109 protein-coding genes, 2 tRNA genes and 1 riboswitch (1 of these 112 cut by a window edge) are annotated in these 113260 nt (G+C 58.4%); of the genes, 45 read left to right on the top strand and 66 right to left on the bottom strand.

What is annotated here, in order from left to right:
* Nucleotides 1–71: 71 nt before the first annotated feature.
* A tRNA-Lys gene (locus tag LHF31_RS13165) sits at nucleotides 72–144 on the bottom strand.
* 259 nt (nucleotides 145–403) lie between these two features.
* Here LHF31_RS13165 and LHF31_RS13170 point away from each other — a divergent pair.
* Nucleotides 404–985, top strand: a complete 582-nt coding sequence (locus LHF31_RS13170) for a nitroreductase family protein (RefSeq protein ID WP_298010343.1) — start codon at nucleotides 404–406, stop codon at nucleotides 983–985.
* 44 nt (nucleotides 986–1029) lie between these two features.
* On the opposite strand, the gene LHF31_RS13175 is transcribed toward LHF31_RS13170, so the two are convergent.
* A tRNA-Val gene (locus LHF31_RS13175) sits at nucleotides 1030–1104 on the bottom strand.
* A gap of 122 nt (nucleotides 1105–1226) precedes the next feature.
* Between LHF31_RS13175 and gatC the strand changes: the two genes are divergently transcribed.
* From gatC to LHF31_RS13205, 6 genes are all read left to right on the top strand, one after another.
* The gene (gatC, locus tag LHF31_RS13180) at nucleotides 1227–1517 is read left to right on the top strand and encodes an Asp-tRNA(Asn)/Glu-tRNA(Gln) amidotransferase subunit GatC (RefSeq protein ID WP_298010347.1); all 291 of its coding nucleotides are present in this window, start codon (nucleotides 1227–1229) and stop codon (nucleotides 1515–1517) included.
* Nucleotide 1518: 1 nt separating this feature from the next.
* Nucleotides 1519–3009 (top strand): Asp-tRNA(Asn)/Glu-tRNA(Gln) amidotransferase subunit GatA, encoded by a 1491-nt coding sequence (gatA, locus tag LHF31_RS13185; protein WP_298010349.1) that lies wholly within the window; start codon nucleotides 1519–1521, stop codon nucleotides 3007–3009.
* Nucleotides 3010–3036: 27 nt separating this feature from the next.
* Entirely contained in the window at nucleotides 3037–4728 is a 1692-nt protein-coding gene (locus tag LHF31_RS13190) for a M3 family oligoendopeptidase (protein WP_298010352.1), read from the top strand.
* Between the two features lie 109 nt (nucleotides 4729–4837).
* Nucleotides 4838–5848, top strand: a complete 1011-nt coding sequence (locus LHF31_RS13195) for a sugar phosphate nucleotidyltransferase (RefSeq protein ID WP_298010354.1) — start codon at nucleotides 4838–4840, stop codon at nucleotides 5846–5848.
* A gap of 5 nt (nucleotides 5849–5853) precedes the next feature.
* Nucleotides 5854–6072, top strand: a complete 219-nt coding sequence (locus tag LHF31_RS13200) for a hypothetical protein (protein WP_298010356.1) — start codon at nucleotides 5854–5856, stop codon at nucleotides 6070–6072.
* 16 nt (nucleotides 6073–6088) lie between these two features.
* Entirely contained in the window at nucleotides 6089–7246 is a 1158-nt protein-coding gene (locus LHF31_RS13205; RefSeq protein ID WP_303774293.1) for a pyridoxal phosphate-dependent aminotransferase, read from the top strand.
* A gap of 190 nt (nucleotides 7247–7436) precedes the next feature.
* Here LHF31_RS13205 and LHF31_RS13210 read toward each other — a convergent pair whose 3' ends face one another.
* Both LHF31_RS13210 and LHF31_RS13215 read right to left on the bottom strand, forming a co-directional pair.
* A complete protein-coding gene (locus LHF31_RS13210; protein ID WP_298007379.1) occupies nucleotides 7437–8468 on the bottom strand; it encodes an asparaginase in 1032 nt (343 codons plus the stop codon).
* 2 nt (nucleotides 8469–8470) lie between these two features.
* Entirely contained in the window at nucleotides 8471–9316 is an 846-nt protein-coding gene (locus LHF31_RS13215; RefSeq protein WP_298007377.1) for a hypothetical protein, read from the bottom strand.
* A 122-nt stretch (nucleotides 9317–9438) separates the two neighbouring features.
* On the opposite strand from LHF31_RS13215, the gene LHF31_RS13220 reads away from it, so the two are divergent.
* Nucleotides 9439–10221 (top strand): hypothetical protein, encoded by a 783-nt coding sequence (locus tag LHF31_RS13220; protein ID WP_298007375.1) that lies wholly within the window; start codon nucleotides 9439–9441, stop codon nucleotides 10219–10221.
* A 50-nt stretch (nucleotides 10222–10271) separates the two neighbouring features.
* Here the strand turns inward: LHF31_RS13220 and LHF31_RS13225 are convergent, their stop codons facing one another.
* The 5 genes from LHF31_RS13225 to LHF31_RS13245 form a co-directional block, all read right to left on the bottom strand.
* Entirely contained in the window at nucleotides 10272–11279 is a 1008-nt protein-coding gene (locus LHF31_RS13225) for a prenyltransferase (protein WP_298007373.1), read from the bottom strand.
* Nucleotides 11280–11327: 48 nt separating this feature from the next.
* Nucleotides 11328–11972 (bottom strand): hypothetical protein, encoded by a 645-nt coding sequence (locus tag LHF31_RS13230; protein WP_298007371.1) that lies wholly within the window; start codon nucleotides 11970–11972, stop codon nucleotides 11328–11330.
* 86 nt (nucleotides 11973–12058) lie between these two features.
* A complete protein-coding gene (locus LHF31_RS13235; RefSeq protein ID WP_298007368.1) occupies nucleotides 12059–13246 on the bottom strand; it encodes a hypothetical protein in 1188 nt (395 codons plus the stop codon).
* Nucleotides 13243–14157 carry a site-specific DNA-methyltransferase gene (locus LHF31_RS13240; RefSeq protein WP_298007366.1) on the bottom strand — a complete coding sequence of 305 codons (915 nt, stop codon included), beginning with the start codon at nucleotides 14155–14157 and terminating at the stop codon, nucleotides 13243–13245. Before LHF31_RS13240 ends, LHF31_RS13235 begins: the two co-directional genes overlap by 4 nt.
* 224 nt (nucleotides 14158–14381) lie before the next feature.
* Nucleotides 14382–15509, bottom strand: a complete 1128-nt coding sequence (locus LHF31_RS13245) for a 4Fe-4S binding protein (RefSeq protein ID WP_298007364.1) — start codon at nucleotides 15507–15509, stop codon at nucleotides 14382–14384.
* A 197-nt stretch (nucleotides 15510–15706) separates the two neighbouring features.
* On the opposite strand from LHF31_RS13245, the gene LHF31_RS13250 reads away from it, so the two are divergent.
* Both LHF31_RS13250 and LHF31_RS13255 read left to right on the top strand, forming a co-directional pair.
* The gene (locus LHF31_RS13250; protein WP_298007362.1) at nucleotides 15707–15913 is read left to right on the top strand and encodes a DUF2892 domain-containing protein; all 207 of its coding nucleotides are present in this window, start codon (nucleotides 15707–15709) and stop codon (nucleotides 15911–15913) included.
* Nucleotides 15914–15926: 13 nt separating this feature from the next.
* On the top strand, nucleotides 15927–16442 hold the full coding sequence (locus tag LHF31_RS13255; RefSeq protein WP_298007360.1) for a thioredoxin domain-containing protein: 516 nt from the start codon (nucleotides 15927–15929) through the stop codon (nucleotides 16440–16442).
* A 115-nt stretch (nucleotides 16443–16557) separates the two neighbouring features.
* Here the strand turns inward: LHF31_RS13255 and LHF31_RS13260 are convergent, their stop codons facing one another.
* The 10 genes from LHF31_RS13260 to LHF31_RS13305 form a co-directional block, all read right to left on the bottom strand.
* On the bottom strand, nucleotides 16558–17469 hold the full coding sequence (locus LHF31_RS13260) for an ABC transporter permease (RefSeq protein WP_298007358.1): 912 nt from the start codon (nucleotides 17467–17469) through the stop codon (nucleotides 16558–16560).
* Between the two features lie 3 nt (nucleotides 17470–17472).
* Nucleotides 17473–18525: an ABC transporter permease gene (locus LHF31_RS13265; protein ID WP_298007356.1), complete on the bottom strand. Its 1053-nt coding sequence runs from the start codon at nucleotides 18523–18525 to the stop codon at nucleotides 17473–17475.
* Complete coding sequence (locus LHF31_RS13270) at nucleotides 18512–20020, bottom strand: ABC transporter ATP-binding protein (RefSeq protein ID WP_303774294.1); 1509 nt, start codon at nucleotides 20018–20020, stop codon at nucleotides 18512–18514. The genes LHF31_RS13265 and LHF31_RS13270 overlap by 14 nt, the downstream gene beginning before the upstream one ends.
* 120 nt (nucleotides 20021–20140) lie before the next feature.
* Entirely contained in the window at nucleotides 20141–21163 is a 1023-nt protein-coding gene (locus LHF31_RS13275; protein WP_298003403.1) for a BMP family protein, read from the bottom strand.
* Nucleotides 21164–21221: 58 nt separating this feature from the next.
* On the bottom strand, nucleotides 21222–23558 hold the full coding sequence (locus LHF31_RS13280; protein ID WP_303774295.1) for a xanthine dehydrogenase family protein molybdopterin-binding subunit: 2337 nt from the start codon (nucleotides 23556–23558) through the stop codon (nucleotides 21222–21224).
* 15 nt (nucleotides 23559–23573) lie between these two features.
* Nucleotides 23574–24812 (bottom strand): amidohydrolase family protein, encoded by a 1239-nt coding sequence (locus tag LHF31_RS13285; protein ID WP_303774296.1) that lies wholly within the window; start codon nucleotides 24810–24812, stop codon nucleotides 23574–23576.
* Nucleotides 24813–25039: 227 nt separating this feature from the next.
* Nucleotides 25040–25960, bottom strand: a complete 921-nt coding sequence (locus LHF31_RS13290) for a YitT family protein (protein WP_298010389.1) — start codon at nucleotides 25958–25960, stop codon at nucleotides 25040–25042.
* 133 nt (nucleotides 25961–26093) lie between these two features.
* On the bottom strand, nucleotides 26094–26600 hold the full coding sequence (locus LHF31_RS13295; protein ID WP_298010391.1) for a ClbS/DfsB family four-helix bundle protein: 507 nt from the start codon (nucleotides 26598–26600) through the stop codon (nucleotides 26094–26096).
* Nucleotides 26601–26614: 14 nt separating this feature from the next.
* Nucleotides 26615–28048 carry an FAD-dependent thymidylate synthase gene (locus LHF31_RS13300; protein WP_298010393.1) on the bottom strand — a complete coding sequence of 478 codons (1434 nt, stop codon included), beginning with the start codon at nucleotides 28046–28048 and terminating at the stop codon, nucleotides 26615–26617.
* Nucleotides 28038–28967, bottom strand: coding sequence for a bifunctional riboflavin kinase/FAD synthetase (locus LHF31_RS13305; RefSeq protein ID WP_303774297.1), 930 nt, complete (start codon nucleotides 28965–28967; stop codon nucleotides 28038–28040). The genes LHF31_RS13300 and LHF31_RS13305 overlap by 11 nt, the downstream gene beginning before the upstream one ends.
* Before the next feature lie 137 nt (nucleotides 28968–29104).
* Between LHF31_RS13305 and LHF31_RS13310 the strand changes: the two genes are divergently transcribed.
* Nucleotides 29105–29833, top strand: coding sequence for a queuosine precursor transporter (locus tag LHF31_RS13310; protein ID WP_298010397.1), 729 nt, complete (start codon nucleotides 29105–29107; stop codon nucleotides 29831–29833).
* Between the two features lie 162 nt (nucleotides 29834–29995).
* Nucleotides 29996–31465, top strand: a complete 1470-nt coding sequence (locus LHF31_RS13315; protein WP_298010400.1) for a radical SAM protein — start codon at nucleotides 29996–29998, stop codon at nucleotides 31463–31465.
* Between the two features lie 45 nt (nucleotides 31466–31510).
* Here LHF31_RS13315 and LHF31_RS14695 read toward each other — a convergent pair whose 3' ends face one another.
* Entirely contained in the window at nucleotides 31511–31912 is a 402-nt protein-coding gene (locus tag LHF31_RS14695; protein ID WP_363324802.1) for a YkvA family protein, read from the bottom strand.
* 71 nt (nucleotides 31913–31983) lie between these two features.
* On the opposite strand from LHF31_RS14695, the gene LHF31_RS13325 reads away from it, so the two are divergent.
* Together LHF31_RS13325 and LHF31_RS13330 are read left to right on the top strand one after the other, a co-directional pair.
* The gene (locus tag LHF31_RS13325; RefSeq protein WP_298010403.1) at nucleotides 31984–33126 is read left to right on the top strand and encodes a ribonuclease D; all 1143 of its coding nucleotides are present in this window, start codon (nucleotides 31984–31986) and stop codon (nucleotides 33124–33126) included.
* Nucleotides 33123–34520: an MBL fold metallo-hydrolase RNA specificity domain-containing protein gene (locus tag LHF31_RS13330; RefSeq protein WP_298010406.1), complete on the top strand. Its 1398-nt coding sequence runs from the start codon at nucleotides 33123–33125 to the stop codon at nucleotides 34518–34520. Before LHF31_RS13325 ends, LHF31_RS13330 begins: the two co-directional genes overlap by 4 nt.
* A 34-nt stretch (nucleotides 34521–34554) precedes the next feature.
* Here the strand turns inward: LHF31_RS13330 and LHF31_RS13335 are convergent, their stop codons facing one another.
* The 7 genes from LHF31_RS13335 to LHF31_RS13365 all read right to left on the bottom strand — a co-directional run bounded on the left by LHF31_RS13335 (nucleotide 34555) and on the right by LHF31_RS13365 (nucleotide 42281).
* Complete coding sequence (locus LHF31_RS13335; protein WP_298010408.1) at nucleotides 34555–35070, bottom strand: calcium-binding protein; 516 nt, start codon at nucleotides 35068–35070, stop codon at nucleotides 34555–34557.
* A 10-nt stretch (nucleotides 35071–35080) separates the two neighbouring features.
* On the bottom strand, nucleotides 35081–35497 hold the full coding sequence (locus tag LHF31_RS13340) for a hypothetical protein (RefSeq protein WP_298010410.1): 417 nt from the start codon (nucleotides 35495–35497) through the stop codon (nucleotides 35081–35083).
* 7 nt (nucleotides 35498–35504) lie between these two features.
* Nucleotides 35505–37907 (bottom strand): signal peptidase I, encoded by a 2403-nt coding sequence (locus tag LHF31_RS13345; RefSeq protein ID WP_298010412.1) that lies wholly within the window; start codon nucleotides 37905–37907, stop codon nucleotides 35505–35507.
* Nucleotides 37908–37981: 74 nt separating this feature from the next.
* Nucleotides 37982–38338: a hypothetical protein gene (locus tag LHF31_RS13350; RefSeq protein WP_298010414.1), complete on the bottom strand. Its 357-nt coding sequence runs from the start codon at nucleotides 38336–38338 to the stop codon at nucleotides 37982–37984.
* Nucleotides 38339–38485: 147 nt separating this feature from the next.
* Nucleotides 38486–39406 (bottom strand): ribosome small subunit-dependent GTPase A, encoded by a 921-nt coding sequence (rsgA, locus tag LHF31_RS13355; RefSeq protein WP_303774298.1) that lies wholly within the window; start codon nucleotides 39404–39406, stop codon nucleotides 38486–38488.
* On the bottom strand, nucleotides 39403–41598 hold the full coding sequence (locus LHF31_RS13360) for a penicillin-binding transpeptidase domain-containing protein (RefSeq protein ID WP_298009536.1): 2196 nt from the start codon (nucleotides 41596–41598) through the stop codon (nucleotides 39403–39405). Before LHF31_RS13360 ends, rsgA begins: the two co-directional genes overlap by 4 nt.
* Entirely contained in the window at nucleotides 41595–42281 is a 687-nt protein-coding gene (locus LHF31_RS13365; protein ID WP_298009539.1) for a nucleoside triphosphate pyrophosphatase, read from the bottom strand. Before LHF31_RS13365 ends, LHF31_RS13360 begins: the two co-directional genes overlap by 4 nt.
* 188 nt (nucleotides 42282–42469) lie before the next feature.
* Here LHF31_RS13365 and LHF31_RS13370 point away from each other — a divergent pair, with 188 nt between their 5' ends.
* Nucleotides 42470–43276: a phosphotransferase family protein gene (locus LHF31_RS13370; protein ID WP_298009542.1), complete on the top strand. Its 807-nt coding sequence runs from the start codon at nucleotides 42470–42472 to the stop codon at nucleotides 43274–43276.
* Nucleotides 43277–43336: 60 nt separating this feature from the next.
* The gene (locus tag LHF31_RS13375; protein ID WP_303774299.1) at nucleotides 43337–44146 is read left to right on the top strand and encodes a thermonuclease family protein; all 810 of its coding nucleotides are present in this window, start codon (nucleotides 43337–43339) and stop codon (nucleotides 44144–44146) included.
* Between the two features lie 61 nt (nucleotides 44147–44207).
* Here the strand turns inward: LHF31_RS13375 and groES are convergent, their stop codons facing one another.
* The 6 genes from groES to LHF31_RS13405 form a co-directional block, all read right to left on the bottom strand.
* Entirely contained in the window at nucleotides 44208–44483 is a 276-nt protein-coding gene (groES, locus tag LHF31_RS13380) for a co-chaperone GroES (RefSeq protein ID WP_298005753.1), read from the bottom strand.
* Between the two features lie 30 nt (nucleotides 44484–44513).
* Nucleotides 44514–44774, bottom strand: coding sequence for a glutaredoxin family protein (locus LHF31_RS13385; protein ID WP_298005756.1), 261 nt, complete (start codon nucleotides 44772–44774; stop codon nucleotides 44514–44516).
* Between the two features lie 58 nt (nucleotides 44775–44832).
* A complete protein-coding gene (locus tag LHF31_RS13390) occupies nucleotides 44833–46401 on the bottom strand; it encodes a diguanylate cyclase (RefSeq protein WP_298005759.1) in 1569 nt (522 codons plus the stop codon).
* Between the two features lie 182 nt (nucleotides 46402–46583).
* Nucleotides 46584–47420, bottom strand: coding sequence for a formate dehydrogenase accessory sulfurtransferase FdhD (fdhD, locus tag LHF31_RS13395; protein WP_298005762.1), 837 nt, complete (start codon nucleotides 47418–47420; stop codon nucleotides 46584–46586).
* Between the two features lie 255 nt (nucleotides 47421–47675).
* The gene (gene mce / locus LHF31_RS13400) at nucleotides 47676–48080 is read right to left on the bottom strand and encodes a methylmalonyl-CoA epimerase (RefSeq protein WP_298005765.1); all 405 of its coding nucleotides are present in this window, start codon (nucleotides 48078–48080) and stop codon (nucleotides 47676–47678) included.
* 22 nt (nucleotides 48081–48102) lie between these two features.
* Nucleotides 48103–49752 (bottom strand): methylmalonyl-CoA mutase, encoded by a 1650-nt coding sequence (locus LHF31_RS13405; protein ID WP_303774300.1) that lies wholly within the window; start codon nucleotides 49750–49752, stop codon nucleotides 48103–48105.
* Between the two features lie 102 nt (nucleotides 49753–49854).
* On the opposite strand from LHF31_RS13405, the gene LHF31_RS13410 reads away from it, so the two are divergent.
* Both LHF31_RS13410 and LHF31_RS13415 read left to right on the top strand, forming a co-directional pair.
* Nucleotides 49855–51066 (top strand): cation:proton antiporter, encoded by a 1212-nt coding sequence (locus tag LHF31_RS13410; RefSeq protein ID WP_303774301.1) that lies wholly within the window; start codon nucleotides 49855–49857, stop codon nucleotides 51064–51066.
* 2 nt (nucleotides 51067–51068) lie between these two features.
* A complete protein-coding gene (locus tag LHF31_RS13415; protein ID WP_303774302.1) occupies nucleotides 51069–51443 on the top strand; it encodes a P-II family nitrogen regulator in 375 nt (124 codons plus the stop codon).
* A 93-nt stretch (nucleotides 51444–51536) separates the two neighbouring features.
* On the opposite strand, the gene LHF31_RS13420 is transcribed toward LHF31_RS13415, so the two are convergent.
* From LHF31_RS13420 to LHF31_RS13435, 4 genes are read right to left on the bottom strand one after another with little or no spacing between them, the layout of a single operon-like run.
* On the bottom strand, nucleotides 51537–52292 hold the full coding sequence (locus LHF31_RS13420; protein WP_303774303.1) for a phosphate ABC transporter ATP-binding protein: 756 nt from the start codon (nucleotides 52290–52292) through the stop codon (nucleotides 51537–51539).
* Nucleotides 52293–52297: 5 nt separating this feature from the next.
* Nucleotides 52298–53158: a phosphate ABC transporter permease PstA gene (pstA, locus tag LHF31_RS13425; protein WP_303774304.1), complete on the bottom strand. Its 861-nt coding sequence runs from the start codon at nucleotides 53156–53158 to the stop codon at nucleotides 52298–52300.
* Between the two features lie 7 nt (nucleotides 53159–53165).
* Nucleotides 53166–54062 (bottom strand): phosphate ABC transporter permease subunit PstC, encoded by an 897-nt coding sequence (gene pstC, locus LHF31_RS13430; protein ID WP_303774305.1) that lies wholly within the window; start codon nucleotides 54060–54062, stop codon nucleotides 53166–53168.
* A 15-nt stretch (nucleotides 54063–54077) separates the two neighbouring features.
* Nucleotides 54078–54968: a PstS family phosphate ABC transporter substrate-binding protein gene (locus LHF31_RS13435; RefSeq protein ID WP_303774306.1), complete on the bottom strand. Its 891-nt coding sequence runs from the start codon at nucleotides 54966–54968 to the stop codon at nucleotides 54078–54080.
* Nucleotides 54969–55113: 145 nt separating this feature from the next.
* Between LHF31_RS13435 and LHF31_RS13440 the strand changes: the two genes are divergently transcribed.
* Nucleotides 55114–55578: a hypothetical protein gene (locus LHF31_RS13440; protein WP_303774307.1), complete on the top strand. Its 465-nt coding sequence runs from the start codon at nucleotides 55114–55116 to the stop codon at nucleotides 55576–55578.
* 119 nt (nucleotides 55579–55697) lie between these two features.
* On the opposite strand, the gene LHF31_RS13445 is transcribed toward LHF31_RS13440, so the two are convergent.
* The 5 genes from LHF31_RS13445 to LHF31_RS13465 form a co-directional block, all read right to left on the bottom strand.
* Complete coding sequence (locus tag LHF31_RS13445; RefSeq protein WP_303774308.1) at nucleotides 55698–57683, bottom strand: ABC transporter ATP-binding protein; 1986 nt, start codon at nucleotides 57681–57683, stop codon at nucleotides 55698–55700.
* Between the two features lie 18 nt (nucleotides 57684–57701).
* A complete protein-coding gene (locus LHF31_RS13450) occupies nucleotides 57702–59624 on the bottom strand; it encodes an ABC transporter ATP-binding protein (protein ID WP_303774309.1) in 1923 nt (640 codons plus the stop codon).
* A complete protein-coding gene (locus LHF31_RS13455) occupies nucleotides 59621–60226 on the bottom strand; it encodes a MarR family winged helix-turn-helix transcriptional regulator (RefSeq protein ID WP_303774310.1) in 606 nt (201 codons plus the stop codon). The genes LHF31_RS13450 and LHF31_RS13455 overlap by 4 nt, the downstream gene beginning before the upstream one ends.
* Before the next feature lie 317 nt (nucleotides 60227–60543).
* Complete coding sequence (locus LHF31_RS13460; protein WP_298005489.1) at nucleotides 60544–61527, bottom strand: sodium:calcium antiporter; 984 nt, start codon at nucleotides 61525–61527, stop codon at nucleotides 60544–60546.
* Complete coding sequence (locus LHF31_RS13465; protein ID WP_298005486.1) at nucleotides 61524–61862, bottom strand: hypothetical protein; 339 nt, start codon at nucleotides 61860–61862, stop codon at nucleotides 61524–61526. The genes LHF31_RS13460 and LHF31_RS13465 overlap by 4 nt, the downstream gene beginning before the upstream one ends.
* A gap of 137 nt (nucleotides 61863–61999) precedes the next feature.
* Here LHF31_RS13465 and LHF31_RS13470 point away from each other — a divergent pair, with 137 nt between their 5' ends.
* Nucleotides 62000–62536 (top strand): RNA polymerase sigma factor, encoded by a 537-nt coding sequence (locus tag LHF31_RS13470; protein WP_298005483.1) that lies wholly within the window; start codon nucleotides 62000–62002, stop codon nucleotides 62534–62536.
* Complete coding sequence (locus LHF31_RS13475; protein ID WP_298005480.1) at nucleotides 62533–62934, top strand: hypothetical protein; 402 nt, start codon at nucleotides 62533–62535, stop codon at nucleotides 62932–62934. The genes LHF31_RS13470 and LHF31_RS13475 overlap by 4 nt, the downstream gene beginning before the upstream one ends.
* Here the strand turns inward: LHF31_RS13475 and holB are convergent.
* On the bottom strand, nucleotides 62912–63937 hold the full coding sequence (gene holB, locus LHF31_RS13480) for a DNA polymerase III subunit delta' (protein WP_298005477.1): 1026 nt from the start codon (nucleotides 63935–63937) through the stop codon (nucleotides 62912–62914). The two genes, LHF31_RS13475 and holB, sit on opposite strands and share 23 nt — an antisense overlap.
* Before the next feature lie 73 nt (nucleotides 63938–64010).
* A riboswitch (cobalamin riboswitch) is annotated at nucleotides 64011–64154 on the top strand.
* A 156-nt stretch (nucleotides 64155–64310) separates the two neighbouring features.
* Between holB and LHF31_RS13485 the strand changes: the two genes are divergently transcribed.
* From LHF31_RS13485 to LHF31_RS13495, 3 genes are read left to right on the top strand one after another with little or no spacing between them, the layout of a single operon-like run.
* Nucleotides 64311–65315 (top strand): ABC transporter substrate-binding protein, encoded by a 1005-nt coding sequence (locus tag LHF31_RS13485; protein ID WP_298008755.1) that lies wholly within the window; start codon nucleotides 64311–64313, stop codon nucleotides 65313–65315.
* 11 nt (nucleotides 65316–65326) lie between these two features.
* A complete protein-coding gene (locus LHF31_RS13490; protein ID WP_298008758.1) occupies nucleotides 65327–66349 on the top strand; it encodes an iron ABC transporter permease in 1023 nt (340 codons plus the stop codon).
* A gap of 9 nt (nucleotides 66350–66358) precedes the next feature.
* On the top strand, nucleotides 66359–67144 hold the full coding sequence (locus tag LHF31_RS13495) for an ABC transporter ATP-binding protein (RefSeq protein WP_298008761.1): 786 nt from the start codon (nucleotides 66359–66361) through the stop codon (nucleotides 67142–67144).
* Nucleotides 67145–67207: 63 nt separating this feature from the next.
* Here LHF31_RS13495 and LHF31_RS13500 read toward each other — a convergent pair whose 3' ends face one another.
* Nucleotides 67208–67513 carry a S26 family signal peptidase gene (locus tag LHF31_RS13500; RefSeq protein WP_298008764.1) on the bottom strand — a complete coding sequence of 102 codons (306 nt, stop codon included), beginning with the start codon at nucleotides 67511–67513 and terminating at the stop codon, nucleotides 67208–67210.
* Entirely contained in the window at nucleotides 67510–68010 is a 501-nt protein-coding gene (gene sodN / locus LHF31_RS13505; RefSeq protein ID WP_298008767.1) for a superoxide dismutase, Ni, read from the bottom strand. Before sodN ends, LHF31_RS13500 begins: the two co-directional genes overlap by 4 nt.
* Before the next feature lie 189 nt (nucleotides 68011–68199).
* On the opposite strand from sodN, the gene infC reads away from it, so the two are divergent.
* From infC to LHF31_RS13530, 5 genes are all read left to right on the top strand, one after another.
* Nucleotides 68200–68820, top strand: a complete 621-nt coding sequence (gene infC / locus LHF31_RS13510; protein WP_298008777.1) for a translation initiation factor IF-3 — start codon at nucleotides 68200–68202, stop codon at nucleotides 68818–68820.
* Nucleotides 68821–69039: 219 nt separating this feature from the next.
* Nucleotides 69040–70032 carry a BMP family protein gene (locus LHF31_RS13515; protein WP_298008770.1) on the top strand — a complete coding sequence of 331 codons (993 nt, stop codon included), beginning with the start codon at nucleotides 69040–69042 and terminating at the stop codon, nucleotides 70030–70032.
* A gap of 76 nt (nucleotides 70033–70108) precedes the next feature.
* A complete protein-coding gene (locus tag LHF31_RS13520) occupies nucleotides 70109–71653 on the top strand; it encodes an ABC transporter ATP-binding protein (RefSeq protein WP_303774311.1) in 1545 nt (514 codons plus the stop codon).
* A 12-nt stretch (nucleotides 71654–71665) separates the two neighbouring features.
* The gene (locus LHF31_RS13525) at nucleotides 71666–72700 is read left to right on the top strand and encodes an ABC transporter permease (protein WP_298004941.1); all 1035 of its coding nucleotides are present in this window, start codon (nucleotides 71666–71668) and stop codon (nucleotides 72698–72700) included.
* Entirely contained in the window at nucleotides 72697–73638 is a 942-nt protein-coding gene (locus tag LHF31_RS13530) for an ABC transporter permease (protein WP_298004938.1), read from the top strand. The genes LHF31_RS13525 and LHF31_RS13530 overlap by 4 nt, the downstream gene beginning before the upstream one ends.
* A gap of 56 nt (nucleotides 73639–73694) precedes the next feature.
* On the opposite strand, the gene LHF31_RS13535 is transcribed toward LHF31_RS13530, so the two are convergent.
* The 8 genes from LHF31_RS13535 to LHF31_RS13570 all read right to left on the bottom strand — a co-directional run bounded on the left by LHF31_RS13535 (nucleotide 73695) and on the right by LHF31_RS13570 (nucleotide 81938).
* A complete protein-coding gene (locus LHF31_RS13535; protein ID WP_298004935.1) occupies nucleotides 73695–74423 on the bottom strand; it encodes a hypothetical protein in 729 nt (242 codons plus the stop codon).
* A 40-nt stretch (nucleotides 74424–74463) separates the two neighbouring features.
* A complete protein-coding gene (locus LHF31_RS13540) occupies nucleotides 74464–74607 on the bottom strand; it encodes a hypothetical protein (protein WP_298004932.1) in 144 nt (47 codons plus the stop codon).
* A 74-nt stretch (nucleotides 74608–74681) separates the two neighbouring features.
* Entirely contained in the window at nucleotides 74682–75725 is a 1044-nt protein-coding gene (locus tag LHF31_RS13545) for a glycosyltransferase family 4 protein (RefSeq protein WP_303774312.1), read from the bottom strand.
* Between the two features lie 17 nt (nucleotides 75726–75742).
* Nucleotides 75743–76870: a non-hydrolyzing UDP-N-acetylglucosamine 2-epimerase gene (gene wecB / locus LHF31_RS13550; RefSeq protein WP_333657441.1), complete on the bottom strand. Its 1128-nt coding sequence runs from the start codon at nucleotides 76868–76870 to the stop codon at nucleotides 75743–75745.
* 3 nt (nucleotides 76871–76873) lie between these two features.
* Entirely contained in the window at nucleotides 76874–78157 is a 1284-nt protein-coding gene (gene wecC / locus LHF31_RS13555) for a UDP-N-acetyl-D-mannosamine dehydrogenase (protein WP_298005831.1), read from the bottom strand.
* A 107-nt stretch (nucleotides 78158–78264) separates the two neighbouring features.
* Entirely contained in the window at nucleotides 78265–80016 is a 1752-nt protein-coding gene (locus LHF31_RS13560) for an ATP-binding protein (RefSeq protein ID WP_298005826.1), read from the bottom strand.
* A 4-nt stretch (nucleotides 80017–80020) separates the two neighbouring features.
* Entirely contained in the window at nucleotides 80021–80737 is a 717-nt protein-coding gene (locus LHF31_RS13565; RefSeq protein ID WP_298005823.1) for a response regulator transcription factor, read from the bottom strand.
* Nucleotides 80706–81938, bottom strand: a complete 1233-nt coding sequence (locus LHF31_RS13570; RefSeq protein WP_298005820.1) for a glycosyltransferase family 4 protein — start codon at nucleotides 81936–81938, stop codon at nucleotides 80706–80708. Before LHF31_RS13570 ends, LHF31_RS13565 begins: the two co-directional genes overlap by 32 nt.
* Nucleotides 81939–82577: 639 nt before the next feature.
* On the opposite strand from LHF31_RS13570, the gene LHF31_RS13575 reads away from it, so the two are divergent.
* From LHF31_RS13575 to pfkA, 6 genes are all read left to right on the top strand, one after another.
* Nucleotides 82578–83876 (top strand): ABC transporter substrate-binding protein, encoded by a 1299-nt coding sequence (locus LHF31_RS13575; RefSeq protein WP_303774314.1) that lies wholly within the window; start codon nucleotides 82578–82580, stop codon nucleotides 83874–83876.
* A gap of 80 nt (nucleotides 83877–83956) precedes the next feature.
* Nucleotides 83957–84844 carry a carbohydrate ABC transporter permease gene (locus tag LHF31_RS13580; protein WP_298008365.1) on the top strand — a complete coding sequence of 296 codons (888 nt, stop codon included), beginning with the start codon at nucleotides 83957–83959 and terminating at the stop codon, nucleotides 84842–84844.
* A complete protein-coding gene (locus LHF31_RS13585) occupies nucleotides 84841–85665 on the top strand; it encodes a carbohydrate ABC transporter permease (protein ID WP_298008362.1) in 825 nt (274 codons plus the stop codon). The genes LHF31_RS13580 and LHF31_RS13585 overlap by 4 nt, the downstream gene beginning before the upstream one ends.
* Nucleotides 85666–85673: 8 nt before the next feature.
* A complete protein-coding gene (locus tag LHF31_RS13590; RefSeq protein ID WP_298008360.1) occupies nucleotides 85674–86663 on the top strand; it encodes a Gfo/Idh/MocA family protein in 990 nt (329 codons plus the stop codon).
* A 212-nt stretch (nucleotides 86664–86875) separates the two neighbouring features.
* Nucleotides 86876–90841 (top strand): DNA polymerase III subunit alpha, encoded by a 3966-nt coding sequence (locus tag LHF31_RS13595; protein WP_298008357.1) that lies wholly within the window; start codon nucleotides 86876–86878, stop codon nucleotides 90839–90841.
* Nucleotides 90842–90905: 64 nt separating this feature from the next.
* Nucleotides 90906–91853, top strand: coding sequence for a 6-phosphofructokinase (gene pfkA / locus LHF31_RS13600; protein WP_303774394.1), 948 nt, complete (start codon nucleotides 90906–90908; stop codon nucleotides 91851–91853).
* Between the two features lie 54 nt (nucleotides 91854–91907).
* On the opposite strand, the gene LHF31_RS13605 is transcribed toward pfkA, so the two are convergent.
* Nucleotides 91908–93080, bottom strand: coding sequence for a hypothetical protein (locus LHF31_RS13605; RefSeq protein WP_303774318.1), 1173 nt, complete (start codon nucleotides 93078–93080; stop codon nucleotides 91908–91910).
* Nucleotides 93081–93376: 296 nt separating this feature from the next.
* On the opposite strand from LHF31_RS13605, the gene aroH reads away from it, so the two are divergent.
* The 7 genes from aroH to aroB are packed head-to-tail and all read left to right on the top strand — an operon-like array spanning nucleotide 93377 to nucleotide 100732.
* Nucleotides 93377–93778, top strand: a complete 402-nt coding sequence (aroH, locus tag LHF31_RS13610) for a chorismate mutase (RefSeq protein ID WP_298004216.1) — start codon at nucleotides 93377–93379, stop codon at nucleotides 93776–93778.
* Between the two features lie 28 nt (nucleotides 93779–93806).
* Nucleotides 93807–94886: a 3-deoxy-7-phosphoheptulonate synthase gene (aroF, locus tag LHF31_RS13615; RefSeq protein ID WP_298004218.1), complete on the top strand. Its 1080-nt coding sequence runs from the start codon at nucleotides 93807–93809 to the stop codon at nucleotides 94884–94886.
* A complete protein-coding gene (locus LHF31_RS13620; RefSeq protein WP_298004222.1) occupies nucleotides 94883–95797 on the top strand; it encodes a prephenate dehydrogenase in 915 nt (304 codons plus the stop codon). The genes aroF and LHF31_RS13620 overlap by 4 nt, the downstream gene beginning before the upstream one ends.
* Nucleotides 95757–97082, top strand: a complete 1326-nt coding sequence (gene aroA, locus LHF31_RS13625; protein WP_298004225.1) for a 3-phosphoshikimate 1-carboxyvinyltransferase — start codon at nucleotides 95757–95759, stop codon at nucleotides 97080–97082. The genes LHF31_RS13620 and aroA overlap by 41 nt, the downstream gene beginning before the upstream one ends.
* On the top strand, nucleotides 97079–97987 hold the full coding sequence (locus LHF31_RS13630; protein WP_298004228.1) for a shikimate dehydrogenase: 909 nt from the start codon (nucleotides 97079–97081) through the stop codon (nucleotides 97985–97987). Before aroA ends, LHF31_RS13630 begins: the two co-directional genes overlap by 4 nt.
* A gap of 1 nt (nucleotide 97988) precedes the next feature.
* Nucleotides 97989–99164, top strand: a complete 1176-nt coding sequence (gene aroC, locus LHF31_RS13635; protein WP_298004231.1) for a chorismate synthase — start codon at nucleotides 97989–97991, stop codon at nucleotides 99162–99164.
* Complete coding sequence (aroB, locus tag LHF31_RS13640; protein WP_303774322.1) at nucleotides 99161–100732, top strand: 3-dehydroquinate synthase; 1572 nt, start codon at nucleotides 99161–99163, stop codon at nucleotides 100730–100732. The genes aroC and aroB overlap by 4 nt, the downstream gene beginning before the upstream one ends.
* A gap of 6 nt (nucleotides 100733–100738) precedes the next feature.
* On the opposite strand, the gene LHF31_RS13645 is transcribed toward aroB, so the two are convergent.
* The 6 genes from LHF31_RS13645 to LHF31_RS13670 form a co-directional block, all read right to left on the bottom strand.
* On the bottom strand, nucleotides 100739–101191 hold the full coding sequence (locus LHF31_RS13645) for a phage tail protein (RefSeq protein WP_298003809.1): 453 nt from the start codon (nucleotides 101189–101191) through the stop codon (nucleotides 100739–100741).
* A gap of 41 nt (nucleotides 101192–101232) precedes the next feature.
* A complete protein-coding gene (locus tag LHF31_RS13650) occupies nucleotides 101233–101667 on the bottom strand; it encodes a hypothetical protein (RefSeq protein ID WP_298003814.1) in 435 nt (144 codons plus the stop codon).
* A 160-nt stretch (nucleotides 101668–101827) separates the two neighbouring features.
* On the bottom strand, nucleotides 101828–103411 hold the full coding sequence (gatA, locus tag LHF31_RS13655; RefSeq protein WP_298003817.1) for an Asp-tRNA(Asn)/Glu-tRNA(Gln) amidotransferase subunit GatA: 1584 nt from the start codon (nucleotides 103409–103411) through the stop codon (nucleotides 101828–101830).
* Between the two features lie 6 nt (nucleotides 103412–103417).
* Nucleotides 103418–103738 (bottom strand): aspartyl/glutamyl-tRNA amidotransferase subunit C, encoded by a 321-nt coding sequence (locus LHF31_RS13660; protein ID WP_298003820.1) that lies wholly within the window; start codon nucleotides 103736–103738, stop codon nucleotides 103418–103420.
* A gap of 9 nt (nucleotides 103739–103747) precedes the next feature.
* Nucleotides 103748–104194 carry a hypothetical protein gene (locus tag LHF31_RS13665; RefSeq protein ID WP_303774325.1) on the bottom strand — a complete coding sequence of 149 codons (447 nt, stop codon included), beginning with the start codon at nucleotides 104192–104194 and terminating at the stop codon, nucleotides 103748–103750.
* An 86-nt stretch (nucleotides 104195–104280) separates the two neighbouring features.
* Nucleotides 104281–104574 (bottom strand): hypothetical protein, encoded by a 294-nt coding sequence (locus LHF31_RS13670; protein WP_298007749.1) that lies wholly within the window; start codon nucleotides 104572–104574, stop codon nucleotides 104281–104283.
* Between the two features lie 520 nt (nucleotides 104575–105094).
* Between LHF31_RS13670 and LHF31_RS13675 the strand changes: the two genes are divergently transcribed.
* A complete protein-coding gene (locus LHF31_RS13675) occupies nucleotides 105095–106279 on the top strand; it encodes a hypothetical protein (RefSeq protein WP_298007751.1) in 1185 nt (394 codons plus the stop codon).
* 3 nt (nucleotides 106280–106282) lie between these two features.
* On the opposite strand, the gene LHF31_RS13680 is transcribed toward LHF31_RS13675, so the two are convergent.
* The 5 genes from LHF31_RS13680 to LHF31_RS13700 form a co-directional block, all read right to left on the bottom strand.
* Nucleotides 106283–107026, bottom strand: a complete 744-nt coding sequence (locus LHF31_RS13680) for a DUF72 domain-containing protein (protein WP_298007753.1) — start codon at nucleotides 107024–107026, stop codon at nucleotides 106283–106285.
* Between the two features lie 148 nt (nucleotides 107027–107174).
* Nucleotides 107175–107939, bottom strand: a complete 765-nt coding sequence (locus LHF31_RS13685) for a CoA-transferase subunit beta (protein ID WP_298007755.1) — start codon at nucleotides 107937–107939, stop codon at nucleotides 107175–107177.
* Nucleotides 107940–107943: 4 nt separating this feature from the next.
* Entirely contained in the window at nucleotides 107944–108846 is a 903-nt protein-coding gene (locus LHF31_RS13690; protein ID WP_298007756.1) for a CoA transferase subunit A, read from the bottom strand.
* Between the two features lie 4 nt (nucleotides 108847–108850).
* On the bottom strand, nucleotides 108851–109081 hold the full coding sequence (locus tag LHF31_RS13695) for a hypothetical protein (RefSeq protein WP_298007758.1): 231 nt from the start codon (nucleotides 109079–109081) through the stop codon (nucleotides 108851–108853).
* A 4-nt stretch (nucleotides 109082–109085) separates the two neighbouring features.
* The gene (locus LHF31_RS13700; protein WP_298007760.1) at nucleotides 109086–110672 is read right to left on the bottom strand and encodes an L-glutamate gamma-semialdehyde dehydrogenase; all 1587 of its coding nucleotides are present in this window, start codon (nucleotides 110670–110672) and stop codon (nucleotides 109086–109088) included.
* A gap of 235 nt (nucleotides 110673–110907) precedes the next feature.
* Between LHF31_RS13700 and glpX the strand changes: the two genes are divergently transcribed.
* On the top strand, nucleotides 110908–111894 hold the full coding sequence (gene glpX / locus LHF31_RS13705; RefSeq protein WP_298007762.1) for a class II fructose-bisphosphatase: 987 nt from the start codon (nucleotides 110908–110910) through the stop codon (nucleotides 111892–111894).
* A 9-nt stretch (nucleotides 111895–111903) separates the two neighbouring features.
* Complete coding sequence (locus LHF31_RS13710; protein WP_298007764.1) at nucleotides 111904–112062, top strand: lysine biosynthesis protein LysW; 159 nt, start codon at nucleotides 111904–111906, stop codon at nucleotides 112060–112062.
* A 308-nt stretch (nucleotides 112063–112370) separates the two neighbouring features.
* Here the strand turns inward: LHF31_RS13710 and LHF31_RS13715 are convergent, their stop codons facing one another.
* Nucleotides 112371–113260: the 3' portion of an HD-GYP domain-containing protein gene (locus tag LHF31_RS13715; protein WP_298007289.1), read on the bottom strand. 244 nt of this gene lie beyond the right edge of the window; the window shows 890 of its 1134 coding nt (coding positions 245–1134); the start codon falls outside the window, past its right edge; its stop codon occupies nucleotides 112371–112373.

Consider the following 113260-nt stretch of genomic DNA (forward strand, 5'->3'; position numbering starts at 1 on the left):
AAAGATGATCCACCGGGGACTCGAATAGCATCCCCTCCACGGGGACCCCGAACCCGGATTAAATAAAAAGATGATCCACCGGGGACTCGAACCCCGAACCCACTGATTAAGAGTCAGTTGCTCTGCCAGTTGAGCTAGTGGACCGTGCTTTCGCGCCCGTATTATAACGCAATTTAGGTGAAGGGTCAAATCGTTTTTTGGAGAGATTGTTGAAAGGACTTTGCTTCCTGGTATTTCAGACAGGTTCCAACCCGTTCATCTATTTCACCTGAGCATCCTTCCAAGACCTGAATTCCAGGCTTATACACGGTTTATCTTCCTTTCATCATTTCAATAAAAGACGATACAATACTGACGCAATTTCCCGGGTGGAGCAACCGCCCAAGATTTATGGAGAAACGTTATGGAAACACTGGAAACCATTCGCAAACGATGCAGTTTGAAATCATCCATTTCCCCACAAGAGATCGGGGCTGAAGTCATCCATGCCGTTCTGGATGCTGCCCGCTATGCCGCCTCTTCGCGAAATCATCAGCCATGGCGATTTGTCGTCGTGCAGGGACAGTCTGCCGTGCAGGCGCTGGTGGATGCGGCGGTAAGCGGCACCAACGCAGTGATTCGTGAAGCGCCGGTAGTCATTGCCGTATGCGCCCGTCCACAGGACGATTCCATCAGCAACGGCAGAGAGTACTATCTGTTCGACACCGGTATGGCGGTTGCCAACCTGCTTCTCGCCGCCACCGATTTCGGGCTGGTGACGCACCCCATGGCAGGTTTTGACGAGGAAGCCCTCAAGCGCCATCTTAACATTCCAGAGGATGTGCGCGTGATCATGATTACACCGCTGGCATATCCGGCAGCCGGCTCATATGACGAAGCCGCCCGCGAACGCTTGAATCAACGCACCCGCAAGGCATTTGAAGAAGTGGTCTTTTTCAATCGCTGGGGAGAGACTCAACCTGCCAGTGAAGCGATACAGGCTTAAAGCAAACAGACGCCCGGCGTTGGCGTCTGTTGAGGAAACTTGTGTGGGCGCGGAGGGGCTCGAACCCCCGAACCTCACGGATGTGAACCGTGCGCTCTGACCAACTGAGCTACGCGCCCAACAGGTGTTTGCATTATATCAAAAGCCGTTCGGATTGACAAGGAAATCCCGGAAGCATTTCTTCACGTTTCCCCCACAACCGGTATAATTAGGCAACACGCACACGCAAGGAGGTGCCTGCATGTCCCTCACGCTGGCTGAGGTTGAACACATTGCCCGTCTGGCACGACTGGAACTCTCTGAAGAAGAAAAAATCCGCTTCCGTGAGCAGTTATCGGCAATTCTGGATTACGCCGCCCGCCTGCAGGAAGTGGATACCCGGAACATCTCACCCACGGCATGGACGGTGAACGTCCAGGCGCCTCTGCGTGAAGATGTGCCCGCTCAGGGATTGCCCACCTCTGAAGTTCTAAGCAATGCTCCCCAGGTGCAGGACAATCAGTTCCGCGTGCCGCCCGTGCTGGAGGGATAAGGTGAGCGAACTGACTGATCTGTCGGTTCCCGAGTTGCTGGCAGGCATGCGCCGCGGCGATTTCTCTGCCGTGGAGGTGACCCGCGCTTTTCTGAGGGCCATCGAGTGCCTTGAACCGTCCCTGCACACCCTCATCACCTTTACCCCCGAACTGGCAGTGCGCATGGCAGAAGAAGCCGACCGGCGGTACCGCGCCTGGCGTCATGAAGGATCGTCAACTGAAGCCGCCCTGCCCCCCTTACTGGGTATTCCGATCATGATCAAGGACGTGCTGTGTCTGAAGGGGGTACCCTGCACCTGTGGATCGCGCATTCTACAGGACTTTGTCCCACCCTACACGGCAACTGCCGTGCAACGTTTGCTGGATGCCGGGGTGGTGGTGCTGGGAAAAACCAACACCGATGAATTTGCCATGGGCTCTTCGACCGAAAATTCCGCCTTTGGCGCCACCCGCAACCCGTGGAATCCTGAGCATGTTCCCGGCGGGTCTTCTGGTGGAAGCGCCAGCGCCGTTGCCGCCCGCATGACCCCCGCAGCCCTGGGGTCGGATACCGGTGGGAGCATCCGCCAGCCCGCCGCCTACTGCGGCGTGACCGGCATCAAACCCACCTATGGGCGCGTTTCACGCTACGGACTGGTGGCTTACGGCTCGTCGCTGGATACGGTAGGCGTGTTTGCCCGCAGCGCCGCCGAAACAGCCCTGTTCTTCTCCCTGATGGCAGGGCACGATCCCCTGGATTCGACTTCTGCGCGTGAGCCCGTGCCGCCCGTGAGCCTGCCCGATACCCCCAATTTGAACGGACTGCGCATCGGCGTGCCGGAAGAGTATTTCATCTCCGGCATGTCTGCCGAGGTGGAACAAGCCGTGCGCAACGCCATTGCTCAGATGGAACATCTGGGCGCCACTGTGCAGAACGTGCGCCTGCCTCACACCGGATACGCCCTGCCCGTGTACTACCTGATTGCCCCTGCAGAAGCCTCTGCCAACCTGGCGCGCTACGATGGGGTGCGCTTTGGTTACCGCGCCCCCGCTGAGCGCCTGTGGGAAATGTTCGACCGCACCCGCGGCAACGGCTTTGGCGCCGAAGTCAAGCGGCGCATCATGCTGGGCACGTATGCCCTCTCTGCCGGGTATTACGATGCCTACTACGCACAGGCGCAGAAGGTACGCACCCTCATCCGTCAGGATTTTCTGGATGCCTTCCAGCAGGTGGATGTGATCGCCTGCCCGGTAGCACCCACACCCGCCTTCCGCATCGGTGAACACACCGACGACCCCCTTGCCATGTATCTGGAAGACATCTTCACCCTGCCTGCCAACCTTGCCGGCATTCCCGGACTGGCATTTCCAGCGGGTTTCAGCGCAACCGGACTGCCCATCGGCATGCAGTTAATGAGCGCTCCCTTCCGCGAGGAAATCCTCTTCCACACGGCTCATGCCTATCAACAGGTCACGGACTGGCACACCCGCCGTCCGCCCCTCACCCCCTGAAACCATTATCTGTACAAAGGAGATTCTATGTTCGATCAACTTCCCACCGACCCCGCTGAACTGCGCAACTGGACGTGGGCGGATTTTGCGCCCTACTACGACGACCTGAAAAAACGCCCGCTCTCTCCAGCCTCGCTGACCGAATGGCTGAAGGACTGGACGCGGGTTGCCGAACGGGTGGATGAACTCTACAACCGCCTGTATGTCGCGGTGACGGTCAACACTGCGGATGAGGAAAGCCGCGCTCTCTACATGCGCTACCTCGACGAGACCTACACGCAATCTATGGAAGCCGAACAGGCGTTGAAGGAAAAATTGCTCCACAGCGGGCTGAAACCCGAGGGATTTGAGATTCCCCTGCGCAACATGCATGCCGAGGCAGAACTGTTCCGTCCCGAAAACCTGCCTCTGCTGGCGGAAGAACAGAAACTCACCAAGGAATACGACCGCATTGTCGGTGCCCAAACCGTACAATGGGAAGGCGAGGAAAAAACTCTCACCGCCCTGACTCCCTACCTGCATGACCCCAACCGCAATTTGCGCGAAAAGGTGTGGCGGCTCTCTGCCGAAAGACGTCTTGCCGACCGGCAGGCGCTGAACGACCTGTGGGTGCAATTGCTGGAACTGCGTCAGCGCATTGCCGCCAATGCCGGTGCACCCGATTACCGCGCTTACCGCTGGAAGCAAATGCTGCGGTTCGACTACACCCCCGAAGACAGCAAACGCTTCTGCGCCGCCATTGAAGAAGCCGTGGTGCCCGCCGCCCGTCAACTGCGCGAGGAACGCCGCAGGCAAATGAACCTGCCCGCTCTGCGCCCCTGGGATGTAGATGTCGATCCGCTGGGACGCCCCGGTTTGCGCCCGTTTGACTCGGTAGAAGCCTTCGAACAGGGTATCTCTGCCATCTTCCATCACATTGATCCGGTGCTGGGCGAGCGCTTCGACATCATGCGGCGCGAACACCTGCTGGATCTGGATAACCGCAAGAACAAAGCCCCCGGCGGGTACTGTACATCCTTTGCAGTGGCACGCAAACCTTTCATCTTTATGAACGCGGTCGGCACACAGGACGACGTCTCCACACTGCTGCACGAGGGCGGACACGCCTTCCACGTATTTGAAAGTGCCGCCCTGCCTTACATGCAGCAGTTGAATGTGCCCATGGAATTTGCTGAGGTGGCTTCGATGAGCATGGAATACCTCGGGTTGCCCTTCCTCACCCGCGAGCACGGCGCATTCTATGACCCCGAAGACGCCCGGCGCGCCCGCTGGGAGCAGTTTGAAAAAGCCATCCTCTTCTGGCCCTACATGGCAGTAGTGGACTCATTCCAGCACTGGGTGTACGAACATCCCCACCTTGCCACTGATCCCGCCGAGTGTGATAAGACCTGGAGTGACCTGTGGCGGCGCTTCATGGTAGGCGTGGACGAGAGCGGCTTTGAGGATGTGGTTGCTACGGGCTGGCACAGGAAACTGCACATCTTCCAGGTGCCCTTCTATTATGTAGAATACGGACTGGCGCAGTTAGGCGCGGCTCAGGTGTGGTTGAACTCGCTCAAAGACCGCACGGGAGCGGTGCAGGCGTACCGCAAAGCGCTCTCGCTGGGCGGCACAGTCACCCTTCCGCAGTTGTATGAGACCGCAGGCGCCCGCCTTGCCTTTGACGCCGAAACCCTGCGCCGCGTGGTGGACGCCATGCTCTCCGCCATGCAGGCATAACCCGCCAGAATGGGGATTAGATTCCCCCAGAAATGATGACGTTTAGAACGCGAAAGGCCATTTTGAGAATGATACAATCAAACCAGAACATTCTTCAAGGGGAGATGGAATGACACAACCGACGCTGAAAATCGCTATTCCCATGGCCGGGCTGGGTACGCGCATGCGTCCGCACACATGGAGCAAGCCGAAACCGCTGGTCTCGCTGGCGGGTAAAACCGTGCTGGATTACGTTCTCGAACAGTTCAGCACCATCCCCTCCGAGTTTGACGTGGAATACATCTTCATCGTCGGTCCTCAGGGGGATCAGATTCGTGAATACATGGAAGAGCACCATCCGCAGAAGAAAGTGCAGTACGTCCTGCAAGCCGAGATGCGCGGACAATCGCACGCGCTGTATCTGGCGCGGGAACATTTACGCGGTCCCATGCTGATGGCGTTTTCCGACACCCTGGTGGAGACAGATTTTTCCTTCCTCAAGCAAAACGCTCAGGATGCCATTGCCTGGGTTAAGCCCGTGCCCGATCCGCGACGTTTCGGCGTGGTGGAACTGGATGAGCAGGGCTGGGTGCGCCGCCTCATTGAGAAACCCAGCGATATGCGCAACAATCTGGTCATTGTGGGCTTCTACTACTTTCCCAGTGGCGAAGCACTCATCGAAGCCATCGAAGAACAAATGAACCGCAACGTGCTTCTCAAGAATGAATTTTTCCTTGCCGATGCGGTCAACATCCTGCTGGAGCGCGGGACGCGCATGACTACCCGGCAGGTTGAAGTCTGGCTGGATGCCGGCACCCCCGAGTCTCTGCTGGAAACCAACCGCTACCTGCTGGATCATGGGCGGGATAACACCGCCGAGGCGGCTCGCCCGGGGGTGACCATCGTGCCGCCGGTGTTCATTCACCCCAGCGCGCACATTGAAGCCTCCGTCATCGGTCCGCACGTTTCCATCGGTGCGGAGTGCACCCTGCGCCGCGCCATTGTGTCCAATTCCATTATTGACGAAGGCTCAGAAATCGAGGATATTGCCATCGAAGCCTCACTGCTGGGCAGGCATGTCAGTCTGCATGGAACCCCGCTACACCTCAATCTGGGCGACCAATCGTGGGCAGTACGTTAAGGACTATGCTGAACGTGCGGGTAGAATGTCGCTCCGAGTACACCTATCCCCAGCGCCCGGTAGCGCTCTGGTTTGACCAGAACCGCGTCGAGGTCGCCGAAGTGGAGTCCGAGAGCCGCACCCCGCAAGGAAAAGTGTTCCGGGTCCGTCTGGCTAATGGACGGTGCTTTGAACTGCTGTACGAGGAACTGACGGACGCATGGAGCGTCCGTGAAACTGCCTGAACTCTGTGGAGTTGCCATGCGCGAAACTTTTCTGAACCATCGCATTCGTGGGCTTCGCCCTTCTGCCATTCGGAAATTCTTTGATATTGCCGCCACCATGCAAGATGTGATCTCGCTGGGGATTGGCGAACCGGATTTCGACACCCCCGCCCCCATCGTACAGGCGGGAATCCGCTCCCTGCAAGCCGGACACACCCATTACACCTCCAACAGCGGGATCATGGAACTGCGTCAGGCGCTGGCAGAACACCTGGAGCGCCTTTACGGTGTGCACTATGACCCAACAGAAATCATCATCACGGTAGGCGGGTCAGAAGCGCTCTACCTTGCCGCTTCGGCAACCCTGGACCCCGGCGATGAGGTGATCATCCCCACACCGTGCTTCGTGTCCTATCAGGCACAGGTGCATATGGCAGGCGGCGTGCCGGTAGAAGTGCCCTGCCGCATGGAAAACAACTTCGAAGTCGCTCCTGAAGACGTTGCCGCCGCCATCACCCCGCGCACCAAAGCCATCCTGCTGGGCTTCCCCAGCAACCCCACCGGTGCGGTAGCCCGGCGCGAAACCCTGATGGAAATTGCCCGCCTTGCAGAAGAGCACGACCTGCTGGTGCTGTCGGATGAAATCTATGACCGGCTGGTTTATGACGGGGAACACGTCTGTTTCCCCTCCCTGCCGGGGATGTGGAAGCGCACCATCCTGCTGGGCGGATTCTCCAAAGACTACGCCATGACCGGCTGGCGCATCGGATACGCCGCCGCGCCACATGCCATCCTGCAGGGGCTACTGCGCCTGCACCAGTACACGGTGATGTGCGCCTCGACAACCGCCCAGATGGCGGCAATCGAAGCCCTGCGCAACGGCGAGGAGTACGTCCAGCAAATGGTCGCCGAGTACGATCGCCGCCGCCGCCTCATCGTCAAAGGCTTAAACGAGATTGGACTGCCCACTTTTGAACCCAAAGGGGCATTTTACGCTTTCCCCAAGGTGAGCGTGACCGGACTGGATGATGAGACCTTCGCCAGCCGTCTGCTCACCGAAGAGCGGGTGGCGGTTATTCCGGGATCCGGTTTTGGGGCAGGCGGAGAGGGACATGTGCGCTGTTCCTACGCCACCGCATACGAAAAACTGGAAGAAGCCCTGCGCCGCATGGAGCGCTTCGTCAACCGCCTGTAACCGGGCGCTTCCCCATAAGAAAGACACAAACATCCCCGAAGGGTTTCCCCGGGGATGTTTGTTCTGGAAAGATCCACTGAAGCGCACAGAAAAAGAAACGATTGCTAAAAAAAACCGGTCAACCTGGCGTTCTCCCGGAAGATGGCTTCATCCGGCTGGCATCAATTCATGCCCTTCTTCGGCGCAAGCCTTACCACTCAAAGCACGGGCGGATTTCCCCAATCTCCAGTTTGCGCCAGTTGTACAGCGGACGGCGGTCGAATTTTGCCAGCGCAGCCTGTTCTTCAGCAGTCAGCACGCCCAGCAGACGCAAAACCTGCACTGCCACCAGCGAAACGGCCCGTCCGCCGGTGTCGCCATCCGAAATCTTGATGGCAATGCCCATGCCGGGCGATCCGGGTCCCAGCACGCCGGGGCGCACTCCCATACCCTGATATCCCTCGGCTCCGCCTTTTGCCACCACCTTCCCGCCGGTCACCTGCATCAGCACGGTGTCAAAGCGGTCGGGACCGGCAACCATGTCGGGGTTCGTGGTCATGGCGTCAAAAATGCGCCTCAGAGCAGAACCGCGCGGTTCGGGTAAACGGTCAGGATCCGCCAGCAGAGCGTAAGCATGAGCGGCGTTCTGTAACGGCGCGGCAAAGGTGGGCGCCGAACAGCCATCAATGCCAATGGGCACATCTTCAGGTGCCATGCGCACCATCTCGGCAAAAGTCTGCAGGATGCGCTTCTGCCAGGGATGTTCAGTATTGAGGTAATCCTCCAGTGCAAAACGGTTGAACTGGCATCCTGCCAGCATGCCGGTATGCTTGCCCGAGCAGTTGTGGCGGTTCTGCGTAGGGGCTTCCCCGCGGGCGCGCAGGGCCTGGGCTGTGGCATCGTGCAGAGGATAGTGTGTGCCGCACAGCAGATTGCTCTCGCTGATGCCGATTTTTGCCTGCAAGCCTTTCAACACAGAGACATGATCCTCCGTCCCGGAATGCGAAGCGCAGATGATTGCCAGTTCGCGCGGGGTGATGCCGAAAGCATCCACCACGCCCGATTCGACCAGTGGAAGCGCCTGAAATGGCTTGGCAGAAGAGCGCAGGTTGGCAACATGGTCAGGATTGCCCATCGCGGCAATTAACTTACCGGTGGCATCCACCACTGCCAGCGCGCCAAAATGAACAGACTCAACCAGCGGACCCCGGGTGAGTTCAACGAGCGGTTGATATGGATTCATGCTTACTCCTCGACTTCTTCGCCTTTGGACTGGTAATGACGGGCATAGTAATGGGCTAGCCCATAACGCAAACGCTGGCGGTACAGCGGCAGAGGGTTGAAAGGCTCCAGTAAAGCGGGAACAAGCGTCTCGGTTTCGCTGGCAGGGGCATTCTGCTTTGCCAGCGCATCCAGTTTTTCCTGCACGGTTCGCAGGAAGTGAATCTGTGCGCGCACCTGCTGATGTGCCACCAGTCCGCCGCGCCCGCTCACCAGCAAGTAATCCTGATATTCGCCCTGCAGAAGGCTCTCCAGTTGCTCAATCCACAGCGGCAGATTGGCGCTGGCGAGGAAAGGCGGCTGATGAAGCACAACGGCATCCCCCAGGAAAATGACCCGGGAAGCCGGCAGAACTGCCCAGATAGCACCCGTCGAACACCCCGGGCGATATTCCAGGCGAATGGGATGATCATCCCAGTGAATGGTCAGTTGATCGCTGAAGGTAATTTCCGGCGGCGACCAGCGCACCGAACCCAGCCCGTTGTGCTGTTCCCATTCGGCGCCGGTTTCTGTTCCCTGCGCTTTGAAAGTCATGGGACGGTTGCGGAAGACTTCTGCCATGCGCTCATGCGCCAGCACGGTGCACTCCATGTTCCGCACGCCAATGGTGCGGTCAAAGTGCGCATCCAGATTGATGAGCAAACGATCCACTCCGCCGCTCAAACTGATGAGCGCCGAACGCCACGAACGGGCATCCTCTGGACGGAAAGGGGCATCAATTAAAATCAACCCATGGGGGGAGTTGATCGCTCCCAGCGTCACGCCGGGATAAGCGGTTTCAATATACACTTGAGGGACGATTTCCTGCATATTGTAAGTATATATCCTTTGATCAAATTGGGGTTCGCAACCTGAAGAACATCCCGGGCGAACAGGACAATTGTAACCTGAATATCTTCCCACCAGAAACCCTATAATGGATTTAAGACCCTATGTCTCTTCTGGGCGATGCTCCTTTTGTACAAACATCCGGCGGGGGAACGGTGACGCCGCTCCCGCCTCCGCAGGCACCTGCATCCCTCCACCGCGGCTGGCGTCTGTGCCTTCCAGCGGGAGATGAACGCTCGTACCGTCTGGCGCAGATTGAGCAGGGACCCTTCCGCACCCGCGCAGAGTTTCCCCTCACCCCGCCAGTCGAATGGACGCTGTGGGCGCGGGTTTCAGCGCCTGACCTGCCCGGTACATGGGGGTTTGGATTCTGGAACGAGCCTTTCAGCGTCGGGCTGGGAGTCCGCGGCATGCGCCGGGCTTTACCCGTCCTGCCCAATGCCCTGTGGTATTTTTACGCCTCACCGCCGTCGTATCTTTCTCTGCGCAATGATTCGCCCGGGAGAGGGTGGATGGGCATGGTCTTTTCTTCGCCGCCCGCCCCACCGGTGACATGGCTTCCTGCCCTGCCCCTGCTGGCGGGGTTGCTGTTCCCCGCCTCACGGCGGGCATTGCGCCGCCTTGCCCGCCGCTGGATTCGCGATCAAGCCGTGCTGTTGCCGGTAGAGGTCACCGGGTGGCACCGCTACACCCTGCGCTGGGAGCGTGACAGGGTCTCATTTACCATAGATAACACCTGGACACACACCATGCCTCTATCGCCCCGGGGCAGGATGAAGGCACTGGCGTGGATAGATAACCAGATGGCGTTTTTCGATCCGCAGGGAAGGCTGGGAAGCGGGGTACTTGCCAACCCGGCGGCATGGCTGGAAATCGGCGAGGAATAAAAAAAAAGACACCCGGAAATTCCGGGCGTCTGAGGAAGCATGAAAACCACTTACTTCAGCAGGGTATTGCGCAGGATGACATCGGCAATCAAGCCCAGCAGGAAAAGCATGCCGTAAGCGCGGTTGTGGTAGAAGTTCGCCGCCACAAACCAGAGGGGCCAGATATCTTTGCGCTCTTCCGGGGGAGCGGAAGGACGCGGAGACCCGAGCATTTTCCAGGTCTCGGGCAGGTAGCGCAGGGCAAAGAAGACAATGAGCATGGCAGGGGTAAAGTAGCCCACCAGCACCAGCCCGGCGACCAGCGCGTACATCAGCACAATCATCACCCGCACGCTGACGCGCGCGGCTTTCTCGCCGATGATAACCGGCAGGGTGCGCACACCCTTTTGACGGTCGGCATCCAGTTTGTCGATGTGCTTGCCGTAAATCACCGTTGTGGGACCCAGCGCGTAGGGCAACCCCGCCAGCACTGCCATCCACGACCACTCGCCGGTAATGACAAAATAACTGCCGCCAATCATCAGCGGACCCCACACCAGCAGAACCGCCACCTCTCCCAGTCCAATGTACTTGAGGGGATAGGTGTAGAAGAACACGAAGAACGCTCCCAGCACCAGCAAAACCAGCGCCAGCCAGCCCCGCAACAGCACCAGATACAACCCCGCGGCAAGCGCCAGCGCGCCCGTCACTGCGGCGTAGGTGAGCAATTGCTTTCGGGTCATCAATCCCTGCTGCAGGGGGTGAGGACCATACTGGGCACGGAAGTAGTTATTCTCGTCAATGCCGCGCTCGTAATCGGTCAGGTCGTTGAGCAGGTTGTTGAGGGCATGGGCAAGCACCAGTCCCAGCACCGTCAGAAACCACAGCCCCAGATTGAACATGCCATCCCGCGCCGCCAGCAAACCGCCAATGGTAGCGGAGGTGAAGGTCATAATCAGCACCGCCGCCCGGGTGGAAATCAACCAGCGGGAGATGACATCCAGTTTTTCCCATTCCTCGCGGGTAATGCGTGGAATCACCTGAAGGGCTTTCACCCACATTCCCACATTAACGCTCATATTCCTCTCCTTTAGCCTTTTGGTGTCAATTATAACGCGAATGACCCATTACACGGGGAGGAAAAAAGAGGCGTGTAATCGTTGAACCCGTTCGGGGAACTGAGCATACAGGCGGGCAATGGTGGCGGCGGCGTAGGCGTTCAATTCGGCAAGGGAAAGAATTTTCTCATAAGGCAACTGTCCGCGGAGGAGTTTGAAACGGGTGATTTCCTCAAAAAACTCCATGGCATCGGGGACGTCACAATCCAGGTCTGCCAGCGCCAGCTGGCGCTGGATGCGCCCTTCGAGGGTATTCCCCGGTAAAAGGGGATGCCCCAGCCATTTTTCCAAAGCGCTTTCTGCATCGGTCTCCAACCACTGCCGCGGGGAGTCGCTTTCGCTGTCGCAGGGGGAATACCCGAGCCGCTGGAGGGTGGCAACCAGCGGCGGCACCTCTTCTTCAGCGGATTCGGGCAACAGCGGTGGAGGTTCCACGGCAGGGTCAGCGTGGGCAGGACGGGACCATCGCGCCCGCACCGGCGGGGTCAGCGCCAGCAAGGCGCTGCTGGCGCCTGCGGCATACGCCAGCGCATCTGCCAGCGTACCGCTTCCAATGGCAAGGGAATGCCCCCGGGCATCCAGCGCGGTGAACACGGTGGGACGTTTCCCACTCGAGGCAAGCGCCACCCCCACGTACATCAAGAAGTTTGCCATAGTATGTATATCAGTTTAGCCCAAAATGGCAATCCTCACAACATTTTGCGCGGGGAGAATTCAATGAAAGTCGGTTTTTAAGATAATCAGGTCCTGTAGTTGAGGATCAGATCTTTATTGGATGTTTTCCCCTCACACAATGCGCTGATTGGACATTGCTGACAATCTGGTTGATCGTGATTGAGACAATACCGGGTGCCTATAAAAATTAAGCCATCATCAAAATGAGCCACATTGAGCCCCTGATCGCGATGTGCCCAGAGGTAAACATGCTGGATCTGCTGAATTTGAAGGTTTTGTGGACGCTTACGATGCGTTTTCAGGTGGCGAACACAGATTTCCTGATACGGATCCCATAATTCCGGGCTGACATTCTTTACGGCTTTCATCCCCCGCAGGTTCGTTACCCGAATATAGGTTGTGTTCCCTTTTCCCTTTCCTGGTTGCAAAACATTCTGCTTCTTAAAGTCTTGTTCATCTGCCCAGTGGTGCAGGTAACCGGTACGCCAGAGGATACGCCCTGCATTCGAATCGTACGGAACCTCGTAAGAGAAGTCATCCCATCCACTTTCGGATTTACGGGTTAATCGAAAACTGGAAACCAGCCATTTCCCAAACAAATGAGCAGCTTTATCGCCAATTGCTTTACCTAACCCATAACGTGGGTGATCCTTCAGCTGCTGAGTCATTTTTTCCGTCGAGTCATAACTTTCCAGATAATCCAGCAGGGCGTTTTCTACAGGTTTTCCTTCAGACTGGTTATCCTTTTCCAACAGGTAAGGTAAAGCCAGTGGCACCCCCCAGCGGAAAATTGCATACCCGAGCACCTGCCTGGCATTATCCATGAAGAGGTTATATCGCGAAGCATTCGAGCGATTTACCTTTGCCCAATCCGAGGAGCGAATCTCTCTAATGGCCTTATGCTGAGTAAGAATTTCATCAATAGCAACGCCTATTTCGCTAAAGAAAGAAACAGGTTTGTGAAGAAAACGGACTTCCTTACGATACAATTCGTTTGTCGTCTGGATCAGCATCTGGCGAATTCCCTCAATGTCTGGTCCCTGATCCAGAACGGCGCTTAATAACAAAAAACGAGTCAATGCTTCCCGTCGGGTTAGAGATCCGTCTCTTTGATCAAGACGATTTCTGTCTACCACCTCACCGCTGGCAAAATAGTGTTTGAAAATTTCCACTTCATGAAGGGATGGGGAAGAGGGATTTTCGCGTCCAATTTCGGCAATCTTTATCACCAGTTGTTCGGGGTCCATCTTCATTTTTCCTCATCCAGCAAACTGGGCTGGCGTATTTTTCCGTTCGCTTTCCCTTTAACTGGCTCCCCAATGGAGACTTTGTCAAACACAGCAATCAGCTGTTCCTGGCGCAGATCTAAAGGCTCTCCAATTCTTTGATTTGCCAGTTGCACATACTTCTCAATGACCTCATAGCCTGCATACCGACGCCCCAAATGGTAAGCGACCTTCAACGTTTGCCCTGATCCCGTAAATGGATCCAAAACCAGATCGCCAGGATAAGAGTAGAGCTGGATAAGCCGATACGGGATTTCCTCAGGGAAAGGGGCAGGATGAGGAATGATATTGGGTGGAACAGGCGCAATATGCCAGATGTTATTGGCAATATCCATTGTAAATAAACGGTCTATGGAATATCGCCCCTGTTCTTTTTCTTCCTGCGAACGATTTTCATATATCCTTGGACCGGGCTTGCGAAACACCAGAATGTATTCATTCATGATATTCGGATAAAAGTACCCCGGATACGGTTTCTGAATACTCACCCCTGCGCGCTTTACCCCGGCAGTGCATTTGTGCCAGATGATATCCTGATAAAACTCCCATCCTGCCTGAGTAAATTGAGCGGTCATATCAAACGGAACAGGATACAGTTTTCCTTCCAGCAACACCGTACCAATTACCACTGCACAAAAACCACCCGGTCTGGTGACACGATACACCTCTTTGAAAATTCGCACAAGCCAATCGAGATATTCATGATAATCCTGATAACCGTTGGCGTACTGCCTCGTGCGATAATATTGTGTATCATCTTCAGCATGGCGATCGTAATCAATAGCATTCCAGTAAGGCGGAGAGGTCACCGTAAGAGAGACGGCATTCTCTTCTATCTCTGGCATGGTTTCGCAGGAATGGTTATAAATCATGTTCATGTTTTTTATTATAAACCATCCACCGGATAGCCCTGCAACACTTATTTTTCAGGTTGAAATCATCTTCGCAACGGTAAAGATGATAAATTCCTGTCCCTCAGCCCCCCATTTTGTTCTGATACCGGAAGGGACAACTGGATTCAACGTGGAATAAACGCGAACCGCCAGCGGGTCCTCGCTGGCGGAGATGAAGGTATTTATATCAAGAGGTTGATCCTTCCGGGTTAATTCTTCTCCCAGCGCATGCGCAGGCTGAGGGCATCATGCGGACACACTGAGACGCACAACCCACATGCCGCGCACAGATCGGCATCCACCTGCGCAATCTGCTTCTGCGGGGAGCGCAACGCATCGTACTGGCACACCCGCTCGCAAACGCCGCATCCTTTGCAACGTGCCTCATCCACCACCGCCACCTGCTCCAGCGTGGTCACCACCCGCTGTCCATTGCGGTATTTTTCCAGGAACTTTCCCTTGACCTCCTGCAGACTGGAATAGCCATGCTCTTCCAGCCAGCGGGCGGTCTCGGCGGCGATTTTGCCGTAAATTTCGGGACCGCGCAGAATGGCGGCGGTGCAGACCCCCACCATAGAGGCTCCCGCCATCAGAAATTCAATCACATCCTCGCCGCGCGTCACACCACCCACGCCGATGATGGGCTTTTCGGTCACCCGAGCCGCCTCAAACACCGAGCGCACCGCCAGCGGCTTGAGCGGCGCACCCGACATCCAGCCGTACCCGAACTTCGATCCCAGAAAGGCTTCCCCACCGTGTTCAATATCAATGCTCAGAGTGGGTCCAAAACTGTTGATGCAGGCAAATCCGTCCACGTACGGATCGAGCAAACGCACAAAAGCCCCCAGATCGCCCAAATGCGGGCTGAGTTTGGCAATGATGGGCAGGGTAACCACCTCGCGCAGCAACTGCGCGGTTTCAATCAGGCGTTCCGCATCCAGATAATGCACTGAAAATTCGATGATATCCACGCCCTTGTCCTGCAAACGCGGTCCCAGCACGGCAAGATCTTCAGCACTGTATCCCACGCTGGCGATCAACGGCAATCCATACTCCCGCGCAACAGCAATCGCTTCATTGTATTCCTTTTGAAACCACACTTCCGGCGGAAGTTCGCTCCATAACTCGGTATTCAGCATGCCCATCGTGCCAAAGCGTACCATGTTTGGATGCGGTACCGGCGCGGCGCGGCTGGAAATCGTTTTGGTCAGCAAGCCTCCTGCGCCCCCTTCGGCGGCGCGGCGCACCATGCGCCCCGAGCCTACGTTGGGACCCGCGGCAGGGATGACCGGGTTACGGAAGGTATGCCCCCAGAGATGGAGTGAGAGGTCAACCATCGGATGCCAATTCCTTTCAAATTGAGGGATTGTGGAAATTGTCTGACATGCTGATTATAGCGGGGATGAGTAAGGCTGTAAACGGACATTCTTCCTGATTTTTGGAATGTCTCTACCCGATTATGTGCAACCTTTTTGCACAATGAACATCTAAACATGTAGATTATTCAACTTTTCGGAGGATCCAGGAGGTCCTTATGTCAAACTGGATTAACGAATCAGGGTTAGATCGCGTCATTCGCGTCATTGTGGGGCTGGTCCTGCTGGTGCTGGGCTGGGGCGGAATCGTCACCGGCACACTGGGAACCGTCTTCAAAATTCTGGGCTTTGTCCCCCTGCTCACCGGCTTGATTGGCTTCTGCCCGGCATATGCACTGTTCAAATTCCGCACCAACAAAGCCTGATCTCTGAACCTTCATGGACCGGACTGAACTTTTAAAGAAAATCCAGAGACATCCTCGCCCCGTCATTGTCGAATTCTGGGCGCCGTGGTGCACCCCCTGTAAAGTGATGGAGCCCGCCCTGAAACAGGTGGCAAAAGAATTTCAGGGCAAGGTCGATCTGTGGCGCTACAACGCCGATGAACATCCTGAACTGGTGCGCGACCTGCGAGTCATGGGCATTCCTACCCTGCTGGGGTTTAACGCACAGGGAGAGATTTTCCGCCGTACCGGCGCACTGCCGCTGGCAGGCTTACGCGAAGCCTTCACCGCTGCGCTGGAGGGCAAAAAGCCTGAAAAGCATCTTTCAGCCCTGGAGCGGGCATTGCGGGCAGGTGCCGGCATCGCTTTGATCATCGCGGGGATCTCCCTGCAAACCAACTGGATCTTAATGGGACTGGGTGGTATTGTGCTGTTCAGTGCAGTGTATGACCGCTGTCCCATTGTGCAAGCCATCAAGCCCCGTCTGGAAGCGCTGTTCAAAAAAGGATAATATCACTCCCGTGGGATTGAAGAAAGCCCTGCCATTGCCTTCAGCAGGGCTTTCGACTTTAAAGGCAAATGGAGACGGGCACAGCCCGTCTCCCAATCTTTTCTTTGTTGATCCCCTACTCCCGGCGGTAGGGTTTGAGCAGAGCCGCCGGAGCCGCGGCGCTGCGCCCCGCCAGAACCAGCGCCAGAATGGTGACAAGATATGGAAGGGCAAGAAACAGTTCATAGGGCAGTTGCGCGCCGGTGGCTTGAAGGCGCAATTGAAGCGCCGAAACGCCGCCGAACAACAGCGCCCCCCACAGTACCCGCGAGGGAATCCAGTTGGCGAAGATGATCAGCGCAATGCACACCCATCCGCGCCCGGCAATAATCCCGAAAATGAACGACCCTAACTGCGCCAGCGAGAGGAAAGCCCCGCCCGCCGCCATCAGCCCACCGCCAATTGCCAGCGCAATGTAGCGAATGCGGAACACGTTGACGCCCGCCGCGTCGGCGGCTTCGGGGTTCTCGCCCACGGCACGCAGACGCAGCCCAAAACTGGTGCGGTACAGAAGCCACCATACCAGCGGCACCAGCGCAATGGCAATGTAGGTAAGCAGGTACTGTTCAAAAATCGGGCCCAGAACCGGCGTATCACCAAAGGGAGAGACTTTGGGGAACGTGGGGATGGACGGCTGAACACTGCGCTCTCCAAAAATAACCCGATACAGGAAGAGAGAAATGCCCGTCATCAGCAGGGTGATGCCCAGCCCGGAAACGTGCTGGTTCACCCCCAGCGTTACGGTGAACAGCCCCATCAACAGTCCTGCCAGCATCCCGGCAAGCACCGCCGCCAGCAACCCCAGCCACAGCGAGCCGGTGAGGTACGCCACCGCAAAACCGGTAAATGCCCCGAGGAACATGGTGCCTTCAATGCCCAGATTGAGGATACCGGAGCGCTCGCTGAACAGTTCTCCCAGCGTCCCCAGAATGAGAGGGGTAGCCACCCGTAAGGTAGCGGCAATCAGTCCGACCAGAAAGGCTTCCATGGCTCACTCCCTCCGAATACGATAATTCTGCAAAACCAGCGCCGCCAGGGTAATGAGCAACAGCGCCGATTGCACGATGTTGCCCAGATAAATGGGAATGCCCATCGCCCGGCTGACGGTTTGCGCGCCAGTATCCAGCAGGCCCAGGAACAACGCTGCCAGACTGACCCCCAGCGGGTTCAGCGCGCCCAGCATGGCAACAATGATGCCGGTGTAACCAAAATTATTGGAAATGGCTTCGATGAGGTGATAGTGAATACCTGCCACCTCACTCACACCCGCCAGACCGGCAATCCCACCAGAAATCAATGCTGCGGTAAGCATGGTCTGTTCCACTTTGACGCCGGCAAACCGGGCTGCTTCTTTGCCCAAGCCCACAGCGCGCATGCGCAAACCCAGCGCCGTACGCCGAAAGACCAGCCACACCGCACCGATGGAAATCCACGCCAGCAGGAATCCCAGATGCAGGCGGGTGCGCGGAATCAAACGGGGGAAAATGGCGCTGTCGGCAATTTCCGGAGACTGCGGCCAGCCCGAAACGGGCGAGCGCCACACCCCGTTAAGCAGGAAACTGATGAAGAACAGGATGACCGTGTTCAGCAAGAGGGTGGTGACCACCTCATCCACATCCAGCCGCGTCTTGAGCAGAGCGGGAATGGCGGCGTATGCCATCCCTGCCGCAAAGCCGCCCACAATCATGATGGGGATTGCCAGCACCGGCGGCACATTCTGCAGTACCATGCCTAATCCAGCGGCGGCAACCGCGCCTGCCAGCAATTGTCCCTCGGCGCCGATGTTGTAATACCCAGCCGAGAATGCAAAGGTGACCGCCGCACCGGTGAGCAACAGCGGGGTGGATTTGACCAGCACCTCAATGGCACTGCTCTGCGATGCCAGCGGCGCAATCAGGAAGTAGTAAAAAGCCTCAAAAGGATTTTTATTGAGCGCCAGCACCACCAGAGAAGTAAGCAGGAAGGTCACCACAATGCTGATGACCGGAATGAGCGGCCTCACCCATAACGGCGCGGGGTAGCGTTCAATCTTAAGCCTCGGCATAGTCCACCTCCAGCGCGCCAGACATCATCATCCCCAGCACTTCGGGCGTCGCGCGCCTGCCGGAGACAATGCCCACAATGCGCCCTTCGTACATCACGGCGATGCGGTCGGAGAGCGCCAGAATTTCGTCCAGATCTTCAGAGATCATCAAAATGGCAGTGCCAGCCTCACGCTGTTCAAGAAGTTTACTGCGCACGTAATCGGTCGCGCCAATGTCCAGTCCGCGGGTGGGATGTGCCACAATCAAAACACGCGGTTTGTGTGCCAGCGCCCGTGCCAGCAGGACTTTCTGCATGTTTCCGCCCGAAAGAGTGCGAATAGGATCCTGCGGTCGGGCTTTGATTTGAAAGTCCTCAATCATCTTCTGGGCAAACTTCTGTACGGAAGCGTAATCCATCATGCCGTTGCGGGAAAATTCCTCCAGATGCTCCAGCACCAGATTTTCGGCAACGCTCAGGTCCCCCACCACACCGCTGTGACGATCTTCGGGCACCCGCCCGATGTTGGCGGCGGCAAAGTCAGCCGGGCTTGCCCCCGTCATGTCTTTGCCATCCACCCAGACCGTCCCGCTGACCGGCTTCAGCATTCCCGAAAGCACCTGTGCCAGTTCACTCTGTCCATTCCCGGAGATTCCCGCAATGCCCAGAATCTCGCCCGCGCGCACCTCCAGCGAGATATTTTTGAGCGCAGGTAACCCTTTCTTGTCCAGGGCGTTGACTTTGTCCAGTTTCAAGCGCACTTCGCCGCCGCGGCGCTCTGCCGGACGCACCACACCGAACGTTTCGCGCCCCACCATCATGCGCGCCAGTTCGGCTTCATTGGTCTCGCCGCGCAAAACGGTACCGATTTTCTTGCCGTCCCGCAAGACGGTGATCCGGTCGCACAGTTCCATCACCTCATTGAGTTTATGGCTGATAAAGACCAGCGCCATACCGCTTTCGCGCAGTTTGTTCAGCGTCTGGAAGAGGGCTTCCACTTCCTGCGGAACCAGCACCGCGGTGGGTTCGTCCAGAATCAACACGCGGGCATTGCGGTAGAGCGACTTCAGAATTTCCACCCGCTGACGTTCGCCCACCGACAGGTGGCGCACCAGAGCGTCCGGTTTGATCTCAATCCCGAATCGCTTTGCCGCATCTACCACGCGCTGACGCATCTGATCCAGATCCAGCGTCACAGCGCCTTCCTGACCCAGAGCAACATTTTCCACCACACTGAGGGGCGGCACCAGGGTGAAGTGCTGCGTGACCATGCCAATCCCCAGACCAATGGCATCCTTCGGGGAATGGATGACAACCGGCTTTCCTGCCACGCGAATCTCGCCTTCATCGGCGCGGTAAAGCCCGTAAAGTATGCGCATCAGGGTAGTTTTACCAGCGCCGTTCTCCCCCAGCAGGGCGTGAATCTCGCCCGGCTTGAGGTCGAAATCAATGCCCTGGTTGGCTTCCACCACCCCAAAGCGTTTGGTGATCCCCTGCATCTCCACTATAAAGTTCAAGGCGGGATCCTCCTTTGGCGTTGAATACCCGCATGGGGTCCGGGGAGTTCCAGCCGGACCCCATGCCCTTTGCAGAAAGACTACAACACCCGTTGCGGGATCAAACGATCACCTGCCAGATCAGTTAACTGGCTGCGGCTGATTCTCGTCAATGTCCACACGGAAGAGACCTTCTTTGATCTGCTGTTCGCGTTCGCGCACCTTCGCCAGCAGTTCAGGCGGAATCTTGCTCTCGGTTGCGTGGAACGGAGCCAGGCTGGCGCCGCCCTTCGCCACCATCGAGAAGTCCTTGAGGTCCTGTGCCGTGTACACGCCGGCTTTCACCTGGCTGATGACGTACTCCACGGTGGGGGTCATGTTCCACACCGGACTGGAGACCACCAGATCAGGCGCCAGTGAGTTTTGATCGCTCATGTTGCCAAAGACAAACAGTCCCTTTTCCTTGGCGGCTTCAATAACGCCAAAGCGTTCAGCGTACAGCACATCGGCACCGGCATCAATCTGCGCCAGAGCGGCTTCTTTGGCGGCGGCAGGATCGAACCACGAGTTGATGAAGGTCACCAGCACTTTCACGTTCGGATTGACCTCTTTGGCGCCGCGGATGAAGGCATTGGTCAGACGATTCACCTCAGGCACGGGATACCCGCCGACCACGCCAATGATTCCGGTCTTGGTCAAGCCGCCTGCCAGCATACCGCACAGGTAAGCCGGTTCATGAATCCAGTTGTCAAACACCGAGAGATTGGGATCCGAGGGACCCAGACCCGAACCGAAGACAAAAGCAATTTGCGGGAAGTCCTTGGCAACACGGCGCACGGCTTCCTCGTTCCCGAAGGCATCGCCAAAAATGATGTCGGGTTTCTTCTGCTCGGCAACCTCGCGCAGGATGCGCTCCATATCGCCCGAGTAGCCGATGTTTTCGGTGTATTCGTACTCAATTTTGCCTTCTTCGCGGGCTTTGATCAGCGCGGCGTGAATGACGCCGTCCCACGGCTCTTCAATGGGGGTAGCGAAGGCACCGAAAACCTTGAGTTTATCCGACTTGGGTGCCGCCGTGGGAGTTGCCGCGGGCGCACACGCCGCCAGCATACTGGCTACGAACAGCACCAGCACCAGCAGGGAAACAAACCGATTGAATTTCATGTTCTCCTCCATTCAGCAATTGGATTGAACGGAACAAACGGAAACCCTAACGAATATTTTACCAGAATGTTGCAGAAGCGCCTCCTTCCCGGCGCGTTTCAAGCGCCGTCATGATCTGATCTGGAGTCACCGGCAGTTCGTAGAATTCGACTCCCAGGGCTCTCGCCACCGCATTGGCAACCGCCGGTGGAATCGCCACAATACCGTGCTCTCCCAGTCCACGCGCGCCATAGGGTCCGGTCGCATCCGGAGTTTCAATAAAGATGACTTCCATTTCAGGCATATCGGCGGCACAGAGGATACGGTAATCCACAAAACCGGCGTTGAGGATGCGCCCGTCGGGAGCGAATTTGAGTTTTTCCATCAGCGCCGCACCCAGCGCCATGGTCATGGCGCCTTCCACCTGCCCGCGCGCCGTCACCGGGTTGATGATCTTTCCGGCATCCTGCGCGCTGACCATTTTCAGAACATGGATTTGACCGCTGTCGGGGTCAATCTCCACATCCACCCCCTGACAGCCAAACGTCCACGACGCCGCCATGTTGCCCTGCCCGGTTGCCGGGTCGGGAAAAGTCAAACCTCGGGGCACAAACATGCCCCGCCCGATCACCGGCGGGTTGAGCGCCGAACCATCCGGACGGGTATAACCCACAGCAAAGCGCCGGTACGGCAGGGCTTTTTCGGGCTTGCCCTGCGGATACAGACAGCCATCTTCTGCCACCACCTCATCGGGCGGCACATCGAACACCAGCGCGGCAGCCTGACGCAACTGTTCAAGCGCATCTTCTGCCGCCATACGCACGGCATTGCCCACTGCCCAGGTCGAGTGACTGGCAACCGTCTGCCACTCCTGCGGGGAATATTCCGTATCCACCACCGGGGCGTACTGCACCTGCTCAATGGGCATGTGCAGGGTCTCAGCGGCAATTTGCGTCAGGATGGTGTTAACCCCCTGCCCCATTTCAATTGAACCGGTGAAAAGGGTGGCAGTGCCATCCTCATTGAATTTGATGACCGCACCGCTTTGCGCATTGGTCTTCATCACCGGCGATTTCATGAAACAGGCAATCCCCTGCGCACGGATACGTCCCGGAACGGTCGGGGTGGTCTCTTTGCCCAGCGCATCGCGCACCGCCAGCAGACACAGGTCGGCGCGCCCGTTGTACTCTTTCATCGTTTGCCCGATGGCATTCTGCAAGCCCGGGCGGAGCAGGTTGCGCAGGCGCAGGTCCACCGCATCCATGCCCAGTCGGCGGGCTATTTGATCCATCTGACGTTCCATCATCCAGTGCACTTCGGGGTGCCCATAACCACGGTATGCACCGGTGGGCGGGGTGTTGGTATAAACCGCATGCGAGCGCAAATCCAGATGGGGAATGTAATAGGGACCGGTGGCATTGTGTCCGCCGCCCTGGCTGATCCAGATCGAGTAATCGGCATAACCGCCACTGCCAAAATACAGTTCAGACTGATGCGCCAGCAGGTTGCCCTCGCGGTCCACCGCCGTCTTCATCCGTCCCCAGCATCCCCGTCCATTGACCGTGCCGGAGAACATTTCCTCACGGGTCAAAATCAGGCGGATGGGCAATCCCGGCACATGGTACGCCACCAGCGCCAGCAACGGCTCGATGGTCACATCCGACTTACCGCCAAAACCGCCGCCCACATACGGCACCTGCACACGCACATTCGCCGAGGGCATGTCCAGCAGATACGCCACCGTTTCGCGCACGTAGAAAGGCGATTGCGAACTGGTGTAAATGGTCAGGCGTTCGCCATCGTACTGAGCAATGGCGCCGTGCGGTTCCATCTGCACGTGCGCAATCCAGGGCACCCAGTATTCGTTTTCCACCACCAGATGGGCTTCGCGGAAAGCCTGTTCGACATTCCCGCGCCACAGGCGGTAGCGGTGAGCAATGTTTGTACCCGGCTGAGGATGCACCACCGGATCGTGAGCGTACTCTTCCAGATCTTCATGGATGAGCGGAGCGCCGGGCGCAACCGCATCACGCGGATGCACCAGCACCGGCAAGGGCTCATAATCTACCTCGACCAGTCGGGCGGCTTGATCGGCAATCTCTTCGCTGACCGCCACCACCACCGCCACCGGTTCTCCCACGTAGCGCACCTTCTGGCAGGCAATCACGGTGTGATCATTGATGGCAAAGCCAATCCGTTTGGGGCACTCCCGCCCGGTGATGACAGCGCGCACGCCCGGAACTGCCAGCGCGCGGGAAGCGTCCACGCGGCGCAGACGGGCATGTCCGTGGGTGGAACGAACCACCCGCGCGTACAGCATACGCCCCAGGCTTAAATCGGCAATGAAATCCGCCTGCCCGGTCACCTTTTCATACGCGTCAATGCGGGGTTGAGGGACACCAATAAAAGTTGTCATACGTCCTGTTCGTCCTTACAAACCAGCCATGTTGCGCACGGCTTGCTGATCCACCAGTTTGCCGTGACTGATAACGTAGCGCGGCGCCTCGTGATAACGCAGGACTTCCAGGACGTTCTTCTGCTCCATCACCACCAGATGCGCCGGAGAACCCACCTTGAGGGCAAAATTCTTCAAGCCAATGGCGCGCGCCGCGTTGACCGTCACCATATCGTACAGAATCTCCATATCGGAAGCGGTGGTGAACCACAGCAAATGGGAAGCCAGGAAAGCCACCTCGGGCATATTGTTGCGTCCGTAGGGGTAGTAAGCATCGGAAATATCATCCTGACCCAGACAAACCAGGCACCCTTCAGCAAGTAATTCGCGTACGCGGGCATGCAGGGGACCGGTGTGGGGGTCGCTCACCACACCCATGCCGGCTTTCTTGAGCAGTGCCGCCAGTTTCTGGAAGTACGGCGTGGGGTACATGGACATGGCGCGGGCGTGATGCGCCAGCGAGCGTCCCTGCCAGCCGCGGCGGATGGTCTCCAGCGCCATCATCTCAATGGAGCGCAAACCGGGATCTCCGGCATCATCCACCAGCATGGAAACGTCCTTGTTAAATTCCACCGCCAGGTCAAAAATTTCGCGCACGTGCTGACGCATATCCTCTTCGGTGTACTCAATCCAGGGAATGCCCCCAGCCACATCGGCGCCCAGTTCCATTGCCTGATGCATCAACTCTCTGGCGCCGGGTTCACGCACCATGCCGTCCTGAGCAAAGGCTACCACCTGAATATCCACAATCCCACGGAACTCTTCGCGGGCGCGGATGAGGGCTTTGACCCCTTCCAGTCTGGCTTTGCTATCCACATCGGCAAAGGCGCGAATATGGGTATTGCCGTAACGGGCGGCATCCACCAGGGCGCGGCGCACGTTCTCGATGATCCAGCGCTCGTCATATTTTTCCTTGACGCGCGCTGCCAGTTCAATGGCGGTCATGGCTTTGCCCATATCGGCACCGTGATAGTCTTTGAGGGCTTCCTCGTCCATCATCTGCAGGGTGTACACCTTGCACAGGTGCAGATGGGTGTTGACGAAGGACTCGGTAACCAGCCCACCAGCGGCGTCCAGTTCCTGAGCGGCGATCCCATCCACATGAGGGGCAATGGCAGCAATGACGCCATCGGCAATGGCAATATCCATCCACTGTCCGGCGGGGGTACGGCGCAATTGCGCCCGACGAATGATTAAATCGTATTTCTCAGGCATCTTCACTCCCCAGAAAAAGACATTTGATATACAGCATGCCCATCCAAAGGGCTGAACCTGAATTTTTTTCTCGCTGGAATAACAAAATCCGCGTTCTCTAACGCTGGAATACATTCAGTATATAGAAAACGCGGAACTTTTTCAATAAGAAATGTCATAAATTGTCTGATGATTGTAATATTGGGGGTTCTACAGTGAAGGAACCCCTATCCTCGAGCCCGGTTGCGCTACTGGAGCGGACGGAAACCTTCGCCCAGCGCTTCATGCGCCTGCCCGATGACCATGAATGCGTTGGGATCCACCGCTTTCACAATGGACTTGATCTGGCTGATCTCCGAGCGGGTAACCACACAGTACAGTACCTCGCGCTGAGCGCCTGTGTAACCGCCTCTTCCCTCTAAAAAGGTAACTCCGCGTTCCATTTCGTAGAGGATTTTTTCCGCCACTTCCTTTGGACGGCTGGTAATGATCATGGCGGTGCGGAAAACGTTTGAACCTTCCAGCACCATCTCCGCCGCCAGACCACTGACATAAGTTACCACCAGGGCGTAGAGAGCATTTTCCCAGGCAAAGACAAACCCTGCCGAAAGGATGACCGCCGAATCGGTCGCCAGATATGCCTGCGAGATGGAAATCCCCAGCCGTTCGTTGAGAATGCGCCCCAGAATGTCACTGCCACCGCTGGTGCCTTTACCGCGGTACACAAACCCCAATCCAACCCCCATCACCACGCCCCCGTAGAGGCAGTTCAGCACCAGATCATGCACCACACCATCCGCCGGCAGGAAGAGCGCCAGAAAGTCCGTAAAAAAGGAAAAAGCAACGATAGAAAGCGCCGTGCGCAAAGCAAAGCGGGGACCACCCAGATGTTGCCAGCCCAGAACAAACAACGGCACATTGCCGATGAAGACCATCAACCCAATGGGCCAGCCGGTATAGTGGTTAATCAACTGCGCCGCGCCACTGACCCCGCCGCTGACCAGTTGCGCCGGGATGAGGAACAATCGCATGGCAAATGCCTGCACCAACGCCCCGATCAGCACATAGAGATAATCCTGCACCGACTCGCGTGAGAAGTCAATGCTCTTCCACATTTCGCTCATCTTCTGGCGGAAACTCTTGAAACTGGTGATGCGGTTCAAATCCATACCCTCAAAACCCTCCCCATTGCAAATAAAGATTTCATGCGTGCCTCACGTCACCCGCAAAGTCCTGCCAGAGATCAAGCCTGTTTCTGCACCTTTGAGAGGCAAATGCGGAATGATATGAGAACCTTCCGTCTTATCCTGACTGGACGTTTTTTAAAGAACCTTTCCATGCCCGCAAGCCTGCGGCATGTTCGCGTTCATGTTCAAAAGCGCACACCGCGATGAGTCGCCAGAGGGGCGTTTTGCCCAGTCTGGGATGCAGTCCCGGCTGAAACAACTGATCATCGCGAAACTCCGCCGTCCGTCGCAGTAACTGCGTATGGACGCCAAGAAAGTCGCTCCATACCCGTTCCCAGGGGCGGTCTTTGGCCATCTCCACCCAGCGGGCATTGCAGGCATCCACATCCAGTTTCGGGTCAAGAAGGATGCTGGTTATGGGCGCTCCGCGCTTGAGGGTGTACAACAGGGTGACCATCTCACCTTCCCAGTGGTTGAGATGCACCAGTACGTCTTTCACCGTCCAGGCTCCACAGGCGCCGGGGGTTTCCCGCTCTGCTTCGGGGATGCTCTCCAGAACCTCCAGCAGTTCGGCGCGGGCAGAGCGCAGTTCGCTTAACAGTTCATCACAGGTTGCAGGCATGGTTTTTCCTTCTTTCATTCGGGGCGTTCGGCAGTGGCGGCAAAATGGACGGTTTCCACAGCCTGCCAGGACTCCCCTTCTTCCGCCATCAGATAACGCCCCAGGGTGGGCAGTACCCTGCGCAGGTCTTCTGCCACCCGCTGAGCCACCCGCCGCATGCTGAAATGGGCATTGGGGGCACTGCGCAGAGAAAGCCAGTGCATCGCCGTACGCAGGTTGAAGTGCAACAAGACCCGCCGGTTGAAGGCATTGGGAACAACGTAAGAAGCCACTTCAGGCAAATCGCTGGAGAGGCGCAAATAGGCGCGGTGCGCGGCGCGCATGGCAAGCCGGAAGGTATCCGCCATACCCGCGTCGAGAATCGCCCGCGGCAGGGCATACCCGTGCAGGGTACTCAACCGCTGAGCGGTCTGGGTCATCATGCGGTGGCGTTTGAGTTCAAAATAAGCCCCCTGATCCAGCAGGAGATCAACGGTAAAGAAGGCGTACTCCAGTTCGCGCAGGGGTATATCATACCTGCCACGCCCGCCCAGCAGTGCCTCCGCCCATTGAGCGCGCTGTTCCGACGAGGCGCTCTGAACCGCCTGTAGAGCCTGAGCAAAGGGCATATGCCCAAAGCGGTACAGCGCCGCCGCCAGGATGCGGTCTTCGCCCTGTGCGTCCCATGAAAGCAGACGGCACCAGTCGGTCTCTTCGGAAGCCGGGAAGTTGCCCGCCATGCGGGTCAGATCGCGGGCGGTTTGCTGCAGGTAGGCAACCGGCTCCACGTAGCGGATGAGGGTGGGCAGGCGCTCCAGCGCAACCTGCTTGATTTCCTCACCCACCTGCCGCACCTCCGCCAGGGGATGGGAGAGCATTTTGCGCAGGGCATGTTCCAGCGCGCGGGCGTTGATGGTCACCCCCACGTTGGCGAGCGCCGCCGCCGGCAGGGCAAAACGGCATACGTCCACGTACTCCGCACGGATGCGGCGGTCGTAGGCGGCGTCACCCTCGCCTTCGCGGCGCGGCTGACGATGCTCCACCACCTGGCGCACCGGCTCGAGCAGATGCTGGTAAGTCTCAAACAGCGTCCCGATGGTGTCTTCATACAGCGCGCGCAGAGGGTGCGTTTCCAGTTCGGGGGGCAGGCAGTAAGCCTGAGCATCCCACTTCTGGTAGCGGGTGGATTTTTCGGTGTAAGAAGCCAGCCGGTTCGACTCCAGGCACTCCACCGCCAGGCGGGAGATGTTCTCCACAGCAATGTGCAGGACAGCATGCTCCGCCACCGAGGCGTGTCCGTAGCCTACCACCCACTTCTCGTGGAACTCGGCGCTCTTCTCATCGGTGAGTTCCGCCGCAATTTCGCGGAAGGACTGCGGCGAGCGCGAGGTTTTGGCAAAGGCAACGGCAATGGTCTCGGGGGGTAATTGCATGGAATCGAGCAGATAGACCTGACGGCTAAGCGGCATGGGTCAACACCTCCCTGGCATGCTGGATATCCTGTTGGATCTGCGCCACCAGCGCCTCTACGGATTCAAAGCGACGCTCGGGGCGCAGGAAAGCGAGAAACTGCAGGCGCACTGTTTTGCCATACAGATTGCCAAAAAAATCAAGCAAATGGGCTTCAAGGCGCACTTCACCGGTTGGATTTTCAAAGGTGGGGCGCACACCAATGTTTGCCACCGCGTCCAGCGCGCGCCCTTCCACCTCCACCCGGCAGGCGTACACGCCAAAGGCAGGCAGGCGCTGTTCCGCCCAAAACGCCACGTTGATGGTCGGGATATTGAGGGTGCGTCCGCGAGCATCCCCGTGCACCACTGCGCCTTCAATGGCATAAGGACGTCCCAGCATGCGCGCCGCTGTGACCACATCCCCCTTTTCCAGCGCGGAGCGAATCAAACTGGAAGAGACCGGCGTATCGTCCAGCGCCACCGGCGGCAAGACATGCACACTGAAACCCAGTTCCTCGCCCAGACGCTGGAGAACCGTCACATTTCCCTCACGGTTATGTCCCAGCGCAAAATCGTAGCCCACCCAGAGGGATTCCATGCCGGCTTTTTCGCGGAGCATTTCCACAAACTCGCGGGCGCTCAGCGCCGCCAGTTCACGGGTAAAGGGCAGAGTCAACACCACATCAATCCCACATGCGCCCATTAAACGGGCGCGTTCCTCGGGAGAGGTGAGGTAATAGGGCTGAGGCAAGCCGCGCAACACCACCGCCGGATGAGGGAAAAAGGTCACCACGGCGCTCTGCGCACCGGATTGATGCGCCGCCTGCGCCAGCGCCGTCAGCAGGACCTGATGTCCGCGATGAACGCCATCAAATGTGCCCACGGTCAAAAAAGTACGTCCACGGGGAAATTCCTCAAGGGTGCGAATATGCTCCATATCGAAGGTAAGTTTACCAAAAAGCACGGGAATTTACAGGGGAGACGCGCACTTAAAGAGAAAACTGCCTCGCCGTTGACAGGAATTCAGGTATACTTGGGGCGCACTGGAAACAACCTTTGTTTTTTGGAGGAAGAATGACCACCTCTCAAAACACAGAACGATCTTACCGGTACCTTGACCTGGTGATGGCGCTGTTTGTGACCGTGCTGATCGTCAGCAACATTGCTTCGTCCGCCAAAATTGTGGACTGGGGGATCTCCATTGGCAGCATTCCCCTGGCGTTCGACGCGGGCACCTTGCTTTTCCCCATCAGTTACATCTTTGGCGATGTGCTGACCGAGGTGTACGGCTTTCGCCGCTCACGGCGGGTCATCTGGACGGGCTTTGCCATGCTGGCGTTGAGCGCGTTCATCTTCTGGGTGGTACGCGGCTTGCCCGGAGAGGCTACCTGGCAGGAATATGCCGGGCAAAGCGCCTACGATGCCATTCTGAGCGGGATGTTCTCCGGCGGCATTGTGATTGCCAGTTTAATCGCCTATCTGGCTGGCGAGTTCAGCAATTCGATTGTGCTGGCACGCATGAAGGTGCTGACTCAGGGGCGCTTTTTGTGGATGCGCACCATCGGCAGTACCCTGGTAGGACAGGGGGTGGATACCCTTGTCTTCATTCTGGTAGCCACCCTGACGGGGGTTTTCCCCTGGTCTCTTTTCGGTACGCTCACGCTGACCAATTACATTTTTAAAGTGGGCGTGGAAGTGGTCATGACCCCGCTGACCTATCAAATCGTCAACGCGCTCAAGCGCGCCGAGAACGAGGACTACTACGACCTGCACACCCGTTTTACCCCCTTTGCGCTGAGTTAAAGCAGGGTTTCTTTCACAGTCCTTTTCAAGCCGCCCTCAGGAAAGTTTAGAGGGCGGTTTGACTTTTTCCCTCTGCCAGAATCCAAAAAAAATCATCCTTCTATTTTGCAGAATTTTTCTCTAAAATAAAAAGTACGCAAAGGGGAATGCAGGGAGGAATTCATGAAAATCCAGGTCATGCAGGGGGTATTGAATCCTGCGCGTTTTTCTGTGGGAGAGGGAGACTGTGCCTGTGACTCACCATCTTCCCTTGTAGAAAATGGAGACTGTGCCTGTGATAGCCCTTTGCAAAAGGTTGTGAATGACCATCCCGGTATTCCATTACCTTCCGGGACTTCATCCTATTCCTTGCTTTCGTTTGCCATGTTCACACCTGAAGGAGACGGCGTTACCGCCCTCCAGCCGGAAAACATCACTCCTTTATACAGGTTAGCCCCCATTAAGCCCGTTTCGACCCATTCTCCAGTCCATTCCCTTCCAGAACTCTTTCCCATTCTCACGCCAGCCTCCGATCTTCCCTGCCTGAAAACCTTGAGCGCATGGTTTCATTTGACCGACCGCTGTAATCTGCGCTGTGATTACTGCTACCTGCCCCATCACTCACAGGACATGAACGCCGCCACCGGGTATTCCGCTGTCCAGGCGCTGTTTCGCTCGGCAAACCTGCATGCCTACCCCAGAGTCAAGATCATGTACGCCGGAGGGGAGCCGCTCCTGCGTTTTCCGCTCATCCTTGAACTGCACGAACAAGCCCGAACACTGGCAAACAGCCACAAAATTTTTCTGGAAGAAACGGTGTTGAGCAATGGCACGCTCCTGACTGTCCACATGATACGGGCATTGAAAGACCGAAACATTCGCTTAATGATTTCCATGGATGGCATGGGAGCATGGCACAATTCTCAGCGCCGCTTTTCTGACGGAAAAGGATCCTTCGATAAAGTCTCTCGCGCTGTTGAACTGGCGTTAGCCCATGGCATCCGTCCGAATATTTCCATCACGGTGACCGGCAGGAATGCCGCCGGACTTGCGGAACTGATGGCGTGGATTCTGGAAAGAGAACTGCCGTTCCAGTTAAATTTTTACCGCCAGAGTGTTCTCTCCCAATCTCATACCGATTTGCAACTCGAAAACGAGGCCATTCTGTCAGGCATTCAAAGCGCCCTGAAGGTTGTTGAAAACAACCTTCCCCGCTTCAGCCTGTTGAGCATTCTGGATCGCACCACCCTCGCCTATCCTCATACCCTGCCCTGTGGCGCTGGCTCAGATTATCTGGTTTTCACTCCACAGGGTGAGGTAGCCCAGTGCCAGATGCTCCTTCACCAACCGGTAACGAACGTGTTCGCCGCCGACCCGTTATCCCATGTCCGCGCCAACCAAACCCGCTTCCGCAATCCCCCTGTGGACGAACGCGGAGAGTGCGCCGCCTGTCCCTGGCGTTACTGGTGCGGCGGAGGATGTCCGCTGGAAACCCGGAGGATGATGGGCAGTCCCTATCATCGTTCTCCCAACTGTCAAATATACCAGACCATCCTTCCTGAACTGATTCGATTGGAAGGATTACGGCTGCTTCAATACGTCAGCGACCCTGAAGTCGTACGCATTCAAGATCTGGAGATACAACCCGTATAACCTTCAACACCGCTATTTCTGCATCCTCATCAGAGGAGGGCATTGTTACCCTCCCATTTTTCTCCACTCCCAAATGGCTTTACCCAGCCAGAGCAGTACAACCAGCCAGAGGACAATGACCAGCGCTACCCCGAGGCGGCGCAGGGAGGGGTCTATACCGCCGCGTCCCTCCGCCTGCTGACGCGCTTCTGCCATCACCTCTGGAGGAATCATACGAATCACCAGAGCAATGCCCAGCGGGGTGATGATCCAGTCGTCCAGCAACCCCAGTACGGGGATGAAATCGGGAATCAAATCTACCGGGCTGAAGGTGTGCGCCAGCACCAGCACCGCCAGCACCCGGGCATACCACGGCGTGCGCGGATGACGATACGCCAGCACCAGCACCCGGGCTTCTTTTTCCAGGGCTTCTGCGCGGGCGCGCAGGGCAGTCCACCAGTGCTTCATAGGGGAAATTATATCCGGAGAAGAAAAACCCGCCTGCAAAGAATGCCCCCTTTCTTGTTATAATTTCCCCCATGCACATGGAAGATTCTGCTGTTCCCATCTGGGTAGCCACCCCTGCCGCCCTCCGGCGGATGATGAATCACCTGCTCACCTGCGAACAGGTGGCTGTGGATACCGAATCCAATGGCTTGCACGCCTATCAGGAACAAATCTGTCTGATTCAATTCTCTGTTCCCGGCGCTGATTATCTGGTGGATCCGCTGGCATCGGTAAACCTCTCGCCACTGGATGAAATCTTCGCCAACCCCCGCATTGAAAAAGTCTTCCATGCTGCCGAGTACGACATCCTCTGTCTGAAGCGCGATTTTGGTTTCTCCTTCACCCACCTTTTTGATACCATGATTGCCGCCCGCATCCTCGGGCGGAGCGAAGTAGGGCTGGCGGCACTGCTGGAGGAAACTTTCGGGGTCACGCTGGATAAGCGCTACCAGCGCGCCAACTGGGCACGGCGCCCGCTCCCACCCGCCATGCTCAACTATGCCCGACTGGATACGCACTACCTGATAGACCTGCGCAACCTGCTGGCAAAAGAACTGGCAGAACGCGGCTTGAGCGCGCTGGCAGAGGAAGATTTCGTGCGCGTGTGCGAAACGCCTGCCGCACCTGCCGAAGCCCGTCACCCCATGTGGTGGGATGTTGCCGACACCACCGATATTCCACCTCTGCAAGCCCGTTTGCTTCAGGCACTGGTGGAGTTCCGCGAACAACAGGCGCGCTTTGCCAACCTGCCCACCTTCCGGGTGCTCTCCAACGCGGTGTTAATGCAGATTGCCGAAGCCAACCCGCAGACGCTGGAAGATCTGGCAGAGGTGCAGGGGCTTTCTTATGCGCACCTGGAACGCTACGGGCTTGGCATCATGGAAGCCCTGCGGCGGGGCAGAGAACGTCCTGCGCCCCAGCCTCCCAACCACACCCGCCCCAACCACCAGATGCTCAAACGGCTGGAAATGCTCAAGCGCTGGCGCAAGGATGCCGGCAGACGCATGGGGGTAGAGTCGGATGTCATCCTGCCGCGTGAAACCATGCAAGCCCTGGCTCAGTGCGATGTCATCACCCCCGAAGCAGTGGAGAAACAGATGGCGCACCTGCCCTGGCGCTGGAAAACCTTTGGAAAAGAAATCGTTCAACTGCTGGTGAAAGAGAAAAACCCATGAACATTCGCATTCTCGGCGCTGCTCAAACCGTCACCGGCTCGCAGCATCTGCTGGACATTAACGGGGCAAAGATACTGCTGGAGTGCGGACTGTTTCAGGGTCACCGCGCAGATACCTACGAACGCAACCGCACCTTTTCCTTCAACCCACGCCGGCTGAATGCCGTCATCCTCTCGCATGCCCATATTGACCATTCCGGCAACCTGCCCAATCTGGTCAAACAGGGCTATGAAGGACCCATTTACGCCACCCCCGCCACCGCCGAACTGGCAGACATCATGGTGCGCGATTCTGCCCACATTCAGGAAGCCGACGCCGAGTACCTGAACAAAAAACGCCTGCGTCGCGGCGAACCACCCATCGAACCGCTCTACAGTCGCGCCGATGCCGAAGCCGTTGCGCCGCTGTTTGTCCCCGTGCAGTACGGCGAGACCTTTGAGCCAGCCCCGGGGGTCCATGCCCGTTTTGTAGATGCCGGGCATATCCTTGGCTCGGCAGGTGTGATTCTGGACCTTGAAGAAAACGGCACCCGCCGCCGGGTATGGTTTTCCGGCGATATCGGGCGCGAAAAACTGCCCCTGTTGAAGGATCCGGTTCTGCCGGAGCAGGTAGATTACCTGCTCATGGAATGCACCTACGGCGATAAGCCACACCGCGACCCCGAAGCGGCATACGCGGAATTCCGCGAGGTGGCTCTGCGTACCTTTGAACGCGGCGGCAAGGTGATCATCCCGGCTTTTGCCGTCGGGCGCACGCAGGAAATTGTGTATTCGCTCAACCGCATGATCAGCGAGGGAGACCTGCCCGCTGTGCCGGTGTACGTTGACAGTCCTCTGGCGGTTAATGCCTCAGAAGTGTTCATGAAGCACCTGGAACTGTTCGATGAAGAAACCCGAAAGTTCATCCGCGAGCACCGTCACCCCGCGCTGGACTTCCCCACCCTCACCTATATCCGCGATGTGGAAGAATCTAAAGCCCTCAACGGCTTGCCCGGTCCAATGGTGATCATCTCGGCATCGGGCATGGCGGAAACCGGACGCATCCTGCACCATCTCAAAAACAATCTGGAAGATCCACGCAACACGGTGATGATTGTTTCCTGGCAGGCGCCCGACACGCTGGGACGTCGCCTGGCAGACCGCGAGTTCAAGGTGAAGATTTTCGGTGAGACCTACATCCGCCGGGCAGAGGTGGCTACCATTGGCGGGCTTTCGGCGCACGCCGGACAGGATATGCTGTTGAAGTACGCCCTGGCAAGCCGCCGCTCTCTGCGGCGCATTATGCTGGTGCACGGCGAGCAACTTGCCGCCACTGCCCTGCGCGAAAAGATTCTCGAAGCGGGTTTTCGGCAAGTAGATTACCCGCAGAGCGGCGCCTCCATTCCACTGGAATAGCCCCACCAAAAAGATAAAGCCCCGGTCTGGGGCTTTATGGAATTTGAATCTCACACGAGGGATCCAGAACATCGGCACCCCCGCCGCCCTCACAGTAATCGTTGCCGGGACCGCCGATCAAAGTATCGTCGCCGGGACCGCCGATCAAAGTATCGTTGCCGGGACCGCCGATCAAAGTATCGTCGCCGGGACCGCCCAGAAGGACATCATTGCCCTGTCTGCCTTCAATATAATCATTTCCCCCGCCTCCCAGAATGCATTCCGCGCCGTTGCGCCCGTTGACCGTATCGTTAAAGGGACTGCCCAGAATCAGGTCATTCTGATTCGTACCGTTAATCGTGCCACTCCCCACCACGATGTTGTTCAGGTTGAGCGCGGCGCACTCGGGGGGTTTGAAGTCGTTGGCAGTGTTAGCGCGCAGAATCATGCCCAGGTAAGTCACCGGCACAATATTGGCGGCGGCAAACGCCGAAATGGCGCCCACCAGAATCAGGATGCTCAAGATCAGCCAGCCCCACCGCCACTTTCGACCCATTCTCAGCATGTTCATGACCGTTCTTTCACCACTGAACTTCACAAGAAGCATCGTAGGTGTTCACCCCGATGCCGCCAAAACACAGGTCAAAGCCGGGTCCGCCATTCAGATAATCATTGCCGTCCTCGCCAAACAGCCAGTCAAAGCCGCCCCCGCCCATCAGGCAGTCATTGCCCGGACCCCCGTAGAGAACGTCTCCAGCAGCACTGCCCAGGATCAAATCATTGGCGCCGGTACCGGTGAGGGTGCCACTCCCACTGATGATGGAAGCCATACTGGCTGTACAGGCAGGAGGACGGAAATCGTTGGGCGTGTTGACACGGGTAATCATCCCAAGACGGGTGACCGGTACGACATTTGCGCCTGCCACTGCCGAGACTGCGCCCAGCAGAACGAATACCATCAACACTGCCAGTATCCCTCGAATCCGCAACCACCGCATCCTGACCTCACCCGGAGCGGGGAGAAAGGTTCACCAGCGCCTGTTTCTGTGCCAGGTAAGCGGGCAGATCCTCCGCCGCCACCGGCGGGCTGATCCAGTAGCCCTGCGCCTGATCGCAGGCATTGAGGCGGAAGAAGCCCAGTTGCTGGCTGGTCTCCACCCCTACCGCCGCCACACGAATCTTGCGCTGATGCGCCTGCGAAATCCACTGGCGCGCCTGCTCCTCCATCTGGTTGCCCATGCTCCACTTCTGCACGGTGGGATAACCCAGTTTGATTTGCTGGATCTCTTCGCCAGCCTGCAGGGCTTCCAGGTCAAGGCGTTCCGAGGCATTCAGTACAATGCCAAATCCGGCTTCGCGCAGTTGCCGCAGGTTACCCGCGCCCACCGGGCTGATATCCAGCCCGTTTTCGGGGATTTCCAGGTACAGCCACTCCGGTGAGACGCCCAGCTCGGCGGCAACCGCCTGCGCCTGAGCGGCAAAGCCCTCCGAAACCAGCGACTGCACCGAGAGGTTAATGGCAATGGGATAGAGCGGCAGGCCCGCTTCGCGCCACTGCGCCAGATACTCGCAGGCACGGCGCAAAACCCAGAGATCCACCTGCATCAGCATGCCCGCACGCTCCACATCGGGCAGGAACTGCCCCGGTGTAAGCAGACCGCGTTGAGGATGCCGCCAGCGCAGGAAAGACTCCAGTTGGGCAATTCTGCCATCCTCCAGCGAGACCGAGGGCTGAAAGTACAGGGCAAACTCGTTGTTCTCCAGCGCGCGCAGCAGTTCCAGGCGGGTCGATTCGTCCACGCCTTCCGGGGCTACCGGCGCCAGTTTGCGGTGCACGTAAAGCACCTCACCATCGCGCACGTAGTACGTTGCCACCGGCGCGGCGTAATGGAAGAAGACCACTTCTTCGCGCTGTTCAGCAAGGCGGAGCAGATCGCTCAACGCGGGCAGGTGCACCACCCGGGCACTTCCCTGGCTCAACGGATCCTGCACCTCCACCAGGCGGGAGCCCACTGCCAGTTTTGCCAGCATTTTCTCATCCCTGCCCTCTGCCCGCTGGAGCAAATACAGCAGCATGCCAATCCCCAGCGCGGCAACCGCCAGCCCCACCGCCGAAAGGGCACGGGCGGTGCGCACCGGCACATCCATGGTAAAGAGGCTCAGGGTGTTGTCCACCGTCTTCATGCGCACCAGCGCGCCTTCTTTAACCGGCTGGAGTGGATTGGCACCCTCTTTAAGAGGAGCGTTAAGGTAAATCTGATCGGGCTGAACGGTGAAAGACAGGGGTTCGTTGAAGGTGTCTTCCAGCGCCATGCCGCCCAGTGTGCCGCTCACCTGTACCTGTGGGTAGATATTCAGGAAATACTGAAAGGTCTGCGCACCGGTGACTTCCTGCACCTGTGCAATCATCTTCTCCACCTCGCACACGTCCAGCGAAGCCTGTCCGCTGAAGGCTTTGCCGGAGAAGGCAACCGGCTGTTCGTTTAACAGTATCGTGCGCCGCCAGCCAGTGGTGGAGTTGACCACCGCCATCAGTTGATAGGTGCCGGAAACCTGCGCGGGGTGCTGACTTTCCAGTTGATAATCAAAGGCCAGGTCAATGCCGCAGGATACTTTTGGGAAAATCGCGCCGCCGCTGACCACGCGGTTCTGATCATACACCCCCGGCGGGACCTCACCGGTATACGTATAAGCGCCCGTTTGCCGGTAGAGCATTTGATCCGAAACCTGCAGGGAAACCGGGCGGGTGAAGGCAAACGCGCCCAGCACCAGCGCCAGAATACCCACCACGTACATCACCAGCAGAAAGCCTTCCTGCCTGCCGGAAAGCCATTTTCCCGCCCCCAGAATGGCGGTATCGAACCGGGCTGTGGCTTTCCGGGCTTCCACCACGGCGGCGTCCAACCGCGCTCTGGCTTTTTTACGTCGTTCCGTCCATTTCGATTGCATAAATGAGAGCCCCCACATCAAACTGCCCACCCCGACCAGAATAGCCAGCACCCAGGGCGAGCGCAGTTGTAAAAATATTGTACCCAATCCGGGGAACCAGAGCCAGTACTTCCCCAGAATCTCCTCCTGCGTCGGTTCATAGCCGTCCAGCCAGGTGTTGTGATCGCCCTTGAGGACAAAGCGGTCCAGACGACGATCCACAATGCGGTGAATGACCGCCCCGATACCCGGATAGCGGTACACAACGATATCCCCCACCTCGTAGAACGGCGCACGGCGCAAGAGCACCAGATCGCCCCTGTGAAAGAGCGGCTCCATGCTGTCACCATTGACGATGACGTACTCCACCGCACCACCAAAGCGGCTGGGCGCCAGCAGAATCCACAGAAATACAAGCGCGCTCAGCGAGAGAGCGGTGATCAGCAGGGCACGGCGGGTAAGCAGGTATTTGCGCATCATTGTCGGCGATTAAAGAAAGGGCGCGGTCTCTGGCTTCGACGTCGCGCCCTTTCTCGATGAGTGAAGGAAAAGAATTATTGAACCGCTACAACCCGCAGGGTGTTTGCCGCCAGCACAGTCACACCACTCACATTGCAGGTCACGTTTGTGCCGCCGGAAACTGAGCAGGTGAACCAGGAACCACCGGTTACCAGTTGAATGCGCACATCAGTCGCAGGCGCATCCAGCGTGAAGGTCACCTGAGCAATGTTGGCGGGATTGGTGGTATCAAGGACGTAATGCACATTGGACACTGTATATCCACTGGTCGTGCTGGAGCCATCGCCTGCATAGGTCACAGGCACGGTATTCGCCGCTGCATAGGCGAAGGTGAGGGCAGCAAGGATCAGGGCAAAAACGACAGCATAAGCAACACGCATTTTCTTGTTCATAAGTACACTCCTCTGACAAACTGAAATGATGACCTCATTATAACCGCTCTATTACATCCTGCAAGAGGCAGAACGGCTTTGTAATGAAATTGCAATGCAAGTTGCGTGCCAGTATCCAATTTATCCGAATTTCCGGGGCGCTCTGCCTCACTCTTCGCCGCCAAAGCGCATACGCAGGTAGGACTCGTAGCGCGCAGGATGGATCTCGCCGCGCTCCAGCGCCGCCAGCACAGCACAGCCGGGCTCGGTGGTGTGGGTACAGTCGCTGAACTGACACTGCGCCACCCGCTCGCGCAGTTCGGGGAAGTAACCGTCCAGTTCTTCAGGCTGGGTATCCCACAGCGCCAGTGCGCGCAGACCGGGTAAATCTGCCACGTAACCGCCCATCTCCAGGCGGAATAACTGCCGCACCACCGTGGTATGTCTGCCCTTGCCGCTGGCTTCGGAAACCTCGCGCACCGCCAGACCCAGGTTGGGCTGAATGGCATTCAGCAAACTGGATTTGCCCACCCCGCTGGGTCCTGCCAGCCCGGAAATCTTCCCCCGCAGGCATTCGCGTACCTCGTCCAGTCCAATACCCTGCCGCACGGAGGTATAAATCACCGGATAACCCAGCGGCGGATACAGACTGAAGAGTTCCCGCGCCCGCTCCATGCCCACCAGGTCCACCTTGTTGGCAATGATGACCGCCGGAATGCCCTGTTTTTCGGCAATCACCAGAAAGCGGTCAAGCATACGCAGGCGGGGTTCAGGACTGGCACAGGCAAACACGGCGACGATCTGGTCAATATTGGCAAGTAAAATCTGACGGTACTCGCCGCGCGGACGTGGATCCATGCGCACCAGTTCGCTGTGGCGCGGTTCAATCACTTCGATCACGCCGGTGCCGTCGGACAGAGGACGAATCTGCACGCAGTCGCCCACGCCGATGACATCGCCATTCTTTTGTTCCAGTTTAAAGCGCCCGCGCAGTTTGCAAACCCATATTCCCTGCGGGGTTTCCACCGTGTAAAAACCCGACTGCAGTCGAATGACGCGACCGGGAATCAGTGCAACTTCGTCGCTCATGGGCTGGGAGTTTCCGTCACCTCTGGCGTGGGGGTTCGGGTCACATTCAGTTTGGCTTCCCATGGATAAATGCGCTGAGGCTGTCCAAGGAAGTACACCTCAATGACACGGCGGGCAATGGGCGCGGCGATCTCCGAGCCTTCACCGGCGTTTTCGGCAATCACCACCACAGCAATATCGGGTTTGTTTTCGCGGTTAGCAGAGGTATATGCTGCGAACCAGGCATGCGGCTTCAGACCCGGTCCCGTCTGGGCGGTGCCTGTTTTGCCAGATACCGGGATTCCCAGCCCGGAGAAAGCGCGCACCGCTGTCCCGCGGCTGTTGACCACCACCTGACGCAGCGTATCCTGCAGCAGGGTAAGCGTCTCCTGAGAGACGGGTAGTTTGCCGCGCTCTTCCGGCTTGAAGGTAAACTCTGCGTTACCGTCGGGGTCCACAATTTTCTCCACCACCTGCGGGCGGTAGAGGGTGCCGCCGTTGCCCACCGCGGCAATCATGCTGGCAATCTGCAACGGGGTCACCAGAATCTGACTCTGCCCGATTGCCATCTGAACAGCGATTTCATCGCTGGCTGGGTCGGGGATGTTGCCGGTTTCTTCAGCAATCTGTTGAATGCCGGTAGGGACGCCCAGCCCGAAGGCGCGCGCCATCTCCGCCAGTTTATCCGCCAGACCGGCGCGGGAGAGTTCCAGCCCGATGTGGTAAAACCAGGGGTTGCAGGAGCGCATCAATCCCTGCGGCAGGGTGAGCGTGCCGCTGGGGGGCAGTTCTTTCTCCAGCGTCCAGTCCGTAAGGGTGTAGCCGGGTAAATCGGTAAAGTAGTAGCCGCACTCGTAGGTATCTTCGGGTTTGAACAGACCCGTTTCCAGCGCCGCCGCCATGGTGACGATTTTGAACACCGAGCCAGGCGGATACGCCGACTGCGCGGCGCGGTTGACCAGCGGGTTGCCGGGATTGCTCAGCACATCCTGAAGCGCGCGCGAGTTAATGTTGGAAGGCTCGAACAGGTTGGGGTCAAAGCCGGGCGAAGACGCCATGGCAAGCACCCTTCCGGTGTCACGTTCCAGAACCACCACCGCCCCGTTGAAGGAATTGATGGCTTTCTGGGCTTCACGCTGTAAGTTGGCATCCAGAGTGGTGTAAATGGAGCGCGCCGGCAGGGCTTCGCGCATCCCCAGACGGGTGATCACCCGCCCCTGCGGATCCAGCACATACAATCCCACCCCGCGCTGACCGGAGAGCGTGGCTTCGCCCCATTTTTCCAGCCCCGCCCAGCCGATTCTGGCGTTCATCTCATATCCCTGCCGCATGTACTCTTCCAGTTTTTCCTGAGGGATGAAGAGGGTATAGCCGGTCACATGGGGAGCAATGCCATTATCGGAATAATAGCGGGCACTGTACTCTTTCCAGGCAAAACCGGGCATGTCCTTCACCACATTGTAGCGCAGGTTGAAGGCATCGCGGGTGGTCTCCCCGACGGGTATATAATAGGAAGGGTAATTCTCGCCGTAGAGGGCTTTAATCCACTCCGGCGGGTACCCGGTAAGGCGGGAGAGTTCCGCCAGCACCGCGCCTTCCATGCCCTCGGGAATCTCCCCGGGCACGATGCCCAGCGCAACCGCATCCGTGTTGATTGCCAGCGGGTAACCGTTGCGGTCAAAAATGCTCCCCCGCGAGGGTGAGCGGTATTCCAGCGCCAGCAGATTGCCGCCGCGCAGTTCGGGCATGATCATGCCGTCTTCCCACAGCACGCGCCAGCCGTCACTGCGCAGTTCAAGGTTCATGCTCATCTCACGGGTCAAATTCCCCAGAACTGCCGTGTGGAAGGTGACGCGGTATGCCGCCTGCGCACTGGAAACGTTGGTGAGGGTGGAAAGAATCTCGTAATCCAGTTTCTGCAGGGTCAGGTTGACGGCTACGTCTTTATAGCGCTTGATGAAATTTTCCTGCGGAACGGCATCCTGGGTGGCAGGCGCCAGCAAGGCATACATGGCTTCGTAATCTTCAGACTGCCACGCTTTCAGAAAGGCTTCCACCGCCCCGCGCACATCCGGCGCACTGGTGACTTTGACGCTGGGAGGCGCCAGCGTAGCGCTGGGCGCAGGGGTATGATTGGCAGGCGCCGGAGAAAACACCGTGCAGGCAGTCAATCCAATCAGCAACACCAGCAAAAACGAACGCAGTCCCTTCATGATGAGGAAGCCTCCCCTCTGGAAGCCGGGTCTTGCAGAATGAAATGAAATACCGGACAGTCATATGCCAGAAACCGCTGGCAGGCAGAGGGCACATCCACCTCTGCCCCCAGTCCGATGTGCCGCATCAGGCGCTCCAGATGACAGAGCGGAAAGCCCATCACGCTGGCGTAACAGCCATCCAGCGCGGCAACGCAGGAAAAACCGGCATGCTGAATTCCGTACGCGCCGGCTTTATCCATGGGATCTCCGGTGGCAATGTAGGCTTCCATTTCAGCGTCCGTGTAGGCGCGCATGGTCACACCCGTATGGCAGACGTCGCTGAGCAGACGTCCGCTGGCAGGCTGGTACAGGGCAATTGCCGTGTAGACATCGTGCTCTCTGCCGCGCAGAGCCGTGAGCATGTCGCGGGCTTCAGCGGCATCTTCCGGTTTTCCAAGAATGCGTCCATCCAGTGCCACGGTGGTATCAGAGGCAATGATCCACGCCTCCGCAGGAACATGCCCCGCGGCAAGGCGGGCTTTGTCCTCAGCCAGGCGAAGTGTATACCTTTCAGGGGGTTCGCCGGGCAGGGGCGTCTCGTCCACATCCGAAGGACGCACGAGGAAGTCACGGCCGGTCAGCGCCAGCAGTTGACGGCGGCGCGGCGAGTTGGACGCCAGAATCAGCACAGGTTTTTGCATACCCCTCGATTCTAACACACTTCACCGGCTGTTTTTTAAGGGCAGAATCCGGCTCTCCCGGGAAGAAGGAAAGGCACAGGAGATTTCCCCCGTGTATTTGCAATATAATGAAATAAAACAGCACCTTTCGCTGAAAAACCTGAACCTCTATCATAAAGACTTATCTTTCATTCAAACACCCAGGAAAAATGGAAGAAACTCCGGGCACTCCTGTTGCTTACGGGCGGACGGCGGAAATTTACGCCTGGCACGATGATACCGTGCTCAAACTTTTTTACGACTGGTTCTCTTTTGAGAACATTCAATACGAGTGGAAAATTGCCCGGGCAGTCCAGTCCAGCGGGCTGCCTGTCCCCGTTGTCGGCGAGATTCTCCACATCCATGGACGTTATGGAATAACCTACCAGCACATTCAAGGCAATTCCATGGTCAGGCAGATGATGCGGGAACCCTGGAAAGTGTTCCATTACGCTCGAAAGATGGCTGATCTTCATGCCAGAATCCATGCCATCACCCTTCAGACAGACCTCCCCCCCTTACGGGCAAAGATTGCCACCAAAATCCATCAAGCCGCCGCTCTGCCGGACGACCTGCGCCAGGAAACCCTGCAACTGCTCGAGAACATGCCCGACGGAGATCGTCTCTGTCATGGCGATTTCCACCCCGAAAACATCCTCATCACCCCACAGGGAGAATGGATCATTGACTGGATTGACGCCGGGATTGGAAATCCGCTGGCAGATGTTGCCCGCACAACGGTTATTTTCCTGGGAGCCATAGACAGCGGTCAAATGCGAAATCCAATTTTGAAAATTCTTGCCCACCTCTTTCACCAGAAGTATTTGCGCCGATATTTTGCTCTTCACGGGGGCGGGAAAGACGAATACACCCGCTGGCTTCCCATTGTCGCTGCCGCAAGGTTAAGTGAAAATATCGCCGAATTGGAGGCATACCTCATTGCTCAGGTGGAGAAAGGGCTGAGAAACATCTGCTGATAAGTCCACTCTTCCAGCCAGCGCACCCATCCTGCAGATGGTTTATAATCATCCCTGCCGATGAAATCGAGCCACCTGACCGTTGCACAAATTGCCATCCTGATGGCGCTGGGACTGCTGGCGCTGATTGGACTGGGAAGTGCGCTGTACCTTCTGCTCACCGCACCGCCAGAGGATACCCCACCGCTGGCACTGTCGTTGCCCACCCTCCCCCCCGACGCAACACCGACCTCCGCCCCCCAGCCTGCCGGGTCCCTGCCAGCCCCCACACCCACCCCACCTGTCAGCGCCTGCCTGCCATCGGGAGATGCGGGGCTTTCCGCGCGGGTGGTGCAGGTGCTGGACGGCATCACCCTGGAAGTGGAGGTGGAAGGCAGGATCCGCCGGGTGCGCTATCTGGGCGTGGAACTGCCCCGACAAAGCGCGCTGGCGGAGACGCTCAACCGCCAGTGGACGGAAAACCAGACCGTACGGCTGATTGCCGACCCTGCCGTTCCCCCCGGAGATGAGATTGCCCTGTACTACGTCCTGGCAGGCGACCGGTTTATCAATCCGGCGCTCATTCGCGAAGGGGCGGCGCTCCCCGCGTTGTATCCGCCCGGGATTGCCTGCATTGAAGTTTTTTTACAGGAAGAAGCCCGGGCACGGGCTGAAGGGAAAGGGGTCTGGCAGGATTTACTGGCTCACCTGCCCACCCCCGCCGTTGCCGTGGGGCTGACTCCATCTGCCTGCGACTGCAACCGCCGCTACTCCTGTGCCGATTTCACAACCCGCCGGGAAGCGCAGGCCTGCTTCGACACCTGCGGCGATTACCGCAACACCACTCTGGATCCCGATCACAACGGGCTTGCCTGTGAGGAACTGCCCTGATGGTTAAAGCGGCATCCTCCCGGGGAGCGGGAGGATGCGGTTTCGGAGGATGCGCGGGCTTTTACTCGAGAATCTTTGCCAGCACGTCACTGCATTCCATCAGCAGGTACTCCTGCCCGTCCAGTTTGAACTCGGTGCCGGAGTACTTGGCAAACAGCACCCTGTCGTTCACTTTGAGTTTGATGTCTTCGGAGTCGCCGACGGCAACTACCACGCCGTACTGCGGCTTTTCTTTGGCCGTTTCGGGAATGTACAATCCCGAGGGGGTTTTGGATTCCTGCTCGAGGGGTTTAATGACCACACGGCTTCCCAGCGGTTGAATTTTTAAAGCGCTCATGCTATCTGTTCACTCCTTTCGTGAGATGGTTTATCTGCGTAATCCCAGATATTGATCAATTTTGGCGCGGTCGAAACCGATCACAATTTTCCCGCCAATGTCCAGCACGGGGACGCCGCTCTGTCCCGAACGGCGCACCATATCGCGCGCCGCGGCGGCGTCACGGCTGACATCCACATCCTTAAACGGAACCCCGCGCTCCCGCAGGTAGCGCTTGGCGGCATTACAGTATGTACAGGTAGGCGTGCTGAAAACAATCACCTTCGGAAACGATTTTCCGGCTTCTGTCATATTCACAATCCTCCACAGTTTATCTTTCCGAGAATTAGATGAAATCGAACCGTGAAGGTTACATGTTTTCACCATCTATTTCCGCTGAAAACCATTCGATGGTATTGCCCCCTCGTTGTTTGGCGCGGTACAGGGCGCGGTCTGCCCGACGCAGAAGTTGATCCAGCGACACATGCGATCTGCCATTACAGGTCACGCCCCCAAAACTGGCGGTAATGTGAAAAATCTCCCCCTGTTCCTGAATCTGTAACTGTGCAATGCAGTTTTGCAGGCGCTCCAGTACCAGTCTTGCCTGTCCCTCGGTAGCGCCGGAAAGAATCACCGAAAATTCATCGCCGCCATACCGCCCGACGATATCGGAAGCGCGCATCCCTGCTTTGAAACACTGCGCCACTGCCTGCAGGGCTTTATCGCCCGCGGCATGCCCCATACGGTCATTAATGTGCTTGAACCGATCCAGATCCATGAGCACAACGGTAAAAGGAAGCGACATGTGACGCGCCTTTTCCAGTTCGATTTCGCCCAGTTCAATGAGGTAGCGGCGGTTATAAACCCCCGTCAGGGCGTCGGTAGTGGCTTGCTGGTTCAGGGTACGGATGAGCCGACGAGTTTCGGTAATGTCGCGAATCAGCACCGTCTTCCCTTCTTCTTTTCCAACAGAGTTCAAAATCGGGTATACCTGTATGGAAAACTCATGGATGCCGTTTTCTCCGGTGGGTAAAAGCGCTTCAGCATGAGGCTTTCCTTCGGACAATAAAGAGCGCACCGCATCGCAGAAAGGACAGGCGGCAGGAAGCGGAGCACCTACCTGCCAGGCGTATTTTCCTATCAATTTCCGTAAAAATTGATTGACATACACCACACGTTGTTCATTGTCCAGCACCAGAATGCCTTCCTGCACAGCGTCCAGCGCCAGGTCGCGCGCCTGCGAGAGGATATCAAACAAACCGCCCCTCAGCACCGCCAGAGCGAAAAAGATCACCGCAAAGACCAGCGAAAATGGTACAGGATCAAATCCCTTCGGAGTGAGTTCCAGGGCATACGCCATTCCTGCCACGAAAGGGATGAACACCCCCAAACCCATGTACAGCAAAGGCGTCCTGCGCCGCGGCGAGGCGCGCAACGCCGAAGCAAGTAGAATCAGCGGAGCAAACACCCCGGACAGCAACTGGTATGCCAGATGCACCCAGTACCAGGTGCCACGCTGAAAAGTCAGCCCGACGAAGAAGGGAGTTTCCACCAGGCGCGGATCAATGTAGTACAGGGAATGATGCTCCAGAGTAAATACCAGCGCGAGGGTAATCAGAGGGATGACAAACAGCCCTGCCCGGATCCATGAGGGGACAGGCTCAGGACGAGCCAGGCGCGCGGTCGTCAGAAGGATGAGGGGCGGGGTAAAGGCAATGCCCAGATACTCAAAGCGAATAGCCCAGAGCACATCATCGAGGCGGGTTTGAGAAATTTCGAGCGCGTACCCGCTGGTATAGAAAGCAATGGCCAGAGAGAGGAAATAAAATTCTTTCACCCCTGGAACATGAAAAGACCGCAGTGAAACCCCCATCAGGTACAGGCTTAACCCTGCGGAGAAGTAGAGCACTACAACAAACAGGATGGGCGCCGGGTGCATTCCTCCCCCCAAAGATGGTTAAAAAAATTATAGAAGAAATAAAAATTTTTTCTACCAGAAAATCCTTACAACTTCTCTTCAACCCGGCGTTGCACGAAAAAACAGCCCTCTCCCACAGAAAAAGGCTGACCTGCATGGAAAAAAATCATCAAGAGGTCTGCAGGATTTTCAGAAAAGCAATATCACTCCAGAGGTGGGGTGTCGGAAGGTGAAAGGGCAATCTCCGAACCCAGGGGCAATTCCACCGGCACGCCCCTGACGCGCTGAGGACAGGCATACACGGTGAAACGGGTGCGCCGTGCATAGCCGATGAGGGTGATGCCCCAGCGTTCTGCCATCGCTACCGATGCCGAGGTGGGCGAGGTGCGCGAAATCACCATTCCCGCACCCAGACGCGCCGATTTCTGGAGCATCTCGGAACTGATGCGTCCGGTGGTGAGGATAATTTTCTGGGCGCCGGAAAAACCGTTCAGCAATACCCAACCCGAAAGTTTGTCCAGTGTGTTGTGCCTGCCGATATCCTCGCACTGCACCAGCAGACGCTCGCCATCGCTGAGCGCCGAGGCGTGTACCCCCCGCGCAGTATGGTACAGTTCCTGATGACGGTAGAGGTCTTCCATCCACTGCACAATTTGTTCCGGTTCCACCTGAAACCACGTCGCCGGATGCGGACTGGGATTTTCCTCGCCATCCACCTGTGTCATCCCGCCGGTACAGCCCGAGGTACGCCGCCAGGGGCGTATCTTACCCGGCGCGTGGGTCAACCAGATTTCCACGTTGCGCTCATTTTCACAGGGCTGAAGGATGGCAACTTCCTGGATGGATTGAATCAACCCCTCGTTGTAAAGAAAACCCACCGCAAGCGCTTCCAACCGGGTGGGCGTGCACATCAGCGTCACCCATTCTCTACCGTTGACCGTCAGAGTCACCGCCTGCTCGTGAATCACCCCTCCGCTCAGCGCCTGCCACTCCCCCTGCTGATATTGCCAGTAAACCAACCGTTGCGAGGTCTGCGCCATAAATCCTCTCCAGAATCACCACTAATTTTATCTAATTTTATCCGATTTGATGCTTTTTTAACTTAAAAATTCTCCGCCCGTACAGGGCGGAGAACACATGTGATGTGAAAAGTCCTCACAGGGGCTGGCCCGCGGGTAAACCTTGAAACACTGCCATACGTTACCAGGCGCCCATACCCTCCCCCAATCCAGCAAGTTCCCGATAGAGGGAAGACAGCACGGGAAATCACCCTTCGCGAGAAACGAGCGGTCTGCTTAAATCAACTGATACAGTTCTACCAGCACTCCGCCCGTGCTTCTTGGATGGATGAACGCCATCTTGCGCCCGGGTAATTCGACGGGCGTCTCGTTGATCAGGCGCACACCCTTTTCTTTAAGTTCCGCCAGTTTGGCTTCCAGATCGTCCACCTCAAAGCACAGGTGATGCATGCCGCCGCCGCGTTCGGCGAGGAATTTTGCCACCCCCGAATCGTCTGTGGTGGGCTTGACCAGTTCCACCTCGCTGTCGCCCACAGGCATGAACGCCACCACGGCTTTCTGGCTGGGCACATCCTCCACATGGTGCAGTTCCAGTCCCAGCGCATCGCGCCAGAAGGTCAGGGCTTGCTCAATATCCCCGACGACAATCGCCACATGATTGATTTTCTTGATTTTGCTCATCCTTTGTTCCTCCCGATTCTCCTTACAGCCAAGCAGGGGGTACATATTCTCCCCAGACACGGCGCAGTACGCCAACGATTTCGCCCAGGGTGGCGTAGTTTTCCACGCACTCGATGAACAGGGGCATCAGATTTTCACTGGTGCGGGCAGTCTGCTCCAGCCGTGCCAGCAGTTCCTGCACCTTTTGTTGATCGCGGCGGGCGCGCAGTGCCGCCAGCCGTTCCCGCTGAGCGGCTTCGATGGCAGGATCCACCTTGAGACGTTCCAGCGTCAGGTTTTCTTCGGTCTGGAAAGCGTTAACGCCGACCACAATTTGCTCTTTCTTTTCCACCGCGCGCTGATACTCATACGCCGAGCGCTGAATCTCGCTCTGCATGTAGCCCGTCTCGATGGCGCGCTGAGCGCCGCCCATCTCGTCAATTTTCTTCAGGTAGTCGCGGGCGCGGTTGACGATCTCATCCGTCAGGTATTCGATGATGTACGCTCCCCCCAGTGGGTCAATGGTATCGGCAACCCCCGACTCGTACGCGATGATTTGCTGGGTGCGCAGTGCCACCCGCACCGATTTCTCGGTGGGAAGCCACAGGGCTTCGTCCATGCTGTTGGTGTGCAGGGACTGTGTGCCGCCCAGCACCGCCGCCAGCGCCTGAAGGGCGACGCGCACGATGTTGTTTTCGGGCTGTTGCGCCGTGAGGGTCGAACCCGCCGTCTGGGTGTGGAATCTCAGCATCCACGAGCGCGGATCCTGCGCCTGGAAACGCTCACGCATGATCTCCGCCCACAGACGGCGCGCGGCGCGGAATTTGGCAATTTCCTCCAGGAAGTTGTTGTGGGCGTTGAAGAAGAAGGACAACTGCGGGGCAAACTCGTCCACCTTCAACCCTGCCTGCAGGGCGGCCTGCACGTAAGCAATGGCGTTTGCCAGCGTAAACGCCACTTCCTGCACGGCGTTTGCGCCTGCTTCGCGGATGTGATACCCCGAAATGCTGATAGTGTTCCAGTAGGGCACGTGTCTGGCGCAATAGGCAAAGATATCGGTAATCAGCCGCATCGAGGGGGCGGGCGGGAAGATATATGTGCCGCGCGCAACATACTCTTTGAGAATATCGTTCTGAATGGTGCCGCGCAGTTTGGCAGGCTCAACCCCCTGCTTCTTCGCCACGGCAATGTACATCGCCAGCAGGATGGCGGCAGGCGCGTTGATGGTCATACTGGTGGAGACGCGATCCAGAGGGATGCCCTGAAAGAGGGTTTCCATATCCTCCAGCGAGGAAATGGAAACGCCCACCTTGCCCACCTCGTCGCTTGCCATGGGGTCATCGGCGTCATAGCCAATCTGGGTGGGCAGGTCAAAGGCAACCGAAAGCCCCGTCTGCCCCTGTTCCAGCAGGTAGCGGTAACGGCGGTTGGATTCTTCGGCAGTAGCAAAGCCCGCGTACTGGCGCATCGTCCAGAAGCGCCCGCGGTACATGGTGGGCTGAATGCCCCGTGTAAAGGGATACGATCCCGGAAAGCCAAGGTCTTTGAGGTAATCCACAGGTTTTTCTACCAGAAAACGCGGTAGAGGAATGCCTGAAGAGGTGGTGAATTCGGGTTTTCGTTCGGGATATTTGCTCACTAAAGGCTTGAGAACTTTGTCTTCCCAGCGCTGTAGTTCGTCCTGAATGGTCATGATTTTCCTCCAACTGGATTAACCCTGAGTATACCTGAAAGGAAGTGGAGAAGGGAGTGGAAAAAATTATGGTAAACTTTGGATAACCTTCCTGAAATGCCCATGTCACCGTTTCTGCAACTTTCCATCACTCTGGCAATTATCATCCTTGCCGCAAAAATCGCAGGCTGGATCAGTCAGCGATTCGGGCAACCTTCTGTGTTTGGCGAATTGCTGGTAGGCGTTCTGCTGGGACCTTCTCTGCTCAACCTGACGCATCTCCCATTCATCACCAATATGCATCTGGAAGAGTTCGTGCTGGAACTGGGGGAAATGGGGGTGCTGATTCTGATGTTCCTTGCCGGTCTGGAACTGGAACTGGGCGAGATGGCGCGCAACGGACGCGTCTCGGTGCTGGCAGGACTGCTCGGCGTGGTCGTTCCGATAGGACTTGGCGCGGCGGCGGGGTTTGCCTTGGGAATGGAGACGCGCTCTGCACTGTTCCTGGGATTATCCCTGGGCGCTACCAGTGTCAGCATCTCCGCCCAGACTTTAATGGAACTGAACATGTTACGCAGCCGGGTAGGGCTGGGTTTGCTCGGCGCGGCTGTGTTCGATGACATCTTCGTCATCCTTTTGCTCTCGGTGATGACCGCCATGGCAGACGGAAGCAGCGGGGCAGACGCCGTTCTGTTGACCATCCTGCGCATGACGGCATTCCTGGTTCTCTCGGTGCTGGTGGGGCTGTACGTGCTTCCATTCATCTCCCGCTGGCTCAACCGCCTGCAGATCAGCCGCGGGAACGTAGCCATGGCAGTGGTGGTGATGCTGATTTACGCCGTCGCTGCCGAGGTGATTGGCGGGATGGCAGCCATCACCGGCGCCTTCCTTGCCGGAATGATGGTGGGACGCTCGGGAGAAAAGCGCAATGTGGAAGCCGGTTTCGCCATGCTGGGATACAGTTTCTTCATCCCCATCTTCTTTGTGGATGTGGGACTGCGCATCAACCTCACCGAATTGCCTCTGCAAGCCCTCTGGCTGGTGCTCATTGTCAGTACGGTTGCCATTGCAGGGAAGTGGATCGGCGCAGGACTGGGCGCAAAACTGGCGGGGATGAACTGGCGGGAATCCATTCAATTAGGCGCAGGGATGATTTCCCGCGGCGAGGTGGGGTTGATTGTCGCCGCAATTGGCTTCAGCGAAGGCTTGCTGACTCGTGAATTTTTCTCCACCGTGGTGGGGATGGTACTGATTTCCACTCTGGTCACGCCGCCATTGTTGCGCTGGGTGTGTACGCTCCCCTCACCTCAAAAGAAAGCCAGGGAGGTACCGTAAACATGTTTTTTGTGCTCTATGTGTTACACGACGAAACCAAACTGACAGAAGTGCTGGATGCCTGGGATGAGGCCGGGGTCACAGGAGTGACCGTGCTGCCTTCAACCGGCATGGGGCGCATCATCAAATACGGCGCACTGCGCGAGGATATTCCCATCATTCCCAGCCTGCAAGCCTTAATTAAAGAGCATGAGGAAATCCTCAATCGCACCCTGTTCTCTATCGTGGAGAGCGAAGAAGTGGTTCAGCGCATTGTGGAGAACACCGAAAAAGTGGTAGGACCGCTAGCCGATCCCAACACAGGCATTCTGGCTGTTCTGCCGGTGCTGAAAGTGTACGGTCTGCGCAGCCGCGAAGATCACGAAAAGCGCCCGTAAGAGGGCAACGTGTCCCCCTCAAGCCACGAATTTATCGAATAACCGCGTCTCCATGAGGAAGACGCGGTTTTCCCTTCCATTCATTTGCCGGATTTACCCAAACCGCCCGGTGACGTAGTCCTGAGTGCGCTGGTCGCGTGGTTTAACGAACAGGGTCTCTCCAGGACCATGTTCCACCAGTTCGCCCTGCAGGAAGAAGGCAGCGTAATCTGCCATACGCGCAGCCTGCTGGACGTTGTGCGGCACCCAAACGATGGTGTACTGCTCTTTGATTTCCTGCATCAACCCCTCAATGCGCGCCGTGGAGACCGGATCCAGCGCCGAGGTGGGCTCATCCAGCAGGATCACTTCCGGTTCCAGCGCCAGCACCCGCGCCAGACACAAGCGCTGCTGCTGCCCACCGGAGATGGCACTGGCAGGGTCTTTCAGGCGGTCGTACACCTCATCCCATAAAGCGGCGCGGCGCAAAGCGCGCTCCACGGCTTCATCCAGTTTGCTCTTGCGGCGTTCACCCATCAGTTCCAGCCCGTAACTGACATTCTGGTAAATGCTCAGCGGAAGCACCACCGGACGGGAAAACACCATGCCAATTTTGCGGCGCAAGTTCACCACATTCACTCCGGGATCCAGAATGTTCACACCATTGAACAGAATCTGCCCGGAGACCTCCTGCACATCTGCCAGGTCGTTCAGACGGTTGAGAGCGCGCAGAAGGGTGGATTTTCCCCCGCCTGCCGGGCCGAACAATACAGTAATCTGATTGGCGGGAATGGACAGGCAAATATCGCGCAGGCTCTCGGTGCCGTCCGAGTAACGAATGCTGAGGTGCTCAATGCGAATTTTTTCCATAGGATTTACCATTGACGCCGCGCGCGCGCCCGTTGACGGATGAGCGTGGCGATCAGATTCATGCCAAGGACGAATACCAGCAACACCAGCACCGTGCCGTATTGAATCTGGATGGGCATGCCCGGCACCGATGTAGAGATAACAAAGATGTGATACGGAAGCGCCATGGTGGCATCAAAAGGGGACTGCGGCAGACGCGGCAGGAAGAACGCCGCACCGGTGAAGAGAATGGGAGCGGTTTCGCCCGCGGCGCGCTCCAGCCCCAGAATGATGCCGGTAATGATGCCCGGCATGGCTTGCGGCAGGACAATGCGCCAGATGGTTTGCCAGCGGGTGGCGCCCAGCGAGATGCTTACCGTGCGGAAGGCTTGCGGCACACTGCGCAGGGCTTCCTCAGCGGTGGAAATGATCACCGGAAGGGTCATGATGGACAGGGTGAGCGATGCCGCCAGAATGCTCGTCCCGAGGCGCAGGAAAAGCACGAACAATCCCAGCCCGAACAAACCGTACACCACCGAAGGAATGCCCGCCAGATTGATGATGGCAATGCGAATCAGGCGGGTGAGGAAATTATCGGGGGCGTATTCGGAAATGTAAATGGCAGCGGCAATGCCCAGCGGCACGGAGAAGATCGCCGTGCCCAGCGTCAGATAAAACGTGCCAATGATGGCAGGCAGGATGCCGCCATCGCGCATCCCGTTGCGCGGCATGGCGGTCAGAAATTCCCATGAAATTGCGGGAGCACCTTTGACGATGATGAAGCCAATGATGAGAAGCACGGGTAAAACCGTTGCAAAGGTCACCAGCCCTAACAGGCTGAACCCGATGCGTTGTTGAATGCGAGCCGAAGTCAACGATCGCTCCATGTTGTCCTCACGAAAGCACACGTTCCGCGCGGGTCTTACTGCGCAGACTCACCCAGGATGCCGCAATGTTAATGCCCAGGGAAATGACGAACAGGACAATTCCAATGAAGAACAGTACCTGATAGTGCGGACTGCCGTTGGCAACCTCACCCATCTCCGAGGCAATGGTGGCGGTCATGGTACGCACCGGCATGACCAGCGCATTGAGTCCATGGGGAAGCACTGGCGCATTGCCTGTCACCATCATCACCGCCATGGTCTCTCCAATGGAACGTCCAATGCCCAGCATGATCGCCGTGAGAATGCCGGAACGCGCCGCCGGTACGGTAACCCCCCAGATGGTTTGCCACTTGGTGGCGCCCAGCGCCAGCGCCGCCTGTCGGTATGCGGGTGGAACCGTGTTCAGCGCATCTTCGGTAATGGAAACAATGGTAGGGGTGGCAATCAATGCCAGCAAGACGGCGCCGGTAAACGCGCTCAAACCGGTAGGCAGGTTAAACGCCTCGCGGAAGAGCGGCGCAGCAACCTGAATTCCCAGGAAGCCCAGCACTACCGAGGGTAAACCCGCCAGAATTTCAATCAACGGTTTGACCACCGAATTCACCCACGGCGGAGCAATCTCGGAGATGAACACACTGGTGCCAATCCCAAAGGGGATGGCAATCAACAACGCTCCCAGGGTGACCACCAGAGAACCGAACAGGAGAGGCAAGATGCCAAAATAGGACTCAATGGGATACCAGCGGTCACCAAACAAATTGGACAGCGGGGTAACTCCCAGCGCGGGCAGTCCTTCCCGTAAAAGGAAAATCAAAATCAGGGTCACAAATAAGATGCTGGAATAGCCAGAAACTTTAATCAGCAGATTGATGACCCACTCGGAGCGTTGGCTTGTGTTTTCCATAAAGAAATTGCCTCTTTAAGGCTGGACGGGGACAAACCCCAATTCCAGCACAATTTTCTGGGCTTCGGGAGAGAGCAACCAGTTCAGGTATTCCTGCACTGCTGGACCGGCGCCTTTCTGGGTGTACATGTACAGATCGCGCGAGATGGGATATGCCCCGCTGTTGACCGTCTCCACCGAGGGCAGAACGTAGGGACCATCGGCAGTTTTTGCCACCGCCAGCACTTTTACCTCGGGAGTCACATAGCCCAGTCCGTCATAGCCTATAGCGTTGGGATTATCCCGCACCTCGGTGATGATGCCCTCAGACGAAGGCAGTAACAGGGTGTCGCGGGAAAAGAGGGCTTTGTTGTCTTTCTGTCCCAGACGAATAACCTCCTCCAGGAAATACACGTGCGTACCGGAGTTGGTCTCGCGCGAGAGGCGCACAATGGGGCGATCCTCGCCACCCACCTCGCGCCAGTTGTTAATTTTGCCCTGATAGATGAGGGAAATTTGCTCCAGCGTCAACTGGTTGACCGGGTTACCGGGATTGACAATAACGGCAATGGCATCGCGGGCAATGACATGCTCCACCGGTTCAATCCCTCTGGCACGGGCGGCTTCAATTTCTTCTTTCTTCATGGAACGGGAGGCGTTGGCAATATCCACCGTGCCGTCAATCAGCGCGGCAATGCCTGTGCCCGACCCCCCGCCGGTGACGGAAATGCGCACATCGGGATGCAATTCCTGATAGGCTTCCGCCCAGCGCAGAGCAAGATTGACTATGGTATCGGAACCTTTATTCTGAATGGAAGTGGAGGCTGCTACGGGAACGGCTTCTCCCTGCGCAGTCCGGGGAGCGCAGGAAGAGAGGAACAGGATCAGCAATATCCATCCGGCGATAAGCCACAATGCTCGTTTCACGAATAAAATTATAACCTGAGTTTAACGTCAGGTTAAAAACCTTTAAGGTGGGAGAGGATATTGCCTGTAAACCCTGCACATAGATCTCATTTTAGATAGCGCTGAACAACAAACGGAGTAAAATGATTTTTACAGGAGACCAACTATGTACGCATTTTTGCTTCCCCTTCACAATATTTTGCGCTGGCTGTTGCTGATTGCCGCGCTGTTTGCCGTTGGACGGGCACTGTGGGGCTGGCTTGCCCGCAAACCCTGGCAGGCGCTCGACGACCGCGCCGGGATGATTTTTACCACCGTCATGGATGTGCAGGTGCTGGTAGGGCTACTGCTGTACGTGGTCTTCAGCCCGATCATGCAAACTGCCTTCCAGAATTTCGGCGGGGCAATGAGCAACCCGACCATGCGGTTCTTTGCCGTGGAGCACATTCTGATGATGATTGTGGCACTGGCGCTGGCGCACATCGGGCGGGCACAGTCCCGCAAAGCGCCTGAAGCGCTGAGCAAGCACCGCCGTGCAGCCATCTGGTTCGGCATTGCCCTGCTGGTGGTCCTGCTCGCCATCCCCTGGCCCTTCAGCGGGGTTCCGCGTCCGCTCTGGCGCGGATTCTAAGGCAGGGTTTTACCTCTTCGTCTTCTACCTGACAACAGGCAGAGAGTTTTTAACCCAAAAAACATTCCCTTCATGCAAAAACGGCATGAAGGGAATGTTTCATTCATCGAATACAGAGATCAGGCAGGTTGAGGAGAAGCGCTGAGTCCAGCGCCGGAGGGCGCTTCATTCTGCACGAATTGCTTCATGTAAAGGGCGTAATACGCACCACGCTTTTCCAGGAGTTCCTCATGGCGTCCGCGCTCCACAATGCGCCCGTTCTCGACAACCAGAATCTGGTCGGCGTTACGAATGGTGCTGAGGCGGTGGGCAATGACAAAACTGGTACGTCCGCGCAACAGGTTTTCCAGCGCCACCTGAATCTGGCGCTCGGTGCGGGTGTCCACACTGGAGGTGGCTTCGTCCAGAATGAGAATGCGCGGATTGATCAGCGCGGCGCGGGCAATGGCAATCAACTGACGCTGACCCTGGCTCAAACCTGCCCCATGCTCGCCCAGCACAGTCTCATAGCCCTGCGGTAGGCGGCGGATGAAGTCATCGGCGCGCGCCAGTTGCGCCGCGGCAATGACCTCTTCATCGCTGGCATCGGGTTTGCCAAAGCGAATGTTATTCATCACCGTGTCGCTGAACAGGAAGGTATCCTGCAAGACAATGCCAATTTGCCGCCGCAGTGACTCCGCCCGAACGCGGGAGATATCTATTCCATCTATGCGAATCTGCCCTCTGGTCACATCATAAAAGCGCGGGATGAGGTTAATAATCGTGGTCTTGCCCGCCCCCGTTGGACCCACAATGGCAATAGTCTGTCCTTCTTCGGCGGTGAAGGAGACATCTTCCAGTACCGGAACGCCTTCCACGTACTCGGCATGGACATGATCAAACTCCACCCGTCCCTGAATGGGGGGCATCTCGATGGCGTCAGGCGCGTCCACCACGTCGGGTCTGGTGTCCAGCAAACTAAAGATGCGCTCAGCGCCGGCAATGGCGCTCTGGATGTTCGCCCACAGCGTGGAAATCTGCTGAATAGGCTGGTTGAAACGCTGGACGTAGCCCATGAAGGTAATCACCAGACCCAACGAAAGCGAAGTACCGAAAAAGTCCCTGCCGTTAAGGATGTACACCCCGCCCACTACCGTCACCAGCGCCATGGCAAGGTACCCCAGGGCTTCCAGCGTAGGCGAAAGCGCAGAGGTGTACGCCACTGCGCGGATGTTGGCATCGCGGTAACTGGCGCTGGACTCACGGAAGGCTTCAATGTTCTGCTCCTCACGGCTGAAGGCTTGCACCTCGCGCACCCCGGAAATGCTCTCTTCCAGATTGGCGCTCACCCGTCCAATTTCCTTGCGCGCCACGCGGAAGGCTTGCCGCGCCCGGCTGGAGAACCAGTTGGTCGCCAGCACCATGAGTGGCACTGCCGCCATACCTACCAGAGCATACGGCACCGACTTGCTCAGCATGGTGATGGCAACCCACACCAGCAACACCAGTCCGCTGGTCACGTTGACCAGTGCAAACCCCAGCGCCTGCTGGAGCGTCTCCATATCGTTGGTGATGCGGCTCATCAGGTTGCCCGCCTCATTCTCGTTGAAGAACTTGAGCGAGAGGCTGTGCAGATGATCGAACACGCGCACCCGCAAATCTTTCAGCACATGCTGACCTGCCCAGGACATGAGGAAGAACTGTAAGCCGCCCATGATGGCACCCACCACAAACAGCCCGGTAATGAGCAGAATCAGCCCGCCCAGCCCGCGCAAAATTTCTTCCTTCGTGCCGCCCGGATTTTGGGTGTACCAGCAGTTGTTCTGACCGCTCTGACTCAAACGGGCTGTTCCGCCTGCAATGGCGGCAGGCATGCCCGCCTGGCTCTGCACCTGCTGGGCAATTGCCGGAGAAAGGTAACAGTCCACAATCTGCCCGGTCAGGTCGGGGGAAATCACCTGCACCCAGGCGTTGGCAAGAATGGTGATCAACACCAGAATCAGAATGGCGCTGTAGGGTTTAAATTCTTTGAAAAGGCGTCCCAGAGTCACGCTGGGGTTAACCGGCTTGCTGGTTTCCTGAGCCAGCATTCCCATCGGTCCGCCCGGTCCACGTCCCATTCCCATAATGCTTCCTCCCTTTGTTTACTCTGCCGCAGAAGCGCCCGTGAGCGCCGCCACCGCAGGAACGTCTTCGATCAGTTGCGAATGATAGATTTCTGCATAAATCGGGCTTTCTTCCAACAGATCTTCGTGTCTGCCGCGCGCCACGATTCTGCCCCGATCCAGCACCAGAATCTGATCAGCGTTGCGCACCGTGCTGATGCGTTGGGCGATGACAAAACTGGTACGCCCTTTCATCAACCGGTTCAGGGCTTGCTGAATCTGGTACTCTGTAACCGTATCCACACTGCTGGTAGAGTCGTCCAGAATGAGGATGCGTGGATCGAGCAGTAAAGCGCGGGCAATGGCAATGCGTTGTTTTTGCCCACCGCTCAGCGTCGTGCCGCGTTCGCCTACCCGTGTATCATAGCCATCGGGGAAACTCATGATGAAATCGTGCGCCAGCGCGGCTTTTGCGGCGGCTTCGATTTCTTCCTGGGTGGCTTCAGGTTTTCCAAAGGCAATATTCTCGCGAATTGTGCCGGTGAACAGGGTGGTATCCTGCAGCACAATGCCAATCTGCCGCCGCAGGGATTCAATGGTGACATCGCGCACGTCGTAGCCGTCAATGAGCACGCTGCCGGCGCTCACATCGTAAAAGCGCGGGATGAGATTGATGATGGTGCTCTTCCCGCTCCCCGTTGCGCCCAGCAGGGCAATGGTCTGCCCGGGTTCAGCAACGAAACTGACATCGTCCAGAGCAGGCTCGCTGCTGCCAAAGTACTTAAAGGTCACATTGCGAAACTCCACCCGTCCCTGAATGGGAGGGAGTTCCAGCGCATCCGGCTTGTTCTTGACCTCGCTCTCAGCGTCGAGGATTTCATAAATCCGGTTTGCCGAGGCGCTGGCTTGCGCCAGTTGATTAATGACAAAGCCCAACTGTCCCAGCGGGAAGAAGACGTAAAACAGATACATGCTGAACTTCTGCCATTCGCCGATGGACAGCGTGCCTTCAATGATCTGTCTGCCGCCTGCATATTGAATCAGCGCCTGCCCCAGGTTGGCAATCAAAAAGACAAACGGAAAGAGGAAACTGAACGTGCGGGAGACTTTGATTTGCTGGTTCATCAAGTCTTCGGCGGCTTGATTGAAGCGTTTTTTCTGCACCGGTTCCTGCACAAAGGCTTTGATGACCTTAATACCTGCCAGATTTTCCTGCAAAATAGTGTTCAGGCGGGAAAGCCTTTGCTGAACGCCCAGGAAAAGCGGCTGGGCAATGCGGCTGAACACAAAGAACACCGCCATGGCAACCGGCAGGATGGGCAAAATGGTGAGCATCAGGCGGTAGTTGGTGGCAGAGAGGATGATCAGCGCCGCCACAAGCAATACAACCGACTGCAGGGCAATGAGCAAGCCCTGTCCCAGGAAAAGGCGCACCTTGTCCACATCATCGGTTGCCCGCACCATCAATTGCCCGGTCTGATTGCGATCGTGGTAACTGAAAGACAGGCGTTGAATTTTCTCAAAGAGGCGGTTGCGCAGGTCAAAGGCAATGCCCTGCGAGACGCGTTCAGCATTGTAGCCCTGCGAGAAGGCAAACAATCCACGGGCAATGGCGAACAGCACAATCAGCACGCCGGACCACAGTACCGCATTGACCCCGCCGTCACGGTAACGGGCAAACTGCTCAGCCGTCCAGCCCAACTGCTGGAGCGCCATGCTCTGGAAAGCAGCAGGGAGGGCGGCAATCTTCTGCGCCACCAGACCATGGGTAACAGCGTCAATGATGTTCTGCGTAATCTGGGGCACCATTAACATCGCCGCCGTGGAAATGAACAGAGAAAAATAAGCCAGGAAGGCTACCCCACGGTAATTTTTGAGCAGGGAAAATGAACGCCTGAGCCCCGACATGGTCATGGGTGGCGTCCCTGCACCGCCAGAAGGGTGAGGGTTACGAACATTCATCGAGGTTCTTCCTCCTTCAACAAAGATGATTCACTGGAATCGTCCGGAGCCGTCTCGCGCTGCAGACACCGGCGCTGATAAATGGAATCGAACAGTTTTGCCATCAACGCTACCAGTTGCTTCTGTTCTTCCACCGTGAGACCCGCTACCAGTTCGCGGATGAAGGTCACCCGTTCGGGGATGATGCGTTGCAGGGTCAGGCGGGCTTTGTCGGTCAGACGGATGCGGAAGAGACGGCGGTCGTCTTTGTCCAGTTCACGGACAATCAAGCCCTGTTCTTCCAGCCCATTGAGCAAGGCGCTGATGGTATTGCGGGTCACGTGCTGGTTATGGCTCAACTCCGAGGGGGTCAAGCCCTGAAAATTTCCACGCTCCTCTTCCCACAGCAGGCGGAAGAGCAGATTCACCCGCGGACCGGAAAGTTCCATATCGTCTACGTGAGTTTCTTCCAGATCTTTGATGATGTGAAACAGCATGCGGATAAAGGTGGCAATTTCCAACCCGCTCGTGGGGTATTCGACTCCTTCCATCGGCTGGTAACGCTGAACGTAGTCCCGTAAATAGGTGAGGATTTCCTGACTGGAGCGAGGAGGCATGGGCATGATCGTGTCCTGTCAATTCATACAAGATAGAATAATACGATATCGAATAATACAACCCCATGGCAGGGATGTCAAGGGAAATAACAAGGATTGGGCACAGTTTTCTCAAAGGTGAAAAGCCTCATCCTCTCCTCCCTCTACACAGGAGAGGGCAACCCGAAGGCTCCTTTTGACCTCCGGGAGAAGAGATGAGGATGGGGAAAATCATTCCAATGTGTGCAGGCAATTTCCTGAACAGGAAAGCCCCCATCACCCGGTGAACGTACTGCGCTCATGCGTTGTTGGGAGCGTTTTTTTCAACTGGAATGGAAAAAGGATCAGGGACTGATTCCGCGGAGGTACAGCAGGTACATTCCGCCAAAGTAAAGCACCGTCAGCGCCAGGGCATCTACTTCGATGAACAAAATCCGGTGGCGCAAACGCGCCAGATTGCCGATCAACCCCATACCGGTCATCAGCAAGCCCAGCATACCCACCAGCAGGAAGGACGGATCAATCACCGCCAGAAAACGCCCGGGGGTGTAAAACACATCGGTCAAACCCAGCGCGAACATATTGAACAGGTTGCTTCCGAAGAGGTTGCCAATCGCCATGTCGTAAGCCCCAAAGCGTAACGCCGCCAGCGTGGTGACCATCTCGGGCAGAGAGGTGACCGCCGCCACCAGCGTGGAACCCACAAAGGTGGTGCCCAGACCGGTCACTTCGGCAATTTCGGCACTGGCGCTGACCATGTACGGGGTCACGTAAATGAGCGCCCCGGCGGCAACCCCAAAGCCCAGCAGTGCCGTGGCAAGAGAAGGCATTCCCGGGGGGACTTCAACTTCCAGCAGTGCGCCATCGGTATTACTGGCTTGAAGCAGATACATGGCGGCAAAGTACCCCAGCATGATCAGAAGGCTGTCCACTCCCACCCAGCCAATCTTTATGGACAGGTTGGCAATCATGAAAAACAACACCAGTCCGATCATAAAAATTGCCAGACTACCGGAGAGGGCATGTTTGAGGGCAACTTTGCGTAAAATGCGTTCGTTACGCGCCAGCACGTCCAGCACCGCCAGCAGGAACATGTTGAAGGTATTCGACCCCAGCAGGTTGCCTGCCGCCAGGTTTGGGAAAGATTGCTGAACCGCGCTTACCGTGGTGAGCACTTCCGGGAGTGAAGTGGCGGCGGCAATCAAAATGGTACCGATGAACAACCCGCCCAGACGGGTGCGCACGGCAATCACATCACCGTATTCCGCGAGTTTCGTTGCCGCCAGGACAATGACAGCAGCGGTAATAAGAAACTGCACCCACATCATGGCTGAGAATCCTCTCCAGGAAGCCCATACAGAGACTGAATCTCCCAGGCGGCGAAGACACCTGTACTGGGCAAATCCAGATCGCCGGTGATGGCTTCGGTGGCTTTCAAACAGGCTTCCACTGCCCCGGCAGACAGGGAAATGCCGTACAGGGTGAGATGTCCTTCCATCTCCACACCCTCATCGAAGACGTAGCGCATGGGCACGCGCTTTTTACGCCGGTGAATGCCGGTGCTTTCAATGACACTCAGGGGGATGACCCCGGCATTGCGCCAGGCCTGCAGGACATCGTCCAGCAGTTCGGGATCATCCAGCACAAGAAGAACCATCATCATGGCGTTTTTTCCTTTCGTTCCCGGGCAAGGGAACTTTCTTCGCAAGTATAAAACAGATTACACAAAATGGGAAAAATATCGTAAGATTGAAATGTGTCCTGAAATGCTTCAGAGCCCATGGAGGAGAAGGAGAAACGGTGCAGGAACTGGAACTTACCCAATCTGCACAGGCGCAGGCGCTGACGCTGGACTGGGAAACCGTCTACAACGAACTGCTCCCGCGGGTGTATAACTACTTCCGCTACCGCGGTCTGGAAGACGTGATTGCCGAAGACCTGACAGCCCAGACCTTCGAAAAAGCATGGCGCAAACGCGCCAGTTACCGCCATGATCTTGCCGCTTTCAGCACCTGGGTCTTGCGGATTGCCCACAATGTCGCCATGGATTATCTGCGCACGAACGGGCGTCAGGTTTCGCTGGATGATGATGTGGAAATGAACGGCGGACACATCCATCCGGAAGAGACCATGATGGAGCAGGATGAAATTTTGCGCCTGCGGCGCCTGCTGGCGCAGTTACCCCCGCGGGAACAGGAACTGGTGGCGCTCAAGTACGGTTCCGGGTTAACCAACCGCACCATCGCCCAGATGACCGGCTTGAGCGAAAGCAATGTCGGCACCATTCTGCACCGCGTGGTGCAGATGTTGCGGACTCAATTGAAGGACAAAGAATGAACGATTGGTTTTTAAGGGCATTCCGAAAAACACCGCCGCGCGACTTTCGTCAGCAGTTGTACATGCGCTTGCAGGCGGAAGAACGGCGTCTTGCCCTGTGGTGGCGCAGCGCCGCAGCATTTGTGTTGCTCCTGCTGGCGCTTTCCCCCACGCTGATCCGCACATGGAACCAGTCTGCTGCTGTTATGTCCGAAACTTTGCAACGTTCTTCAGAAAGCGCCATCTATACCACCGTTCCGGAATGGGAACAGGAACTTCCAACAACATGGGTGTATTACCCGCCCCGTGACCCTGAGGCGCTGGGTCCGCTGGATTACCGCACCGCGCAGAAGCGGCAGCAATCCCCTGCAGAGAAAACCACCTTCATTGCCATGGTCATTCCCGGGGAACGGCGCTGAAGTCTTCCGGCAGACGCGGCATTTCCAGCAGGGTCATTTCCGCCAGCAACCGCATATTGGGGTTACTTTCCAGACGCTGAAGATTTTCCTCCAGACGCCGGGTGACAGAGGCGGCACGCTCCAGCCCTACCTGTTGAGCAACGCGCTGAACCTGCGCGGCGTAATCCAGATGAGTCAGGGGTACACCGCTCCCGCTGGCGCACAGCAGAATATCTCTCCAGAAAGACAGCCACAACGTGAGCGCCTGAAGCAGGCGCTCGCGTTCTTTTCCGCGTGAAGCGGTCAGCCGCTCGGCATAGGCAAAGCGTTCGCGGCGCGGCGCGCTCAACAGGTGCAGGAGGTCTTCCAGTAAATGCTGACGGGCTTCCAGCAGAGCAGGTTGTTGATGCAGAGTAAGGGCATAACCGGGGCGTCCACCTGCCAGATGCGCCAGCAGGCGCGCCTTTTCTTCCGGAATGCCGTGGCTCATCAGCACCGGTGTGCAGGCTTCGGGTGCCAGCGGACGCAGGCGCAGGACCTCACAACGCGAGACGATAGTGGGTAGCAGGTCTTCGGGCGAGGTGGCAGTGATGAGCAGGATGGCACGGCTGGGAGGCTCTTCCAGCGTCTTGAGAAGAGCATTCTGAGCGCTGGCGTTGGCTTCGTGAAAACGCAACAGCAGAGCCATGCGGTAGGGAAGTTCGCGCGGGGTCATGGCAAGGGTCTGCTGAAGTTCACGGGCTTGATCCACCTTCAGAATCATACCTTCGCCCTCAGATTGCACCACGCTTAAGTCCACATGGCTCATCTGCTCGATTTGACGGCACACCCGGCAGGTTCTGCAGGGTTCGCCGGGAGCAAGCGGTGCAGGGCAGTTGAGCGCCTGGGCAAAGCGCAGCGCCAGCGTGCGCTTGCCAATGCCCATCGGACCGCTGAAGAGGTAGGCATGGCGCACCTCCCCGCGGCGGATATGCCCTTTGAGCAGGTCCACAGCCCAGTCGTGTCCGGAAATGTCCCAGGTCATCGAGAAGTATTGTATCACGAAGACGGGAGGGAAATAAACTTGACTCTCCCTGTCAAGAGTTGTACAATCCGGATAACAAAACACCCCCTCAGGTGCCCAAGCCCCCGGATGGGCGGGCATAATGGCGAAGCCGGTGCAAGTCCGGCACTGTCGCGCAACTGTGATCCACACGCCGATGTGGTCAGTCAGGACGACCGCCTGAGGTGGCGTTTCTCACACTCTCGCGGAAAGGAGGTGGGAAGCGGTATGAAACCTCAAAATACCGGCTGACCCCTCCCTGTCCCCCGTGACAGGGAGTTCGATTTAACCGGCAACTGCGCCGGGTGCGGTAACTGGAATCTTTTTGACACTCATGGAAGAAACAGGTCAGACGATGAAACGAATATCCTCTCTTTTGCTCCTTTTCGCCCTCGTTTTGACGGCGCTTTCTGCCTGCGCACCGGCGGCAACCCCAACCGCGGCGCCGACAGCCATTCCGGCGGCAACCGCCACGCCTGCACCCACACCTACCTTTACCGTAACCGTTGCTCCGACCATCGAAGTGCCCGATGGTATGGGCGGTACATTGAGGCTGGAAGCCCCGGCACAGCGCATTATCTCTCTGGCGCCTTCCAACACCGAACTGCTCTTTGCAGTAGGCGCCGGTCCGCAGGTCATTGCCCGCGAAGAATTTTCCAACTACCCTGAAGAAGCCCTTGCCCTGCCCAGCATTGGCGGCTCCATGGGCAAGTACGATACCGAACAAATGGTGGCGCTGAAACCCGATCTGGTGCTGGCTTCGCCACTGACTGCGCCGGAGACTCTGCAAGCCCTCAAGGATTTGGGCTTCACCATCATCGTTGTCCCCAACCCCACCAACCTGGAAGAGATGTATGCCAACATCGAACTGGTAGGCAGGGTGACCGGACGTGACGACGAAGCCCGGGCGCTGGTTGCCAGCCTGAAGGAACGCCAGCAGAAAATTCTTGCGGTAGTGGAGAAAGCCACCGCTAAGCCCAAAGTGTTATACGAACTGGATGCCAGTCAGGACCCCTCCAAGCCCTGGACCAGCGGTCCCGGGACGTTCATTGACCAGTTAATTACGCTGGCGGGCGGGGTCAACGTTGGCGCCAGTTTGCAGGGCGAATGGGCACAGATCAGCCTTGAGGAACTGCTCGTGCAGGATCCCGATATTATTCTGCTGGGCGATTCCAACTGGGGCGTCACCGTCGAGAGCGTTGCCCAGCGTGCCGGATGGGAGAAATTGAGCGCGGTGAAGAACGGCAAGGTCTTCCCCATCAACGATGACCTCATCAGCCGCCCGGGTCCCCGTCAGATAGACGGGCTGGCAGAACTGGTGCGCCTTCTGCACCCTGAACTGGCAAATCAAGTGCCGTAGGAAACCTTCTAATGAAACACACTGCTCGCCCGCTCCTTTTCTCCATACCCCCTCTCGTTCTCTCACTCCTCCTATCGGTTGCGGTGGGCAGTGTGTTCATTCCCCCCGCCGCCCTCTTCCACCTGCTGGGAGTGCGGCTGGCGGGGGGTGCCATCCCGGCGGAATGGCAGACCTTCGCCGTCATCCTGTTTGACTTACGCCTGCCACGCACCGCCCTGATGCTGCTGGCAGGGGCGGCACTGGGCGGGAGCGGTGCCGCTTTTCAGGGCTTGTTCCGCAATCCGCTGGCAGACCCTTACCTGATGGGCGTGGCTTCCGGGGCGGGTCTGGGTGCGGTGCTGGTCCTCACCGGCGGACTGCCGCGCACCCTTGCCGGTTACTTTACCGTTCCAATTGCGGCTTTCGCCGGCGCCCTGTTGACGGTGGCTGTGGTGTATTCACTGGCACGGGTGGGACGCACCGTCCCCACCACACACCTGATTCTGGCAGGGGTGGCAGTGAGTTCCTTTACGGGCGCTCTGACCTCGTTTCTCATGCTCACCTCGACCGGAGAACTGCGCCGCGCGCTGGTGTGGCTGCTGGGCGGCGCAGCCATTGGCGGGTGGCGCCCGGTATGGGGGGCTTTGCCTTATGTTGTAGCGGGGCTGGGGGTCCTGTGCACCAGCGGGCACGCCCTCAACGTTTTTCAATTTGGCGAAGAGCAAGCCCAGCAACTGGGTTTGCCCGTCGAGCGTGTGCGTGTGATCATCATCGCCGCGGCTTCGCTGGCTACTGCCGCGGCAGTGGCGTATGCCGGAATCATCGGCTTTGTGGGGTTAATTGTCCCGCACCTGATGCGCTTCTTCTTCGGTTCCGATTACCGCCGGGTGGTGCCGCTCTCGGTGCTGGGTGGGGCAACCCTGCTCCTGCTCGCCGATGTGCTGGCGCGGGTGGTCATGGCACCGCAGGAACTACCAGTGGGCATGATTACCGCGCTGAGCGGCGCGCCGTTCTTTCTCTGGGTACTGCAACGCACCCGCCAGCAGGTCTATTAGGGAGGGCGTATGGAAACATCCATCATTCAAGTTCAAAACCTGTCCGTCGAACTGGGCAACCAGCCCATCCTGCGCGAGGTGACCTTTAGCGTACAGCGCGGGGAGATTCTGGGCATTCTGGGACCCAACGGAGCGGGCAAAACCACCCTGATTCGGGCATTGAGCGGCATTCTGCCGCCTGCCAAAGGTCGCGTGGAGGTGATGGGACGGGCGGTACACCGCCTTTCAGAAAGCGAGCGCGCCCGTCTGATTGCCGTGGTGCCGCAAGCCCGCCACCTGCCGCCCATGTTCACCGGTAGAGAGGTGGTGCAGTTAGGACGTACTCCTTACCTGAACTGGCTCGGCAACCTCTCGGCGTACGACCGGAACTGCGTTCAACGCGCGCTGGAACGCGCCAGCGCGGTAGAACTGGCAGAACGGCAGGTGGGCGAACTCTCTGGCGGTGAGCAACAGCGCCTTCTGCTGGCGCGGGCGCTGGCGCAGGAAACCCCCATCCTGCTGATGGACGAACCCACCACCCACCTTGACCTGCACTATCAGATCAGTTTGCTGGAAAGTGTACGCCACCTGGTAGATACCGAAGGGTTGACCGTGATCATGGCGCTCCACGACCTCAATCTGATCGGGCGCTATGCCGACCGGTTAGGTTTACTGGTAGAAGGACGGTTGATTGCGCTGGGCACACCGGAAGAAATCCTCACCCCCGACCTGCTCAGCCCGGTGTACCGGGTACCGCTTCAGCGCCTCTCCTCGGGAGACGGCGGCAGACCGATCATCCTGCCAACCGTCCTGTGAGGGAAGAGGCATTCGCTGGCAGGAACAGGTCACATGAACTACGCTGTGCCGCCCGAAACGCCTTTAACCGGATCGCGGACGAGGAATATGGGCAATCACCACGCCTTCGACCTGGCGCGCTTCAATGGCGCCAAAAGTGCGACTGTCCACCGAGTCAATATCCGTGCCGCGCACGATGAGACGGCGATCGGGCAGAACCTGTGCCACGCGTTTCATCAATCTGCCATAGGCAGGGTGGGAGAACACCACCACCTCACCCACCCGTGGAGGACGAAACCACAGAGGCAGGCGCGAAGCCAGCACAAAATCGCCGTCCTGAAACAGAGGAGCGAGGCTGGCTCCGCGCACGCGCAGGAATTTTAGAATCACAGAACCGGGTAAACGATTTCCTCTTCCGGCTTGTAAGGGGCTTTGACCCGCTTGGTGGGAATGCCCTTGATCTCCCAGAAGATTTCCGCAAAGCGATTCACCAGTGCCAGCAGTTCCAGTCCGGCTTCCCGGCTGGCGCTCTGACGGGCTTTGGAGCCTGCCTGCATGATCTTATGGAAGAGGGTGGGCAGTTCGGGGTACTTCTCAACATGCTCTTTCTTGATGAAATCCCCAAAGATGACGCGGATCTCGCGCTTGCACAACTCGGCGTGTTCTTCTTTGATGAGAATGTAGCGGGTGAGCGAATTGTGGAAGGTCATGGTCTCTTTGATTTCGCCCTTGACCAGGTCTTCCATCAAGTCCACCATGCGAATGACGGTCAGCGCCGCCACCTGTGCCAGATGGGGGTCGTAAATCCCGCAGGGGATGTCGCAGTGCGCCCGGGCTTCATCGAGCCCAAACGTCTCATCGAGTTTATCCAGGAAATGGTACAGCATCTTTCCCTCCCTGAGAAAGCAGTTTCATAATCCATAATAGAAAAGGGGAACAGGAATGTCAAGCCAAATCGGCAGGCAATTCGCCCCACCATTTTCAAAAAACTCTGGCACGAAAAAAGTTGACGAGAAAGGGTACTTTTGGTATGATGAAAGTGCCCGCTAAACAAACGGGTAATCTATATCTATTTGTTGAAGGACGGAGAGAAGCCTATCAGTACCCAAACCTTTCGTGTCAATGAGATGATCCGGGTCCCGGAAGTACGCCTGATTGGACCCGGGGGCGAAAATCTGGGCGTTGTGCCCATTCAAGAAGCCCTGCGCATCGCTCGCGATGCCGAACTGGATCTGGTCGAAGTAGCGCCTGGCGCTACCCCACCCGTTTGCCGGGTGATGGATTTCGGAAAATTCCTCTACGAACGCGCCAAAAAAGAACGCGAAGCCAAGAAGGCACAGACGCGCATCGAAGTTAAAGAGATTCGTCTGCGCCCCAAGACCAACGAACATCACCGCGGATTCAAGACCCGGGATGCCCGCCGCTGGTTGCTGGAAGGCAACAAGGTCAAGGTCACCGTGCGCTTCCGCGGGCGGGAAATCACCTACCCCGAACTGGCACTGGAAGACCTGCGCGAAATTGCCGAGGAATTATCCGACATCGCCACCATCGAGCAGGCGCCCCTGCTGGAAGGCAAGGTCATGACCATGGTGCTCTCCCCTGCCAAGCCAGGTAAGAAAAAGAGCGAGGGCGGTCAGCCTAAAGCGGCGTCTTCGGCGAGCGAAGCGCCTGCCCCCGAGGCAGAAAAAGAATCCTGAACGAAAAAAAAAGCGCACGGATGCAACGGCTCTCTGAAGGGAGAGCCGGACGGTTGTGTCTGTCGTTTTCAAGCCGTGGAGAATTCTCCACGGCGATTATTTTTTAGTGAGGGATGTCTGATTTTTGAATGAAGAAAAGCAGGAAATAATTGACATTGTCTGAGAATCTGATTAGACTGGAATTGTTTCCCCTATATTTTATTTCAGGAGGAGAATACAATGAAGCGGGTTCTTTTTGTAGTGTTACTGTTGGCGCTGGTGCTGGCGGCTTGCACCCCAGCCACGCCAACCCAGCCTGCCAAGACGTACAAACTGGCGGCGATTTTCCCGGGCGTGATCAACGACTCGGACTACAATACCCTGGGGTACCTGGGCGCTGAAGCCGTCCAGAAGGACCTGGGCGTCCAGATGGCATACTCGGAGACGGTTGCCGTTCCTGATATTGACCGCGTGATGCGCGAGTACATTGACCAGGGCTACAACATCATCTGGACTCACGGCGGACAGTACGTCAACCAGACCATCGAACTTGCCAAGCAGTTCCCCGATGTCGTCTTCATCGCTGAAGGCGATGCCAAACCGGCGGAAATGCCCGCAAACGTCTGGTTCATTGACCGCAACTTCCACGTTGGCTTCTACGGCGTGGGCGCGCTGGCGGCGCGCATCACTCAGACCGGCAAAATCGGCTACATCGGCGGGCTGACCCTGCCCTTCTCGTATGCCGAAGTGCACGCCATGCAACAAGCCATCAAAGACTCCGGCAAGAACGTGGAACTCAAAGCCGTGTGGGCAGGCGATTTCAACGATCCCACCAAGGCGCGCCAGGTTGCCGACACCATGATCGCCGAAGGCTATGATGTGCTGGTTGGCTCACTCAACAACGGGATGCTGGGCGTATTCGAAGCCGCCAAAGCCGCCACCGACAAGAAGATTCTGGTCACCGCCAAGTACACCGACAAGACCAGCATTGCCCCCGACAACTACGTCACCTCTCTGCTGTACGATTTCGTCAAACCGATGAAAGACATCGTCGGCAAGATTCAGGCGGGCGAGAAGGGCGGCTACTACCCGCTGGGCTTCGACACCGGTGTTTCGCTCCAGACCCCCTTCAAGAACGTTGACCCGGCTGTCGAAGAAGAGATGAAGGGCGTCATCAACGATCTGGTGTCCGGTAAGATTCAGGTGGTGAAAGACACCAGCGAGATCAAATAATCCTTTTCCTGAGAATGAAGGCTCCCTGTCCGGGGAGCCTTCATGCCATCTTAACCAGTCTTACGAGAAAGGACGCATGAACGCACCCATCCTTTTGCACATGCGGGGAGTCTCCAAGGCTTTTGGCAGTACCCAGGCGCTGGACGACGTTTCCTTTGAACTGCGCCAGCGGGAAATTCACGGGCTACTGGGCGGTAACGGCGCCGGTAAAACCACTCTGATGAACATCCTGTTTGGGCTGTACCGCGCCGATGCCGGGGAGATTTTCCTGAACGACCAGCCGGTGCATATCACCGGACCGAAAGATGCCATTACCCACCGCATTAACATGGTGCATCAGCACTTTTTACAGGTGGGGTCTTTTACCGTGCTTGAGAACATCCTCATCGGAGCGCCGCGGAAAAACCGCTGGAACAACCGCTACGATGCCGAGGTGCAGAAAATTCAGAGCCTGCAGGAGCGTTTTGGGCTTCAGGTGCCGCTGGATGCGCTGATTGAAGACCTGCCCATGGGCATGCGTCAGAAGGTGGAAATTCTCAAAGCCCTCTACCGCGGCGTGCAGGTGCTCATTCTGGACGAGCCCACCACCAACCTCACCCCGCAGGAAGTGGACGCGCTCTTCCAGTCCTTGCGGGTGATGGTGCAGGAAGGCTTGAGCGTGGTGTTCATCACCCATAAACTGCGCGAGGTGATGAGCGTGTGCGACCGCATCACCGTGCTGCGCAACGGCAAAAACGTGCTCACCCTCGACCGGCAGGAGGCTTCGGAAGACGCCTTCGTGCGCGCCATGGTTGGCGAAGGCATGGATTTAAGCCGCAGTGTCATCTTTGCCCATGCCGGGCAGGACCTGCCCGCGCCTGCGCCCGTTCCTTTGCTCCGTGTGGAGGGCATTGTCACCGCGCCCGCTGAAGGCAGTGTGGCGCTGAAGGGTATTTCCTTCGATGTCCGCGAAGGGGAGATTTTCGGCATTGCCGGGGTGGCAGGCAACGGGCAACGGGAACTGGCGGAAGTGGTTATGGGACTGCTACCGGTACAGTCCGGGCAGGTGTTCCTGCGAGATCAGACACTGCCGCATCCCGATTCCCGGCGGGTCTTGAAGGGCGATTTTGCCTACATTCCCGAAGACCGCCTGCATGATGGCTTCCTGCCGCGCGCCAGCGTGGCGCACAACCTGATTCTGGGGCTGCACCGCCGCCCGCCCTACAGCAACGGCAGAGTCATTGACTGGAGCACGGTCTTCTCCCGCGCGCGGGAGTTGATCGGGCAGTACAACATCAAGACTTCTGGACCGGAAGACATGGGCGGCAACCTTTCGGGGGGCAACATCCAGCGGGTGATGGTGGCACGGGCATTCTCCGCCACAGCGCCGGTGCTGGTAGCACACAACCCGACCCGCGGGCTGGACATTCCCTCAATGGATCTGGTGTACCAGAAGATGCTGGAACGCAAACGACAGGGACAGGCTACCCTGCTCATCTCAGAAGACCTGGATGAACTGATGCTGATGTGCGACCGCATCGGCGTGCTGTACAAAGGCGAACTGCTGGGCATTGTGGAACGCGGGCAGTTCGAGAAATACACCATTGGACAGATGATGAGCGGCATTCGCCCGCAGGCATGAGGAAGGGGTCTTATGAAGAAATCAAACGCAGTCTTCTCAATCGCCCGCGCGGTGCTTCCCTACCTGCTGGCTGTGCTGGCGGCGTTTGCCGCGGCGGGCGTGTTCATCGCCTTGATGGGGTTTGACGTGTTCAAAGCCTACGGAACGATTCTGTTCACCTCGTTCCGCACCCCCAACGGCTTTGTGCAAACCCTGCTGAAGTTCGTGCCGCTGGTGCTGCAGGCGCTGGCATTCACCATTCCGCTGACGGCAGGCAAATTTAACATCGGCGGCGAGGGACAATTGCTGGTCGGGGCAACCGCCGCCACTGTGGTGGGCATTGTCTTTGCAAACCTGCCGCCGGTCCTGCTGATACCTCTGGTGCTGCTGGCAGGAGTGCTGGGCGGTGCGCTGTGGGGATTGATTCCAGGGTGGCTGTTGTACCGCTTTGGCATCAACGAAATCCTCACCACCGTTCTGCTCAACTTCGTTTCGTTCAATCTGGTCAACTACGTATGTACCGGTCCTCTGCGCGACCCGGGAGCGGGACACCCGACTACCCTTGCCATTGGTGAAAACGGCTGGCTTCCCATGCTGGTCAACAACCCGCCCCTCCACTCCGGCATTTTGCTGGCGATTCTGGTGGTGGCGGTGGTGTACTACGTCATCACCCGCACGGTGAGCGGCTATGAACTGGTGGCAACCGGCGCCAACCCGCGCGCCGCAGGGGTGTTTGGCATCAATACCCGCTGGATGTTCATTGCCTCGCTGGTCATTGCTGGCGGCGTGGGTGGTCTCTCCGGCGCACTGGAAGTGGCGGGCGCCCAGCATCGCCTCATTGAGGGTATGCAGCACAACTTCCTGGTGCTGGGCTTGATCATCGGGCTGATTGCCAAAGGCAATAATCTGGCGGTGCCGTTCGTGGCGTTCTTCATCTCTGTGCTGGAGGTGGGCGCCAGCGCCATGCAGAGGACGCTGATGATCCCGGTGGAAATGGTTTTCATTGTTGAAGCGCTCATTCTGGTGTTCGTCCTGCTTTCCGATCTGGTACAAAAGAGGGTCTCATGAACGAGTTCTGGCTGACCATCATTTCTTACGCAAAACTGATTTTGCTGACCATTGTGCCGTTTGTGCTGGCGGGACAGGGCACCATGCTGGGCGGACGCACGGGCATCTTCAACGTGGCGCAGGAAGGCATCATGCTGGTGGGAGCCTCGGTCGGTTTTCTGGTAAGTTATTTGACGCGCAGTAACGAACTGGGCATGCTCGCCGCCATGCTGTCGGGCGGACTGTTCGGGCTGGCGCTGGCATACTTCACCACCAACCTGCGCATGGATCAATTCGTCATCGGGCTGGCGCTGTTCTTCATCGGGATCGGGTTGTCCACCCTGTTGCCAAAAATCGTCATCGGCGTGACTCTGACCCCGCCGCTCATCCCCACCCTGAAGGAAATCTCCATCCCCGTGTTAAGTCAGATTCCGGTGATTGGAGAAATTTTCTTCAAACAAAACGCGCTGGTGTACTTCTCCATCCTGCTTTCGGTGGGGTTATGGTGGTACCTGTACCGCACACAGGTGGGCATGGAACTGCGCGCAGTGGGTGAAAATCCCCAGGCTGCCGACAGTCTCGGGGTGAACGTCACCCGTTCGCGCTACTGGACTGCCATTGTGGGGGGAATGCTCATCGGACTCGCAGGGGCATACCTGCCGATGGTGTACACCGGCACCTTCACCGAAAACATGGTCAAGGGACGCGGCTGGCTGGCGATTGCGCTGACCTTCTTCGGCGGGTGGAAGCCCGACACCATTCTGTACGGGGCGCTGTTCTTCGCCCTGATCGAGGTGCTGGCGTACCGCGTGCAGGTGCTGGGCACAGCCATCCCATACCAGTTCCTGCTGATGCTGCCGTATCTGGCAACCATTCTGGTGATGGTGTTCTCGTTCCGCAAAGCGCGCGTACCTGCCTTCCTCGGGCAGAACTACGACCGCGAAAAGCGGGCACTGTAGAAAAAAAGGACGGGAGCGGTTGTCCGCTCCCGTTCCTTTATTAAGACGGGGAGAAATCAGGCGCGCTGGGCTTCCACTACCACGCCGCTTTCTGCCTTCATCGGCGTGGTAGCGCGCAGGAAACCGGCAAAGAGCAAAACAGCGCCGAGAAATTCGCTGATGTAGAGCGCACCCGGTACGCCCATGCGGCTGAAGGTGCCGCCAAACGCAGGCAGAAGCGCGCCCACGGCAATCAGCACGTTGCCAATGGTGCGGTGAAGAAGCACACGCCTGCGCCAGAAAAGATATGCCGAGTAGCCCGCGCCGCCCACCAGTGCGATCGTGCCATAGAGGTTGAAGAACGGCGTCAGCGTGCGCACCCCCGCGGTGATGATGGCTTTGCCGCTCAACTCACTGCCCGTATGCAGGCCACCGGTCATCAGATCGGGATCGAGTTGCGCACCAAAGACACGCACAGCGCCGTACAGCGAGCCCAGCACCAGCAGAATCATCAGGGCGTGCGCCAGTCTGCGGCGGCGCACCAGCAGATACACCGTCCCCTGTCCCAGCCACGCGGCAACCAGCATGGCGCCAAACAGATACCACAGGCGAAAGATCAGCGGGTTCCAGCCAAAGGCACCATAGAAACCCTCGCAAAACCCGCCAATGCCGTAAAACACCATGCCGATGCCCCACAACAGCAGGTGCGCGCCGCCTTTCCGGGCAAAGCGGCGCAGGACGAAAGCGGCAAAGACAAAACTGACCGCGCTGGACAGAAACGGCAAAACCGTGTTCAGGAAGTTCATAACAAATCCTCCGATGAAACAGAATGAAGGGGTTCAGGATTTATTTCAACCAGCCCAGCAAAACAGCAAGACTGACGCCAATCAACGCCAGTACTGCCAGACCTACCAGCACAAGAATCAACGGAACGGCTTTTTCCCAGAACGGGGGATAGGGACGACGCGGAGAAGGTTGTTTCGATGTCATGTGTAATTCTCCCGGGCATGATTATGCCACGGGAAAATTAAGCAAACATGAGATTTTCGACCCGATTGAGAAATTTACCCACCCAGCAAAATGTGCAGATAACGTTCCGCCATGACCTCAAGGTCAAAAAGGCGTTCCGCCCGGATACGGGCACGGCGGCGGGCGTTTTCTCCCTCTCCAAGCAAACGACGGGTGGCTTCCGCCAGTTCCTCACGCGAGAGGGGCGTCTCCAGGCGCCAGACCTGGCTTCCCCAGGGTGCCAGCGCGCCGCCATCCTCGCCCACCAGTTCGGGCAGAGCACCCTCGGCGTAGCCCACCACGGGCAACCCGCACGCCAGTGCCTCAATGACAGCGTTCGGGCAGGGCGGGTTGAGTTCCGCAGAAAACAGCAGGTGCGCCGAGCGGTCCAGCGCAGGGATATTGCCGCGCGGAACCACCCCCAGCCAGCGCACTTTGCCCGGCAACTGCGCATCGGCGCGGCGGCGCAGTTCCTCGACCACCTCGCCCGCCACCCACAGTTCGGCGGGTTTGCCCTGCCAGCCATCCAGACGCCGCACGAGATCCAGGGCATTGTCCAGTCCCAGCCAGTTGCCGCGGTGCAGACGCCCTTCCACCACCAGCACCCGCCAGCGGTCTGCGGGGGGGCGTTCCTCGCCCTGCAGAGAGTATTCCTGCAGGTCGACTGCGTTGTAAATCACCGCGGCGGGTTTGTTGACCGGTCCGTACACCTTTTCCCACCAGCGGCGGGAAAATTCGGACTGGTACACAATGGCATCGGCAAGGAAATGACGGATGAACGCCAGCAGGGCATTATTCAACTCCGAGCGCAGGAAGTGGCGCACGCCGGTAAAGCGTTTGCGATGAAGCCAGTTCATCCCGTCCAGCCGCTGAACAATGCGCACACCACGGCGGCGCGCCCGCCACAGGGCGGGCAAATCGCGCGTACCGGCAATGACCAGAATGGCTGCACAGGTAGGGTCATCGGGGGTTTGATGCACCTGCCAGCCGCGCCGCATCAGGGCGGCGCTCAACCGCCCGCGGAAAGATGCCGGTCCGCCCAGCCCTTCCAGGCGGGGGAGCAGACAGAGGGAAACGGAAGCGGGGTCGGGCTGGCTCATGCCTCAGGTAGATGGAATTAACGCCGGCTGGCATTGAGCAGTGCCGCCACGATGCGCTCGGCGGCATGCCCATCTCCAAAAGGATTGGCGGCTTGCGCCATGGCGCGGTAAGCGCGCTCATCTTCCAGCAGCAGGCGCGCTTCGCGCAGGATGCGCTCCGGATCAGTTCCCACCAGTTTAAGCACACCTGCCTCCACACCCTCGGGGCGTTCGGTGACTTCGCGCAGAACCAGGGTAGGCTTGCCCAGACTGGTGGCTTCTTCCTGAATACCGCCCGAGTCGGTGAGAACCAGATGGGCTTTCTGCATCAGATGCGCCATGGGCAGGTAGTCCAGTGGCGGGGTGAGGGTGATATTGGGCACATCCGAAAGCAGGCGGTAAACCGGTTCCTGCACGTTGGGGTTGAGATGGACGGCGTACAGCAGCGCCAGACGGTCGGAATACTCCTCTGCCAGAGTGCGCAGGGCGTGGCAGATATCCTCCAGCGGTTTGCCAAAATTCTCCCGCCGGTGTGCGGTGATCAGCACCAGTTGACGTCCGCCGGGGCGCACGTCCATGCGCGCCAGCAGGTCTTCGGCTTCTTTCGGCATGGGCTGGGCGGTAATCCAGCGCAGGGCATCAATGGCAGGGTTGCCGGTGACCACGATGCTTTGCGGGGGGACGTTTTCTGCCAGCAGGTTGCGGCGGGCGTGTTCGGTGGGGGCAAAGTGCAGATCTGCCACCACACCGGCAATGCGCCGGTTGATTTCCTCAGGAAAAGGCTGGTAGCGGTCGTTGGTGCGCAAACCGGCTTCCACATGTCCCACGCGGATGCGGTGGTAGAACGCCAGAAGCGCCGCCGCCATCACCGTGGTGGTATCGCCCTGCACCAGCACCCAGTCGGGCTTGATCTCGCTCAACACGGGATCAAGGTGGGTGAAGATGTCGGCGGTCAGTTGCGCCAGACTCTGGTTGGGCTTCATCAGGTTCAGGTCCATGTCGGGGTGGATGTCGAACACCTCCAGCACCTGATCGAGCATCTGGCGGTGCTGGGCAGTCACGCATACCTGCGACTCGATGCCGGGGGTCTGCGCCAGCAAGCGCACCACCGGCGCCATTTTGACCGCCTCAGGACGGGTTCCAAAGATTGAGAGCACGCGAATCATGGCTTACCCCGCATGTTTCCGATCGCCCAGGCGGTGATAATGGAAGCCGTTGAACTGCCAGCGCTCAGGCTCCCAGCCGTTGACGCAGTCCACCACAATGCGCGCCGCGGTCAACTGCGCCACTTCTACAGGGTCGAGGTTGCGCAGGACCGTATGTCCAACCAGCAAAAGCAGAACATCGGCTTCGTCGAGGATTTCCCCCAGCGTGGGAACGGTCTCCACGCCCTCGATGTGCGCGTCGGGTTTGAAGGGTTCGTAAGCGCGCACCTGCGCACCCGCCTGACGGAGCAAATGACAGACTTCAATGGCAGGGCTTTCACGCAGGTCATCCACATCGGCTTTGTACGCCAGTCCGAGGGCGGCAACGCGCAATCCATCCAGCGAGCCTGCCGCCTGGCGCACCCGCTCAACGACGAAGTGCGGCTGGGTATCGTTGACCTCGCGGGCTGTGCGAATGAGGGTTGCCAGATCGGGCGCGGCTTCCACCAGAAACCACGGATCCACCGAGATGCAGTGACCGCCCACGCCGGGTCCGGGGTTAAGGATGCGCACGCGCGGATGGCGGTTTGCCAGCGCGATGGCTTCCCACACGTTGATGCCAAAACGCTCGGCAAGGCGAGCGAACTCGTTGGCAATGGCAATGTTGACATCGCGGTAGGTGTTTTCCATTAACTTGACCATCTCGGCGGTGGTGGCGTCGGTCAGGATGATCTCGCCGCGCACGAAAACGCCGTACAGGTCGCGTCCGGCTTCGGCAGAAGCGCGGTCAATGCCACCAATGACGCGGGTGTTTTCGATCAATTCCCGCAAAATTTGCCCGGGCAGAACCCGCTCGGGCGAATACGCCAGGTGAAAATCCTCACCTGCCTTCAAACCGGAACGCTCGAGGATGGGACGGACTACATCCTCGGTGGTGCGCGGCGGTGAGGTCGATTCCAGCACCACCAGCGCGCCGCGGCGCAAAACCGGAACGATGGCTTCCGCGGCGGCAATCACGAACGATAAATCTGCCTTCTTGCCCTCTTTGAAGGGCGTCGGTACCGCAATGATATAAGCATCGGCTTCCACAGGTTGAGGGCTGACCGAAAGATTGCCCGATTTCACTGCCGCCTGCACCAGCGTTCGCAGTCCCGGCTCGTAAATGTGGGTCTCGCCGTTTTGCAAACTGTGCAGAACAGCAGGGTTGACATCCACACCGGTGACCCGCAAGCCGTGCGTGGCAAAGGTGCTGGCAGTCGGCAAGCCAATATAGCCCAATCCCAGAACACAAATGTGTTGAAAACGCATGTGCATCTCCCTGTATCGTACTGGGTAACGATTATCCCACGATTCGAGCCATGCGGACAGGGTACGATTGGGCACGCCCGGCGTGTGCCGAATCGAAAGAGATGTTTCTATCTCTCCAGCGGCAGGGTAAAGGAGAAGGTACTGCCCTGCTGAACCTGACTTTCCGCCCAGATGCGTCCGCCGTGGGCTTCTACAATGTGACGGGCAATGGACAACCCCAGACCGGTGCCCTCTCCCGAACGTGAACGGTCGGCTTTGTAGAAACGCTCAAAGATGCGCTCCAGATCATCCGGCGGAATGCCAATCCCTGTATCGCGAACCGAAAAGGTCACCGATTTCCCTTCCTGTTTGACGCTCAGGGTGATGAGCCCCCCCGGCGAGGTAAATTTGATGGCGTTGTGAATCAGGTTGACCAGCACCTGCTCCACCCGATCGGCATCGGCAAGCACCTGAGGGATATCTTCCGGGCAATCTATCTGCAGAGTGAGACCTGCACGCTCCGCCTGCAAACGCATCCGTTCAGCGCCGCGCCGCAGGATGTCGCAGGGCGATACCACCTTGCGTTGAAGCGGAACCAGTCCCGATTCGATCCGGGACAGTTCCAGCAGTTCGCGCACCATCTGGGTCAGGTTGTCAATCTCCACTTCCATCTGGCGCAGGAAACGCTGAGCCGCAGGGGGATCATCGAGCGCCCCTTCCTGTAGAGTCTCTACCAGTGCCTTGAGCGATGCCAGCGGGGTGCGCAGTTCGTGGGAGACATTGCTGACAAAGTCCCGCCGCACCCGCTCCACACGGCGCTCACGGGTCAGGTCGTGAAAGACCAGTAAAAAGGCATTTTCACTTTCCCTGCCCAGCGGGGTCAGCACCACCTGCAGGAAGCGGTGTTCCGGCAGAATTTCCACCTCCCCATCCTGCGGTGTATGGCCCTGGCGCGCCCGTTCCCACAACTCCACAATGGCATGGTGACGCACCCCTTCAATGAGCGAAGCCCCCACAGCACGGGATTCTTCGATGCCAAACATCTCTGCCGCCGCAGAGTTGATGAGCAGAATTTTACCGGTTTCATCCACCAGTAGAATGCCGTCGCGCATGTTTCTCAGCACCGTTTGCAGTTTCTGCCGTTCAGCGCGCAGTTGACTGACCTGCTCGCGGAGATGCTCCGACATGGTTTGAAACGCCGCCTGCAAACGGCGAATCTCATCGCCTTCGCCCCGCGCGGGTTCGCCGGTGCGTTCCGTCAGTTGCTGAGCGGTGGCGCTCAACGACTCCAGCGGCGCCAGCACCCGCCGGGTGATCCACACCGCAATCAGCACGGCAAACCCCCCGGCGATGATCGCTGCAATAAACAGAGAGTGGTTGAGGGCTTGCTGTTCCCGCCGGATGGACTGCATGGATGCCGCCATGCGAACCACAGCCACCACCCGTTGTTGCGAAACCACCGGAATCGCCACATAAAGCATCTCTTCGTTAACGGTGGTACTGAAGCGAATTTCCGTCGCTTCGCGGTTGCGCAGGGCTTCCTGTACCTCCGGACGGCTGAGATGATTCTCCAGTTGATTGAGGGGTTTTTCGCTTTCCCCCACCACCCTGCCATCGGCAAGCACCACGGTGATACGCTCACCCACCAACATGGCAGAGTCCTGCACAATCTGATTGATTTGAGGGCTTTCAGGGTCTTCCAGAATGAACGGCATGATCAGGTTGCGCACCAGGCGCGCTTCCTGCAAAAGGTAGGTCTGCATCCGTTGCAGATTGTTCTGATAGAAGAGGGAAGAGAGATACAGCGTTACCCCCAGAAGGGTAAGGAAGATCAACCCCATCAGGGGAATGAAAATCCGCCAGAAAACACGTTCACGCATGATATCAGCCCTCAAAGCGATAGCCCGCACCGCGCACGGTGACGATGCGGATCGGATGCGACGGATCGGGTTCAATTTTTTCCCTCAACCAGCGGATGTGCACATCCACGGTACGGCTATCGCCAAAGTAATCCCAACCCCACAGTTCTTTCAGCAGATAATCGCGCGAGAGCACCTGTCCACGGTGCTTCATAAAGAAGTGCAGAAGGTCAAACTCTTTCGGCTTGACCGCCACCACCACATCATTAACACGCACCTCGCGGCGTACCAGATCCAGTTCCAGATTGCCGGAAACGAGCCGTTTGCCACCCTCTTTTTCTGCACTTTCTTCGCTTTTCTGCACCTCTTCGCGAATCATGCGCACCCGCCGCAACATGGCTTTGACCCGCGCCAGCAGTTCGCGCATGCTGAAGGGCTTGGTCATGTAATCATCGGCGCCCACTTCCAGCCCCACTACACGGTCAATCTCCTCGGTACGCGCCGTGAGCATGAGCACCGGCGTATTCATTTCATTGCGCAGGCGGCGGCACAGTTCAAAGCCATCCATTCCGGGGAGCATCACATCCAGCAGGATGACATCCGGCTGAAACTGCCGGGCAAGATCGAGGGCGAGGATGCCATCTCCGGCTACTTTGACCTCGTAACCCTGACGTTTGAGGTTGTACTCCAGCGTTTCCTGCAGGGCGCGCTCATCCTCGACGACCAGAATTTTTTCCGCCATTTTCACCTCCCATCTGCTCTATCACCACCGCCAGTTGTTCTGCGAGGACCTGGCGATGAAAACGCTCTTCCACACAGCGCCTGCCTGCCAGCCCCATTTCCCGCGCGGCTTGCGGGTTTTGCGCCAGTGCGCGCACCGCCTGCGCCAGGGCTTCTGCATCCCCCGGCGGGACAAACACTCCCGCGCCCGCTTCTTCTACCACCTCACGGATGACGCCATCAATTGCCAGCACCACTGGACGCCCCGCCGCCATGGCGTCAAACACTTTGTTGGGGTAGGTGGTCTTATACAACTCCAGCGGTTTAAGAATCGCCAGACAGGCATCTGACGCCGCCATGATTTCACCCATCTGCACTTTGGGGGCAGGCGGCAGGAAGAGAATTTGATGCAGCTGGCGTTCCTGCGCCTGCTTCATCAGGGCAGGCTTCTCTTTGCCATCCCCTACCAGCACAAAACAAATTCGAGGATCGTCCCGCAGGCGATCCACAGCATCCAGCACCACGCCCAGATCGTTGCTGGGTCCATGCGCACCGGCGTACAGCACGACAAAGCGATCGTCCAGACCGTGCGCGGCACGGAAAGCCTCGCCCCGCGCGGCAGGGTCGAACATATCCGGGTCGGCGCCATTGGGCACCAGTTCCACCCATTTCGCTCCCCGCCGGATGACGTGGTCAATGAAGCCGGGTGAATTGACCAGCACACGGTCGGCGTGGCGGTACAAAAAGCGCTCCAGCGCCAGCGAAGCGCGAATCAACAGCGGGTTGCGGAGAACCCCCATGGCAACCGCAAAAGCGGGCCAGAGGTCGCGCACCTCGAACAGGAAAGGCACACCCTTCCATCGCGCCAGCGCCCACGCGGTCAGCCCCTGAAAAATGGGCGGAGAAGTTCCCCACACCAGATCCACTTCGCGCACCTTCAGGCCCATCCAGAAAGAAGAAAGCATGAAACTCAAAAATGCCAGCACCCGATGAAAGAAACTGCGGTGCAGGGCGGCGTAAGTGTAAGCGCGCAGGATGGTGATGCCCTCTTCCTCATCCCGGGCAGAGGTGGTTTCCACCCGGCCGGTCAGATAACTCACCGGACTGCAGATAATGGTCACCCGATGCCCGCGCCGTGCCAGATAGCGCGCCAGTTCGTGATGACGGGTACCGCCTGCCTCGCCGAGTGAGACAAAGGCTTGATGGATGAGTAGAATATGCACGATTAAATTGTACCAGAGGCAGGGTGTGTTCAGATGGGTAAGTATCGGGTCAACGAGAACTTTGCCAACGCTGAAAAAGCACTCTCCACCCGGCGGGAATGGCTACCCTGTATGCTTCTTCTGGGAGAAGAATTCAAGACGAGAAAAAAGTGTTTTGAGAAAGCCAGAAGCAGTGCATTCAGGGATTGAGGACATCTGAATCCACCCGATTGGGCATAAATTTGAGAAGTGAATTTATTGTTCCGATGTATAATGAGATGTGAGCCTTATCCCCCTGACCAGAACGGAAGTCCGGTACCACAGCCATCTTTGCCCCTGAGGACTTTCTTTCTAACCCCTCTTCTGAAAGGCGCAGACACAGGCGGTATCCCTGTCCAGTGGACAGAGCAAACATTGCGGGGAGAAGAGAACGTGGGAAGGGCAAAGCGGATATCTGAGGCGTGAAGACGGGGGAAGGTCTACCGCCGCTTTTTCATCGTTGGGTGCAAACACAGGCAAGCCTGTGAAGCGGGACACTGTGCAATCTTGCGTCAAAGAAGCCGAAAGGAGGTGGTCGCTATTCATCAAACCCGCAAGAGTCCATTTTGTCCTGTACTATCACAACCATTCCGATTCCATCTCTTTCAAAAGGAGAAACGTATGTCAAAGAAATTCTGGTATTCCCTGATGGCAGTGCTGATTCTGACTGCCGTGGTGCTTTCGGCATGCGGAGGTGCGGCAACGCAAGCCCCCGCTGAAGCCACCCAACCGCCGGCTCAGGGCGGAAAAGAGGTGGAGGTCTTTTCGTGGTGGACGGGTGGCGGCGAAGCCGCGGGCCTGGAAGCCATGATTAAGGTCTTCAACACCAAGTATCCCGATATCAAATTTATCAACGCGGCAGTGGCGGGCGGCGCTGGCACCAATGCCCGCGCTGTGCTGGCAACCCGTCTGCAATCCGGCGATCCCCCCGATTCCTGGCAGGGGCACGCCGGTCAGGAGTTGATCGGTACGTATGTGGCGGGCGGTCAGATTCAACCGCTCAACGACCTGTATGAGTCCGAGGGCTGGCTGAAGGTGATGCCCGAGACGCTCATCCCGCTCATCTCGCAGGATGGCAAGATTTACTCCGTCCCGGTCAACATCCACCGCGCCAACGTGCTGTGGTACAACCCCAAGATCCTGGAAGAGAACAAAATCGCCGTGCCCACCACCGTTGATGAGTGGTTCGCCGCGATGGATAAACTCAAAGCCGCAGGCGTGACCCCGCTGGCGCTGGGCGAGCAGTGGACGAAGATGCACCTGCTCGAGACCGTGCTGCTGGGCACGCTGGGCGCTGAGAAGTACAACGGTCTGTGGAACGGCACCACCGACTGGGGCAGCGCTGAAGTGAAGACCGCCCTGGAGAACTTCCAGAAAGCCATGACCTACGCCAACACTGATTCGGCGTCCCTGTCCTGGCAGGATGCCGCTCAACTGGTGGTCAACGGCGATGCCGCCTTCAATGTGATGGGCGACTGGGCAGAAGGCTACTTCCGCGAACTGGGCAAGAAACCCAGAGTGGATTACGGCTGGGCGCCGGTGCCCGGAACGGTGGGCGTCTTCCAGTTCCTGTCCGACTCGTTTGTGCTGGCAGTTGGCGCACCCGATCCAGAAGCCGCGGTGGCATGGCTGAAAGTGGCTGGCTCCAAGGAAGGACAGGAAGCCTTCAACCCCGTCAAAGGCTCCATCTGCGCCCGCACCGACTGCGACAAATCCCTCTTTGGCGAATACCTGCAATCGGCAATGGATGACTGGGCAAGCAATGTGGTGGTTGGCTCGCTGACTCATGGCGTGGTTGCCAACGACTCGTGGAAGAGCGAAATTGACACTGCCCTTGGGTTGTTCGTCTCCAATGGCGATCTCGCCGCCTTCCAGACGGCGCTGGTGAACGCCTGCAAAGCCTCGGGCCCCTGCAAGTAGTCTTTTCATGCGCATCATGGGGCTTCATCTACGGGTGAAGCCCCATTCCTCTTAACTCTGCTGCAAAAGGCAGGTGCTCCATGTTCAAAAACAAGGATCGGTATCTTTCCTTTCTGTTGGTCCTGCCTTCCATCCTGGCAGTGATGATCTTCATTTACGGGTTTATTGGATGGTCCATTCGGGTCTCGCTCTCCAAATGGAAGGGGCTGACCCCCAATTTCGAATGGGCGGGGTTGAAAAATTACATTGACCTGTTCTCCGACCCGCGCTTCATGGTAGATATCCGCAATACGGTCATCTTTACGGTGGTTTTTGTGGTGGGCTGTATTGTGGTGGGCTTCCTGCTGGCAGTCATGCTCGATCAGGGGCTGAAGGGAGAGGCCTTCTTCCGCACTCTGTTCCTCTTCCCCATGGCAATTTCCTTCATCGTCACCGGCGTTGTCTGGCGCTGGTTGATGAACCCGGCAACCGGCTCACGCATGAGCGGGTTGAATCTGCTCTTTTCCTACCTCAACCTGGATTTTCTGATCAACAACTGGCACACCACGCCCACCTGGGGCATTGCCGCCGTGGCGCTGGCGGCAATCTGGCAAATGTCCGGCTATACCATGGCGCTGTACCTGGCGGGCTTGCGCTCCATTCCTCTGGAACTGCGCGAAGCCGCCCAGATTGATGGCGCCAGCGAACTGCAAATCTACCGCTACGTCATCCTGCCCATTTTGACGCCGGTGACGTTGAGCGTGCTGATTATTTTAGGACACATCTCCCTCAAAGTATTCGACCTGATCATCGCCATGGCTGGCAAGCAACTGGCGCTGGACGTACCCGCCATCTACATGTGGCAAACCACTTTCGACGGGCTGTTTTACGCGCGCGGCGCCGCCATTGCCACTCTTCTGCTCATCAGCGTGGCGGTGTTGATTGTTCCTTATATGTGGTTCACCCTGCGAAGTGAGAAGCAACTATGAAAACGAAATCTCTGCGCACTGGCAAAAACTGGCTGTATGGACCATTAATTTTCATGTCCATTTTTTACCTGCTTCCCATGTACGTCATGCTGGTGACAGGATTCAAGCCTTTCGAAGAGGTGGACCTCAAAACAATGTGGGCGCTTCCCCGCCACATTGCTTTTGATAACTACGTGGAAGCCTTCCGCCACCTCGCACCTTCTCTGCGCAACAGTTTCGTCATGGTCATCCCTGCCACCATCATCTCTTCCTTCCTCGGCTCCATAAACGGCTACGTGCTGGCAAAGTGGAAATTCAAAGGCGCCGATGTGATTTTCCCGCTCATCCTGTTCGGGATGTTCATCCCCTACCAGAGCATTCTCATTCCCCTGGTGCAGTTTATGAAGTCCGTCAATCTCACCGGCATCCCGGGGTTGATTCTGACACACGTCATTTACGGCATCCCCATCACCACGCTGACCTTCCGCAACTACTACGCCAGTCTGCCACAGGAATTGATCGAAGCCGCCCGCATTGACGGGGCGAGCATGCTGGGGGTGTACCGCTGGATTTTGCTCCCCATTTCCATTCCCAGTTTTGTGGTGGTGCTGATCTGGCAGTTTACCTCGGCATGGAACGACTTCCTGTTCGCGGTGGTGCTGACGGGCAACACCCAGTGGCCCATCACCGTGGCGCTGAACAACATGGCGGGCAGTCAAATCATCGCCTGGAATGTGCAGATGGCAGGCTCACTGCTGGCGGCATTACCCACCCTGCTGGTGTACCTCTTCCTTGGACAGTACTTCCTGCGCGGCTTGCTGGCTGGCTCGCTGAAAGGTTAAGGTGAGGCATGGCACAGAAACCGCTCAACTGGGGTATTCTCTCGACGGCGCACATCAACCGCGCCCTGATTCCTGTATTGCAGTCCTCACCGCGTACCCGCCTGCTGGCGGTGGCATCGCGCAGTCTGGAGTCGGCGCAAGCCTATGCGCGGGAGTGGCGCATTCCCCGGGCATACGGCAGGTATGAAGACTTGCTTGCCGACCCGGAGATTGACATTATCTATAACCCGCTCCCCAACCACCTGCACGCTGTGTGGACCATTCAAGCCGTGCAGGCGGGCAAGCATGTGCTGTGCGAAAAGCCGCTTGCTCTTACCCTGGAAGAAGTGGACGCCATTCGAGCGGCGGCACAGGCGCACGGAAAAGTGGTGGCCGAAGCCTTCATGTACCGGCACCACCCCCAGACCCTCAAAGTGAAAGAAATTGTGGAGAGCGGCATGATCGGCGCGGTGAAAATGGTGCGCGGGGCGTTCACCTTCACCCTCGAGCGTCCGGGCAACTACCGCCTCGAGCCGTCCATGGGCGGCGGCAGTCTGTGGGATGTGGGCTGTTACCCGCTGAGTTACGCCCGCTTTGTGCTGGGGGCAGAACCGCTGGAAGCCTTTGGCTGGCAGACGCTCAATGCCGCCGGGTGCGAAATGTCCTTTGTGGCGCAGTTGCGCTTCCCGGATGAGGCTTTCCTGCAGTTCGAGAGCAGTTTCGAGCGCCCTCCGCGCGCCTTCATGGAATTTGTGGGCACTCTGGGGCGTCTGGAAGTGCCCGATCCCTTCAAGCCGGGCCTGTCCACGCGCCTGCTGCTCACCCGTGAGGGGCGCACCGAGACGATTCGGGTCAGAGGGAAGGAACTGTACCTTGGCGAGGTAGAGGACATGTGCGACGCAGTTCAGATGGGCAAGTCCCCGCGCATCTCTCTGGAAGACAGCCGCGGCAATGTTGCCGCTCTGCTGGCGTTGATCGAGTCTGCACGGCGCGGTGTGCCGGTAACAGTGAAGGGTTAGAGCCATTTCAATGCGGAAAGCATCTTAAAAATACCTTCCCGCTATTCTTCTTAAGATTGCGCGCACCGGTTTACGGGTATAATTTGTCGCTGCCCCGGGACGGGAAAATCACCCTGATTGGGAGGGATGGCAACGGGTGAAACGACCTATAATAAAATTGTTCGAGGCTTCTCTCCCTTTCCCCAAATCTGATCTGCATCGGTGAGTGGAACATGTCTTTTGCCCATCTGCATGTCCATACCCAATATTCTCTGCTGGATGGCTTTTCCAACCCCAGGCAGTTAGTGGCACGCGCCAAAGAGATGGGCATGCCTGCCGTTGCCATCACCGACCACGGCACCATGTTCGGGGTGATCGAGTTCTTCCAGGCTGCCACCGCCGCGGGCATCAAGCCCATTATCGGGCTGGAATCCTACATGGCGGCGCGGCGCATGCAGGATCGCGACCCCAGACTGGATAAATCCAGCACCCACCTGCTCCTGCTGGCAGAAAATCAGACCGGTTATCAAAACCTGCTCAAGATTGCCTCGGCGGCGCAACTGGAGGGTTTTTACTACTACCCGCGCATTGACCACGAATTTCTCGCCCACCATCATGAAGGGCTGATCTGCACCACCGGATGCCTCTCCGCCGAGATCCCCGAGGCGCTCAAAGAGGGTGATTTTGAGCGCGCCCGAAAACTGACAGACTGGTACTACGAGGTCTTTGGCGCCGAGAATTTCTTCTTTGAACTGCAAAACCACGCCATTCCCGAACTGCAGGCAGTCAACCGGCAGTTAATCGAACTGGGCAAACGCTACAACGCCCGTTTCATCGCCACCAACGACGTGCACTACATCAACCCGGAAGATGCCCATCTTCAGGATGTCCTGCTGTGCATTCAGACGGGCAACCTGCTTTCGGAACCCAAACGCTTTCGGATGAGCGTGGATACATTCTACCTGCGCTCGCCGGAAGAGATGAGCCGCCTGTTTGCCGAGATCCCAGAAGCCCTGAACAACACACTGCTCATCGCCGAGCGCTGCAATGTAGATTTGACCAGCAAGGGCTACCACCTGCCGCGCTTCCCCGTCCCCGAGGGCTACACCGCCGAATCATACCTGCGCGAACTGTGCGAGAAGGGTTTGCGGGAACGCTACGGCAACCGCGCCGAGGATCCCATCGTGCGGGAACGCCTGGAGTACGAACTCAGGGTCATTCACCAGATGGGCTTTGATGCCTACTTCCTCATCGTGTGGGATTTGACCCAGTACGCCCGCAAAAACGGCATCTGGTACAACGCGCGCGGTTCAGCGGCGGGTTCGATGGTGGCGTATGTGCTGGGCATCACCATGGTAGAGCCAATAGAACACGGCTTGATTTTCGAGCGTTTCCTCAACCCCGGGCGTATCTCCATGCCCGATATTGACCTCGACTTTCAGGACGACCTGCGTCCGCGGATGCTGGAGTACTGCGCCAACAAATACGGCGATGACAGGGTGGCGCAGATCATCACCTTTGGCACGCTGGGCGCTAAAGCCGCCATCCGCGATGTGGGTCGAGTGATGGACATTCCCCTGGCAGAGGTGGATCGCATCAGCAAGATGCTTTCCACCGCGCCGAACAAGAACGTGACCATTAAAGAAGCCCTGGAAACCATCCCGGAGTTTAAGGCGGCATACGAAGAATCCGATTACCTGCGCGACCTGATTGACACGGCTGCGCGCATGGAAGGGGTGGTGCGCAACGCCGGCACTCATGCCGCGGGTGTGGTCATCACCGATGAACCGATTGTGCAATACCTGCCCCTGCACCGTCCCACCTCCGGCTCCGAAGAAAGCCCCATCAAAACCGTCACCCAGTTCGAGATGTCCATCATCGAAGCGCTGGGCTTGCTCAAGGTGGACTTCCTGGGGCTGGCGACGCTGACCATCATGCAGAGAGCCTGCCAGTTAATCGAACAACGCCATGGCGTGCACCTGGATTTGTACAACATCCCCACCGACGATCCCGAAACCTACGAGTTTCTGGCGCAGGGACACACTGCTGGCGTGTTCCAGTTAGAAGGCAACGGGATGACCCGCTTTCTGGTGCAGATGCGCCCGCAGAATCTGGATCACGTCATCGCCATGGTGGCGCTCTACCGCCCCGGCCCACTGGACTTCATCCCCACGTACATCCGCCGCATGCACGGCGAAGAACCCGTGCAGTACCGTCATCCGAGCCTGGAGCCCATCTTCAAAGAGACTTACGGCATCCCTGTTTATCAGGAACAGATCATGCGCGCGGCGGTGGAACTGGCGGGCTACACCATGTCCGAATCGGACGAACTGCGCAAAGCCATTGCCAAGAAACAAAAGGACAAACTGCTCAAGCACCGTGAAAAATTTATCAAAGGGGCAGTGGAACGGGGTATTGATCAGGAAACCGCCGCGGCGATTTTCGATGACTGGGAAGAGTTCGCCCGCTACGGCTTCAACAAATCGCACGCCGCCGATTACGGCGTCATCGCCGTACAGACGGCATACCTGAAGAAGCACTACACCGCCGAGTACATGACCGCTCTGCTCTCGGCATCCAAGAACGAAACCGAAAAAGTGGCGGTGTACGTGGCAGATGCCAAAAACCTGGGCGTGCCTGTGCTTCCACCCGACATCAACACCAGTGGATGGGACTTCACCATCGAGGATCAACCCGATGGCAAGCCCGCCATCCGCTTTGGGCTGGGCGCAGTGAAGAACGTGGGACAGAATGCCGTGGAGATGATTCTGCATGCGCGCGAGGAAGGTGGTCCCTTCCAGAGCCTGACCGACTTCGCCTCGCGGGTGGACCTGCGCGGTGTGGGCAAACGCTCGCTGGAGTGCCTCATCAAGGTGGGCGCGCTGGACCGCTTTGGAAACCGCAAGGCGCTGTTAGAGGTGATGGATACCATCCTCAACGTGAGCGCCAGCCATTTCCGCGCGGTGAGCAGTGGTCAACTGGCATTCTTTGGTGCCACAGTGGGCGCGAATGTGGATGCCATCGAAAATATCCACCTGCCTTTTACCACAGGCATGGATATGCGCGAACAACTGGAATGGGAGCGCGAATTAATCGGGCTGTATGTGTCCGATCACCCGCTCAACCCATACTGGAACAGCATCCGCAAGCGCCTGACGCACTACTCCAATCAACTGGGAGAATTGCGCAACCGCACCCCTGTGGTGGTTGGTGGAATGGTGACCCGTTTCCGCCAGCACCAGACCAAAACCGGCAAACCGATGGCGTTCATCACCCTGGAAGACCTGCGCGGTCCGATAGAACTGGTGGTCTTCCCCAGCGCCTGGGAAAAGTACCACACCCTGGTACACATGGACGCCATCCTCATTGCCGAAGGGAAAGTGGATACCGAAAACGGCGACCCCAAAGTGCTGGTGGATACGTTGAGTGAGGTGGCGCTCGAAGCCCCTGCAGAACAATCGGCAAGTCCTTTTGAATGGTCGGGCAGTTCCATGGATGTGCCCTGGGATGAGGCTCCCTCTGAGCCCGGGTTTGACGAAGAAGAATCTGTCCACGAGCCGCAAACGGTAGCCGAACCCCGGGCGATCTATGTGCCTTCGGCGCCCGCTTCTACCCCGGCGCCGCCACAGCCCTCCAGTGGAAATGGCAAGCCCGTACCAGCCCCTGCAAAAGAAGTGGATGACCTGATTCCACCCGAAGATCCGCCCGACTGGCATCTGTACGGCTACGACCTGGCGCCCGAGGATGATTCCGCGCCGGTGGACGAGCCGGTCTCACCGGCTCTGTCCGGAACGAAAACGGCTCCGGCAAATGACGGGATCGCCAGCCCCTTGCCGCATATACCGGAAGCACCAGCCCCACCCGGACCGACCATCGGCGCATCGTTTCCCGATGTAGCCCTCATCGTCCCCCCCTATGCGCAGATGCAGACCGGCAACGACGTTCCCCGCATGGTCAAAATCACCCTGCGTTCTACAGGCGACCCCAAACGAGACATTCTGCGCATGAAACGGGTGTACAATAAACTGCATTCTCATCCGGGGAACGACCGCTTCGCCTTCTGGATTTTTGAGGGCAAAGCCGGGTATTTGTTCGAGTTCCCCAACGAGACGACCCATGTCTCGGGAGAATTGCTGGAAGAGTTATATGCCATTGTAGGAAGGGAAAATGTCCTTGTGGAACCCATTCCTGTTCATTGAACTGAAATCTTTTACATGAAGAGGCAATCCCATGTTTAAAACGTCTATCAGAACCATTGGTGTGATGACTTCCGGGGGAGATGCACCCGGAATGAACCCGGCGATCCGTGCTGTGGTGCGCACGGCGCTGTCAAACGGTATTCGGGTCATCGGCATTGAGGACGGGTATGAGGGGATGTTAAACGGGCGCTTCCGCGAAATGGGTCCCCGCGATGTCGGTGGGATTTTACAGCGCGGCGGAACCATTCTGCGCACTGCACGCAGTATGGAATTCAAAACCCCGGAAGGACAGCGCAAAGCCATCCGTCAGTTGAGCAGTGCTGGCATCGAAGCCGTGGTGATCATCGGGGGTGATGGTTCCCTCACCGGCGGGCTGAAACTGCAGGAACAGGGCGTGCCGGTGATCGGCATCCCCGGCAGTATTGACAACGACATCTACGGCACCGATATGTGCATCGGCGTAGATACAGCGCTCAATACCATCGTGGACGCCATTGACAAACTGCGCGATACGGCTTCCTCGCATAACCGCGCTTTCCTGGTTGAAACCATGGGACGCGATTGCGGGTATCTGGCGGTACAGGCAGGTATCATCTGCGGCGCTGAGATGACCATCATTCCCGAATACGAGACCCCCTTCGAGGAAGTTGCCGAAGCCGTGGAAGACGCCTACAAGCGTGGAAAATCTCACTGCATCATCGTGGTGGCAGAGGGCGCCAAAATGAACGCCAACGAACTGGCGGCAAAACTGCAGGAAATGAACGTGGGCTTTGATACCCGCGTGACCGTGCTGGGACATGTTCAGCGCGGCGGCAAACCCACCGCATTCGACCGCTTCCTCGCCACCCGCTTCGGGGTTAAAGCGGTGGAGTTCCTGCTCAGCGGGCAAACCGGTGTAATGACTGCCCTCACCGGGCGCGACATCACCCCTCTGCCGCTGGCCACGGTCGTGAACAACCGCCGCACCCTGAGCGAGGAATACATCAAGATGGCGCGCATCCTGGCGCGGTAGAGAACACAAGGTGTCTTTCAGCCCGCTGGCTCGATGGAGCGGCGGGTTTTTTTCTTAACCGATGAAAATCCAGAGCAAAAACAACGCCATCAATGCCAGTTGACCGAACACCCCCAGAGCAAAGCCGGTCAGGCGTTTGAGGGGGGTATCTGCCCACCAGCCCAGAGCGGCAAAAAGAGAAAAGCCCATTAAAATGTAGCGATTGTATGCGAACAGCGGATCGCGGGCATCCCCCAACCCAAGCGCCATGAATAATACCAGCGCCTGAAATGCCAGCCACGAGGCGGGAATTTTCTTCCAGCCCCAGATCAAACTCCAGACGACCAGAAACAGAGCCACAGAATTGATGACCCAGTCGGGGGAGGAAAGATGCTGTGGCAACAACATCAACCACTTAACCAGATTCGTCCACGGTGGAGCGGGATAGCGGAAAAATTCCTGCTCATACGACTGTAAGAAGGACGGAAAGCCCTGCGAGACCCGCCATGCCCAGAACCATCCCACCCCCAGCGCAGGCATGCCTGCCACGCCCAGCACTGTCCAGCGCCAGGGATGCGTGTTCCGGCGGATAAACTGCACGGCTTCCACCAGCAAAATGACCGCAAGCGGCAGAGCCGTGCTATGCGTCAATCCTGCCAGCAGGGCGGTCACCGCGCTTCCCAGCCAGCGGCGTTTTCTCGCCAGAAAGACCGAAGCCAGCACCAGCGCCAGTTCCATGCTTTGCGGGTACAGAGCAAGGAAGAAAAAACTGCTCGGGAACACTGCCAGCGCCAGCACACCGCGCCGGGCAATGGTGGTGTTAAAGGTATCTGCCAGCAGAGCATACAGCAGGATAAGCGCCGCCAGATAGCCCAGGGTACTCACCACATACAGGGCTTCCAGCGTGCCCATACCGGTCAGTTGTGCCAGTACTCGCGCCGTCAGCGGGTACAGAGGAAAAAAGAGGCTCACCTTCTGAACGGAATAACCCTGTTCGGCGATGATCTGGTAAAAAATGGTATCCCACCGCTGCCAGACGCCGAACAAAGCCCCTCGCCAGCCCTGAACCACAGGCTCCAGCCCTTCGTAGAAACGCATCCCCACGGGCGGAGGTAAGGGACGAATTCTCCACACCCAAAAGCCGATGAGATGCGACAGAAGGCGCATCCCCAGCCAGATGGGCAGAACAAACCGAACAACTTCAGGTAACTGATTCCAGCAGGAACGCAACCGGTTGAGCATAGCCATATTTTAGCCCGGATTGAAAAATGGATGGATGCCCCCCGGCACCGAACCCTGCAACTGCGGGTCATGAAACCGCCGAAAAATGCCCCCAAAATCCTCCTTGACATCTGCATTCCTCTGCGCTACACTATTGCCAACCTATGTGCTCTTCTCGCGTTGCCTACTGGTTTTACTTTTATTCCGGCATCTCCCCGCGGACTGCCGGCGGCAGCGCTTAACCGGAAGAGAACACCCCTCGAACGGATCTGCGGCGCCAACGGCGCCGCAGTTTTCGTTTATCTTACGTCTGGAGGCTGTTCATGAGCATTCGCGGCATTCGCGGCATTCGCGGCATTCGCGGCATTCGCGGCGCCACAACCATTGACGAAAATACCCCCGAAGCCATCCTGTCAGGCACCCGGGAATTACTGTTTGCTCTTCTGCAAGCCAACCCGACCCTCAAGCCCGAAGACATTGCCAGCGTGCTGTTCACCATGACCGAAGACCTCAACGCCGTGCATCCGGCGCTGGCAGCGCGTCAACTGGGCTGGGTGGATGTCCCGCTGATGTGCGCCCGCGAGATTGCCGTCCCGGGCAGTGTCCAGCGCTGTGTGCGCGTACTGATTCACTGGAATACCGACATGCCGCAGAACGCCGTGCGGCATGTCTATTTGCGCGAGGCGGTGACGTTACGTCCCGAGTATGCGAATTCTCCCAGATAACGGTTTTTAGATTTCAGGAGGTGTGAAAATGATGATCATCATGCGAGCCGATGCAACCCCAGAGCAAATCAGCCAGGTGGTGGCGCGTGTGGAGGCGGTGGGCTTACGGGCACATCTGTCTCACGGGCAGGAACGAACCCTGATTGGTGCAATTGGCGATGACCGCACCGTTGACAAAGATCACTTCGCGGTACTCCCCGGTGTAGATCGGGTGGTGCCCATCCTGCGACCGTATAAACTGGCATCACGCGAGTTCAGCCCGGAAAACACAGTGTTCCCGCTGGACGGCGTTTCCATTGGCGGGCAGGACATTGTGCTGATTGCCGGACCCTGCTCGGTGGAGAGCCGTTCTCAACTGCTGGAAATTGCTCAGGCGGTGCGCGAAGCCGGAGCGCATGCCCTGCGCGGTGGCGCGTACAAACCGCGCACCTCGCCGTATGCTTTTCAGGGGCTGGGCGAAGAAGGGCTGGAACTGCTGGCAGAAGCGCGTGAAGTCACCGGTTTGCCCATCGTCACCGAGGTGATGTCGCCTGAGATGGTCCCGCTGGTGGCAAAATACGCCGATGTTCTGCAAATTGGCGCGCGCAACATGCAGAACTTTGCCCTGCTGCACGCCGCCGGAGAAAGCCAGCACCCCGTCCTGCTGAAACGCGGCATGAGCGCCACCGTTGAAGAACTGCTGATGGCGGCGGAGTACATCCTCTCGCATGGCAACCGCCGTGTGATTCTGTGCGAGCGCGGCATCCGCACCTTTGAAAACGCCACCCGCAACACCACCGACATTAACGCCATTCCGGTCATCAAGTCCCTCAGTCACCTGCCGGTCATCCTCGACCCCAGCCACTCCACCGGCAAATGGGAGTACGTCCTGCCCATTGCCCGCGCCGCCATTGCCGCCGGAGCAGACGGCTTGATTGTCGAAGTGCATCCGCATCCCGAGGAAGCCCTCTCGGATGGCGGACAGAGCCTCAAACCCGAGCGCTTTGTCGAACTGATTGAGCAGGTGCGCCGGATCGCCCGGGCGATTGGACGGGATGTGGCGCCATCCCCGCACCGCGAGGTACCCGTGACCACCCCCAGCGAACTCCCGGAGGCACACATCCAATGAGCGCGGAAAGCGAGGATGGTTTTGTCCGCTCCCTGCAGGTGCTCATCATTGGACTGGGATTGATGGGCGGATCGCTGGCGCTGGCACTGCGCGGCAAAGTACAGGCAGTGCTGGGCGTGGACACCCATGCGCCAACCCGCCAGCAGGCACTGGACCGCGGCGCGGTGGATGCAGTCAGCGCCGACCCTGCCGCACTGCTCCCTCAAGCCGATGTAATCGTGCTGGCAACACCGGTGCGGAGCATCCTGCGCCTGCTGGAGCAACTGCCTTCCCTGCATCCGGGCAGGGCGGTGGTTCTGGATGTGGGCTCGACCAAACGCGACATTGTTGAGGCAATGGCGCATCTGCCCGAGCGTTTTGACCCGCTGGGCGGGCATCCCATGTGCGGCAAAGAACATTCCTCTTTTGAACATGCCGAGGCGGACCTGTACCGCGGCGCCGTCTTTGCCCTGTGTCCGCTGGAGCGCACCTCTGCCCATGCCCGGCAGGTTGCCGAAAGCCTGGCGCGGGCGGCAGGCGCCTCTCCTTTCTGGCTGGATGCCGATACACACGACCGCTGGGTAGCCGCCACCAGTCACCTGCCCTACCTGCTGGCAGGCGCGCTGGCTTCCAGCGTCCCCCCGCAGGCTGCTCCGCTGGCAGGACCGGGCTACCGCTCCACCTCACGGCTGGCGGCACAGCCTGCCGACCTGATGCTGGAGGTGCTGGCATCCAACCGCGATCATCTGCTCACGGCGCTGTCCCGCGCCCGGCAACATCTGGACCTTCTGGCGCAGACGCTGGAAGCGCAGGACTGGCAGACCCTGCGGACATTGCTTGAGGACAGCGCCCGGCAACGCGAAACCCTTCTCAATTCAGGTGGAGATCCTCATGAAACTCATCGTGTACCCCGGCGCGCCCCTGCGCGGTGAAGCACAGGTTCCCGGCGATAAATCCATCTCCCATCGCGCTGCCCTGTTTGCCGCCATGGCGCAGGGCGAAAGCCTGATTGACAACTTCCTTGACTCCGGCGTCACCCGCGCCATGCTGAACGCGCTGAGCGCGCTGGGTGTGACATGGCAACTGGACGGTACCCGTCTGCAGGTACGCTCTCCAGGCTGGAACCACTGGCAACCGCCCGCCGTGCCGCTCTTCTGCGGCAACTCCGCCACCACTCTGCGCCTGCTGGCAGGCGCACTTGCCGCCGCAGGCATTCCCGCTGTGCTGGACGGTAGCCCGGGATTGCGCCGCCGTCCCATGGAACGCATTGTCGAACCCCTGCGCGCCATGGGCGTACCCATCGCCGCCGCCGATGGAGGCGGTGCGCCGTTGCATCTGGATGCCCGCCCGGCTGGCGCTCTTCTGCGCGGGATGAAGCACACCCTGCCGGTTGCCAGCGCCCAGGTGAAAACCTGCCTTCTGCTGGCAGGACTGGCGGCAGATGCGCCTGTTGAAGTCATCGAGCCGACCCTCTCACGCGATCACACCGAACGGATGTTTAAAGGAATGGGCATTGCGCTGGAAGTGTCTCGCCTGCCAGACGGCAGTGCCCGGGTATGCCTGCATCCGCCCGGGCATCCGATCCCACCTCTGCACGGCACCATCCCGGGGGACATTTCTGCGGCGGCGTTCCTGCTGGTAGCGGCGCTGATTGTCCCCGGATCGGATGTGCTCATCCGCGGGGTCGGGCTGAACCCCACCCGCACCGGTCTGCTGGAAGCCCTCAGGGAGATGGGCGCAGAGATTGAGGTGGAGAACCCCCGCACAGTGTTTGGCGAGCCGGTAGGCGACCTGCACGTGCGCGCCTCTTCCCTGTGGGCAGGGCAGGTGCAGGGCGAGCGGGTGGTGGCAATGATTGACGAATTTCCGGCGTTTGCCGCCGCCGCTCTGTACGCGCAGGGCATCAGCACCGTCCACGACGCGCAGGAACTGCGTTACAAGGAATCCGATCGCATTGCCGCACTGGTGCAGGAAGTGCGCGCCCTGGGCGCCGCCGCCGAAGAACACCCCGACGGCTTTACCATCCACGGCGGAAGTTTGAAAGGAGGAACCGTCAACCCGCACGGCGATCACCGCCTGGCAATGGCACTGGCGGTTGCCGGACTGGCGGCTTCTCAAGCGGTAACCATTGAGCAGGCAGAAATCATTGCCGAATCGTTCCCGGCATTTGTCTCCACCCTGCAGGGACTGGGGGCGCATCTGGAGGTAATTCCATGAGTGCTCTGCAACTGGGGCTGATGGGCTTCCCGCTGGGTCACAGTTACTCTCCGCTCCTGCACCGTGCGGCACTGAACACCATGGGCATAGAGGGAGAATACCGCCTTTACCCTGTTCCCCCTCTGCCGGAAGGCAGGCAGGCATGGCAGACAATTTTTACCCGTCTGCGCGCCGGTTCCCTGCACGGTCTGAACGTCACCATCCCCCACAAACAGGCGGTAATGGCTGAAGTGGACGTCTGCGAGGACGAAGCCCGCATCATCGGGGCGGTGAACACTCTGGGCAGGGACACTCACGACCGTCTCTGGGGCGCCAATACCGATGCGCCGGGCTTTCTGCGCGATCTGTACGCGCAGTTGGGAAACGCCCTGCCCGCCTGCGGCGGCAGGGCGCTGGTGCTGGGGGCAGGCGGAGCGGCGCGCGCCGTGGTTTTTGCGCTGATTCAGGCAAACTGGGAGGTGTGGGTGTGCGCCCGCCGGGGAGAACAGGCACAATTCCTGAGGGATGCCCTGCGGGCAAGTCTGCCCTCTGCCGCACTGGACGCGCTGGAGGGCATTCCCCCCCTCGGGGGGCTCCCGCCGCGCCTGAATTTGCTGGTCAACGCCACCCCGCTGGGCATGTCCCCGTATGCAGAAGCCATGCCCTGGGACGCTTCGCTCCCCCTCCCGGAGGGGACGGCAGTGTACGATCTGGTGTACAATCCCCGGCAGACGCGCCTGATGACCTTTGCCCGTTCCTGCGGCGCGCCAGCCGCCGGAGGGCTGGGAATGCTGGTGGAACAGGCAGCCCTGGCGCTGGAACGCTGGACCGGACAGACAGCGCCTCGCTCTGCCATGTGGCAGGCGCTGGAAGAACTCCCGCCCGCAGAAGACTCTGCCCGGGACAAACCCATGGAGGAAGGTTGATATGCCCTTACGTTTTCTCACCGCTGGCGAATCGCATGGACCTGCGCTGGTTGTTATTCTGGAAGGCATTCCGGCAGGATTGCCGCTGAATGAAGAAATCATCGCCCGCGACCTTGCCCGCCGTCAGCACGGGATGGGCGCCGGAGCGCGCATGAAACTGGAGCACGACCGCGCCCGCATCCTTGCCGGGGTCATGGCAGGGGAAACCACCGGCGCACCGCTGGCTCTGCTCATCGAAAACGCCGACCATGCCCGCTGGAAGGGGAAAGACATTGCGCCCTTCACCACCCCGCGTCCCGGACACGCCGACTTGAGCGGAGCGGTGAAGTACGGCTACCGCGATCTGCGACCGGCGCTGGAGCGGGCATCGGCGCGGGAAACCGCCGCGCGAGTGGCGGCAGGTGCGGTGTGCCGCCATCTGCTGGAGCAGTTTGGGGTGCAGGTGGGCGGATATGTGGTCTCCATCGGCAAGGTGGAGAGCCGTCTGGAGGGTATGCCCTACGGCGAACGCATCGCCCGCGCACGGGAATCGGATGTATCCTGCCCGGATGCGCAGGCGGCAGAGGCAATGCGCTCTGCCATCCGTGAGATCATGCAGGCACGCGATACCCTGGGTGGGGTGATCGAGGTGGTGGCGTTGAATGTACCCCCGGGGCTGGGCTCGTTTGCGCAGTGGGATCGGCGGCTGGAAGCGCGCATCGGCGCGGCGCTGTTAAGCGTGCCCGCCATCAAAGGGGTGGAGTTTGGGGATGCCTTTGCCAACACCCGCCTGCCCGGCACGCAGGCGCATGACCCCATCCGTCTGAAAGGCGACGCCATCGTCCGCACCGGCAACCGCAGTGGCGGGCTGGAAGGGGGCATCAGCACCGGTGAGCCGCTGGTGGTGCGTGCGGCAATGAAACCCATTGCCACCACCCTGACCCCTCAGCAGACTGTGGATCTTTCTCAAGGGGTGGAAACCGAGACGCGCTATGAACGCTCCGACTTCTGCCCGGTACCGCGGGCAGTGGTCATACTCGAAGCCATGCTGGCGTTCGTGCTGGCAGATGCCCTGCTGGAAAAACTGGGCGGCGACTCGCTGGCAGAGATTCGCCCGCGTTTTGAGACCCTGCGGCAAATGCGCTTATCGGATCTGCCCATGGAAGGCACACCGCACCGCTTCTGGGAGGACACATGAGCGCGGGCGAGTGGTACTTCATTTATGGTATGCCGGGGGCAGGCAAAAGCACGCTTGGCAAAGCCCTGGCGGAGCAACTGGAACTGCCTTTCTTTGATCTGGATGCGCAGATTGTTGCTCAAGCCGGGGTGGACATTCCCACCCTCTTCGCCCGTGAAGGGGAAAGCGGCTTCCGCGCCCGCGAAAGAGAAACTCTGCGCGCTTTATTAATGGAAGAAAAAAGCGGCGGGGTGGCGGCGCTGGGCGGCGGCGCTCTTCTCAATGAGGAGAACCGCCATCTGGTGGAATCGCACGGCACGGTGCTCTGTCTGCGCGCTGAAACGGACGTCCTGCAGGCGCGCATGACAAACGCGGCGGGAGCCCGTCCGCTGGTGGCAGGAGAGGACTGGCGGGAACGCCTGCGGGCGTTGCTGGAACGCCGCGCAGAGCATTACGCTTCCTTTCCTCTGCAACTGGATACCAGCCATCTTTCACCGGAGAAAGCCGCAGCGGAAGCCCGGCGCCTGCTGGGGGCTTTCCGCCTGCGCGGCATGGGCGCGCCATACGACGTGCGCGTGCTTCCCGGCGGTCTGGATGCCTGCGGCAGTCTGATGCGTCGCCGCGGCTTGAACAGCCCGGTGGCGCTGGTCAGCGATACGCACGTCATGCCCGTCCACGGTGAGCGCCTGCGCGCCGCGCTGGAACAGGCGGGCTACCGCGTCGTTCCCGTTACCATCCCGGCGGGGGAGGAACATAAAACCCTGCCTTCGCTGGAATCTTTGTGGAGCGCCTTTCTGGCGGGCGGGCTGGAACGCGGCAGTACGGTAGTAGCGCTGGGCGGTGGGGTGATCGGCGACCTGGCAGGCTTTGCCGCCGCAACCTTCATGCGCGGAATTCGCTGGGTGAGCCTGCCCACCAGTTTGCTCGCCATGGTGGATGCCAGTCTGGGCGGGAAAACCGGCGCCGACCTGCCACAGGGCAAAAACCTGATCGGGGCATTTCATCCGCCTGCGCTGGTGCTGGCGGACCCCGAAACGCTGAACACCCTGCCGGAGGAGGAAGTCCGCGCCGGGCTGGCAGAGGTGGTCAAACACGGCATCCTTGCCGACCCGGCGCTCTTTGCCCTGTGCGAACAGGGCTGGGAGGCAGTCCGTCAGCGCATGGCAGAGGTTATCCGCCGGGGGATGGCAGTAAAAGTGGGTTTCATCGAACGCGATCCATATGAAAAAGGCGAACGGGCGGCGCTCAACCTGGGACACACAGTGGGACATGCCATCGAGCGCGCCAGCGGATACCGCCTGCGCCACGGGGAAGCCGTTGCCATCGGGCTGGTGGTGGAAGCACAACTGGCGGAGCGGCATGGGATTGCCCGCAAAGGGCTGGCAGAGCGCATCGCCGCCTGTCTGCGGGGGCTGGGCTTACCGGAGCGCATCCCTGCCGGGCTGGATGAGGCGGCTTTCCATGCCGCGCTTCAGGTAGATAAGAAAAACGCCGGAGGGCGGGTACGCTTTGCCCTGCCGGAGGATATCGGCGCGTACCGTGTGGGGGTGGCACTGGAGGTGGACTGGTCGGAGTTTCTGGCAGGTTGATGCGCCCTATTCCATTTCCAGACGCTCAAACGCCACTTCCAGACTCTCGATAAAGAGGTCTCCGCCCAGGGCATTCAGGCTGGAAAAGAGATGCGTGACCGGGCGGGCGCGGTGGAAACGCCACGTCAGCACCACGTTGCTCAAATCTTCGCTGAGCAACTGCACGGTGACATGGCGCAAATTGCCGGTACTGCCGTTGCGGAACTCATTCCACCACTGATACCAGTCCAGTGAACCGTTGACGGTACGGCGCAGGATGAGGGTGCCGTACTCCACGCCGGTTTGCACCTTTTGTGGTTCGGGGCTCCTGCTGTTGCCGGTGCGGTAGTCAGCAACCACCAGGCGCGCCTCGGGGAAAACGACTTCCAGCAAGCCGGTATTCGGCGACCAGACCTCGCCGGTACCCATATCCACGGTAAACCGGCAGGAAGGATAGGGGGTATCGCGGTAAATGGACATCGGGTTTGCTCCCTTCAAGAGGATAACAGGAAAAAGAGTTTTTACAGACTCCAGAGGAGAATCAGGTGGAGAATCCAGCCACCTAACAGGAGGACGAACAGCGCGCCAAACAGCAGGTGCAGGTTGCGGCTGTCCAGAGCGGCACTTTCCTGAAGCGCAGGCAGGCACAGTTGGGTTTCCATCTCACGGCATGCCCGCTGACGCGCGCGGATGCGCCGGAGCAGACGGCGGGCGCTCCACATCATCAGCAGGGTGAGCAGGATACCGGTCAGGTTCAGAGCGGTAAGCAGGGGGCGAAAAGCCGGGTTGCCCAGCGCGCTCACGGCGGGAATGAACAGCACCAGCACGGCGAGCAGGATCAGGGAAACGCTCCACATCAACAGGCGTTCCTCATGCCGGAGTGCCTCCAGCGTGCGCGTATAGCGATCCTGCAGGGGCTGAGCGGCGGGTTCGCGGATGCGCGAAAGAGGGTGCATAAGACTCCTTCCTTTATCAAGTGGATAAAAAATGGTAATTTCAGTATAGCACAAATCCATTTCAGGGCAGGACCCCCCCCTTGTCCCAATCCTGCCAGTGGTAGAAAAAAACCGCGCCCGGATGACTTCAGGGCGCGGTTGAGGGAACAAAACGGTGGGCTTACGCCAGCACGCGCGGACGGGCACTGCGCCAGGCTTCGCCCTCGGTGGCGAGTTCGTAGGCACGCCCGATGCGCAGGAGGATATCCTCGGAAAAGTCCGCACCAAGCAATTGAATGCCAATGGGCAAACCGCGGGCATCCAGTCCGGCAGGGATTGACAGCCCCGGCACACCGGCATGGTTGGCAGGCACAGTCAACTGATCGGCATACTGCATCAGCACCGAGTCGCCGTACACGGCGTCCATCTCGAACGCGGTGGTGGGGGTGGTGGGGGTGAGCAGAGCATCCAGCCGATAGGGACCGTTGGGGTCAAAAGCCTGCTCAAAATCCCGGCGGATGAGGGTGCGCACACGCAGGGCGCGCTGATAGTAGCGCGCGCTGTACTGCGCCGCACTGACGTACATTCCCATGAGGATGCGCAGTTTGGGTTGAATGCCAAAGCCCTCGGCGCGGGTCTTGCGGTACATCTCGCGCAAATCGGCAACCGGCTGAGGCGTGCGGTAGCCGTACTTGACGCCGTCGTAGCGGTGCAGGTTAGAGGCGGCTTCCACCCGGCTGATGACAAAGTACGCCGGAATGCCGTAGCGCGTGTTGGGCATGGGTACGTCTTCGATAATCTCCGCACCCATCTGCCGCAGGAGGTCAGCCGCACGGCGCACGGCTTGCTCAATCTCTGCCGGGACGGGCTGCTGTTCAAAACCACCGTCGGGGGTGGGGTAGGTGATGCGGAAGTAATCGGGCGAAAGCCCGATGCGCAGTCCTTTCACGCCTTTTTCCAGTTCAGCCAGATAATCAGGCACGGGCACGGTGGCGGTGGTGCTGTCTCTGGGATCAGCGCCGGCGATCACCTGAAGCATCATCGCCGCGCCGCTCACATCCTTTGCCAGCGGACCCGGGCAGTCCAGCGAGGAGGCAAAAGCAATCAGCCCGTAGCGCGAGACGCGACCGTAGGTGGGCTTCAGTCCCACCACACCGCAGAATGAGGCAGGCTGACGGATGGAGCCCGCCGTGTCGGTGCCCAGACTGAGCACGGACTCGCCCGCCGCAACCGAGGCGGCGCTCCCGCCCGAAGACCCGCCCGGCACCCGCGAAGGGTCCCAGGGGTTGCGCGGGGTGGGCTTGAACGCCGAAGACTCGTTGGATGAGCCATAGGTGAACTCGTCCAGATTGACCTTGCCCACCAGCAGGGCACCCGCCTGCTCCAGACGCTCCACCGGCGTGGCGGTGTAGGGAGCGATGAAGTTGGCGAGAATGCGCGAGGCAGCGGTTGAGGGGGTGCCTCTGACACAGAAGATGTCCTTGATGCTCACGGGGATGCCCGCCAGCACACCGGGGTCTTCTCCTGAGGCAAGGCGCTCATCCACCCGACGAGCCTGTTCCAGAGCGCGCTCATCGGTCAGGGTGATGAAGGCGTGCACCTTCTGCCGGTCCTCTTCGGTCAGGTCGGTGTTCTCCAGCGCGCCCATGCGCCCTTCCACCTCGCCAATGCGCTCCAGGGTGGATTGCAAAATTTCCACCGCCGAGGTCTTGCGCTCGCGCAGAAGGCGGTACAGTTCAACAGCCGAAAGATCGCACAGTTCCATGATGGTTCACTCCAGCGGGGTAGTGGGCGTTTCGGGGACGACGATGTAGCCTTCGTCCACTTCGGGGGCTTGCGCCAGGATGTCCTGCGGCGCAGGGTAAGGCTGCCACTCATCCGCGCGAGGCGGCTGGCTGATTTCGGGGGTGTATGCCACTCCGTGCGAGGTGACAGGAGTGTCATCATCCAGCGGAATGGCTTCCAGTTCGTGAATGGCTTTCAACTGATAATTCAACTGCCGGCGCAGATATCCGGCTTCCTGCGCGTCCAGTTCCAGCGCGGCAAGTTCAACCAGATGGGCAAACAGTTCGGGGGTAATTTCGTCCGTCATACTTCCCTTTCATGGGCTTGGATAAGAGGTAGACTCGGTGGGGGTCGCCACCGTTGGAGAAGTGGTAAAGGTAGGCGTGGCGGTATACGTTGGCGGTATCGTGAAGGTAGGGGTATTGGTGGGTGTTCGGGTATTGGTGGGAGTGCTGGTGTGCGTCGGGGTAGGGGTGAAGGTGGGCAGGCGGAAGCCCGTGGCAGTGGGTGGCAGGGTGGAGGTGGGACGCAAAGGACGCGGCGTCGCCGTGGGCGCATCAAAGGGACTGGTGCGCGCAATGGTCGGCAGAGAACGCAGGGTGGGGGTGGGCGACGGGACAAAGAGCGTCGGCACCGGGGTGGGCGGTGGGTAAGGATTGAGCATCACATAAGGGTTGATGAAGATGATGGCAAAGACCAGGATGAGGAACACCATCCCTGCCAGCAAGACAATGGAAAGCACATCCCAGCCAGAAAGGCGCATGATTCACCTCCGCTGGTGTCAGTATATCCCAGACTGGGCATCTGTCAAGTTGCGCGGCGGGCAAACGCACAGAGACGCCGCATGATCTACCAGCGGCGTTTCTCTTTCCAGGCATCCGTTAATGGGATGTGCTGAGAAAATAACGTGTCGTTGCTGGGATTGCCGTCGTAGTTGATGATATTGTTGTATCCAAGCAAGAAGAGGGTTTTGCGCTTCCTTTCCTCTTCATCCATGGGAGTGTTGAAATCACTCTGATCTGGGTACTTATCCTCTTGATCCATGGGAGCGCTGAAATGACTCCAATCTGAATTCTTATCCCGCTCTTTGATCAAAACAAAAAACACGAAAAAGATAAAAAGAACCAGAATGAAAATTTCCATCTATGTATCCTCCCTTTCCATTTCGCCAGAATCTTTTATGTACATCATTCCTTCCCTCGAAATAAACCTCTCCAGTGAAGAACCTCTGGACGGTGCGGCTTCGAGCCATGAGAAAGATGACACCCGCCAGACTGCGGGACGGTCAGCCTGTCTCCCGGTAGGATAGATCATTACTCGAAGCGCATCGTCCCCGGCAGGGGGAATGCAGTACCTGTTAAACATCATTTTCACACCGCTGGAGTGCGCCATCCCCCCTCATGCCCCCCTGTGGATGGCGTCTTTCCCCCTTATTTGTTGCACAATTTCATTATAACTTAAAAATTACTTTTCAGACACGTTTTTGCGCGTGAAAAACGGCTTTTTCAAAGTTGAAAACGGTTAATGCAAATCATTCCCGAAGGGCGAAGGGAATCACCGTTCCTTATCCGGATGGAAAAGGCAGGTAAAGGTTATGTTTCCATACAGGGTTTTGTGGTATGCTCAAAAGGAACCTGCTCGATACAGGAAACGTCTTATGTTTATGAGAAAAATTCTCTTTCCGCTTGCTCTGGTGGTCTGGATGGTGTGCGCCTGCGCTCCCCAGCCCACCGCAATGCCGTCCGTTCAGGAACAGGTGCTGGTTACGGCATCGCCTTCCCCATCTCCCGCGCCAACCCTTTCCCCTGCTCCATCTCCCACAGAGACCACCGCGCCCGTCCCGTCCACCGGGCAGATTCTGCCCTTCACCCAGATCACCCGCGTGGATGCCCTGCATGGCTGGGGTGTGCGCGATACCCGTATCCTGCGCACCACAGACGGGGGACACACCTGGCAGGATGTCACCCCCGCCGACCTGCACAGCGAAATGACCGTCACCCTCTCGGGATACTTCCCCTCAGCGGATGAAGCCTGGGCGTGCCTGCCCTCCCCCGAACGGTACGATGCCGGCACCCTGTTCACCACCCGCGACGGTGGGCAAACCTGGCAATCGGCGCCTGCTCCCTTCGGCTGGGCAAACTTCTTCCGCGCGCCCGAATCCTCTCAAACGGTGTGGGCGCAGGTATCCATGCAGGGACTGGTAGAACTGCACCGCACCCGCGACGGCGGGCAAACCTGGGAACTGGTCATGCGCTCCACTGCGGGCGATGAAGACACTCCCGGACGCCTGCCGGTGGGCATGCACACACAGTGGCAAATTGCCGCCCGGGATGAGCAAACCCTGTGGGCAGTGGGCATCTCTCCGGCAGTGGACGGTCTGTACCTGTACCGCAGTGATGACAGCGGAGTGCGCTGGGAGCGTCATCTGCTCGACCTGCCGGAAAGCCCTTCCGGTTTCTACGCCGAGGGACTGCGCTTCTTCGATTCCCAAACGGGAGCCTTCTCCATCTTTTACGGCGGTGAGGCTTATCAGCGCGCCTTTTTCATCACCCGCGACGGCGGCACCTCATGGCAGTTGACCCCCGGCATCCCCGCGGTGGGCAACACCTGGACAGCGCCGGATGCCCTGCACTGGTGGGTGTGGGATGGAACGTCCCTGCGGGTTTCGCAGGACGGCGGCTGGACATGGCAAACTGCCCCCGCCAACCCTCCAGAGGCGCCTGCATTTCTGGTCTTCAGCGATGCGCTGACCGGCTGGGCGGTGCAGTACGATGAGAAAGGACACCGCCTGTTTGGCACCACCGACGGCGCGCAGACGTGGAAACTGCTGGCGGAAGATGCGCCTTAATCCTCAACACAGGGTCAGGCGCTGAATCAGTGCGCGGGCGTTCTCAGGCGCGTAGCCCTCAAAATCATTATTGAAGAAGACATACACACACTGCGCTCCCTGCTCTACATGGCGGCGCGCCAGCGCGGCAATTTCGTCCAGTTCCGGGTCGCTGTAACAGTGCGCATACCAGCGCGAGCGTCCATGCAGACGCAGGTAGGCATTCCTGCCGGTCAGCCAGCCGCGCAGAGGCGCGCGCGGAGCATCGGCATCGCAAAAAGACACCCCCAGCACGTTCAGCAGGTCGCGGATTTCACCGGTCAACCAGCGTTCGTGGCGGAACTCCACCGCCACCCGCGTGGGATCGGGGAATGCCAGCAGGGCGGCGCGCAGACGTTCGGGGTCGTAAGGGGTTGAGGGCGCCAGTTGAAGCAGAATCATCCCGAGTTTCTCACCCAGCATGACAGCGCTGTCCCAAAAGGCGCGGATATCTGCCGCCACATTTTCGAGACCTTTATAGTGGGTGATGGGTTTAGGCGCTTTGAGCACGTAGGTAAAGCCCGGCGGCGCCTGCTCGCGCCATTTACGGTAGGTGCTCTCTCCGAAGGTGCGGTAAAAGGTAGCGTTGATCTCCACCGTGCTGAAAGTCTGCGTATAGTGGGCAAACCAGCGCGTTCTGGGCAGGGTTTCGGGGTAAAACAGCCCGCGCCAGTGATCATACGTCCAGCCGGATGTGCCGATGCGGTAGGGTGAAGAAGCCTCGCTCATGGCTTTCCTCCCTGTGAATGTCCAGTCGTTCGCTCAGCGGTGGACAGTACACATTGAGAACAGCAGAATCAGCCAGCCCGCACGGCACGGTTGCACCGTGCAATTTTTTATGTGCGTTAACCGGCACAGGACTCCATGCCGGAGTACCCTAGCGGTAAATGCCCTGCGGATCGAGTTCCTCGCGTAAAATGCGCAATTCCTCGGGGGTGGGTGGTTCGGTGATGCGCAGGGAGTCCGCCACCTTCAAAGCCCAGCCAGTGTTCTCGCGCGCCATCTCCACCGTTGCGCCCGGATGCAGGGCTGTGAGGATCAGTTCGCCGCTCTCATCCGGCTCCAGAATGCCCAGGTTGGTCACCACCGCCTGCGGACCTTTGCCGCGTACGCCGGAAGCCGCCCGTTCGCCCTTACCGCTCAGAAAGCCCGCCGAAGTATGGAAATCCACCCGCTCGGGGAAGCGGCGCTTCTGGTGGGGAGTCATGATGTAACAGCGGTTTGCCCAGGCAGCAATTTCCATCGAGCCGCCGGAGCCGGGCAGGCGCACTTTGGGATGGGCATAATCGCCGATGACCGTGGCATTGATGTTGCCAAAGCGGTCAATCTGCGCGCCGCCCAGAAAACCCACATCCACATTGCCGCGCTGGAGATAGAGGGTGAAAATGTCGTACATACTGCACACAGCGGCGGCGCCGCTCACCAGGGTGGGGTCGCCAATGGAGAGGGGCAGGCGGTTGGGGCGGGCGCCAATCACCCCGGCTTCGTAAATCATGTACAGGTTAGGGGCATGGGTGCGCCGCGCCAGGTTACACGCCAGGTTGGGAATGCCCACGCCGACGAAAACCACGTCGCCATCGCGCAGCAGACGCGCCGCGTTGATGATCATCAGTTCGCTGGATGTGTATGCGGTGTTGTCCATAGGTTCAGTATTCTCCATAGTTCACCGGCGCGGCATAGCGCGGAGGCACCGCCAGCCGCCGATGGGTTTCCTCGCCCAGTTTTTCCCAGTACTCGGCGCGATCGCGCACGCCGTACACCCATTCCTTTAAATATTCCTGTACTGCCTCATCGCTTTCGCTGATGCGATCCCATTCCAGGTAAAAGGCATTATCGCGGTCGTAGTATCCCTGCGTATAGGAAGGGTGCGCACAGTACGGCACATGGCACACCGCATCCACGATGAACTCGGGGATGATGGTGCGGTTGGGGTCGGAGCGAATCACCTCTTCTGCAACGATTTCCTCGGCAGTGACGATGACCCGCCCGGCGGCAAATGCGGCTTCCTTCTGCTCGCCCAAAATGCCCCAGATCTGGGCATTGCCATGCACATCGGCGCGCTGAACGTGCACCACAGCCACATCAGGATGGAGCGGCGGCAGAACCACCACCTCCCGCCCGGTGTACGGATCGCGCAGGCGCCTGTAATTGGGGTTGACACGCTCCAGATCGGGTGCGGCAGTGGGGTTCATCGGCAGGAAGGGCAATCCCGAAGCGCCAGCCTGCAGGCGGGTAATCATGCCAAAATGGGAGTACTCTTCCCATTCCAGTTTACCGGCTTCGAGCAGGCGTCGCAGGACTTTCAGCGAGCCAACCCCCGGGTTGCCCATGTACGAGAAGATGATCTTGCGGGCGCACCCCGCCGCCGCCATCTGATCGTAAATCAGATCGGGGGTGGCACGGGCAAGTGTCAGGTCTTTCTTCCCCTGTCGGATGATTTCATGTCCCACAGCAAAGGGGATGAGGTGGGTAAACCCCGCCAGATACACGGTATCGCCATCGTGAATCAGGCGGGAAACGGCTTCGGAGAGTGTGCAGAGTTTGGACATGGATTCAGGCTTTCTTTTTCCTTTGCATGAGTTTTTTCACCGTGCGAAAGCGGGCGGGGGGTTCGCCCGGCGCAGGGCGCGGAGACGTAAGCCACAGCGCCACCGCCAGAATCAGGCAAACCGCCCCGCCGGCAAACAACCCGAACTGCGGCTGTTCGGCAATGTCGGAAAAGACGAACAGCACCAGCAGAGTGAGACCAACAAAGAACAGGAAACTACCCAGCGGCTTGCGCATACCCTCACAGACGCTTCACCAGCGTGCGAATCTGCTCGTGCATGTAGAGCGGCAGGTAGTACACCCCGCCGGCGTTCTTGCCCGAAGCCCCCGAGGCTTTCCAACCGCCAAAAGGCTGGAAACCGGGCCAGGCGCCCGTCGTGGCGCCCTGTGGGCGGTTGGCATAGGTCACCCCGGCTTCGATGTGGTCGAAGAACCACCCCACCTCTTCCGGAGAGCCGTAGAACCCTGCCGTCAGCCCGTACATCACCTCGTTGGCGCGGGTCATGGCTTCTTCCAGGTTTTTCACTTTGGCAATGGTGGTGATGGGCACGAACATTTCCACCTGCCACAGACGGTGATCGGCGGGCAAATCCACCGCCAGCGTGGGAGTGACAAAATAGCCTTTGGCATACTCGCCCTCGGTCAGCGTCTTTCCGCCGGTCAAAATGCGCGCGCTCTGGTGCAATTCTTCGGCGAAATTCTGGTAATCGCGATAGGACGAGGCATTGATGACCGGTCCCATGTATACGTTGCGCGCGGTGGGATCGCCGATGGTGAGTTTGCTGGTCAGGGTCACCAGACGCTCCACCAGTTCATCGTACACGGGTTCTTCAATAAACACCCGCGAGCAGGCTGAACACTTCTGCCCCTGCAAGCCAAACGCCGAGCGCACGATCCCCACAGCGGCGTCTTCCAGGTTGGCATGCCGTGAGACAATGGCGGGATTCTTGCCGCCCAGTTCCAGAATGGTGGGACGCACCCAGCGGCTTTGAGCAAAATCACGGTAAATCTTCATGCCCACGTCATACGAACCGGTAAAGGTCACCCCGGCAATGTCGGGATGGTCAATCAGCGCCTGTCCAAGGGTACTGCCCGGACCGGTAACGAAATTAAACACGCCGTCGGGGATACCGGCATCGCGCAGACATTCCGCCAGCAAACGTGCCGTCCAGGGGGTATCGGTGGCGGGCTTCATGATGAGGGTGTTGCCGGTCACCAGCGCCGCCGCAGAAGGTCCACCAGTCAGCGCGGCGGGGAAGTTGAACGGGCTGATTACCAGCCAGACGCCGTAGGGGCGCAGGACGGAGATATTGGTGGACTGAAAACCGATCAGCGGGTCACGTCCCATCTCCACAATGAAGCCGTTGTTGCGCTCCATGGAATCGCAGGCGTAACGGAAGAGATCGGCGGTTTCAGCAACGTCGCCGAGCGCCTCCATGCGGTTTTTGCCCACCTCCAGCGCCACTGCCGCGCCAATCTCAAAAATGCGCTGATCAATTAAATCGGCGGCTTTGCGGATGAGCGCCACCCGTTCCTGCCACGGGGTGCGGCTCCACCGGTAGAAGGCTTTTTTCGCCGCCGCGACTGCGTCGTGAGCGTCCTGCACGGTGCCTTTCTGGAAAACGCCCAGAAATTCATCCGTGTTGGCAGGGTTGCGGTCCACGAATTTCTCATCGGCAAAGCGCTCTTTCCCGTCAATGATCATGCCGTATTCCTGTCCTAAACGGGCTTTGACCTTTGCCAGAGCCTCTTCGAAACGGATGTGCAGTTCTTCCGGGGGGTTGAACATGGTGGCATAGGTCAACTTGAACGGACTTTCAGCGGTCATAAGGGATTACCTCCTGAATCAGGGTAGATACGGATACGGTCGGCAAGGTCTGCCTGCTTATTAGTATAGTCATTGCCCCATTTAAAGGCAAATGCTCTGTGGTCAGAGAGGCGGTAGAGAAGATTCGCGGTGAAAATTGGAGAACGTTCACCCGCCTGCGGGAAGCATCAAAACCCCGCGGGCATGTTACACTCAAATTGTCCGAAATCCATACTTGTGGAAAGGCAGGTTATTCATGTCGGCAAGTACCCCTACGAGGAATCTGGCGCTCGATCTGGTGCGCGTGACCGAAGCCGCCGCACTGGCGGCAGGACGTTACATGGGACGCGGCGACAAAATCGCCGCCGACCATGCCGCAGTAGAAGCCATGCGCTGGGTGCTGAACAGCATCGAGATGGATGCTGTGGTGGTCATCGGCGAGGGCGAAAAGGACGAAGCCCCCATGCTCTACAACGGCGAACGCCTGGGGCTGGGCGTGCCCCCCGAACTGGATCTGGCTGTAGATCCCATTGACGGCACCCGTCCGCTGGCAATGGGCTTGTGGAACTCCATCTGCACGGTGGCACTGGCGCCGCGCGGCAGCATGTTCAACCCCGGTCCGGCGCTGTATATGGAGAAAATCGCCGTGGGACCGGAAGCCCGCGATGTGATTGACCTGAACGCTCCCGTGCGCGACAATCTGGAGAAAATCGCCCGCGCCAAGGATGAGCGCGTGGAAGACCTGACCGTCGTCATCCTGGACCGCCCGCGGCATGAGGCGCTGATTCGCGAGGTGCGTGCCTGCGGCGCGCGCATCCGCCTGATCCCGGATGGCGATGTGGCAGGTGCATTGATGACTGCCCTGCCCGAAACGGGCATGGACGTGCTGATGGGCACTGGTGGCAGTCCCGAAGGCGTCATCGCCGCCTGCGCCATGCGCTGTCTGGGAGGCAATCTGCAGGGACGGCTGGTGGCGCGCAACCCGGAAGAGGAAGCCCGCCTGCGCGAACAGGGCTACGATCTTCAGCGGGTACTGACGCTCGACGATCTGGTCTCTTCCAGCGATGTTTTCTTTGCGGCAACCGGCATCACCAGCGGTGACCTTCTGCGCGGGGTGGATTACTTTGGGAACGGCGCCACCACCGACAGTCTGGTGATGCGCGGGCTGACCGGCACAGTGCGGCGCATCCAGGCAACCCATCGGCTGGACAGACTGGGACGCATCAGCCCGATTGCTTACTGAGGAGGAAATATGCTCGACGAACGTCCGCTCACGGGGTGCCCTGCCTGCGGCGGGGAAATTGACCTGACCTACGCCGAGCCCGGCGACACGGTCATCTGCGTTGTGTGCGGGGCAGAACTGGAGGTTCTGAGCCTCGATCCGCCCGAGGTGGAGGAAGTGGAATCCTGAAAAATTGCCCACCCTCCGGGGAGATGGAGGGTGGGCTTTTTGAGGGGGGAGTGAAGCGGGTATCTGTCAGAAGAGCGACAGAATCTGGCTGTTTCAGGTGCTGTTTCCCCCTCCCCTGTGCCCGCCCCCCGGCAAGAGAGGGCGGGCTTTACGAGGGGGAGTGAAGCGGGGTATCTGTCAGAGGAGCGACAGAATCTGGCTGTTTCAGGTGCTGTTTCCCCCTCCCCTGTGCCCGCCCCCCGGCAAGAGAGGGCGGGCTTTACGAGGGGGAGTGAAGCGGGTATCTGTCAGAGGAGCGACAGAATTTGTCAGTTAAAAAGTGCCAGAAAGGCTTCGACCACCTGCGGATCGAAGTGCGTCCCGGCGCAACGGCGCAGTTCAGCCAGCGCCTCATGATGCGAGACGGCAGGGCGATACACCCTTCCATCGGTCATGGCGGTATAGGCATCCACCACCGCAAGGATGCGCGCTCCCAGCGGAATGCGACTTCCCGCAAGCCCGTAAGGGTAGCCGGTGCCATCAAAGCGCTCATGATGCGCCAGCACCAGCATGGCAACATGTTCCAGACCTGAAAGCATCAGGATGATCTCGGCGCCTTTTTGCGGATGGGTTTTCATCACCTTCCATTCCTCAGCGCTCAATTCACCGGGCTTGCGCAGGGTCTCATCAGGGATGCCCACTTTGCCCAGGTCGTGAAGGATTGCCGCCCAGCGCACGGCTTCTACCTCTTCGGGCGGGCACCCCATGTGACGCGCCAGTTTGCCCGCCAGTTCAGTCATCCGGCGGCTGTGATCGCCGGTGTACAGGTCACGCTGTTCCAGCATGGACACCAGCGCGCGAATGGCAGTCACCTGGCTTTCGTGCAGGCGAGCGTTGAGCATGGTGCGGTGAATGGCGGCGGCGGCTTGATCGGCAATCATGACCGCCAGGCGGATACGCTCTTCATTGAAGAGCACCTCTTCCTTGCGCCAGTGGTCCCCCAGCACAATCAACCCCACAGTCTCATCCGCCACGCGCATGGGCACCAGACAGAGACTGTTCAAGTCATTTAACCCGAGATTCTGACGCACCATGGGCGTATGGACGAAATCGTACGCCTGATACACCACCGGACCCTGACTGTGAAGCACCTGGCGGTACTCGCGCAGTGCCGCGGGCAGGCGCTCCAGCCTCCGACGCTGCATTTCGGGCAAGCGCT

The sequence above is a fragment of the Anaerolinea thermophila genome (assembly GCF_020723905.1).
Lineage (GTDB): Bacteria > Chloroflexota > Anaerolineae > Anaerolineales > Anaerolineaceae > Anaerolinea > Anaerolinea thermophila_A.

Excerpts from the sequence above, each read along its gene's own strand:
- LHF31_RS13170 (WP_298010343.1), top strand. The coding sequence starts at position 404 with ATGGAAACACTGGAAACCATTCGCAAACGATGCAGTTTGAAATCATCC.
- gatC (WP_298010347.1), top strand. The coding sequence starts at position 1,227 with ATGTCCCTCACGCTGGCTGAGGTTGAACACATTGCCCGTCTGGCACGA.
- LHF31_RS13190 (WP_298010352.1), top strand. The coding sequence starts at position 3,037 with ATGTTCGATCAACTTCCCACCGACCCCGCTGAACTGCGCAACTGGACG.
- LHF31_RS13195 (WP_298010354.1), top strand. The coding sequence starts at position 4,838 with ATGACACAACCGACGCTGAAAATCGCTATTCCCATGGCCGGGCTGGGT.
- LHF31_RS13200 (WP_298010356.1), top strand. The coding sequence starts at position 5,854 with ATGCTGAACGTGCGGGTAGAATGTCGCTCCGAGTACACCTATCCCCAG.
- LHF31_RS13205 (WP_303774293.1), top strand. The coding sequence starts at position 6,089 with ATGCGCGAAACTTTTCTGAACCATCGCATTCGTGGGCTTCGCCCTTCT.
- LHF31_RS13210 (WP_298007379.1), bottom strand. The coding sequence starts at position 8,468 with ATGAATCCATATCAACCGCTCGTTGAACTCACCCGGGGTCCGCTGGTT.
- LHF31_RS13215 (WP_298007377.1), bottom strand. The coding sequence starts at position 9,316 with ATGCAGGAAATCGTCCCTCAAGTGTATATTGAAACCGCTTATCCCGGC.
- LHF31_RS13220 (WP_298007375.1), top strand. The coding sequence starts at position 9,439 with ATGTCTCTTCTGGGCGATGCTCCTTTTGTACAAACATCCGGCGGGGGA.
- LHF31_RS13225 (WP_298007373.1), bottom strand. The coding sequence starts at position 11,279 with ATGAGCGTTAATGTGGGAATGTGGGTGAAAGCCCTTCAGGTGATTCCA.
- LHF31_RS13230 (WP_298007371.1), bottom strand. The coding sequence starts at position 11,972 with ATGGCAAACTTCTTGATGTACGTGGGGGTGGCGCTTGCCTCGAGTGGG.
- LHF31_RS13235 (WP_298007368.1), bottom strand. The coding sequence starts at position 13,246 with ATGAAGATGGACCCCGAACAACTGGTGATAAAGATTGCCGAAATTGGA.
- LHF31_RS13240 (WP_298007366.1), bottom strand. The coding sequence starts at position 14,157 with ATGAACATGATTTATAACCATTCCTGCGAAACCATGCCAGAGATAGAA.
- LHF31_RS13245 (WP_298007364.1), bottom strand. The coding sequence starts at position 15,509 with ATGGTTGACCTCTCACTCCATCTCTGGGGGCATACCTTCCGTAACCCG.
- LHF31_RS13250 (WP_298007362.1), top strand. The coding sequence starts at position 15,707 with ATGTCAAACTGGATTAACGAATCAGGGTTAGATCGCGTCATTCGCGTC.
- LHF31_RS13255 (WP_298007360.1), top strand. The coding sequence starts at position 15,927 with ATGGACCGGACTGAACTTTTAAAGAAAATCCAGAGACATCCTCGCCCC.
- LHF31_RS13260 (WP_298007358.1), bottom strand. The coding sequence starts at position 17,469 with ATGGAAGCCTTTCTGGTCGGACTGATTGCCGCTACCTTACGGGTGGCT.
- LHF31_RS13265 (WP_298007356.1), bottom strand. The coding sequence starts at position 18,525 with ATGCCGAGGCTTAAGATTGAACGCTACCCCGCGCCGTTATGGGTGAGG.
- LHF31_RS13275 (WP_298003403.1), bottom strand. The coding sequence starts at position 21,163 with ATGAAATTCAATCGGTTTGTTTCCCTGCTGGTGCTGGTGCTGTTCGTA.
- LHF31_RS13280 (WP_303774295.1), bottom strand. The coding sequence starts at position 23,558 with ATGACAACTTTTATTGGTGTCCCTCAACCCCGCATTGACGCGTATGAA.
- LHF31_RS13285 (WP_303774296.1), bottom strand. The coding sequence starts at position 24,812 with ATGCCTGAGAAATACGATTTAATCATTCGTCGGGCGCAATTGCGCCGT.
- LHF31_RS13290 (WP_298010389.1), bottom strand. The coding sequence starts at position 25,960 with ATGGATTTGAACCGCATCACCAGTTTCAAGAGTTTCCGCCAGAAGATG.
- LHF31_RS13295 (WP_298010391.1), bottom strand. The coding sequence starts at position 26,600 with ATGCCTGCAACCTGTGATGAACTGTTAAGCGAACTGCGCTCTGCCCGC.
- LHF31_RS13300 (WP_298010393.1), bottom strand. The coding sequence starts at position 28,048 with ATGCCGCTTAGCCGTCAGGTCTATCTGCTCGATTCCATGCAATTACCC.
- LHF31_RS13305 (WP_303774297.1), bottom strand. The coding sequence starts at position 28,967 with ATGGAGCATATTCGCACCCTTGAGGAATTTCCCCGTGGACGTACTTTT.
- LHF31_RS13310 (WP_298010397.1), top strand. The coding sequence starts at position 29,105 with ATGACCACCTCTCAAAACACAGAACGATCTTACCGGTACCTTGACCTG.
- LHF31_RS13315 (WP_298010400.1), top strand. The coding sequence starts at position 29,996 with ATGAAAATCCAGGTCATGCAGGGGGTATTGAATCCTGCGCGTTTTTCT.
- LHF31_RS14695 (WP_363324802.1), bottom strand. The coding sequence starts at position 31,912 with ATGAAGCACTGGTGGACTGCCCTGCGCGCCCGCGCAGAAGCCCTGGAA.
- LHF31_RS13325 (WP_298010403.1), top strand. The coding sequence starts at position 31,984 with ATGCACATGGAAGATTCTGCTGTTCCCATCTGGGTAGCCACCCCTGCC.
- LHF31_RS13330 (WP_298010406.1), top strand. The coding sequence starts at position 33,123 with ATGAACATTCGCATTCTCGGCGCTGCTCAAACCGTCACCGGCTCGCAG.
- LHF31_RS13335 (WP_298010408.1), bottom strand. The coding sequence starts at position 35,070 with ATGAACATGCTGAGAATGGGTCGAAAGTGGCGGTGGGGCTGGCTGATC.
- LHF31_RS13340 (WP_298010410.1), bottom strand. The coding sequence starts at position 35,497 with ATGCGGTGGTTGCGGATTCGAGGGATACTGGCAGTGTTGATGGTATTC.
- LHF31_RS13345 (WP_298010412.1), bottom strand. The coding sequence starts at position 37,907 with ATGATGCGCAAATACCTGCTTACCCGCCGTGCCCTGCTGATCACCGCT.
- LHF31_RS13350 (WP_298010414.1), bottom strand. The coding sequence starts at position 38,338 with ATGAACAAGAAAATGCGTGTTGCTTATGCTGTCGTTTTTGCCCTGATC.
- rsgA (WP_303774298.1), bottom strand. The coding sequence starts at position 39,406 with ATGAGCGACGAAGTTGCACTGATTCCCGGTCGCGTCATTCGACTGCAG.
- LHF31_RS13360 (WP_298009536.1), bottom strand. The coding sequence starts at position 41,598 with ATGAAGGGACTGCGTTCGTTTTTGCTGGTGTTGCTGATTGGATTGACT.
- LHF31_RS13365 (WP_298009539.1), bottom strand. The coding sequence starts at position 42,281 with ATGCAAAAACCTGTGCTGATTCTGGCGTCCAACTCGCCGCGCCGCCGT.
- LHF31_RS13370 (WP_298009542.1), top strand. The coding sequence starts at position 42,470 with ATGGAAGAAACTCCGGGCACTCCTGTTGCTTACGGGCGGACGGCGGAA.
- LHF31_RS13375 (WP_303774299.1), top strand. The coding sequence starts at position 43,337 with ATGAAATCGAGCCACCTGACCGTTGCACAAATTGCCATCCTGATGGCG.
- groES (WP_298005753.1), bottom strand. The coding sequence starts at position 44,483 with ATGAGCGCTTTAAAAATTCAACCGCTGGGAAGCCGTGTGGTCATTAAA.
- LHF31_RS13385 (WP_298005756.1), bottom strand. The coding sequence starts at position 44,774 with ATGACAGAAGCCGGAAAATCGTTTCCGAAGGTGATTGTTTTCAGCACG.
- LHF31_RS13390 (WP_298005759.1), bottom strand. The coding sequence starts at position 46,401 with ATGCACCCGGCGCCCATCCTGTTTGTTGTAGTGCTCTACTTCTCCGCA.
- fdhD (WP_298005762.1), bottom strand. The coding sequence starts at position 47,420 with ATGGCGCAGACCTCGCAACGGTTGGTTTACTGGCAATATCAGCAGGGG.
- mce (WP_298005765.1), bottom strand. The coding sequence starts at position 48,080 with ATGAGCAAAATCAAGAAAATCAATCATGTGGCGATTGTCGTCGGGGAT.
- LHF31_RS13405 (WP_303774300.1), bottom strand. The coding sequence starts at position 49,752 with ATGACCATTCAGGACGAACTACAGCGCTGGGAAGACAAAGTTCTCAAG.
- LHF31_RS13410 (WP_303774301.1), top strand. The coding sequence starts at position 49,855 with ATGTCACCGTTTCTGCAACTTTCCATCACTCTGGCAATTATCATCCTT.
- LHF31_RS13415 (WP_303774302.1), top strand. The coding sequence starts at position 51,069 with ATGTTTTTTGTGCTCTATGTGTTACACGACGAAACCAAACTGACAGAA.
- LHF31_RS13420 (WP_303774303.1), bottom strand. The coding sequence starts at position 52,292 with ATGGAAAAAATTCGCATTGAGCACCTCAGCATTCGTTACTCGGACGGC.
- pstA (WP_303774304.1), bottom strand. The coding sequence starts at position 53,158 with ATGGAGCGATCGTTGACTTCGGCTCGCATTCAACAACGCATCGGGTTC.
- pstC (WP_303774305.1), bottom strand. The coding sequence starts at position 54,062 with ATGGAAAACACAAGCCAACGCTCCGAGTGGGTCATCAATCTGCTGATT.
- LHF31_RS13440 (WP_303774307.1), top strand. The coding sequence starts at position 55,114 with ATGTACGCATTTTTGCTTCCCCTTCACAATATTTTGCGCTGGCTGTTG.
- LHF31_RS13445 (WP_303774308.1), bottom strand. The coding sequence starts at position 57,683 with ATGGGAATGGGACGTGGACCGGGCGGACCGATGGGAATGCTGGCTCAG.
- LHF31_RS13450 (WP_303774309.1), bottom strand. The coding sequence starts at position 59,624 with ATGAATGTTCGTAACCCTCACCCTTCTGGCGGTGCAGGGACGCCACCC.
- LHF31_RS13455 (WP_303774310.1), bottom strand. The coding sequence starts at position 60,226 with ATGCCCATGCCTCCTCGCTCCAGTCAGGAAATCCTCACCTATTTACGG.
- LHF31_RS13460 (WP_298005489.1), bottom strand. The coding sequence starts at position 61,527 with ATGATGTGGGTGCAGTTTCTTATTACCGCTGCTGTCATTGTCCTGGCG.
- LHF31_RS13465 (WP_298005486.1), bottom strand. The coding sequence starts at position 61,862 with ATGATGATGGTTCTTCTTGTGCTGGATGATCCCGAACTGCTGGACGAT.
- LHF31_RS13475 (WP_298005480.1), top strand. The coding sequence starts at position 62,533 with ATGAACGATTGGTTTTTAAGGGCATTCCGAAAAACACCGCCGCGCGAC.
- holB (WP_298005477.1), bottom strand. The coding sequence starts at position 63,937 with ATGACCTGGGACATTTCCGGACACGACTGGGCTGTGGACCTGCTCAAA.
- LHF31_RS13485 (WP_298008755.1), top strand. The coding sequence starts at position 64,311 with ATGAAACGAATATCCTCTCTTTTGCTCCTTTTCGCCCTCGTTTTGACG.
- LHF31_RS13490 (WP_298008758.1), top strand. The coding sequence starts at position 65,327 with ATGAAACACACTGCTCGCCCGCTCCTTTTCTCCATACCCCCTCTCGTT.
- LHF31_RS13495 (WP_298008761.1), top strand. The coding sequence starts at position 66,359 with ATGGAAACATCCATCATTCAAGTTCAAAACCTGTCCGTCGAACTGGGC.
- sodN (WP_298008767.1), bottom strand. The coding sequence starts at position 68,010 with ATGCTGTACCATTTCCTGGATAAACTCGATGAGACGTTTGGGCTCGAT.
- LHF31_RS13515 (WP_298008770.1), top strand. The coding sequence starts at position 69,040 with ATGAAGCGGGTTCTTTTTGTAGTGTTACTGTTGGCGCTGGTGCTGGCG.
- LHF31_RS13520 (WP_303774311.1), top strand. The coding sequence starts at position 70,109 with ATGAACGCACCCATCCTTTTGCACATGCGGGGAGTCTCCAAGGCTTTT.
- LHF31_RS13525 (WP_298004941.1), top strand. The coding sequence starts at position 71,666 with ATGAAGAAATCAAACGCAGTCTTCTCAATCGCCCGCGCGGTGCTTCCC.
- LHF31_RS13530 (WP_298004938.1), top strand. The coding sequence starts at position 72,697 with ATGAACGAGTTCTGGCTGACCATCATTTCTTACGCAAAACTGATTTTG.
- LHF31_RS13535 (WP_298004935.1), bottom strand. The coding sequence starts at position 74,423 with ATGAACTTCCTGAACACGGTTTTGCCGTTTCTGTCCAGCGCGGTCAGT.
- LHF31_RS13540 (WP_298004932.1), bottom strand. The coding sequence starts at position 74,607 with ATGACATCGAAACAACCTTCTCCGCGTCGTCCCTATCCCCCGTTCTGG.
- LHF31_RS13545 (WP_303774312.1), bottom strand. The coding sequence starts at position 75,725 with ATGAGCCAGCCCGACCCCGCTTCCGTTTCCCTCTGTCTGCTCCCCCGC.
- wecB (WP_333657441.1), bottom strand. The coding sequence starts at position 76,870 with ATGATTCGCGTGCTCTCAATCTTTGGAACCCGTCCTGAGGCGGTCAAA.
- wecC (WP_298005831.1), bottom strand. The coding sequence starts at position 78,157 with ATGCGTTTTCAACACATTTGTGTTCTGGGATTGGGCTATATTGGCTTG.
- LHF31_RS13560 (WP_298005826.1), bottom strand. The coding sequence starts at position 80,016 with ATGCGTGAACGTGTTTTCTGGCGGATTTTCATTCCCCTGATGGGGTTG.
- LHF31_RS13565 (WP_298005823.1), bottom strand. The coding sequence starts at position 80,737 with ATGGCGGAAAAAATTCTGGTCGTCGAGGATGAGCGCGCCCTGCAGGAA.
- LHF31_RS13575 (WP_303774314.1), top strand. The coding sequence starts at position 82,578 with ATGTCAAAGAAATTCTGGTATTCCCTGATGGCAGTGCTGATTCTGACT.
- LHF31_RS13580 (WP_298008365.1), top strand. The coding sequence starts at position 83,957 with ATGTTCAAAAACAAGGATCGGTATCTTTCCTTTCTGTTGGTCCTGCCT.
- LHF31_RS13585 (WP_298008362.1), top strand. The coding sequence starts at position 84,841 with ATGAAAACGAAATCTCTGCGCACTGGCAAAAACTGGCTGTATGGACCA.
- LHF31_RS13590 (WP_298008360.1), top strand. The coding sequence starts at position 85,674 with ATGGCACAGAAACCGCTCAACTGGGGTATTCTCTCGACGGCGCACATC.
- LHF31_RS13595 (WP_298008357.1), top strand. The coding sequence starts at position 86,876 with ATGTCTTTTGCCCATCTGCATGTCCATACCCAATATTCTCTGCTGGAT.
- pfkA (WP_303774394.1), top strand. The coding sequence starts at position 90,906 with ATGACTTCCGGGGGAGATGCACCCGGAATGAACCCGGCGATCCGTGCT.
- LHF31_RS13605 (WP_303774318.1), bottom strand. The coding sequence starts at position 93,080 with ATGGCTATGCTCAACCGGTTGCGTTCCTGCTGGAATCAGTTACCTGAA.
- aroH (WP_298004216.1), top strand. The coding sequence starts at position 93,377 with ATGAGCATTCGCGGCATTCGCGGCATTCGCGGCATTCGCGGCATTCGC.
- aroF (WP_298004218.1), top strand. The coding sequence starts at position 93,807 with ATGATGATCATCATGCGAGCCGATGCAACCCCAGAGCAAATCAGCCAG.
- LHF31_RS13620 (WP_298004222.1), top strand. The coding sequence starts at position 94,883 with ATGAGCGCGGAAAGCGAGGATGGTTTTGTCCGCTCCCTGCAGGTGCTC.
- aroA (WP_298004225.1), top strand. The coding sequence starts at position 95,757 with ATGAAACTCATCGTGTACCCCGGCGCGCCCCTGCGCGGTGAAGCACAG.
- LHF31_RS13630 (WP_298004228.1), top strand. The coding sequence starts at position 97,079 with ATGAGTGCTCTGCAACTGGGGCTGATGGGCTTCCCGCTGGGTCACAGT.
- aroC (WP_298004231.1), top strand. The coding sequence starts at position 97,989 with ATGCCCTTACGTTTTCTCACCGCTGGCGAATCGCATGGACCTGCGCTG.
- aroB (WP_303774322.1), top strand. The coding sequence starts at position 99,161 with ATGAGCGCGGGCGAGTGGTACTTCATTTATGGTATGCCGGGGGCAGGC.
- LHF31_RS13645 (WP_298003809.1), bottom strand. The coding sequence starts at position 101,191 with ATGTCCATTTACCGCGATACCCCCTATCCTTCCTGCCGGTTTACCGTG.
- LHF31_RS13650 (WP_298003814.1), bottom strand. The coding sequence starts at position 101,667 with ATGCACCCTCTTTCGCGCATCCGCGAACCCGCCGCTCAGCCCCTGCAG.
- gatA (WP_298003817.1), bottom strand. The coding sequence starts at position 103,411 with ATGGAACTGTGCGATCTTTCGGCTGTTGAACTGTACCGCCTTCTGCGC.
- LHF31_RS13660 (WP_298003820.1), bottom strand. The coding sequence starts at position 103,738 with ATGACGGACGAAATTACCCCCGAACTGTTTGCCCATCTGGTTGAACTT.
- LHF31_RS13665 (WP_303774325.1), bottom strand. The coding sequence starts at position 104,194 with ATGCGCCTTTCTGGCTGGGATGTGCTTTCCATTGTCTTGCTGGCAGGG.
- LHF31_RS13670 (WP_298007749.1), bottom strand. The coding sequence starts at position 104,574 with ATGGAAATTTTCATTCTGGTTCTTTTTATCTTTTTCGTGTTTTTTGTT.
- LHF31_RS13675 (WP_298007751.1), top strand. The coding sequence starts at position 105,095 with ATGAGAAAAATTCTCTTTCCGCTTGCTCTGGTGGTCTGGATGGTGTGC.
- LHF31_RS13680 (WP_298007753.1), bottom strand. The coding sequence starts at position 107,026 with ATGAGCGAGGCTTCTTCACCCTACCGCATCGGCACATCCGGCTGGACG.
- LHF31_RS13685 (WP_298007755.1), bottom strand. The coding sequence starts at position 107,939 with ATGGACAACACCGCATACACATCCAGCGAACTGATGATCATCAACGCG.
- LHF31_RS13690 (WP_298007756.1), bottom strand. The coding sequence starts at position 108,846 with ATGTCCAAACTCTGCACACTCTCCGAAGCCGTTTCCCGCCTGATTCAC.
- LHF31_RS13695 (WP_298007758.1), bottom strand. The coding sequence starts at position 109,081 with ATGCGCAAGCCGCTGGGTAGTTTCCTGTTCTTTGTTGGTCTCACTCTG.
- LHF31_RS13700 (WP_298007760.1), bottom strand. The coding sequence starts at position 110,672 with ATGACCGCTGAAAGTCCGTTCAAGTTGACCTATGCCACCATGTTCAAC.
- glpX (WP_298007762.1), top strand. The coding sequence starts at position 110,908 with ATGTCGGCAAGTACCCCTACGAGGAATCTGGCGCTCGATCTGGTGCGC.
- LHF31_RS13710 (WP_298007764.1), top strand. The coding sequence starts at position 111,904 with ATGCTCGACGAACGTCCGCTCACGGGGTGCCCTGCCTGCGGCGGGGAA.